Source organism: Neisseria sp. HMSC061B04 (assembly GCF_001836705.1).
Lineage (GTDB): Bacteria > Pseudomonadota > Gammaproteobacteria > Burkholderiales > Neisseriaceae > Neisseria.
This window is the reverse complement of record NZ_KV830170.1, coordinates 1-86,192: the sequence shown is the minus strand read 5'-3', so window position 1 is coordinate 86,192 and position 86,192 is coordinate 1. Positions and strand designations below refer to the sequence as shown.

Here is an 86,192-nt window from a genome sequence, read left to right as displayed (position 1 = left end):
GCCTAGCATAACTGCTAATCTACGTCAGCCCCTATTTTATTTATATTGGAAGAATGAGTAGTCAGTTTTCAGAAGGAATCAAATCATGACCGATTCGGAAAAGAAGCCCAATGGAGACGATTTGAAGACTGGATAATCCGTTGTGTAACTAGCAAGGGAGAGGAAACAATTTAAAATCAAATTGTTTACGAATTATAAAAGGCCGTCTGAAAATTGAATTTCAGACGGCCTTTAGTTTCTTTATAAGGTCGTTCGTATCATCAGAAACGATAGTTCACACCCAAGGCAAACTCGCGGCCGCGTTCGTAGAATGGGACGCGTCCGTTGCCGTCGGGGAAGCGTTGGCTGTGCGAACGGTATTGCTTGTTGCCGATGTTGTTGACGGCGAAGTTGACGTTCAGGTTGTCTTTTTTCAGCGGCTGCCAGTTGGCGTAGATGTCGTGTACGCCGTAACCGGCTTTCTTGCCGTGTATCGTGCCTTGTCCGCGGGCGACGTCGGTGTATTTCACGCTTTGGGCGTAGCGGCCGCGCCAGCCGATTTCGAGTTTGGGGTTTTCAAACTGGTAAGACAGACCGGTCAGCCATTGGCGGCCGGTGTTCCAGAAGGTGAACGAGCTTTCGTGGTCTTCTGCTTGAATCGGGCTTTCGCCGTAGTACATTTCGCCGTTCAGACGGGGTTTGACGTAGGACACGCCGGCGCGCGCGGTCAGACCGCCCCAGCGATAGGATGCGTCAAGTTCATAGCCGTAGGTTTTGAGCGTGCCGCCGTTGTAAATCTTGCCGCGTTCGGTGATGGAGGCGGTGTTGTTGTTGATTTTTGCCCAACGATAGACGATGAGGTCTTTGATGCGTTGGTGGAACACGCTGCCGCTGACGTTGAAGTTGTCGTTGCGCCATTTGAAGCCCAATTCGGCACGGCGGGCGGTTTCAGCTTTGAGGTTGCTGTCCAAATCGGCGGCAGCGCCTGCACGTTCGTTAGCCAACAGGGCTTCGTTCAGGCGGGGCGCACGGCTTGCCTGATTGAGGTTTGCCAAGAGGGAGAAATTGTCGTTGATGTCCCAAATCGCGCTGATACTGGGGTTGAGCTGACCGTGCGACGCGCTTTGTTTGCTGGCGGCGTTGTATTTGAAATGGTCGTAACGCAGGCCGGTGGTCAGGGTAACGGGGTGCAGGTTCCAAATGCCTTCCGCGTACACGCCATATTCAGCCTTTTTCTCTTTGTCGCGGTCATACAGGCCGAGAATTTTCAGCCATGCTCCTTTGTCAGAAGGCTCGGAGGTTTCGTGGCGGTAGTTGACGCCGTATTTCACCATGTGTCCGTCGCCGAAGGAGCTGGCGAGGTTCAGATTCGCGCCGGTCGCTTTGATTTTGCTTAGTTCAAGCTGACCGATGGGAACGCCGCCTTGCGCCGTGCCGGAAGCTTGGGCTTTTGGAGAAGGAGCGCCTTTAGGCGGTTTGGTGTCGTCGGTATTGATTTGGAAGACGTTGGCGTCGATTTTGTCGATAAAGCCGACGTTGCGGCCACGGTATTCCAGATTGTAGGTCTGCTCTTTTTGATAAGTGCCGTCCACGCCGATGTAGCTGTCAACGTTTTGGAACTCGGCTTTGTCGGTGCGGTTCCCTTTTTGGTATTCCTGACGGTAGGTCAGGCGGATGCCGTGGTCGTCGTTGAAATCGTAGCCGAGTTTGGCGAGGTAGCTGTGCTGTTTCAGACGACTGCCGAGGTTGACATTGCCGTTGCCGTCTTTGTAGTCACGGTTGTTGAGGAAGTTGCCTGCAAACAGGGCATCGAAGCCGTTTTGATAGCCGTAAACCGCTGCGCTGCCGGTTGAGCCTTTATTGCTGCTCAAGCCTGCGCCCAGTTTGAAACCGAAAGGTTTGCCTTCGGTCAGCAGGTCTTTTGCGTCAACCGTTGTTACACGGATGGTACCGCCGACCGCACCCAAACCCGCGCTCGCCGCGCCCGTACCTTTTTCGACGTTGATGCTTTTCACCAAAGCAGGATCAAGCTGGAAGCGGCTTTGGTGGTGGAAGATTTTTGTGGATTGGCTGGTGTTGTCGACTTCTAGGTTAATTTTGTCTTCACCAACGCCGCGGATGCTGTAAAACTGCGCCACGCCGTTGCCGCCACCGACATCCATACCGATTTGGTCTTTCATGACTTGTTTTAAATCGGTCGAAATTTCGCGGTCGAGCTGGTTGCGGGTTACACGAGTCGGTACGGCAGTACCGGTGACCTTAATTTCATTCAGCTCGGCAGTTTCTGCGGGTTGCAAATTTTCGGCATGAGCGAAGCCTGTTGATAGTGCGAGTGTAATGAGACTAAGGTGGAATACAGGAAAAGAGGTTTTATTCATGATTTTTCCCAAGGAATAAAAAAATTGACCGTTTATTCTAATTATTTTAATAATGATTATCAAACTACAAATAAATGTAAAAGAACATATTGGTCTCATTTTGATTTGTAGTTTGGATATTTTTATAAATATCAATTGGTTTATTTATGGTTAAATTTTGTAAAACTATTTTGAGAGAAAATATGTTGAGGCTTACTTTTTTGAAACTGAAGAAAAGGGATGAGTTGAATATTTATCGATGATAAATATTGTGCATAAGTGTTTTAAAAGGCCGTCTGAAAAGTGTTTTTCAGACGGCCTTTAAGTTTAACAAGCTTAACTATGCAGTTTGTGAGGCTTGTTTATTTGGAAGGTGGTTGGGCATATCCATTATCGGCTGGGAATGCGTCAGGTTCGCTATTTTTTTGCGTCGGATCGTATAGTTCAAAAATCGCTGTACCAATTACACCGGTGTTGTTGATGGAACCTTTATCCGAGTTTGCAGCGTAAGAGTCTTCTGGATTGCTGAATACAAAAGATGCTACAGCATCGTCACTTTTACGGAAACCTTCGATTACCAGTGAATCATGTGGGTACAAAACATAGCCATCTGAGTATCTGCTGGCTGCTTGGCCTGAGACGACATCCAAACCATCCACGCTGGCTATGATTTCCAAAGTTTTATTACTATTGTTCTTATAAACCAAACGGTATGACTGGCCGTCTTTTCCTTGTAAAAAGTAGTTGCTGCCGTCGCGGAAGATTGGAAACAGGTCGCCATTGTCAGATTGTACGGATAATTCTACTTTGCCTGCGGCTAAAGAAATCGAGTTGATTTTTTTACCGCGATAATCTTTAGCAGAGTAATTCAATACGCCTTCTGCCAAAGGGTTTTTAGTAACACGGCGCAAATCTACGGAATGAACGGAAGACTGAACTTCATCTCCCCAGCTGGTTCCTAGTTTTTCTGCTGTTTCTACGCTTTGGTTAGCCATTTCTGATTCGGCTGCTGCAGGAGCTTCGGACGAGGGGGATTGTTGAGAACAAGCAGCCAAAATTGCAGCCAACAGCATTGGCAGCCACAATTTAAATTTTATTTTGAACATAATCGCTCCTGAGATAATTTAATGGGTTAACAATTTGAATACGTTAGATAATATGAAAATTATCCGTATTCTATCCTATTAATCTAATTGGGTAGAAAGCCGGGCTGTAAAAACAAGATAAATTATTTATAGTAATTAAAACATAATGGGATATCTCGAACCGATTTGAAAATAAACCGGACTTAGATTTTATAAGTTTGTATAGCAGATTAATCTGTTTCCATATAAAAAGGCCGTCTGAAAAGTATTTTTCAGACGGCCTAAATATTTATGTTTTACAGTAAAGGACTCATCAGGCGGACGGCATTTTCTACGAGGCCGCGGAGTTTGGAGCGTTGTTGCCATGATTTGATGGCAATGTAGCTGCTGTTTTTAAGGTAGCTGCGCTGTAGGTGGCAGATTTGTTTAGTGGTATCGCGATCGTAGATGGCGAGGCTGATTTCGAGGTTGAGGAAGAAGCTGCGCATATCCATGTTGACCGTGCCGAAGAGGGAGTAGTCTTCGTCAATGGTCATGGTTTTGGCATGTAGAAGACCGCCTTCAAACATGGCGATCTTGACACCGGCTTCCAGCAACATAGGGTAGTAGGCGCGTGAGGCATAGCGTACCATCAGTGAATCGACTTTGGCAGGCAGTATCAGGGTCACTTTGACGCCACGTTTGGCGGCAACGGTTAACGCCATGAGAAGCGGCTCGTCGGGGACAAAGTAGGGAGTAGTAATCGTGATTTGTTTGGTGGCGGCATAGATGGCGCTGATGATGGTTTCGTAGATAACGAAGCTGCTTTGCTCTGGGGCGGATGGAATGATTTGGGCAACAATATCGCCTTGCTGCATTTTTTCAGGAAGGATTTTGGGCAGCAGGCTTTGGGCTTGGTTGAGGTATGTTTGTACGTTTTGGAGGTTTTCATCGGTTTCGACGGCGAGGTCGGCGAAGAAGACGGCAGACAGTTCCAAAACCATAGGCCCTGTACAGCGCATCATGGCATCGACCCATTCTCCGACGCCAGAGTTTTGTTTGAAATAGCGCGGGTCGACAAGGTTGAAGCTGCCGGTGTAACCGATTTTGCTGTCGATAACGAGGATTTTGCGGTGGTTGCGTAGGTCGGTGCGTGTGAATAATGTACGCCAGATGCCGACAGGTAAGGAGGTATGTACTTCAATACCTGCTTTGCGCAATTTCTCTACCCAATCGCTTTCAAGAAAGCTCCTGCTGCCGACGGCATCGGCCAGTATGGAGCAGTCTACGCCTCTGGCTTTGGCAGCAAGGATTTCATTTAGAATTTCTTCGATGCGGCCTTTGGGCTCGATAATGTAAAAGGCCAACAGGCAGGAATGGGCTGCGGCGCGTATGTCTGTAAGCATACTATCGATGATGGCATCGGTGGTCGAGAGTAGGCTCATGGCGTTGCCTTTGGTGGCACCCAGCCCCGTTCCTTTTTCGGCAACTTTACTGATGCCGTGGTAACGTGATTTGACTTGGTCGGCAATGTCGAGATAGATATCGGCTAGGTGGGCGGCGGCAAAGTTGTGGTAGAAGCGGTACATTTCGCCGGTACGTTTGGCGCGGGCCGTGCCGAGACGAGGCTCGCCGATAAGGATGTAGGCGATGGTTCCGAACACGGGGAAAAGGAAGAGGATAATCAGCCAGGCAAAGGTTGAGCCGATGTTTTTTTGTTTGTACAACACGCGCAGCATGCAGACGAGTGCGGCGCAGGTGTGGGCGAAGATAAAAATTTCGGTCCAAGTGATGTCTTTTAAGAAATTCATATTCGGTAGGGATTGGTTAAGTTTTTAAATTTGAAGGTTGAGGCCGACAAGCTACAAATATTAAGTATATAGAAAAACCGTCTGAAAACAAATTTACACGATAATTGTGTTTTTGTTTTCAGACGGCCTTTGCGTTGTTTCCATTAACGGTGATACTGACGGGACAATTCGTGTACGGTATCGACCAGAATTTTGGCGTGTTCGGGGTCGGCGTGTTGGTTGATGCCGTGTCCGAGGTTGAAGACATGGCCGCTGCCGTGTCCGTAGTCGGCAAGGATGCGCGCGACTTCGGTGCGGATAGATTCCGGTGTTCCAAAGAGGGCAAACGGGTCGAAGTTGCCTTGCAGGGCAACTTGTTCGCCAACGCGACGGCGGGCTTCACCAATGTTGCAGGTCCAGTCCAAGCCCAATGCGTCTGCGCCGATTTCCGCCATGCTTTCCAGCCATAAGCCGCCGCCTTTGGCAAATACGATAACAGGCACGCAGCGGCCTTCGTTTTCGCGTTTGAGTCCGGCAACGATTTGTCGGATGTACTTCAGGCTGAATTCTTTAAATGCGGTATCGCTCAACACGCCGCCCCAAGTGTCGAAAATTTGTACGGCTTGTGCACCGGCATCGATTTGGGCGTTGAGATAAGCGGTGACGGCTTGGGCATTGGTGTCGAGGATTTTATGCAGCAAATCAGGACGCGAATACATCATGGTTTTGATGGTGCGGAATTCTTTGCTGCTGCCGCCTTCAACCATGTAGCAGGCGAGTGTGAACGGGCTGCCGGAGAAGCCGATGAGTGGCACGCGGCCGTCCAGTGCTTTACGGATGGAAGTTACGGCATCAAAGACGTATTGCAGTTTTTCCATGTCGGGAACTTGCAGTTTGGCGATGTCGGCTTCGTGTTGCAAGGCACGTTCAAATTTCGGGCCTTCCCCTTCGGCAAAATACAGACCCAAACCCATGGCGTCGGGAACGGTCAGAATATCGGAAAACAGGATTGCTGCGTCCAGATCAAAACGTTCTAAAGGCTGGATGGTAACTTCGGTTGCCAGCTCGGTGTTTTTGCACAAATCGAGAAAGCTGCCTGCGCGCGCGCGCGTGGCTTTGTATTCAGGCAGATAGCGTCCGGCTTGGCGCATCATCCAAATGGGCGTGTATTCGACAGGCTGTTTGAGCAGGGCGCGGAGGAAAGTATCGTTTTTCAGAGCAGTCATGATAAATAGGCTTTCTGATTTGGTGTGTTGGAACAAAGTTCAGACGGCCTTAGTTGTTTATTCAGGCCGTCTGAAATGATTAAATGGTTGGTTTAGTTGTAGATTTCATGTTGTCGCTTAATGCGAAATCAGCACATCAATTGGGTTGAGGAAGGGCTGACGGATGTTCTTCTTCAGCCACGCTTTCCAAAACCAGATTGCGTTGTTCTTGCGCTTTTTGAGGCTGATCGGTTTCATCAAATACACGAGCCAAAACCAAATGCGCAGATACGCTGGGTTGCAGGGCGATGCTGGCTTCGAGGTAGCCTTGGGCTTTGCCCCAAAGTTTGCGGCCGTAAGCCAGTTGGCCAAGATACATCAACAGTAGCGCATTGTTCGGTTGTTCCTGCAGCCAAGAATCTGCCAAATCGATGGCTTTTTGCTGGTCGCGCTCGCTTAGGAAACGAACGGATTCGACAAATACTTCCAAAAGCTCGGGCTGGCGGTTTTGCGGATAATGGGTTTTTACCCATTTGACCGCTTCGGCATACAAGCCCAAACGCTCGTATTTTTCGGCAATCGCGACGCACAATTCGCCAGATTTCACACTTTCGGGAATCTGTTTCAAACAGGCTTTCAGACGGCCTGCATCGGTTACTTCGCTCAAGAGGCGGCGATATGCCCAGTTTTGATACTGTTCTGCTTCGTAATCGTTGATGGCGCCGGCTTTGACCAGTTTTTCCGCTTTTGCCAAGACATCTGAAGCATCGCCGTGATCAAAGGCATAACGCAATTGCAGGCGCACCAAGCGGCTCAAGTTGCCGTTGATTTTTGCTGCGGCTTCAAGGTTTTGTGCGGCAGTCGGATAATCGCGGCGGCCCAGTGCGGATTCTGCCAGCAAAAGATGACGGGAAAGCTGTTGTTTTTGCGGAAGGTGTTCGATTTCGTGCAGGTAGCGGTCGCGCAGTTCAAAGTTTTCCATTTGGTCGGCCGCGTGCGCGCCCAACATCAAAGCCAGGGTGCGGTTGTCGCCGGCTTCTTTGTTTTGCAAGACTTTGGCGGCTTCTTGTTCGGCTTTTTCAAAACGGCCTTCAAAATATGCCAAACCTGCACTGTTCAAAGAGGCAGAAGCCTGACGGCCTTTGCGGGCAATGCCGAATCGTTGCATACGTGCCGGAAGGTTCAAGAGGCCGAACACGAATTTAATCAGGAAATACAAGACGAATACGCTCAACAGCAGGCCTAAAACAAAGGCATGCAGATTGATGCGCAGCATGGTTTGCTCAACTACGACGTACACGTTGCCTGTATAAATGCCGGAAGCCAACGCTAAACCGACGGCGGCGGCAAACAGAATGACAATCCAAACGACGGTTTTCATGCTTGCTCTCCTTTAATTTTGGCAGCAGGCTTGGTTTGGTTTTGTGGTTTGGCAGCTTCGGCAGCCGGTTCTTTTTTGTTTTCAGACGGCAAGGCAGGTGCTTCCAGAGATTGAGGGGCAGAAGCGGCAGCCGGTGCGGCAGTTGTGGCTTGCTCGGTAGCTGCCGCCGGAGCGGAAGCGGTTTTCTCGGCAGCTTGGGTTGGTGCGGCCTCTTCGGCTGTCATTTGTGTACGCGAACCTTCTTGATAAGCGCGAACGGCGCTCAAGCTGGCTTTCAGGCTGTCGTCTGAAATCATGCGGACATCAAGGGCTTTGAGTTCGGCCAACTCTTTCAGCCATGACTGGGTAGCAGGGGATTTGCTGTCGAAGTATTGTTTTACGGTCGCTTCAACATTGTTCAAATCGCTTTGATACACTTCGCCGTTGTGTTGCAACAGGGCAATGCGCGCATCCAAAAGGCGAAGGCGCAGGTTTTCGCGGATGAAGTAGGTTTGTTCGGGCGAAATCAACATGGCGTCGTTGCTGTCCAGATGACGGACTTCAACCAAACCTTTGAGGGCATTGAGGGATTTTTCCCATGTGTTTTCCCACCAAGTTCCTGAATGGGCGGTTTCGACAGGTGCGGCACCCGGTTTCAATACGCCGTCCAAGACCAAAGGCAGGCCGGAAATGGCGGTTTCCAAACGGTCGATACGCAAGGCGGTAGCGGAAATATCGACATAAGGACGGTTTTTCAGCGCGGCCAAATCATTGCTGATGGCTTGTTTGACGGGGATAAGCTCGGGCTGGTCAAAACGGCTTAAACGGCTGTCGATGTGTTCCAATACGCTGACCGCGCCTTGGAGGTTGCCTGACAGCATCAATTGTTGCGAAGCCGTGTTCAACATGGATTCGGCTTCATCAACCAGCCAGTTGACACGGCCTTTGAGCAGCTCTTGATAAGCTTTTTGCGTTTGCAGAATTTGATCGCTATTGCTTTTTTGACCGTTGTTCAAGCGGTCTAACTCGGCCTGAATAGCGGTTTGGCGGTTGAGGTTGTCTTTTAAAAGGCTGGCGTTTTCAGACTCGTCCAACGCAGCTTTGTCGATTTTTTGATTGAATTCGAGCTCTTGGTTTTTTAAAACATTTTGACCCTGTACAAACAGGAATCCGCTCGCGCCCAAGCCAAGCAGTGCCAAGACGGTTGCACCTGCGGCCAAGGCTTTGCCGCCGGATTGTTTGATGATGACAGGGGCGTTGTTTTGTGGGAGATTGTTGGACTCGGGCATGCTCGCCTCCACTTGCTGAGGTTGGGTAGGTTTGATTGGTTCAGATGGCCTGGTGTTTTCAGAACGTTCAGGCGCCGGTGCTGCCGTATTGGCAACTTGTCGGGTATCTTTATTGTCTTCGACTTGGTTCACTGCTTGGCTCCTTTGTGGCATGGATGAAAGTGCAGCGGATAGAGAAGTGACGGTTTCTACATGTTTGGCACCGACGATGCGAAGCGCATCGGCAATACGTGGATGGTGGGTAAAGTATAGCAAGGATTCGAAGAATCGGGAAAATTGCGGCGGAATCTGATGGAAAAATTCGCGCGCGAGTTCGCCGGATGTGACGTAGGCGGCGGCGATGTCTTCGGTTTTAAAGTTTTGCCAATCGATGGCGTGTGGCCGTCTGAAATAGATTTCGGCGATGTCGATTTGGAAACCCAATTCGGTCAGTTTGTCTGCTAGAAAATCACGGCCGCCATGACCTCGAATGATTAAAACTCGGGCATTGGGTGGCAGGTTTTTCCAAATAGGCATTCTCAAGACGGCTTCGCTGTCGTTGCCGTCTTCGGGAGAGAATACGGGATAGGGGGAGAATTGTGCCAAAGTATGTTGGCTGGTTTGGCCGACAGTAATGTGTGCTCTGGGGCCGTCTGAAAAGTTCAAGTGCGGCGCTGCGGTTTCAATAGCGGTGGGGCTGACCCAAAACACGACATCGGCTTGCTTAAATTGTTCGGGAAGTTTGTTTAGTGCCGAACGGTCTGCCTCTATTTCGATCGGACTCAATACTTGAGCCTGCCAACCGGCTGCATGGCAGGTTTGGATATCTTGTTGCGGACGGTTGGACGGACGGATAATGAGTAGAGTAGGCATAATGTGGGATAAATTATTAAGGTTTTAGGCCGTCTGAAAGAAGGGTTTCAGACGGCCTGTTGCCGGGGATACGTTATTGATCGACGAATGCGCGCTCAATCAGGTAGTCACCGCGGACACCGGTTTTCGGAGAAACGGTCAGGCCGAATCCGTCCAAGACGTTGCAGGTGTCTTTCAACATGGCAGGGCTGCCGCACAACATGGCGCGGTCGTCTTGCGGATTGATTTTAGGCAGGCCGATGTCTTCAAAGAGTTTGCCGCTGCGCATCAAATCGGTCAGACGGCCGTGGTGTACATAGTCTTCGCGTGAAACAATCGGGTAGTAAATCAATTTTTCTTTAACCAAATCGCCCAAGTATTCGTGTTCGGGCAATTCTTTGGTAAAGCGGTCGTAGTATGCCAAGTCTTTTTTGTAGCGTACGCCGTGAACCAAGATGATTTTTTCGAATTGCTCGTAAATTTCAGGGTCTTTGGTAATGCTCAAGAAAGGGGCGATGCCGGTACCGGTGCTCAAGAGGTAGAGGTGTTTGCCCGGATTCAGGTCGCCGGCAACCAGTGTACCGGTCGGTTTTTTACTGATGAGGACATCATCGCCGACTTTAAGGTGTTGCAGGCGGCTGGTCAATGGGCCGTCTTGTACTTTAATGCTGAAAAATTCCAGATGCTCTTCCCAGTTGGCGGAAGCCACGCTGTATGCGCGCATCAGCGGTTTGCCGTCAACCATCAGGCCGACCATGACGAACTGGCCGTTTTCAAAGCGCAAAGATTCGTCACGGGTGCAGGTAAAAGTGAAGTAAGCGTCGGTCCAGTGGTGTACGGACAAGACTTTCTGGGTATTGAATGCTGCCATTGATATTTCCTGTCGGATAAGGCCGTCTGAATAGGATAAGTCGGGGCGGCCGAGGTTAATAAAAAGAGTGGAATACGGCTTCAGCTACTTGCTCGCCGGTACGGCTGATTTTTCGCTGAGGCTGTGCAGGTCGGCATAGCGTCCGCCTGCGCTGATTAATTCTTGGTGTGTGCCTTGTTCGACGACATTGCCTTCATGCATGACAACGATGTTGTCGGCTTTTTCGATGGTAGAAAGTCGGTGGGCAATCACCAAAGTGGTACGGTTTTGCATCAGGTTTTCCAATGCGGTTTGTACCAAACGTTCGGATTCATTATCCAATGCGCTGGTGGCTTCGTCCAAAATTAAAATCGGCGCGTTTTTCAAAAGCGCACGCGCGATGGCGAGGCGTTGACGTTGGCCGCCGGACAGTTTTAAACCGTTTTCGCCGACTTCAGTGTGCAGGCCTTGCGGCATTTTTTGGATAAATTCCCAAGCATTGGCTGCTTTTGCGGCATTGATAATTTCTTCTTCGCTAAATTTGTCAGCTTGTGCATAGGCAATGTTTTCAGCAATCGTACCATTAAACAGGACAACGTTTTGGCTGACGAATGCCATGCGGCTGCGCAAGCTTTCGAGCGTATATTCATTGATGTTGATGCCGCCGATCAAGATCTCGCCCTCATTGGGATTGAGGAAGCGCGGCAACATATTGGCCAAGGTGGTTTTGCCGCAACCCGATGCGCCGACCAATGCAGTCACTTTGCCTTGCGGCACAAGCAGGTTGATGTGGTTCAAGCTGTTGCGTTCGGCTTCGGGATAGCGGTGTACAACATCGCAAAATTCGATATCGCCAGGGTTTGGGCTGAGGATTTGTTTGCCTTCGTTGCTTTCTTCGGGTTGATCCAAAAAGGTGAAGACACTTTCAGCCGCCGCCAAACCGCGTTGCAGGGACTGCATCACGCCGGTCATGCGTTTGATGGGGTCAAACATCATGATCATGCTGGACAAAAACGACATAAAATCGCCTGCACTAAATCCTGAAAGCCCTGCTTGGCGGGCGGCTGCGTAAATAATCGCAGCCAGTGCAACCGAAGCCATCAATTGCGTAATGCCGGTACCGACAGAGCTGGCGGAAACCTGTTTGAGCAGGTTGCGGCGAACATCATTGGCAATACGGTCGAGGCGGCGGTTTTCATAATCTTGGCCGCCGTAGATTTTTACAACGCGTTCACCATTAATGCTTTCGCCCAAGACCTGCATCAGCTGGCCAAGATAAATTTGGTTGTTGGCAGACAGTTTGCGCAGGCGTTTGCTGACTGTTTGGATACATACAGCAACAACCGGCAAGATGATAAAAGTAATCAGGGTCAAACGCCAGTTCAGATAAGTCAGCAAGCCCAACAGGCCGACTACGCTCACGCCGTCTTTGGCAATCACGGTAATGACGTTGAACCCTGCATCGGTAATTTGATTGACGTCGTTCAAGATACGAGACATCAAACGGCCACCGGTATTGCTGCTGAAATACGAAGTCGGCAGGTGCATCATTTTGTTGAACATTTCACCGCGCAAGCGCTGCACTAAGTGGCTGGACAGATACGTCGTGCAATATTCGTTGATGAAGTTAAACAGGCCGCGAACGAAAAACAGCGCCACAATTGCCAGCGGCAACCATGACATGCTTTTCATGTTTTTATCGACAAAACCTTCATTGATCAAAGGTTTGAGCAAGTAACCGAAAGCCGGCATCGTACCGGCGACAATCAGCATGGCCACTACGGAGACGATAAACATCTTCCAATAGCTTTTCAAATATCCAAGCAAGCGCTTGTATAACTCCCAGTTGGATGTGGCTTGTGTTGTCTGCATATCAATCCAAATTTAGAGCAAACATGCAATTCTAAACGAAAATATCTGTCATTACAATGTTTGCAATTGAAAGTCAAAAGGAGTCGGTATTGTTTTAACGCCTTGATTTTATATTGGGAACGACTGTGGTTTGGTGGGTTTGGCAATAATGTTGCCCACTTCTTAAATATCGGTTGCGGCCGTCTGAAAAAGTTTCAGACGGCCTCATCAGTCGTCAAGGACGGCCGGTTAAGCCAGAGCTTCCTTAATGATGTCTTTTACTGCCGTCGCATTATTAGGGACAACACGGACCCGTTGCGGCAGATTTTCCAAGCCTTCCAATGCGGCAGGGCGGGGGATGGAAACTTCGCCGACCGCTTCATGGATGGTGGCTTCAAATTTGGCGGCCAGTGCGGTTTCGAGGCAGACGATGGTTTCGCCGGCTTCGCGGACTTCACGGGCAACTTTGACGCCATCGGCTGTATGCGGATCAATCAATTCATGATCTTGCTCGTAAACCTGTTTGATGGTGGCAAGGCGGTTGGCATGGGTCGATTTACCGGAAACAAAGCCATATTGTTGATGTACTTTGTTTAAGGCAAATTCCAAATTGAAGCCTTTGCCGGAGGCTACTTCCGCCCATAAGGTTTGGATTTCGTCCGCATCGCGGTCCATCAGGTCAAACACAAAACGCTCGAAGTTGGAGGCTTTGGAAATATCCATAGACGGGCTGGAAGTGACGTGGGTGTGTTCGCTGTTGCGTGGGCGATATGCGCCGGTTTTGAAAAATTCGTCCAATACGTCGTTTTCGTTGGTGGCGACAATCAAGCGGTGGATAGGCAGACCCATTTGACGGGCGATATGGCCGGCGCAGACATTGCCGAAGTTGCCGCTTGGTACGCAGAAGCTGACTTTTTCGTCATTGCTTGATGTGGCGTTGAAATAACCGGCGAAGTAGTACACGACTTGGGCGACGATGCGGCCCCAGTTGATGGAGTTGACTGTGCCGATGTGGTATTTGGCTTTGAATTCGGCATCGTTTTGTACGGCTTTGACGATGTCTTGACAGTCGTCAAACATGCCTTCAACGGCGATATTATGAATATTGGCATCTTGTAGGCTGAACATTTGCGCGCGTTGGAATGCGCTCATTTTGCCTTCCGGAGAAAGCATGAAGACGTTGACACCTTTTTTACCGTGCAGGGCATATTCGGCGGCAGAGCCGGTATCGCCGCTGGTGGCGCCTAAGATATTGAGTTCTTTGCCTTCTTTGTTCAATACATATTCAAACGCATTGCCCAAGAATTGCATGGCCATGTCTTTGAATGCCAAAGTCGGGCCGTTGGAGAGGGCTTGGATTTTGATGCCGTCTGAAAGTGTACGCACCGGAGTAATGGCTTTGGTACCGAATACTTCTTCGGTGTAGGTGCGGTTGATGATGTCGCGTAAATCATCAGCAGGGATGTCGGTGGCAAACAGGCTCATGACTTCAAACGCCAGCTCGGGGTAGCTGAGTGTGCGCCATTGGTCTAAAGTAGCACGGTCGATTTGAGGGTATTGCTCAGGCAGCATCAAACCGCCGTCAGGAGCTAAACCCATCAATAAAACTTCGCTAAATTGCTTGCGTGCGGTCGCACCGCGGGTGCTGATGTATTTCATGGTTTCTTCTCTATGTATTTAAAATTCAAATAGAAAGTCAAAACGAATTCAGACGGCCTTGATGTGAAAAAAGGCCGTCTGAACGATTATTTGTAGAGTCGTTTGAAGCAGGCGGTAACCGTTTTTGCGGTAACGGAAGCAATGGCCTGTTCGCGGGTTGCCGGACTCAATACCTGCATCATTTCGGTTGCAGTCAATTGGTTTGGCGCTTCTTCGCTGGCGCAGCCGCAGATTTTATTTTCCCATTCGGCTTGTTTTTCCGCGCTCATGGCCAAAGCGATGACGCGCCATTCGTTACGTTTGTTTAATTCGGTACGGCATTGGCTGTCTACCGCCATTTTCACTACGCTGCTGCCGATACCCGTACCGCTGCCCAAACCGCCGAAAGAGTCGCCGCCGGTAGCGCATGCACCCAATAAGAAAGCTGATGTAACAGCTGCCAAAAGAGCTTTTGAAGTCATGATGTTTCCTGTAAACAAGGCCGTCTGAAACGTCCGAAGAATTCTCAAAATAGCATGTATTATACCGTAATGCGGCCCGATATGTGTGTTTGCGAAACTACCGTATAATGCTAGCGAGTTTTCTTTTCAATCAATCAGCACGAAAGCCGCTATGTCCGACCTTTTTGCACGCCAACCCGAAGCCCCTTTAGCCGAACGCCTGCGTCCGCATTCTTTAGACGATGTCATTGGGCAGCAACACTTAATCGGTGAGGGCAAACCTTTGCGCGTGGCGGTGGAAGGCGGAAAGCCGCATTCTATGTTGCTGTGGGGGCCGCCGGGCGTAGGCAAAACCACGCTGGCACGGATTTTGGCGCAGAGTTTCAATGCGCAGTTTCTGCCTGTTTCCGCCGTATTTTCAGGCGTGAAAGACATACGCGAGGCTATTGAAAAGGCTGAAATTGCCCTGCAACAAGGGCGAGCAACGATTTTGTTTGTTGACGAGGTACACCGCTTCAACAAAGCGCAACAGGACGCATTTTTGCCTTATGTCGAAAGCGGCTTATTAACCTTTATCGGCGCGACGACGGAAAATCCGTCGTTCGAAGTCAATCCCGCGCTATTGAGCCGCGCGCAGGTGTATGTTTTGCAGTCCTTGTCTTCAGACGACCTAAAAAAACTGATTGCCAAAGTATTGGCTTTGCCCGAATACCAAGACTTTACGATTGAAGCGGATGCGCAAGAATTGCTTGTGAATACCGCGGATGGCGATGCGCGCAGATTGTTGAACTTGATTGAGCAGCTTTTACGCGCTGCCGATACACGCCGTCTGAAAACCTTAACCGCTGAATTTCTCGCCGATAGTTTGGGAGCGCAAATCCGCCGTTTCGATAAGGGTGGCGAGAGTTTCTACAATCAAATTTCCGCATTGCACAAATCCGTACGCGGTTCGCATCCCAATGCGGCATTGTATTGGTTTTGCCGTATGCTCGACGGCGGCACCGACCCGCGCTATCTCGCCCGCCGCATTGTCCGCATGGCATGGGAAGACATCGGCTTGGCTGATCCGCGTGCCTTAACGATTGCCAATGATGCCGCCGCGACTTATGAACGCTTAGGCTCGCCGGAAGGGGAGCTTGCTTTGGCTCAAGCTGTGTTGTACCTTGCCGCCGCCGCCAAATCAAACGCAGGTTATAAGGCATACAACCAAATGCGCCGTTTCGTCAAAGAAAACGCCAGCGACGAAGTGCCCGTCCACCTGCGCAATGCACCGACCAAGTTGATGAAAGAATTGGGTTATGGCAAAGAATACCGCTATGCCCACGACGAACCAAACGCCTACGCCGCCGGCGAAAGCTATATGCCCGACGGCTTGGACGAACCCGACTTCTACCAACCCGTCCCGCGCGGATTGGAAATCAAAATTGGTGAAAAGCTGAAGTGGCTGAAATCCTTGGATGAAGATGCTTTAGATGGTTGAAGCGATAAATACACATAATATTAATCACAGAATAAATTAAATTTTTCAGACGGCCTTTGATGTCTGAATGTTTCTAACCTATACCACACATAATTTTTTATGAATATTCTCGAAGCCTTACTATTATTGTGCCTGCTGATTGTCATTAGCGCGTTTGTGTCCTGTTCCGAACTTGCGCTTGCTTCGGCGCGCAAAATCAAATTGCAGGTCATGGCGAAAGACGGCGGCGATACGCGCGCACTGGATGTGCTCAATATGCAGCAGCAGCCGGGCAGTTTTATTACCGTCGTCCAAATCGGTTTGAACGCCGTCGCCATTCTTGCCGGTATCGTCGGCGAGGCGGCGGTGCGCCCCTATTTTGACGGCTTGTTGGCAAACGCTGGCAGTTGGGGCAGTACGGCTGCGTCGCTGCTGACATTTACGTTGGTAACAGGCAGCTTTATCCTGATTGCCGACCTGATGCCCAAGCGCGTGGCGATGACCCACCCTGAAGCGGTGGCGGTACGCATTGTGCGGCCGATGATGTTTTTAATTTTTATCTTAAAGCCGTTTATTTTGATTTTTGACGGATTGGCAAACGCAATATTCAAGCTCTTCAAAATTTCCACCGTCCGTCAGGAGCAACTGACTTCGGAAGACATTTACGCCGTCGTCGATGCCGGTGCGCAGGCTGGTGTGTTGAAAGAACAAGAACACTATCTGATTGAAAACATTTTCGATATGCAGGAGCGCAAGGTAACTTCCACCATGAGTACGCGCGAATACATTGTCTATTTTGATAAAAACGACAACAGCGATACCGTGTTGGAAATGATGTCGGACAAACCGCACAACAAATTCCTCGTATGCGACGGCGATTTGGAACGCGTCATCGGCTACATCGAATCACATACGCTGCTGACCTTGTTTTTAAAAGAAAAAGAAGTCCGCCTGACCGACAAGCGCGTGTTGCGCAAAGCCTTGTTTATTCCCGACACGCTGTCGCTTTACGATGTCTTGGAAACCTTCAAAACTTCTGGCGAAGACTTTGCCGTCGTAGTGAACGAATACGCGCTGGTGGTCGGCGTGGTAACGCTGAAAGACGTGATGAGCATTGTCATGGGCGAGCTGGTCAATACCGAAGAAGAGCCGCAAATCATCCGCCGCACCGAAGACACCTGGCTGGTGGACGGCGCAACCCCGCTCGCCGACGTCATGCGTGCGCTGGATATCGAAGAGTTTCCCGATTCGGAAAACTACGAAACCATCGCCGGCTTTATGATGTATTCCCTGCGCAAAATCCCGAAGCGCACGGATTTCCTGGTTTATGCCGGTTATAAGTTTGAAATCATCGACACCGAGAATCTAAAAGTTGACCAACTATTGGTTTCCAAACAAGAAAATGTGGTGGGGAAAATGTAACCAGTCGCTGGGAATATTTGAAAAGAAAATTAAAAAATGAATAAAAAGGAAAAATATTATGACAACTAACGAACCTCAAAAATACGCCCGCAGCCTGCATGCGCCCATCAGCCTCGGCACAACCTCTGACGACCGTTTTATGCCGCGCGGCTTTCTTTCATATTTTGCCGAGCTGCCGAAGTTGGTTTTAACCGAAAAATTAGATGGGCAAAACAACTGTTTTGCCGCACACGGCCTCTATGCCCGTAGTCATACTGCACCTACCCAGCATCTGTGGGATAAACCTTTGCTGCAACGATGGCAGCAAATCAAAGATGATTTGGGCGATCTCGAACTTTTTGGCGAGAATATGTACGGTATTCATTCGATTGCCTATTCTCAATTGGAAAGCTATTTTTATCTATTCGCCGTCCGTCGTGGCGGACATTGGCTTTCATGGGAAGAGGTTAAATTTTATGCGCAGCTGTTTGATTTTCCGACTGTGCCAGAAATTCCCATTATGCAGCCTCTTGCCGACTTTACCCAAAAATACGCCAATGAAGATATTGCTTTAGCGCAATGGCTGGCCGCTAATTTGGGAGAGTCGTGGACGGAGAGCGTACAAACTGCCGGCAAACTTGGCGGCTACGATCCGAATACAGGAGCAGCATGCAGCGAAGGTTTTGTTATCCGTAACGCCGCTGATTTTGCCACCAACAACGGCAACCTATCTGTTCAATCCAATGAATTCGACAACCTTTTCAAATTGGTACGAGCCAAACACGTTAAAACCGATGTGCATTGGACAAAAACTTGGAAGCCCGCCCGTCTTATCGACTACGACAAATACCATTGGCAAAGCTGGCAGTTTCAGACAGCCTGAAGTCCGATTATCCAATAATAAGAAAGACAACCATGTGGACATTCCCATATTACATACCCAGCCAACTTCCTGATTGGCAAGCCTTAGAACGTCGTTTCAGCTGGTTTGCCGATATGAAAAACGTTCCCCAAGATCCTGAATGGCATGCCGAAGGCGATGTATTTACGCATACCAAAATGGTGTGCGAAGCCCTGCTGCAACTGCCCGAATTCCAAGCACTCGGCGAGCAGGAGCAACACATCTTGTTTGCAGCCGCTATGCTGCACGACGTAGAAAAACGCAGTACGACCAAGCGTGAAATTGAAAACGGCAAAGAGCGTATCGTTTCGCCGCATCACGCAAAAAAAGGCGAACATACCGCCCGTACTTTGCTGTATACCGAACTTGCCGCACCGTTTGCCGTGCGCGAAGCGATAGCCAAACTCGTGCGTCTGCACGGGCTGCCTTTATGGGCAATTAACAAGCCTAATCCTGAGCGAGCCGTCATAGCGGCCAGTTTGCAGGTTAACACTGCGCATCTTGCCATGCTTGCTAAAGCCGATGTTTTAGGCCGTATATGTTGCGATCAACAGGATATTTTGCTGCGCATTGATTTGTTTCGTGAACTCTGTGAAGAAAATGCCTGTTGGGGCAAGGCACGTACGTTCGCTAGCGACTACGGACGCTATCTCTATCTTAACGGTCGTAGCGAAATGCCGGATTATCAGCCATTTGATGATCGGACCTTTGATGTATACGCCATGTGCGCCATAGCAGGTAGCGGCAAAGACAGTTACATCAGGCAACATTTTGCCCATCTGCCTATGCTGTCGCTGGACGAGATTCGCCGTGAGCGCAAACTTGATCCCGCAGATTCCAAACATACCGCCGAAGCAGTGCGTTTGGGTAAAGAGCAGGCAAAAGAATACCTACGCACCCGTACGTCATTTGTCTTTAATGCGACCAATCTTAACCGCGACCTGCGCAGCAAATGGCTGCCGATGTTTGCCGATTACGGCGCACGCGTGCATCTCATTTATTTGGAAGTGCCTTATACGCGATTGCTATCGCAAAACCGTAACCGCGAACATTCTGTGCCGAATGATGTGTTGCACCGCATGATAGAAAAGCTAGAAATTCCTGATTACAGTGAAGCTCATACAGTGGATTTTGTAGTCTCTTCTTAAAAAGTAAAGATTTTTTGTAAGTAGGCCGTCTGAAACAATCCAATGTTTCAGACGGCCTTTTTATGAAATCAAAAATTGCTAGAGCTAAGACAGAGGTCTTTATTCGCAATTTAAGCCTTTTGTTTTTTCAGCGAATGTATCCATGGCAATTTGGCACATGCGTTCACGTTGGCCTACGTCGGCGGCAGGCAGGATTTGGCGCAGGTATTTTGTGTTGTCGCGTTGGAACGAGGCTTTATCGCCTGCTTTTTGGTAACACGCATCCGCACGGGTAAAGTATTGCTGGCAGATTTTCGGCAACTCTTCAAAGGACAAGGGTTTGCTTTTGTGCATGCCGTGTGCGGAGACGGAGAGGGAGGAAAGGGCGCACAGCGCGATGATTAAGGTTTGGGAAATGGTTTTCATGGTCAGCCTATTTATTGAAGTGGTGTTTAAATCAATTGTTCGCCCCAATGCAGCTTTTGGCGCAGGGTTTTGAAGTATTGGTAATCGGTGGGATGGAGGACGCGCAAGGGGTTGTGATAGCGGCGGATGATGATGCGGTCGAAGTTTTGCACGTCGATATGGGATTGTCCGTCAAAATGTGCGCGTGCGTCGCCGCTTTTGGTAATGAGGATTTCGATTACGCTGGTGTCGGAGATGGCAATTGGGCGGTTGGTCATGGATTGCGGGCAGATGGGCACGAGCGTGAAGGCGTGCAGACCGGCCTGCATGATGGGGCCGCCGGCGGCAAGCGCGTAGGCGGTCGAACCTGTCGGCGTGGAAATAATCAGGCCGTCCGAACGTTGGGTATAGACAAATTCTTGATTGATAAAGACTTCAAATTCAATCATTTGGCCTGCGCCGCCACGAGACAGTACGGTGTCGTTGAGGGCGAGGGCGCGTTCGATGGTTTCGCCGTCACGAATGATGCTGGCTTCGATGAGGATGCGTTCTTCGGGCAGATATTTGCCCTCTAGTACGGGGCGGATGCCTTCAACCATGGTGTCGCGTGAGATTTGGGTGAGGAAGCCCAAGTGGCCTTGATTGATGCCGATGATGGGGACGGCGCGCGGGGCGACTTCGCGGGCGGCGGAGAGAAAGGTGCCGTCGCCGCCGAGCACAATGACGAGGTCGCAGTATTTGCCCAGTTGGGCTTTGTTGACGGTTTCGCAGTAGGCGGAATCTTGGATATAGACGCAGTGTTCTTCTACGCTCAATTCATCCAGATAGATGGTAAAGCCGTTTTCGCGTAGAAAAGAAACCAATGTGTGGACGGTATCTTGAATCTCGGGTGTATTGGGACGCGTAACGATACCGATGTTTTTAAATGGGCTTTTCATGTAATAGGCCGTCTGAAATTAATTATTTAATCTATCCAGATATCGCGCTCGAGGCGGTCGAGGCGTTCGTTTAGGCGGGCAACGTCGTCGCGCAGTTTGTCCACTTCTTCCAGCCATGCGGCAAGCGTGGCTTGGTCGATAACAGGGGATTCGGGTTCGCGTGAAAAGTCGCTGATTTGCTCGGCAATGCTTTTGCCGATTTTTTTCATGGTGCGGCCGATGTCGCCGGCGCGCGAGCTGATGCTTTCTGCGGCCACATGACCGAATACACGCGCCAAATCTTCGCTCGGATAATAGCGCAGTCCGCCTAAAATAGGAAGGACGGACATGCCCAATACCAAGTCGCCTTCGAGGCTGATGTCGCCCACGCCGGGCTGGCCGCCTTGGAGGATTTTTTGGATGGCGCTGTTGTGGAATGTGATGTTGGTGTCGGCGGTGTCGTTTGCGGTTTCAAGAAAACCTTGTTCGCTGATGCGTCCGGTCAGTCTGAAACCGGTCAGGCTGATGCAGATGATGCTGCCTGCAAATTCAGACAGCTCGCGCTGTTGCTCCGGATTTTGCTGTATCAGGTGGTTGATAATGGGAAATAGGGCGGACATGGTTTACTCTAAATGCCGTCTGAAACGGATGAATGGGTTGAGTCGCAATTTTACAGGCTTAGCCCGTCTGCGCAAACGGTATTTACAATTTTGCCGTTGCTTTCATCATCAACGATGAAATCAGGAGCCGGCAGGCCGAGTTTGGCCGCTTCGGCAGTATAAAATTCGGCCCGGCTTGGGTGGCGGGGTTCGACAATATTGCGGATACGCTTGCCGTCGGCTTGGCAGGCCGTCTGCAAAAGGACTTGGACGGCTAAGTCTTTATGAAGGATATTGACGGGTTGATTGCCGCCTTGAATGCGTGTTTTTTGAACCAGCTTGGTAACGGGGTGACGGTCGGCAGAGTAAAGCCCGCCCAGTCGCAATATGTCGATATGGGGAACGGCACTTTCCAGCAAGGCTTGCTCAACCGCGAGGATTTGACGGGCGGATTCGGTTTGTGGGTCGGGTAGCGTGGTTTCATCGCATACGCGTGCTTGGTCGCCATATACGCTGGTGCTGCTGGTAAAGATGATGTGTTGTACCTTGCATCGCTCGGCAAGCTGAATCCATTTTTTTAGGGTATCGGCGTAATGGTTTAATGACGAAGGCGGAAGCAGGCAGAACCATGTCGGCTTGTTGATGTGGTTTTGCCACAAGGCCGAACTGTGAAAAATATCGTCTTGATTCAAATCGATGATGTCGAGCTCAATCGGCAGATTGATGTCGTCGGAGGTTAGATTGCGTTTGACGGCGGCCACCTGACTGCCGTGCTCGTAACATTTTTGTGCCAGCGGCAGGCCGAGATAGCCTAAGCCGAGAATGGAAATATCGGGAAGGTGCATAAAGAAAGCATCCGAAAATTAACAGGCCGTCTGAAAATAGCTTTAACTTGGTTAAAGCCACGTTTTCAGACGGCCTTTGTATGGAAAAATTAATGGTTGCTGCCGATTTTTTGGTCGAATTCGGCACGATGTTCCGGTAGGAGGTAAGGGCGCAACAGACTGAGTGTGCGGCTGATGCCCCGTACTTTGGAATCTTCGGTCAACTTGGCGCGGCCGCGCAGGGAGCTGTCGAAGTCGAACCAGTATTTCGTCACCATCCACATATTGACGGCAAGGTCGTTCATGGCGGTTTGGTCTGCGCTGATGATGTTTAGGCCGTTGAGCTGGGTCAGCAGGTTGACCAACAGCGGGGACACTTTGGCTTGGGTAAAGGTATTGTGTTCGCCCAATAATTCGGCACTGCGGGCAAGCAGGGTATTCACATCACTGAAAAGGAAACGGTATTCCCACATCACATCATAAATACCGGCCATATAGTTGATGGAGTCTTCCACATTAGACGGCAACACGGCTTCGTTAAGGTAGGCAAGCAGGGCTTCGCTGTAACGTTTGAACAATTGGACGATGATTTCGTCTTTGTTGCGGAAATGGTAGTAGAGGTTGCCCGGGCTGATGCCCAAGTGGGCGGCAATGTGGTTGGTGCTGATATTGCGCTCGCCTTCTTCGTTGAACAAGGCGAGGCTGGCATTGATGATTCGTGTGTAAGTGTTGACTTTAGCAATGCGCGGCATGGGATACACTCCTTTGTTTTATAGGCTGTATGAAGTCGGCAGCCAGTTGGGTTCTGCGTGTAATTCTACCTGAAATTGAGTAAATACTGTATTACAAACATATTGTGCCAGCTGGTGGACATCTTGCGCGGATGCATTGTTTTTATTCACCAAAACCAAAGCCTGTCTGTCATGCACAGCCGCACCGCCGATCTGATGGCCTTTCAGACGGCATTGGTCAATCAGCCAGCCGGCCGCGAGTTTGACCGAACCGTCAGGCTGCGGATAGCGTGGCATATTGGGGTATTGCTGCAACAAATCGGCCGCTTTTTCAGCGCTGACAACTGGGTTTTTAAAGAAACTTCCGACATTACCAAGTACGTTAGGATTAGGCAGTTTACTGTTGCGGATTGCACACACCGCATCGGAAACATCTTTGGCCGTTGCCTCACGGCCTTGGCTCAGTTCGGCAACTGCTGCAGCTAAATCGCCATAGCCCAAGTTCGGCGCAAAATGCTCTTTCAACGCAAATACAACCGAAACAATCACATAACGTCCTTTGCCTTCCTGTTTGAACAGGCTTTCACGATAGGCAAAGTTACAGTCGGCATTGGAAAGCTCGACAAAGGTTTCTGTATCCAAATCAAAGCAGCGCACGCTATGGATAACATCTTTCGCTTCAACACCATATGCACCGATGTTTTGTACCGGAGACGCGCCGACCGTGCCCGGAATCAGGCTGAGGTTTTCCAGCCCGCTTAAACCCAGCTCAACCGTATGCAAAACAAAATCATGCCAAATTTCCCCTGCCTGAGCTTCGATATAAACCAGGCCGTCTGAACGCTCAATTTCGCGTATTCCCTTGTTTTCCATATGCACGACCAAACCGGCATAGTCTTCCATCAAAAGGATATTGCTGCCGCCGCCGAGCCATAAAACAGTATCTCGGTTGAACTCGGGCAGCCGGACGATGTCGCGTAATTCATCGGCATGTTTGAGTGAAACAAATGCTTGGGCTTGGGCTTTCAGGCCGAAAGTGTTGTAGGGAGTGAGGTCGGTTTGGTATTGGATGGGTTGCATGATGATTTGTAATTTCGTGGATTTCAGGTCATCTGAAAATTTACTATTTAACAATTACGATAGGTAATGGGGTTTTGGGGGGCTTTATAGTTTTCTTGGGAAGAATAGGTCAGCTTGTCCACGATTTCTTGATAAATCTTGGATTCTTCTGGTAGTGGCTTGCCTTCAAACATCCAGCGGCCTTTAATAATATCATCGGCGGAAATCCATCTTTTGATTTCATATACTGCCAATGTCCAGCCGCGATAGACTGCAACTGCATATTTTGCTTTTTCACGTCGGTTTCCGATTTTCCAATATTTCCGTGTGCGCTCATAAATTTCCTTATGCCTATCGGCTTCAGGAATATTCCCTGATCTGATGTCTTTTTTCAGTTTCTCGTATTCTTTATTAATCGTAATTAAAACAATAGGTTCACCAGTTTTTAATTCTTGTGCATCATATTTTCGTTTTAATTCGGACAAGCTCATCAGTCCTACTTCAGAAGAATGCGTGCCGCCTTGAATATTAGTCAGCGGCTGCTGGCTCGGTTTGACTAGGGAGAGTAGGTCTATTGCCATCGCTTCATATTGTTCAGCTTGGTCGCTGGTTTTGATGCCGTGCCGTAGAATGTAATACACAGGCTGGTTCCCACTTTTATGTATTTCCCTAATCAAGGCAATTTTATCACTTGGCTTTTCTGTTTCTTGTAATGAGGCTTGGGCATGATGGAAAACGCGATTGTTCAAGCCTTTACCTACATAGAAAATATTGCCGTTTCTAGGGTCAATCAGGCAATAAATATAGTAAGCAAGTTTTTCTATAATGGAAGTTGAAAACATTTTTTTCCTTAAAAGTGAATAAGCCGTAAATAAAACATCAATAGAGGCCGTCTGAAAGAAATTTCAGACGGCCTTATGCGATTTGACCATCTCTTTACTGCAAAGCTCCAGGCACCATACCAATGCGATGGCGGCAATCGTCAGTGAAACGGTCAGCGCGGTCCAGAAGCCGTAAATGCCCATATCGGCATGATAGGCAAGCAGGTAGCCGGGCAACAGGCCGCAACCCCAAAAAGCGGCGGCATGGATGAACATCGGCATTTTGGTCACTTTATAGCCGCGCAGCGCATATGAAGCGATACATTGGGTAGCGTCTGCCAGTTGGAATAGGGAGGCGAAAAATAAAACGGTCGCGGCAATGCCTAATACTGCCGCATCGTTGGTGTACATACTGGCCAACTGAAAGCGAAAGATGACCAAGAGCAGCGCGGTGCAGGCAGCAAGCATCCAGCCCAACACCAGCGACACGCCTGAAATATAACGCGCCCGTAAAAAATCGTGCCGCCCGAGCGAAAAACCAACGCGTACCGTGCTTGCCGAGCCGACGCTTTGCGGAATCATATACAAAATACCCGACAGGCTGATGACGACTTGTTGCGCGGCAACATAGTCCTCGCCGAATGGCGCCACCAAAAAGACGATAAACGAAAACGCGCTGGCTTCTAAAAAATAAGACAAGCCGATGGGGGCGCCGATTTTCCAAATCTGTTTGAAAGCCGTCAAATCGGGTTTGCCGATTTTTGCCGTCAAGCCAAACGGACGGAAGAATTTTTCTTTGGCGATATAAAGCCACAAGGCCAATGCGCTGAACCAAAATACCGCCGCCGTCGCCACACCGCAACCTGCGCCGCCCAAAGCAGGCATACCGAATTTGCCGTAAACGAACACATAGTTCAGCGGCACATTCAACACAAACGCCGCAAAGCTGACCAACATAATCACGCGCGGACGGTTCAAGCTGGAGGCATAAGCGTGCAAGGCGCGGTGTATCATGGCGGCAGGCATTGCCAAGCTGGTGAAGAACATATATTGCGCCATCGTGTCTTCGACATAATCGTTCAATGTCAGCCAATGACGGAACGGCGTAATCATCGCCCACATCAACAGCATGCCGAATACGCCCAAACACAAGCCAAACCAAATGCCCTGCATTCCTGTTTTGCCGACTTCTTCGGTTTTACCTGCGCCGTACAACTGGGCAATCATCGGGTTCAACGCCGCCATTACACCCATAAAAGTAATGTAAATCGTCGAAAACGCGCTGCTGCCCAAAGCCACTGCGGCCAAATCTTCCTTACCTGCGCCACCGGCCATCACCGTATCGACAAAACCAATGCCCACTTGCGCCACTTGCGCCAACAGCATGGGCAGTGCGAGGGCGGTAAGCAGGCGGGTTTCTTTTAAGAAAACAGGAAAGGCAAAGCGGTTGAGGTTTAGTAGCATAATGTGTGCGGTTTGAGGAAAAAGGCCGTCTGAAAACGGAAATTTAAAATTATAAAGGGTAATGTTTGTACACAGACAAAGATTGGTTTAATCGTTAAATTTTTCAGACGGCCTTAAATGTCGGATGTCTTTTGACGGCTTCCAACCAACTGTCCGGCGTTTGAAACTGCATCAGGCCGTCTGAAAGCGAAACCGCGGCTTGGGTCGTTGAAGCGCGGGTCAGCTTTTCATTGGTTTCGGCATCGTAAATGGTGTAATCGATACGCAGGCAGCTTTCGATCTCGACGATGTCCATATCAACGCGGATTTTTTGGCCGAAACGGGCAGGGCGGATGTATTTGAGGTTCATCTGCACAATCGGCCAGCTGTACCCCTGCCGCCCCATTTCGTTGTAGTCATAACCGATGGAAGACAGAAAAGCGCAACGTGCGGTTTCAAGGTATTTGACATAGTTGCCGTGCCACACGATGTGCATGGCATCTACGTCAAAAAAAGGAACTTCGGTTTCAAAGCTGTGTTGGCAGTAGATGTGTTTTTTCATGGTTTAAAAGAGTAAGTGTGATGGTTTCAGACGGCGTCTTCGCCCCAAAAATCATAAAAATTGAACCATTGTAGCGGATTTTGTGCACATTCTTGCGCCAAAATGTCGGCAAAACGCTGCATTGCGTTTTTGACGGCAGCCTCGCGGTTGCCGCGTTTCCAGCTGGAAGTATCGGTAAAGCGGCGCAGTTTCAAATGATAGCGGCCGTTTTGTTTGACGCAAAACAGCGTGTTTACCTGCGTTTTTAAAAGCGAAGCCAATAGCCATGCGCCTTGCGGCATAGGGGCAGTGTGGCCTAAGAAATTAATGTCGGCCGTTTTCTCGCCGCGTACAGGCACGCGGTCGGCCGCGATGGCAATCCATTCGCCGTTTTCGATACGGTGGTTTAATTCCATCATCAGGGTGGTGTCCAAATCTGTCACCTGAATCAGACGGATATGATCTGCGCCGGCTTTTTGCAATGCCTCGTTAAATGCCTGAGCGTGTTTGCTGTGCACCAATACATTGAGTCTGAAATTTTTATGGTGCGACACCAGCGCACGGCAAACTTCGGTATTGCCCAAGTGTGAGCAGGCAAAAATCTGGCCGCGTTCGTTGCGCTTGACTTGTGAATAGATGTCGTCCGGATCTTCAATTACCAAATCTTCATAACGGATTTTGCGTTGCCACACGGCAAAACGGTCGCAAACCGCTTCGCCAAATGCGATGAATTGTTTGAATACGCTGTGTTTCGGCAGGACGGTATGGGGAAAGGCCGTCTGAAGACGGGTTTGATAGCGTAAGACATGACGGCGCGGTTTGGGCGCGGTTGCATAAAAATACAGCACCACAAACCAAATGCACGGCCTCATGAAAAAAGCCGGCAGATAGCGCACCATCAGTGTGGTCAGAGCGAGAAACAGGCGGCTGCCGCGTTCGGGCTGCGCCGCCCAATGGGTTTGTTTATTGTTGGTCATGGTTTCAGACGGCCTTTCCGAAAACTTTACCCAATCGGTGTTTCAACATACCGAAAAACAGCCGTGTATGCATTTTGCTGATGCGGACATTGTCGGCAAAGGCATCGAAGTGGGACACGCCGTCGGCGGCGTATTGGACGGGCGTTTTAATCCAAACCGGTTTGATGTCGCGCCAGTAGAGGCGGATAAGGATTTCTGTATCGAAGTCCATGCGGTCGCCTACAGTTTCTTCGCGGACAACGGATAGCGCGGGTGCAAGCGGATAGAGGCGGAAGCCGCACATGCCGTCTTTGATGTCGCATGACCAAGTGTGCAGCATATTCCAAAAGTCGGTAATTTTGCGTCCGTAAAGCCGTGCTTTGGGCGCATCATCGCCGTATTGCGGCCAGCCGCAAACAACGGCTTCGGGATTTTGTTCTGCTGCGGCGAGGAGTTTGGGTGTGTCGCTTAAGCAATGCTGGCCGTCTGCATCAACCTGCAAGACGTGGGTATAGCCATGTTCTTGAGCGTATTCCAAGCCGGTTTTGACCGCTGCGCCTTTGCCGCCGTTGATGGGGTGGTAAAGGACATCAATGCCTTCTGAAACCAAAGCCTGCAATACAGGTTTGCATTCTTCGCGTGAACCGTCGTCCACAATTAAAACGTTTAAACCAAAGCCGCGCATGGTTTGGGCAACGTGGCTGATGGTGGTCGGGTGGTTGTAATGTGGAATAAGGGCCAGGGTTTTCATCAATATTCTTTAGGCGACGTTAACACAATGCAGAGTATAACAAATAAACATGCCATAGCGTTTGAAAAGGCCGTCTGAAACGGCGCTGACAAAATCATTTGATTTCGTTTTTCACTGTTTCAGACGGCCTTTGGTATGCCCTTAATTCAGCATTGTACATGACCGACATCAAGGCATAAATCATGGAACTCGTTGAGCGTGCTGCGGTGTCCGATGCTGATGATGATGGTGTCGGGTAGTTTTTGTTTTAAAGCACGGTAGAGCATGGCTTCGGTCGGTTCGTCCAAGGCGGCGGTGGCTTCGTCGAGCAGGATGACTTTGGGTTGCGAGAGCAGGGCGCGGACGAAGGCAACGCGTTGCAGTTCGCCGGGGGAGAGTTTATGTTGCCAGTCGTCGGTTTTGTCTAATTTATCAATCAGATAATCTAAGCGGCAGGTGTTCATGGCTTCAGCTAGTTCGGGATGCTGTTTGTCGATGTCAGGATAACAAATCGCGTCGCGCAGGCTGCCTTGCGCCGTATAGGGGCGTTGCGGCAGGAAAAGGATGTCTTGGTGTGGCGGATGGTTGACTTTACCACTGCTGCCAAACGGCCAAAGGCCTGCCAGCGCGCGCAGTAGGGAAGTTTTGCCGCAACCGCTCGGGCCGCGTATCAACAGGGAATCGCCGCTTTTAAGGTTGATATTGATGCCGTCTAATAAAACTTCGCCGTTGTGGCGGTATAGGGCGACGTTTTCTAAGATCAGGCCGTCTGAAACTTCGGTAAGCTCGGGTTGTTGTGCGGCGTGTTTTTCTTCCGTGCTCAGCAAAAAGCCGTACAGACGCTCCAATCGGGCTCGGTAGGCGGTGAACTTGTTGTAGAACATACGGAAGAAAGACAGCGCGTTTTGCAGTCGTGCGAAGGCTTGGACGGTCTGCTGAATGTCGCCGATTTTGATTTGTCCGGCAAACAGGCGCGGAGCTTGCAAAATAATGGGGAAGAGCTTGATACCGTTGGTGAACATATCGTTAAAGCCGCTCAGGCAGACGCTTTGTCGAGCAATGCGCCAACGGTTGCGGATAATGGCTTTAAAGCGGTCGGAAAGCTGGTCGTGTTCGTGTTTTTCGCCGCTGTAAAACGCCACGCTTTCGGCATGGTCGCGTACGCGGATAAGAGAGTAACGGTAGTCGCCGTTGAGCTTTTCGTTTTCATAGTTGTAACGAATCAACGGGTTGCCTATCCACATGGCGATAAAGGTTGCCAAAATCACAAACATATAGACAAACCAAACGATGCCGTGCGGAATGTCGAGGCCGAACACGGTCAGGATGCCTGCCAAGCCCCACAAAACAACGGCAAATTCCAGCGAGGTAACGACCGAATTGACCATGCCGCGCACAAATTCGATGGTCGAGGCGATGAAGTCCTGCGCGTCCTGTTGGATACGCTGGTCGATGTTGTCCGGCGCGTGGCGGCGCATTTGCAGGCGGTAGTAGTTTTTGTCGGCAAGCCAGCGTGAAGTCAAAACTTCATTGAGCCGCTCCGACCATTTAATCGCCAAACCTTGATCGAGAAAGTCGTTGACGACGTTGTTAAACGCCCGTATCAACACGACGCCTGCATTCATCGCTGCAAACATCCAAAACGCGGAGGCATTCAAATCCTGCATTGAGTCGTAAAGCCCTTTGGACATAAAGGTGCTCAACACATTAAGCCGTACTTCGGTTAACAGCAGCGTAATCATTGCCGTAATCAGCAGCAGAATTTTGACGGTACTTTTCGGCGTCAGGCACAGGCGCAGGATATAGCTAAACTCGCGCCCGAAGCGTGTATTGCGTGCAAAAAACAGAATCACTGCCGAGGCGGCGGCGACCATCAACAAGGTCTGCACCAGCCAAGACGGTGAAGAATAAAGCTCGGTTTGCCATTTTTGCATGGGTGTATTCTCTGAAAGGGTCGTAAAGGCCGTCTGAAATGACGGCAAATTTATTGAATTATGAGCACTATGAAAATAGTTTTTCAAACTGTTGTATTTTTGTATTTACAAACAGTTCTTATTTGTTTTTGTGGAAAGTAGGAATCTTATCAAATATAATCGTAAAGCTAAATTACTTTGTAATTTTTTACCCGATATAAGAATTATTAATATTTCAATTCAGAAGGAATTTATGAACAGCAAATTAGCCTTAATGCCGCTTGTGGTTGCAAGCGCATTCGCCTACGCCGCCGATGAAGCCACCCCTGCTCCCGAAGCCCATGCAGAAGTTCAGGAAGTCAAAGTCCACGCCGACGCCAAACGCGTGAAGGCCGCACGCTCTTATTCTATTGCCAGCGATGGCGATATGCGCGACCGTGTGAACTTGGGCGTGTTGGGTAAAGCCAATGCCTTTACCGCTCCGATTACCGTGGTCAATTACGACGAAAAAGCCCTCAACAACACCGAAGCGCGTACTTTGGTGGATGCCGTAGCGAAAAAAGACGCTTCGACTTGGCAGTTTGGCGGCGAAAGCAATACGCTGACCGGTCTGTACTTCCGCGGTTACCAACTTGATGCGCGCCAATTCAGCGTCAACGGTTTGGCCGGTATGTACGGCACGCAAGGCACGGCCAGCGTGCAAGTCGGCTCCGCGCAACTGATTAAAGGTGCGTCCACCGCCGTAAATGGCATGGACCCTGAAGGCGCAGTATCCGGTTCCGTCAACATCGAAACCAAAAAAGCCGCCGATGAAGGCAACCGCAAAATCGGTTTGGGCTGGTTCAGCAACAATCGCGCCCAAGGTACGTTCGACTTGGGCCAACGCTTCGGTGAAAACAAAGAATTCGGCGTGCGCGCCAACGGCAAACTGCGCCACGGCGATACCCCGCGCCACGGCTACAGCGAAGACAACAAAGAATTTGCCTTAAATGCCGACTATCGCGGCGAAAAAGTGCGCGTGGCGTTCGATTCTATCTACGCAAAACGCAAAACCAACGGTGGCCGCGCGCGTATGCAGGATATTCAAAACCTGCAAGGCCGTCTGTTTGATGCACCTGATGGTAAAACCAACCTGCTGCCTTCTTGGAACTGGCAAAACACCGTCGGCCAAACCAATATGCTAACGTTTGAATGGGATGCGTTTGACAATGCACAGATTACAGGCGGTATCGGCTACAACAAAGCGCGTTATTACGGTACGCTGATTTCTCCTACTGTATGTTTGAATGCCACCAGTACTTGTACCGATGCGCAAAACACAAACGCCAGCGGCAAAGTAACGGCCCGCAACTATGACTACAACACCGGCACGGCCCGTTTGACCGACCAATACTTCCGCACATTAAGTATGAACCTGTCTGCGCGAGGCGAATTTGAAACCGGCCCTGTAACGCACAACTGGAGTACGGCTTTTGACCGCGTTATCCGTCAACGCGCCACTACGCGCGGTTTGTCAGCAGGTAGCAGCAGCGCGAAAATTTCTGCAAGCGGCGATATTGCAGCGCAACTTGATTCTTTCCAACCGGACTATGCAACCGATTGGGAAAGCTCTGCCAATCTTGATGCCAATATCAAAGTCAACAGCTTGGCTTTGTCTGACACACTGGGTTTTGCCGACAACAAATACCGTCTGACTTTGGGCGGTCGTTTCCAAGCGGTTGAATATACCGATAAAAAAGCAGGCCAAAGCGGCGATGCCAAACGCTTCAGTCCGATGTTGATGGCTGCATGGGTGCCGCAGCCCGATTTGGTGGTATACGGCAACTATATGGAAGACTTGGAGCCTGCCGATATCAAAACCGACGATGACGGCAATACCACCATGTCCAAACCGCGTGTCAGCCGTCAGTTTGAAGTGGGTGTGCGTAAAAACTGGGGTAATTTCGTGACCACGTTAAATGCGTTCCAAATCAAACGTCCGGGTTACTGGCGCGGTTCTACCACCGGCAAAACAGACTTCGCAGCGTATAAAGCTTTGGGCGGCGCAGCCAGCGACGAGCAAGGCATGGAGCGTAGCCGCGGTATTGAGTTCAACACCTACGCGAACTTGCTCAACAATACTTTGCGTCCGACTTTGGGGCTGATGTATCTGCAATCGACCGTGAAAGACTACCCAAATTCACGCGATATGCTGGTAAACGGCGTACAAGTCGCCAATCCGCGCGTAATTGCCAAAGCAGGTGTCGAGTGGGATACCCCGTTTGCTAAAGGCTTGACCTTGAGCAGCAATGTTTCGTATTTTGGCAAGTCTTACCAAGACACGCAAAAACAATACGCTTTCCCATCTTACACTTTGGTTGATGTAGGCGCGCGCTACAAAACCAAGCTCGGCAAAAATACGTTGACCGTCAGCAGCTCGGTAGAAAACCTGTTCAACAAAAACTACTGGCAGGTACAGCGCGGCCAATACGACCGCAGCTTCGCCGTTGTCGGTATGCCGCGCACTTATTGGCTGAAAGCGGAGTTGGATTTCTAATCTGATTTCGGTTTGACCGTAATAGCAGGCCGTCTGAAAGGGAATGATAAAAAGCAAAAATTTGTTTTTTATCCCTTTTTAGACGGCCTGATTTGATTGCCTTATGTTTTTTGCTTGAAAAATCTTACATGTTTTTTATGGATTTCACGCGAAACAAGGTTAATATTCCATTTTCACAATACATTATTCGAGAAGACATATGAAAAAATCCATCAAACTGACCCTGTGCGCCCTCGCACTCTCACTTTCCGTGCAAGCGCAAGCGGTTACCCATGCCGTGATTGAAACCAATATGGGCAACATCCAACTGGAGTTGGATGAAGTCAAAGCGCCGAAAACTGTGGCAAACTTTGTCAATTATGCCAAAAAAGGTTTTTACGACAACACGATTTTCCACCGCGTTATCGACAATTTTATGATTCAAGGCGGCGGATTTACCGAGGAAATGGTTCAAAAATCCACCGATAAAGCCATCAACAACGAAGCAGACAACGGCCTGAAAAATAACGTCGGCACCATTGCCATGGCGCGCACCGGCGATCCGAATTCCGCAACCAGCCAGTTCTTTATCAATACGGCCGACAACGACTTTTTGAATTTCAAAAGCAAAACCCCTCAAGGCTACGGCTATGCCGTTTTCGGTAAAGTTACTTCCGGCATGGACGTGGTCCGTAAAATCAGCAAAGTGAAAACGGCGACACGCGGCTTCCATCAAGATGTACCGACCGAAGCCGTGATTATCCGCAAAGTCAGCATCAAATAATTTTGATTGTTTGAGCCCAAACAACAGGCCGTCTGAAACATTCAGACGGCCTGAATTTATTTATTTGATAATAAGCGGCAATTTGGGCGATAATTCAGCATCCACAATTTAAGGAGTCGATTATGCAAACCCGCCTGCCTTTTTTCGGCGTTGTCCGCGTCAGCGGCGAAGACAGGGCTTCATTTCTTCATGGCCAATTATCCAACGATATTAATAATTTAGCTTCCGGTCAGGCATGTTATGCCACATACAATACGCCTAAAGGCCGTGTGTTGGCGAATATGCTGGTCGTCAATCGCGGAGAGGATTTGCTGCTGGTCATGGCGCAAGATTTGACCGAAGCCATCGTCAAACGCCTGAGAATGTTTGTTTTGCGTGCAAAAGTCGTCTTCGAGTTGATGCCCGATTTGGCAGTCAGTGGCGAATTGGCAGACAATGCATCACCACATCCTGCTGCCGAACCGCAACTGTCTTTCCCGGCTCAGATTCATGAAAACGCCGTAGAAATTGCCTTGCCGCACACAGGCCGTCTGAAAATTTCAGCAGCAGAAAACGCATCCGAATATCAAGCAGAAGCCGAAAACGCATGGAACCTGCACGAAATCCGCAGCGGCTATCCGTGGATTTGCGCCGCAACCAAAGAAGCGGCTGTTGCCCAAATGCTCAACCAACACATCATCGGCGCAGTCCATTTCCGTAAAGGCTGCTACCCCGGCCAAGAAATCATCGCCCGCGCCCAATACCGAGGCCAAGTCAAACGCGGTCTGGCCGTATTAAGCGGAGATTCCTTAGAAGCCGCCGGTATTGCCATCAAAGTCGGTGAGGAAGAAGCAGGCGTTATCCTTAATACGGCACTGACTGAACAAGGCAGCCTCAGCCTTGCCGTTATCAAATTTTCCGCAGCAGAAGCAGCATTGACCGATGCAGACGGTAATGCTTTGAAACAGGAAAAACTGTTTTTTACGGTTGAGAAAGATTGATTGTCAGATGATTGAATAAAAAGCTTAAATATTAGCTTGAAATGAAAACAGAAAGGCCGTCTGAAATTCAGACGGCCTTTGATATTGAGTTTTGTTGGTACATGACCCAAGCTGCGTTTGCTGCTGACTGGATTACGGCATGGTTTGGAATCATTCGGTAGCAACAAAAACCGCGTGCGTGCGTACCGCACACACCCTACACCTTAATCTTAAGGTTTGCGTCGCCCGCAGTGGTAGAGTGTGTGGTCTAGCCACGCACGCGGTTGACAGGGGTGCGGGCTACGGCTTGCTTTTAGCTATTTATTGGATTTTTTGCGGTTACAGTTTGTGCACAACATCTGCCCGTTGTCTTCGTTAGTTTTACCGCCTTCGCTCCACGGTATGATGTGGTCGCCTTCCATTTGGTCAAGCTCAAATTTTTCTTTGCAATGCGGGCAGATGCCGTTTTGTTTTTCGTACATTTTGCGCTTCATACCGTCTGAAAAAGTGCGCAAGTTGAGGTATTTTTCATTGCGGGTCAGCACATAGGGGTAGATGCCTTTTTTGTTGCCGATTTCATCGTCCAGCATCAGGGTTTTGATTTCGGCTTCCAGTTTGTCTGCGTCCAGCACTTTATCTTTGAATTGGTCATACAGCCCGCCCCATTCCACGCCTTTCATTTCTTTTTTGCGCTTCACGGGGAAGGTTGCCTCCACCCAAGTGATGGCAGCCTGAAAATATTGCCAAAGAGCTAGCGCGTTTGGGTCATGCTGGTGTTTTGCCATATAGCTTTCAATTTGCCCTTGTGAAATCCAGTTCAACGCCTTTTCCAACAGCTCCTGCCGTATCGGGCTGCCTGAAATATAATCCTGCCCGATTTGATACGCCGCGCAGCCGTTTTTGCTGAAATAGCGTTTGGCATCGGCAAGCCATGAGCCGTGATAAACGGCGTTGCGCAATTCCTGCTGCGTGAGTTTTTCGCCCGCAATGTTGATGGTTTCAAACCATTTCAATTTTTCGCTGTCTGAGCCTTCGCACACATAAACCATCAGTTCGTAATCCAAAATCTGCTGTTGCTCATCGTCTTGCAGATTATGGAAATAGCGCATCATGTAGGCAAAATCGCCCGCGATATACTGGCAAAGCGAAAGGGTGCGCTGCTGCCCGTCAATCACTTCAAACGTGCCGTCTTCGCGTTTTGCCCAATACATCACATTCAGCGGAAAGCCCTGCCGCACGGTTTCAATTACGGCATCGCGCTGTTTGTCTTTATAGACAAATTCGCGCTGATACGGCGGGCGTACATCAAGCAGACCACCGTAGGCGCGTACGCCTTTTTCCGCATCATCTTGGTAGTCTTTGACCAAATCGCGCACGGTAATTTGTTTTAATTCGATTTTCATGGGTTTTCTCCGTTAAATAGGTTTTCAGGCTGCCTTAATTTTTCGTTTGATAAGAACTCGGAAATAGGGACATTTACCATTTATAGATAAATCTTGTTCATCATTCCCTTTCCTGAATTTAATAATTTCAAACTGTTCAGGATTGTATTTATCCAAAAACGTAATCGGCACACCCATTGCGCCATCAAAATCACAAGGGATTTCCGCCACTTTGGAAACATCAACCGCATCATAATTGTCGTAATGCGGATATTCTTCGGACGTGTAGCGTTTGTATAAAATCAACTCTTCGTGGCGTTTGTCGTGGTCAAGATTGGTAAACCAGCAGGCTTGGGCGCGGGCTTTGACTTCGCCGTCGATAATGCGGTAGCTGCTGCCCGATTTTTTGGTTTGAACCAACGTTTCTGCATAATGCTCTGGCACGCCAAACAGCATATCCGTACCCATAGGCGTAACGCCCAGCCACATTTTGTCATCTTTAATCAGCGGGAAAATTTCTTTGTAAGTGATGGCGTTTTTATTGCCGATAATCAGAAATTTCTTGCCGTATTCCACCAACTGCGCCACATATTCGCGAAACAGCGAAAACGGCGGATTGGTTACGACAATATCGGCTTGTTTTAACAGCGCGATACACTCTTCACTGCGGAAATCGCCATCGCCTTTGAGCGGCAAAACTTGGATTTCGCTCGGGTCGGGCACTCGGTTGCCGTTTTTGTCGCCTTCGTAAATCAGGTAAACAGCCTGTTCGCTGTCGTTTTGGCTGAACAGGTCGGCGGCTTGGCTTTTGTAACAAGTCGCCATCAGCTTTTTCAGGCCGAGGGTTTCGAAATTGTGGGAAAAATAATGAAAGAAATTGCTGACGCGCGGGTCGTCGCAATTGCAATAGACGGTTTTGTTTTTGAAATGGTGTTTGTAGTGCCGCAGTTCTTTGTCGATGTCGGCAAGCTCGGTGTAGAACTCGTCATTTTTAGCGCGGTTGGCGGCATGGAGAGATTTGTTACCCGACATATCAAGCCCCTCCCAAAACAGCAGAAGTGCTTGATAAGTTGTTGATATTTAGGTTATAATTGGCTGGCTGGCTGGCTGGCTGGCTGGCTGGCTGGCTGTAATTGTGTCTAAAATTCATAAAGTTAGCTCCTGTTATTTTTCGGATTTGACTAAAGGCCGTCTGAAACCGTTTCAGACGGCCTTTCGTTTGGATAGAGACAGCCTGAAAACCTAATCTCAGTTTTCAGGCTGCCTTTCTTACATCAAGCCAGCTTCGCGCCGACCCAATCTTTCACGCTCTCAATCATCGCGGGCAGTTTCTCGACATCGCTGCCGCCGGCCTGTGCCAAGTCCGGTCTGCCACCGCCTTTGCCGCCGACTTGTTCGGCTGCAAATTTAACCAGATCGCCTGCTTTGACTTTGGCAGTCAACGGTTTGGATACGCCTGCGCACAGGGAAACTTTGCCGTCGTTTACTGCGGCGAGTAATACGATGGCTTGTTCTGATTTGCCGGTCAAGTCGGTCACGATTTCGCGCAGGGCTGCGGCATCGGCTTCGATTTGGGCGGCAACGAGTTTGGCTGCGCCCAAGTCTTTTGCGTTGTCCAAGAGTTTGGCGCCTGCGTGGACGGCGAGTTCGGCTTTGGCGCGTGCCAATTCTTTTTCCAATGCTTTGGCGTGTGCCGCGCCTGCTTGGATTTTCGCCAGTACGTCTTTTTCGGTTTGGGCTTTGGTTTCGGCAATGATGTCTTTAACCAAACGCTCTTGATCTTGCGCCCATTTGAGTGCGTTCAGGCCGGTGATGGCTTCGATACGGCGTACGCCTGCGGCAATACCGCCTTCGCTGATGATTTTGAAGAGGCCGATGTCGCCGGTGCGTGAAACGTGTGTACCGCCGCACAATTCGGTAGAGAAACCGCCCATTTGCAGTACGCGTACTTCGTCGCCGTATTTTTCGCCGAAGAGCATCATGGCGCCGGTTTTTTGGGCATCCTCCATGCTCATAATGGCGGCGTTGACGGCAACGTTGGCCAAAATGGCTTCGTTGACGCGGCGTTCGACTTCGGCGATTTCTTCGGAAGTTACTGCTTGAGGATGGGAAATGTCGAAACGGGTGGATTCGGCGGTAACTAAAGAGCCTTTTTGTTCAACGTGTTCGCCCAATACATCGCGAAGGGCTTTGTGCATCAAGTGGGTCGCGCTGTGGTTGCGCATATTGGCATTGCGGATTTCGTCATCCACTTTGGCGGTAACGCTGTCGCCGACTTTCAGACGGCCTGAAGTTTGTACGCCGAATTGACCGAATACGGCCGCTTTGATTTTTTGGGTATCGCGTACTTCAAAGCGGTTTTCGCCTGCGAAGATATAGCCGACGTCGCCGACTTGACCGCCGGATTCTGCATAGAACGGGGTAAAGTCGATAACGATGGCACCTTCGTCGCCTTCGTTCAATTCGTTGACTTGCTCGCCGTCTTTGTAGAGGGCGAGGACTTTGGATTCGGTTTGGCGTTCGCTATAACCTTTAAACTCGGTGTCCTGACCTTCGTAAGGCAGTTGGGCGTTGGCTTTGAAGCTTTGTGCGGCGCGTGCGCGTGCGCGTTGGGCTTCCATCTCACGCTCGAAGCCTGCTTCGTCCAAGTCGATGCCCAGTTCGCGCGCCATGTCGGCGGTTAGGTCGTAGGGGAAACCGTAGGTGTCGTAGAGTTTGAAGATGTGTTCGCCGCCGATAACGAGTTTGCTGTTGGCGATGTTGTCCATCAAGTAGGTGTTCAAGGCTTCGGCAAACGGTTTTTCCGCGTCGGGAATATGGGCGGTTTCCAAAGCAGCCTGCAAATCGATATACATGCCTTCGTTCAGGCTGCCTGAAACTCGAGGACGGATAACGATTTGCTTTTTGCCCGGAGTAACACGGGAAGCGGCGGTAAATTCCACACCATCTGCAGTTTTCAATGTCAGTGGTTTGCCCACACCGTCTTGCGGCAGCAGGCTTTCCAGTTTCAGGAATTTCATGCCGTTGAGCACTTGGTTGAACAAGCCCATGCCTTTTTCCAGCGTTTCGCCGAAGCGGCTTTCTTCCGCGCGCAAGGCTTCCATAATCTGTGTCTGTTTCTCTTTCAACTCAGGATACGCATCACCCATTACTTTGACTAAATCGGGCACAAGTTTGTAGAAAAACGCCTGTTTCTGACCGAGTTTGTAACCGTGGCGTACAGCGCGGCGGATAATGCGGCGCAATACGTAGCCGCGGCCTTCGTTGGAAGGCAATACGCCGTCTGCAATCAGGAAGGAGCAGGAGCGGATGTGGTCGGCGATGACTTTCAGGCTGGGTTCTTCCATGCTGAATGGCGCGCCGGTTTCGCGGGCAACGGCTTTGAGCAGGTCTTGGAACAAGTCGATTTCGTAGTTGCTGTGAACATGCTGCATGACGGCGGCCATACGCTCCAAGCCCATGCCGGTATCGACGGAAGGCTTAGGCAGCGGATTCATATTGCCTTGTTCGTCGCGGTTGAACTGCATGAATACGCAGTTCCAAATTTCGATCCAGCGGTCGCCGTCTTCTTCAGGGCTGCCCGGAATGCCGCCCCAGATTTCTTCGCCGTGGTCGTAGAAAATTTCGGAGCAAGGGCCGCAAGGGCCGGTGTCGCCCATTTGCCAGAAGTTGTCGGATGCGTATTTCGCGCCTTTGTTGTCGCCGATACGGACGATGCGCTCGGCAGGCATGCCGATTTCGTTCAACCAAATGTTGTAGGCTTCGTCGTCTTCTGCGTAAACGGTCGCCAAGAGTTTTTCTTTAGGGATATTCAACCATTCGGGAGAAGTCAGGAATTCCCAAGCGAAGTGGATCGCGTCGCGTTTGAAGTAGTCGCCGAAGGAGAAGTTACCCATCATTTCAAAGAAGGTGTGGTGGCGGGCGGTGTAGCCGACGTTTTCCAAGTCGTTGTGTTTGCCGCCTGCGCGTACGCATTTTTGCGCGGTAGTGGCGCGGTTGTAGGGGCGTTTGTCAAAGCCGAGGAATACGTCTTTAAATTGGTTCATGCCTGCGTTGGTAAACAGCAGGGTCGGGTCGTCGTGTGGCACGAGCGAGGAAGAGCGGACGATGGTGTGGCCTTTAGATTCGAAAAATTTCAGGAATTTTTGGCGTAGTTCGGTGGTTTTCATAATGTCTCGATAAAATTTTGTACAAAGATTTCAGACGGCCCGGACGGCGCGTTGAGATTAAAAACGAATGGGCGTTATCTTACCGCAAAACCATATTTCAAGCTATCGGCAGAAAGGTTTTAAGTTGGCGGCAAGCTGTCTTTCAGACGGCCTCAAGCGGGTCGATATCTTTTAGCAATGAAGCCTATCCGCCCCGGCTTGCCTGCTTTATAATGCCTTTCTCTTTTCAACCGGATACGCAAGGAATGATAATGGCCAAACATCTGCCCCTCATTGTACTGACTGCGCTGGCATTGGCCGGCTGCGGCGGCTCGGACAAAACTTCTGCCGACAAGGCGGCGCAAACCGATAATCAAAAGGTATTGAGCATTTACAACTGGTCGGAATATGTCGATCCCGAGACGGTTGCTGCGTTTGAGAAAAAACACGGTATCTCAGTAACTTATGATGTATATGACAGCGATGAAACGCTGGAGAGCAAGGTATTAACCGGCAAGTCGGGTTACGACATCGTGGGTCCTTCCAATGCGTTTGTCGGTAGGCAGATTAAGGCAGGTGCGTATCAGAAAATCGACAAATCCCTGATTCCCAACTATAAAAACTTGAATCCTCAGTTGATGAAACTGATGGAAGGCGTTGATCCGAATCACGAATACGCCGTTCCGTTTTATTGGGGGACTAACACCTTCGCCATCAATACCGAGCGTGTGAAAAAGGCTTTGGGTACGGACAAACTGCCGGACAATCAATGGGATTTGGTGTTTAACCCCGAATACACGTCCAAACTCAAGCAATGCGGCATCAGCTATTTGGACAGCGCGGCGGAAATTTATCCTATGGTGTTGAACTATATGGGTAAAAATCCAAACAGCAGCGAAACGGCGGATATTAAGGCGGCTACGGAAGTCTTGAAGAAAAACCGTCCGTACATCAAGCGTTTTACCTCGTCCGGTTTTATCGATGATTTGGCGCGCGGCGATACTTGCGTAACGATTGGTTTTGGCGGCGATTTGAACATTGCCAAACGTCGTGCCGAAGAAGCGGGCGGCAAGGAAAAAATCCGTGTGATGATGCCGAAAGAAGGCGTGGGAATTTGGGTGGACTCGTTTGTGATTCCGAAAGATGCCAAACATGTGGCCAATGCCCATGCGTATATCAATGATTTCTTAGATCCTGAAGTTGCGGCGAAAAACGGCAATTTTGTCACTTATGCACCGTCCAGCAAACCGGCTCAGGAGCTGATGGATGAAGAGTTTAGAAACGACAATACGATTTTCCCGACTGATGAAGATTTGAAAAACAGCTTTATCATGGTGCCTATCCAGCCGGCGGCGTTGAAATTTATGGTCCGTCAATGGCAAAGCGTGAAAGCAGGAAAATAAGCTGATTTGAGCATATTCAGGCCGTCTGAATGGTGTAACCGAAATTTTTAATTTCGTTTTACGGCTGTTCAGACGGCCTTTGGTTTGTGTCAGACTGGCTTGAATAAGGTTTGAAAAAAACAAAGGGCGTGTTTATCAATCACGCCCTTTGTGTTTGTTTCAGACGGCCTTAGAATTTCACGCCTTTATGCAGGGCAACAATGCCTGCGCTCATGTTGTGGTAATCCACGCTGTCGAAGCCTGCATCCAGCATCATTTGCTTCAAGGTTTCTTGGTCGGGGTGCATACGGATGGACTCGGCGAGGTATTGGTAGCTATCGGCATCTTTGGCAATCAGTTTGCCCATAATCGGCAACAGTTTGAAAGAGTAGAGGTCGTACACGCCTTCCAAAGGTTTGTACACTTTAGAGAATTCCAACACCAGCAGGGTGCCGCCCGGTTTCAATACGCGGTACATTTCTTTCAGCGCGGCATCTTTGTGCGTCATGTTGCGCAGGCCAAATGCGACGGAAACCAGATTGAAATAGTTGTCGGGGAACGGCAATTTTTCAGCGTCTGCCAACGATACGGGCAGAATCATGCCTTCGTTGAGCAGGCGGTCGCGGCCGACCGTCAGCATGGAGGAGTTGATGTCTGTCAGCCAAACTTCGCCTTCTTTGCCCACACGTTTCGCCCAGCCTCGGGACAAATCGCCAGTACCGCCGGCGATATCCAATACTTTGTCACCTTTTTTCAGGCGGGCGGTATTGATGGTGAAATGTTTCCAAACACGGTGCAGACCGCCGGACATTACGTCATTCATAATGTCATAGTTTTTTGCCACGGAGTGGAAGACTTCGGCAACTTTGCCTGCTTTTTCGTCTTCGTCAACGGTAGTGAAGCCGAAATGGGTTTTGTGGTCGCTCATAGTGTCTGCCTTCTTAAAATAATACGGATTCAGATATCGAATACGTCGAAATCGCCAACCACTTTCGACGCGGGAAATATAGTTTGTGCCTGCCGCTCCAGTATCAGGCGTTGTTCTTCTTCGGTATAACGTGCGCTGATGTGGGTCAGGTAAAGTTGTTTCACATTGGTTTGCAAAGCCAGTTTGGCGGCATCGAATATGCTCGAATGGAACACTCGTTCCGCTGTCTCTTCATCGCCTGCCGCAAAGGTTGCTTCATGCACCAAAACGTCTGCGTTTTGCGCGGCGCGTACTGCCTGCGGACGGGCTTTGGTATCGCCGAAGATGGCCACTTCTCGGCCTTTTTGGGGCGGGGAGAGGGACGCTTTGCCGTCAATGGTTCTTCCGTCATTCAAGCTTACGGTCTCGCCTTTTTTCAGACGGCCTTTCCGCCGCAACCGCCGCTACCGCAGGAATGTGTGTGTTTGGGTTTCAAATCTTCAGCACTTGGCGTTCTGGACGCACCGGCTTTTTCGAGGCGGTTGAGATAGTCTTGCCAAAGCGCATCTTGATTGTGCGCCAGTCGGTAGAGATAGTCCCAGTCGTAAAGGCCGCTGTCGTGGCCGTCTGAAAAAGTAATTTTCAAGGCGTATTGGCCGACGGGGTCTAAATCGGTAATGCTGACTTCGGCTTTGCCTGTTTGCAAAACATCTTGACCGGTACCGTGTCCGCGCACTTCCGCGCTGGGCGAGTACACGCGCAGGTATTCGGCAGGAAGGCTCTTGGCACCGTCAACATAGACCAAAGTCAGTACGCGCCGTTCTTTTTGGAGGCGGATTTCTTGTGGGATTTTATCGGCTTGGGTCATGTCATGCTCCGTTCTTTTTACGCAAATAGGCAACGCGTACAGAAAAAATACCGCCAAGTACGGCAAACAGCACGATTGCGTAGAGTGAAAACCGTATCAGGCTCACTTGTGTGTCCGCCGTCAGCCCCAAGGGCAGCAACATCACGGCAACGAACAGTAAAAATGCGGCCAACATGGCGGCAATGCTGGCAAAGGCATAGCGGGTATTGGCTGCTGTTTGCGGATGTTTGGTCATATTGGATAGCTTGCCGTAGGGTAATGAGGCGGTATTTTATCAGTTTTTTGGTGCTTCATGCCGTCTGAAAACGGCTTTATTTCCATAAATAAAGTGTAATGGCGCGCCTGTCTTCGCCTTCGGGCATTAAGCGGATGCTACTGCCTTTGCTTCCGTTGACACGGATAATGATACCGCCGGCCTGCCGCTCGATGATGTCGAGTTGGGTGTCGCGGTTCATGCGGTAGTTGTAGCGTTCGCATTGTTTCAAGCACCAAAAATCCTGCCAATGGATAAAATATTTTTGTCCGGATTCGATGGCCAGCGTTTCGCCGCCTTTGACGATGAAATAAGGATAATCGGGTTTTTGCGTGCTGAATGTCCATTCGGCCGTTCTGTTTTTTCCGTTTTGACGGTATTGGAACACAGCACGGTAGTCGGTGTCGTATTCCAATGGCTGTAAAGGAAACAGCGCAAATTGGCGTTCGGTCAGGAGGCGGTTTGGGTCATTATCTTTATCTAAGATTTTGACGTCTTTGATTTCTTTTGTGTCCTGATACAGTTTGAACGAACGCATTTTGACCGGGGGCGATTGTTCGGAGAAGGCGATGCTGACCGGATTGCCGGTCATTTCATAATGCGGCATAGGGTCGGGACGCTCGCCATGGAAAACCGGCGAAGCGAAATTGCCTTGCGGATAGGTGATGTAAGGCCGGGTTTTGCGGTTGGAAATTTCGTCCGCATAAACAATGGTGTGGCCATGACAGGCATCTTGATAAAACGAGCGGCTGAGGTCGGAGAGAGGGCGGTTTTTTTGGCAGAGGCTGTTGAATCTGCTGTCGCCCTGATTGATGCTCAGCGCGATTTGTTTGCCTTGCGATTCAAATGCTGCACCGGCTTCGTCGATATTTTGATCGAGCAAGGAGAAACGGTGGTAAATCGCCGTCATCAGGTTGTCCAGTTGATGTTGGGCAGGTAGATGGTCGTTGATTTTTTCGTTTGGCGGGTGCTGGCCGGTGCTGACGTTTTCGTGCACGCCTTTATAGGCATAACCGGCTTTGCGCGTGCGGTCGGATGGGCGTGGGCCTGTGTAAAAGGGATTGCGTGTATTGTGTTCGTCATGTCCGTCGTCAGGATTTTGCAGCAGATAGCGGGCATGATTGCGCGCGGCGCGTTCGAGTGTGGCTGAGTGCGCCAGTGCGGGCAGGTTGGCTGAGGCGCGGAGGAAGTTTAAATACGCCAAGGCGTCAAAATCGGCAACGGCAGTACGATTTTGCGGCGGTTGGGCATAGATGAGCTGGTCTTCGGAATAGCGGTGGGTTTCGTAGTATTGGAATATGCCGAGGGCGACGGCAAAACCGCCCAGCCAGTAAAGAATATGTTTCATTATATGTACTGCGTTCAGACGGCCTTGAGCTACGGCTCTTTCCCCTTGAAACTCATGCCGCTGAATGATTATTTTGATGGCGGTTTGACTTGGAATGCTTCAGGATGGGATTTGAAATATTCGACAGCGACAAACCCGCCGCCAATAATAAGCAACAGGGCAATGGCCATGCCGATCATCGCTAAAATGAATTTGTCCATATTGGTCCGTTTGAATGAAGGCCGTCTGAAACACTTGGAAGCGTTCAGACGGCCTTAAAGTCAGGTTAATTAACGTTCGATTTGCGATACGTCGCGTACTGCGCCTTTGTCGGCGGAAGTCGCCATCGCGCCGTAGGCACGCAGGGCTGCGGAGACGTAGCGGTCGCGGTTTTCCGGTTTCCACGCTTTGCTGCCGCGTGCTTCCATTTCGGCACGGCGTGCGGCAAGCTCTTCATCGGAAATGACAAGGTGGATGCTGCGGTTTGGAATATCGATTTCGATGGTGTCGCCTTCGTGTACCAAACCGATGGCGCCGCCTTCTGCCGCTTCAGGCGAAGCGTGGCCGATGGACAGGCCGGAAGTACCGCCGGAGAAGCGGCCGTCGGTCAGAAGGGCGCATTCTTTGCCCAAACCTTTGGATTTCAGGTAAGAAGTCGGGTACAGCATTTCTTGCATGCCCGGGCCGCCTTTAGGGCCTTCGTAGCGGATGATGACGATGTCGCCGGCGACGATTTGGTTGCCCAAAATGCCTTCGACTGCGTCTTCTTGGCTTTCAAACACGCGGGCGCGGCCGGTAAATTTGAGGATACTCTCGTCCACGCCTGCGGTTTTCACCACGCAACCGCGTTCGGCGATGTTGCCGAACAATACTGCCAAGCCGCCGTCTTGCGAGTAGGCATGTTCGACATCGCGGATACAGCCTTTTTCGCGGTCGAGGTCAAGGGTTTTCCACATACGGTTTTGCGAGAATGCTTGGGTGGTGCGCACGCCGCCGGGGGCGGCTTTGAAACGCTCGATGGCGTGGGTGTTTTCAGGGTTGGTCACGTCCCATTTTTCAATCGCGTCTTTCAGCGTCGGTGCGTGGATGGTGTACACGTCGGTGTGCAGTTTGCCTGCTTTGTCCAATTCTTTCAGGATGGCGAAAATGCCGCCTGCGCGGTGTACGTCTTCCATGTAGTAGTCGTGGTTGTTTGGCGCGGTTTTGCAGATGCAGGGCACAACGCGGCTCAAGCGGTCGATGTCGGCCATTTTGAAATCGACACCGGCTTCGTTGGCAACAGCCAACAGGTGTAGAATGGTATTGGTAGAGCCGCCCATGGCGATGTCCATGGTCATGGCGTTTTCAAACGCTTTTTTAGTGGCGATGCTGCGCGGCAACACAGTTTCGTCGTCTTGCTCGTAGTAGCGTTTGGTGATTTCGACAATCATGCGGCCGGCTTCGAGGAACAATTCTTTGCGGCCTGCGTGGGTTGCCAGATAAGAACCGTTGCCCGGCAGGGAAAGGCCGAGCGCTTCAGTCAGGCAGTTCATGGAGTTGGCGGTAAACATGCCGGAGCAGGAGCCGCAGGTCGGGCAGGCGTTTTGTTCGACTTCTTCGACTTGTTTGTCACTGATATTGTCGTCAGCCGATTCGATCATGGCGTCAATCAAGTCCAAGCGGCGTTCGGGTTGAATGTTTGCAACTCCGATAACTTTACCGGCTTCCATCGGGCCGCCGGAAACGAAGATGGTCGGAATATTCAAGCGCATGGCGGCAATCAGCATTCCCGGGGTGATTTTGTCGCAGTTGGAAATGCACACCAGCGCGTCGGCGCAGTGGGCGTTGACCATGTATTCGATGGAGTCGGCAATCAGGTCGCGGCTGGGCAGGGAGTAGAGCATACCGCTGTGGCCCATGGCGATGCCGTCGTCAATGGCGATGGTGTTGAATTCTTTGGCAATGCCGCCGGCTTTTTCGATTTCACGGGCAACCAGTTGGCCCATATTGTGCAGGTGCACATGGCCTGGGACGAATTGGGTGAAGGAGTTGGCAATGGCGATAATCGGTTTGCCGAAGTCGGTTTCCATGACGCCGGTCGCACGCCACAATGCGCGCGCACCTGCCATATTGCGGCCGTGGGTAGAGGTTTTGGAGCGGTATTCAGGCATTTTTGTTCCTTTGTTTTATGCTGAGGCCGTCTGAAATAGGCTGGTAGTTTGGCGGCCCGTTGTAGAAATAATTCGGTATTTTATACCAATTACGAGCGATGAAGCACGCTATTTTGTAATAAAACTAAACTGTATTTACTTCACCTGAATTTGCTGCTCATTCTTTCAGACGGCCTGAAGTTTTCTTAGGATAAAACGTTGTCTTTCTCATTTGCAAAAGATGTTGGCATCAAAAAGTGATATGATAGGGAACTTCTCACATTTCTAAGGATAAGACGATGAAAAAAATCTTGTTTGCATTGTGTTCGGCCATGTTGGTTTCTACTGCATCTGCCGCTGTTTATAAAGTGGACGAATCCCATACTAACGCCCGTTTTGCCATCGACCATTTCAACACCAGCACCAACGTCGGCGGTATTTATGGTTTGACCGGTAATTTGGAATTTGACCGCGCCAAACGCCAAGGTTCTATCGATATCGTATTGCCTTTGTCCAAACTGCAAACCGGTTCTGACCACTTTACCCAACATTTGAAATCTGCCGATATTTTCAATGCAGACAAATACCCTGAAATCCGTTTTGTATCTACCAAGTTCAATTTCAACGGCAAAAAACTGCTTTCCGTTGACGGCAATCTGACCATGAACGGCAAAACTGCGCCGGTGAAACTCAAAGCCGATAAGTTCAACTGCTACCAAAGCCCGATGGCAAAAGCAGAAGCGTGCGGCGGCGACTTCAGTACCACCATCGACCGTACCAAATGGGGTTTGGATTATTTGGTAAGCGCCGGTATGAGCAAAAAAGTAAACATCAATATCCAAATCGAAGCAGTGAAACAATAATCCTGCTTGATTTCAAAATAAAGACCGTCTGAACAGGTAAGGCAGAAATCGTTGATTTCGTTTATCCCTGTTCAGACGGCCTTATGATTAAAGACGTTTAGGATTCTTTATTTTTATCGGCTTTGGCTGCCCAATAAGTTGCCAGAAGCGAGCCTGAGATATTGTGCCACACGCTGAACAATGCGCTGGGAACGGCAACAACCGGCGCGGCGGCAAAGTGTGCGGCGGCAAGGGCTGCGCCTAAGCCTGAGTTTTGCATACCGACTTCGATGGCCAGCGTTTTTTGTGCATCATAAGGCAGGCCGATCCATTTGGCGGCAAAGAAGCCGAGCAGATAGCCGATGCCGTTGTGAAGTACGACAACCGCGAAAATCAGCAGGCCGCTTTCAATAATCTTGCCTTTGCTGGCGCCGACTACCGCGCCGATAATCAGCACGATGGCGGCAACGGAAACCAGCGGCAGCGCGTCGGTCAGTTTTTCAGTTTTGTTGCCCAAGACTTTATGGACAATCAAGCCCAAAACGATGGGGAACAAAACCATTTTGACGATGGACATCAACATACTGCCCGCTTGGATTTCCAGCATTTCACCGGCAAGCATCAGGAAGATGGCGGGGGTCAGCAATGGGGAAATCAGGGTGGAAACCGATGTAACGGCAACCGACAAAGCCACATTGCCGCGCGCCAGATAAGTCATTACATTGGAAGCCGTACCGCCCGGGCAGCAGCCGACCAAAATCACACCGACCGCGATTTCGGCAGGCAGGTTCAACAGCTTGGCCAGCAGATAGGCGGTTGCCGGCATGATGGCGAATTGTGCAATCACGCCGATGATGACGGCTTTGGGGCGTTTGAACAAAATGTCGAAGTCGGAAGGTTTGAGCGTCAAGCCCATGCCGAACATAATGATGCCCAAAAGCCAAGGAATGTAAGGGCCGACCCATTTGAAGGTGTCGGGTGCGGAAAAAGCGATGCCGGCAAAGAGCGCCGCCCAAAGGGAAAATGTTTTTCCAATAAAGTTGCTGATTTTATTGAGGATACTCATGATAATATGTTGTGAAGTTGTTTTTAAGGGAAATCAAGGATACACGCCTTAACCTTAATTTGCAAAATGACTTAAAAATAAACCAGGCCGTCTGAAAATAGAGATTGATTTTCAGACGGCCTGCAATTTGTATTGATGATACAGGCGGTATTACTCTTTTGATAAAATATTGCGCAGCCATCGGGCGGCAGGTGCGATTTCTCCGGCGAGCATGCCGGTTTCGATTTGGCTGCTGTGTTTGATGACATCGGCCGCCGCACCATGCAGCCAAACGCCGGCACAAGCGGCCTGGAATGCCGGAATGCCTTGTGCCAGCAGGCTGCCGATCATACCGCTTAAGACATCGCCGCTGCCGGCGGTGGCCAAACCGGCATTGCCGCTGGTGTTGGTATAGGTCATGCCGTCAGTTGCGGCAACTAATGTATGATGGCCTTTCAATACGACAGTCGCGCCATATTTTTGGCTGATTGCGGTTACGGTTTTCTGTCTGTCGGCTTGAACTGATTGGGTATCGGTACCGAGTAGGCGGGCGGCTTCGGCCGGATGGGGTGTCAGGACGATATGTTTGTACGATTTGAGGCGTTCGGCCAATTCGGGAGAACGGGCCAGCAGTGTCAAGGCATCTGCATCGAGCAATAAAGGCCGGTCATGGTGTGTCGACAGGATTTTGGGCAGCAGCTGCTCCGATAATCCGTCCAAACCAAAGCCACAACCGATTACCCTAGCGCTGACATCGTTGCGCTCCATCAGTTGGGTCGCAGTGGCAAGCATGATTTCAGGGCGTTCGGGAATGATGGCAAAAGGCAGCGCGGCTTGGTTGAAACCCGCCCAAACCTTGCCGCACCCCTGATACATGGCGGCTGTGGCTGCTAAAACCACTGCGCCGCTCATTCCCGTTGCGCCGCCGATAATGGCAAGCGTGCCGTATGTGCCTTTGTGCGACTCTTGGGCGCGGGGGCGGAATACGTCGGGAAATGCTAAGGCCGTCTGAAAAGCTTGAAGCGATTCGGGAAGCGTGTAGATGGGCTGCATGGCGTAACCTTCCAAGATAAGAAATTTAATTTTAAATCAGAAAGTAAAAGGTAATGAAGCAAAAAATAAAAGTTTGGGACGCACCTACGCGCCTGTTCCATTGGCTCTTGGTGTTATTGATGGGTTTTATGTGGTACAGCGCCACACGAGGCGGCGATATGCTGGTATGGCACTTGCGCGGTGGCTTGTTGATGCTGGCTTTGGTGGCTTTCCGCTTGTGCTGGGGGATATGGGGCAGCGATACGGCAAAATTCAGCCGATTTGTGCGTCCGTTTTCCGAAATCTGCCGCTATACGCAAGGCCAGATGTCTGAAGACGAATTGGTCGGCCACAATCCTTTGGGCGCGCTGATGGTCATCGCTTTATTGGCCGCCTTGGTTTTTCAGACGGCCACAGGCTTATTTGCCGCCGATGAAAATACGTTTACCAATTCCGGTTTTTTGAATCATTTGGTCAGCGAACACGCCGGTACGCTGGCGCGAAAAATCCATGTCAATTTCTTTAATGTCTTAGCTGTTTTGGCGGGCGTACATATCGCGGCTGTTTTGCTGTATCGCTTTGTGAAAAAACAGGATTTGATTACGCCGATGATTAACGGCTTTAAAACCATTGATGCTAAGCAGCCTAAATTGGCCGGAATGGGACAACTGCTTGCCGCTTTGTTGGTGGCGATTGCGTTAGTGTGCGCAGTATGGATGTTGCGCGGCTGATTTTTTAAGGCGGATACCCAAAAACAAATCGACCCCGATAGCTGCGATGGCTGTTGGGGTCGGTTGCTTTTTAGGGTTTAAAAGATGAGTTTAAAAGATGATGTTCAGACGGCCTTAACGCAACGCAAGATGCTGTGTCCGCGGCCGATGCCGTCTGAAATTTCCGCTACTTTCAATCCGGCTTTTTCAACGCAACGGATCAGGTCTTCAGAATGGAAGATTTTGCTGTTGCCGTTGGCCATGGCAGTGAAATACAGGCTGGTCATGGTCAGGCAGTAGGCGGCGGTTTCGTAGCGTTGCCTGTCCCAGAAAGGCTCCATGATGTAGAGGCTGGTGTTTTCACTCATGGACGCGGCGGCGCGTTGAAGAATGCTGGTGGCTTGTTCTTCGGTGAAACAGTCCAGGAATTGGCTCATCCAAATTGCGTCAAAACCGGTTGGGAACGGAATTTCAGGATCAAGCAGGTTGGCCGGATGGGCGTGGATACGGTCCGCGCCGTTTTTGCCTTTGGTCGCTTCGCGCATCAAGCCGATTTGTTGCGGCAGATCCATGATGGTGACTTCGACTTCGGCATTGTGGTTGACGCATTGCTCTGCCCAGCGGCCGGTATTGCCGCCGACATCGAGCAGTTTTTTAACCGGTTTGGCGAACACGGTGTTGAGCGCTTCGGCGAAGGAGTTGTCGGAATAATAATGGTCGAATGCAAACCATTTTTCCTGCGCGATGCTTGGCAATGAAGACAATCCTTCGTAAATGGTCGGCCAGTCGCCGAATACTTTCAGGCCTTCGGGCTTGCCGGTTTGCAGGGTTTTTTCCAAATCAAACATGCCTAGGTAGCAGATTTCCTGCGTGAAATCCATATTGACGCGGGCCATTTTGTCTTTGAGGACAAACCAACCGGCCTTGCTGATGAAATAGCGGTTGTCGCGAGTCAAGACAGTGCCGATAGAAAGTGAAGCTTCCAGCAGGACTTGTGCCGCGTAGTTGCTGATTTTCGCTTTTTCAGCGATTTCGGCTTGAGTGAGACCGTCTGGATGGTCGTTCAGCAGGTCCAGAATGCCAAATTTCACCATCAGGCGGGAAACTTGGAACACAATCGGTGCAAAAGCGATTTCTTGAGCCAGACGTTGAGCCTCGCCTGCGGACTGGTGTTCGTGGGAATAGCGTTGTTCTAGGGCAGGGAAGAGTTGCATATTGTTGGTTTTCCACTAAAAAGTTAATAAGTATATTCAGACGGCCTCAAACACAATCCGTCCTGATGCACACGGATGCTTTCCGTTGTTGATTTTAAAGCTCAGTTTGTTTTTGCCTTCATCGTATTTCAGCTCTACCGACACTTCATCGTGAGGACGGATAAACTGCTGATATTTTAGATTTTCGATGCGGATAACGCGCTGTTTGCCCCATGGCTGGGGCGCGATCAGGTTGCGCACCCATTGTAGCTCGACCACGCCGGGAACCAGCGGGAAGGTGGCAAAATGGCCGCCGAAATAAACCAAATCCAAAGGCACGCGGCCGATGAAGGTTTCGGTATTGGTTTCATCGTCAGATGATGTTTTCGACCAAACGGGTGAAGTTTGGGCAACGGTAAAGGCCGTCTGAAAATCCGCCGCGGCGATTTTGGCTTGGGCATTGCGCGGCAGGCTGTCGGTAAAACGCCAGTAGCGCGGCAGGGCGATGGTATCCTGCGTGGCGGCTAGATGGCGTTTGAGTGTATCGGCAACCGCAGCGCGGCCTTTCTCGCGCAAGGCGGCGATACCGTCTGCGTTCAATGCCGCCCATATGGCAATGCGTTGGTGTTGCGGATGACGGCCGCAATGGGCGTCGGCAATCCAAGGATGTTGTAAAAGTTCGTGTTCGATTTGGGTCAGCGACACGCGTTTGTCCTCAAATTTAATAATACGGTCTTGGCGACCGAGTAACAGAAAACCGTCATCTTGCGGCTCGATCAAATCGGCTGTTTGACGACGTTCGGGCGACCAAGGCGAAGAAGCCCACAGTGCGCCTTCTTCGTTTTGCCCGATTTCCACGCCCTTGAAAGTCTGCCATTCTTGGCGTTCGCAACGTGAGGCAATCACGCCGGTTTCGGTACTGCCATAGACTTCAAACGGGCGGACGGCAGCCTGTTGCAGCAAATTCGCCGTGGCCGCGGGCAATGCGCCGCCAGCCGAGACAATGCCTGCAATTTTATGGCCGATACTTTGCCAGTTGCGGTTTTCGCCCAAGCGGTTGAGTACGGCCGGGCTGGCAATCCAAACCACTTTATCATGTGCGGCCGTACTGGAAAGCAGGTTTTCCGGATAAACCGCCTGCTGTCGTTCCATAGTCCAACCCATTGTCAGCGCGAGTGCGAAGCGGAACGTGAAGCCGTAAAGGTGTTGCGGAATCACGCTGCCGACCACGGTTTCGCCATGTTGTCCAAATGGCAGCGTATTTGCCAAAGTCAGGGCTTCTGCCTGCATTTGCGCGGCGGTTTTCACAATAATCTGCGCTTCGCCGCTGGAGCCCGATGTTTTCAGCCATGCTTCGGCATGGTCGGGAATCAGATGGTTTTCAGGATAGGTGTTCAGCCCTTCCAAATCTGTTTTAGCTAATACATCAGGCAAGTGCCAGATGTTTAGGCCGTCTGAAGACAGCTTTTTATCTGTTGAATCCGTTAAAAACGCTTCTGCCGTTTTTCCCCACTCCAAATTGTCTTGCGCCAAATTGGGCAGCAATAAAACCTTTCCGCCAGAATGCCACACTGCCAACACAGCACAGGCAAACAGCGCGCCATCGTCAAACCACAGCGCGGCCGTTTGCACGCCTGCCTGTTTCAGACGGCCTGACAGATGAAAAACCGCACGGTTGAAATCAGCACGCGTCCAATCCGGATGCGTGGCGATAAGGTCGTGTTGGGGTAAGTCGGGGGATAGGATTCGGGTTAGGTGCATGATGGTTCTAAGGTTTTATAATTTCGATGTATTTGCTTTGGTATCTTCTTTGAGTTGTGCCAAGCATTCATCGTATTGTTTGTTTGTTGTTTGGCGTACCAATTCGTAATCATTTGCCTGCCACTCTTCCAATGAATGGCTTTCACTTCTTTTGAAACAATGGAGTAAGCGATCTGTTTTGCCGCTTTGTCCGTCTACCAAAAGGCTGACTTCATTGTTCAGAAAGAATCGGTCTCGTTTATTGAATTTTTCATAAACCAAATAGAAACGACCCGGTTGGACAAATAGTTTTTTATTGGCACTATTGCCTTTAAATGACCATTTTGCCGCCCAAGCCCGAACTTTGGGGGAGAATTGTTCAAAAACGGGATTCGCAAAATTCGGTTTAATGGGCTTTCCACTTAAACTGTGTTTGCCCAGCAGGTCAGGGCCTTCATATCCAATATGACCGCTACTACCGGCAAGAATGAATAATGCAAAAGTTGCTGTAAATACGGCTGTTTGTGCAGCCCTTGCTTTTACCGTATTGGATTTCCGAATAATCATCAAATTCATGCTGCTGGTTGTAGTATCGTCAGAATAACGATTGTGTATTCGGTCAATGACGGTCAGGTTTCCCGAGCGCGTTTTGATGGTGTGGCTGGCAACTTCCGTATAATTTTTCTTGTATTCGGCTTCCGCCTTTTCTTCAGGGGATAAAGGCGTTTTAGACGTCGAAGAGCATGCGGTAAATGTGAAGGAAATCAGGGTAAGTAGGATGATTTTTTTCATTATGGTTATTCGTCTAAATGATGAAATATTTTTAATGGATTAAACCTTCAAAACCAATTTCCGATAAATCCACTCTCCGGCAAATAAGATTCCCATTAACACATACGACACAATGCCTGTATAAGCCGCCCACCAATCGTAATATTGCAAGCCTGCCAAAATGGCGGCGGTTGCGCCGTTGAAGATAAAGAACGCGCACCAGATTTGCGTAACGTGCCGAGTGTGGCGCACGCCTTCGGGCGGCAGATCGGGGTGTTGCAATCGGGCAAGGCGTTCGATAACGGTTTGTTTGGCAAACAGGCTGCCGCCGAAAACGGCAAGCATCAGCGCGTTGACGGCGACGGGATACCAATACATCGAGTCGGGCCGTCTGAAAACCAGTACCGCCGCAAAAAAGGCGGCAAGGATAATGGCCGTAATGCGTTGGGCTGTGGTTTGCGGCATGGCGGCACGTATCAGCCATAACACACACATGGCCGCTGCAAGCCAGAAAAATGCGCCGTTTTCCCTGCCGTAATACCATAGGAGCGGATAGGCGAGGCTGGCGAGGGGCAGTAGGAGTTTTCCTAATATTTTCATGGTTGCGATTGATTTTCAGACGGCCTTGCGGATTGGCAAGGCCGTCTGAAAATATGCTGATTCAAAGCAAAATCAGGAATCTTGTTGTACTTTCAAAACCGCTTGAACCACGTCTTCTACGGTACGCACATTGCGGAAGTCTTCGGCTTGCAGTTTGCGGCCGGTTTCGCGTTTGATGTGGTCGATAAGGTCGATGGCGTCAATGCTGTCGATTTCCAAATCTTCGTAGAGGTTGGTTTCGGGTTTGATGCGTTCCGGTTCGATTTCAAACAGGTTAACCAGTGCATCGGTCAGCAGGGTGCGTACTTCTTGTTCGGTCATCTTCTCTCTCCCTTATGCTTGGCGGCTCTTGACGAACTCGGCCAGTGTTTTGACGTTGGCGAAGTTTTCACGCAGGTTGTCGTTTTCACCGTCGAGCTGGAAGCCGAAGGTTTTTTGTACGGCCAAACCAAGTTCCAATGCATCAACCGAATCCAGACCCAGGCCGTCGTCACCGAAAAGCGGATCTTCGCTGCCGATGTCGGCAACGGTAATATCTTCCAGACCTAAGCTGTCGATGATTAATTGTTTGATTTGGTTTTCTAAATTGCTCATGTGGTTTTCCTTGTAAAATAGTCTTGCAGGTATTCGTTTAAACGCCTTGCGGCGATGGGCAGGGGTTTTTCTGCCAGCCATTCTTCCGGCAGGATGTCGTCGCCGACGGTAATTTCATAATGAATTTTTTGCGGTGGGATTTTGTACCACGGTTGCCCCTTTTTGAAATTGGGCGGCGTCATCTTGATGCACACGGGCGTGATGACCGATGCGCTGCGCAAACCGAGCGATACGGCGCCGCGGTGCATTTTAACCTGTCCGTCCCAACCTGTGCGCGTGCCTTCGGGGAAAATCAGCATACTTTGCCCGCTTTTGAATACGGCGTCGATTTCTTCCAACATTTCCATGCTTTCGTCGTTGGGGATGTAGCCTGAAGCGATAATTTGGCTTTTCATGCTGGGGTTGTGCAGCAGGTCTTTTTTGACCAACACGTTCGGGTCGGGGAAGTGGCTGATCAGTAAAACAACATCCAAAAGCGAGGGATGGTTGGCAAGGATAAGCTGACCGGGTCTGCCGAGTTTTTCCAAGCCGTTGAAGCGGACGCTCAATACGCCCGACCATTGCAGGTAGCCGACGAAGAAACGCCAAACTTTGCCTATCATGCGTCTTGCTTCAAGTTGGCGTTTGATGTCGCCTTTGGTCGATTTGAGCGTATAGGGCAAAAGTGCGATTTTGAACAATACGCCTGCAACGCCGAAGAGGATGAAGCCGAAGAGTGTGGCAAAAAAGCGACGGAAATAGTCTAAAGTCTTCATGCGTTTTTCTGCCAGTGCCAGTTTCTGCCGATATAGTGTTGCGTGTGTTGTCGGCCGTCTGAAAGCAGGAAGCGTACCCACTCCAAGCTGCTCCAATAGGGCTCGACTGTTGTATCGTTAAGGTTTTTAGACGGCCTTGCGGATGTGGTTTCCAAGCTTAAGGTATAGTCTTCGCCTTTGGTGATGACCAGTGCCAATGCATAGGCAAACGGAGCACGTGTAGCCAGGACGGGATAGTCTTCAGACAAAGGGTCATCGGCGACAATCACTAAAACGGATGGCGCGCCGTCTTGCAAAAGCGCGAATGCCTCGGTCAGCGTGGTTTCAAAGGAATCGGCGGCAACGGCCAACGCGGTATGCTCGCTCATGTCTTTGCGCAACATTGACCATTGCCCAATCGTCGCGTTGTGGACGGACAGGCCGAATGAGGTCGGCGACACGGTATGCGTGTTTAAAAGCTCTTGCCACAATTCAAAGCTGCGGTTGCTTTCGCCGTCGTGCGAAACGTACACCGGGACGCTTTCGGGATATTGGTCGGCCAGATTCCATGCGGCATCGCAAACCAAGCGCGCCGCTTTTCCCAGGCGGCGGCGTTGCATAGGCGGCAAAAAGGAGAGCGCGGGTTTGCACTCCGGCAGTGAGGCGGTATCGAGTTTTCCCTGCGCCCAGTCCTGCCATTGCTCCGGCGTACTGATTTTGCTGGAGGAGGCCTGCCATGCGGCGATATTGAAGCTGAAACGGCAAACGTTTTGAGGCATGATGTCTTTCAATGTTTTACATTTTCATACATTGTAATGAAATGGGTTAGTAAAAGCTAGGCTCTGTTATAATGCATATTGTAACGTAATTTATTCCCGGATGACATTTTATGCCTTCAATACCGAGTGCCCCGATTTATGATGTGGCTCCGCTGCTTCCGCACAGCGGACATATGGTGCTTATCGACTGTGTGAAAGAATTTGGCGATGACTATACGGTTTGCTGTGCGCCGGTTGGCGAGAAGCATATTTTGCTGCAGGACGGCGTGTTGCCGTCTATGGCTTATATGGAATTGATGGCGCAGGGCATAGGCGCGTTTGCAGGCATTGAGGCTTTAAAGGCCGGAGAGCCTGTACGCTTGGGTTTTTTATTGGGAACGCGCAAGCTGGATTTGTTTGCCGATTCCGTGCCTGTCGGTACTGAGCTGGAAGTCAGGGCGCATGTGTCCATTCAGGATTTGGGCGGCATGGGCGTATTTGATTGCGAGTTGCGCTGGACGGATGCGCCGGAAGATGTGAAGCATCTGTTGCCGCCGGACGGTTTGCTGGCAAAAGCCTCTTTAAATGTGTACAGTCCGAAAGACGGCCAAATCATTTAAACCGTTTACAAGGCCGTCTGAAAAGACAAAGATTCAGACGGTCTGTCGATATAGTGAGAAAACGTATGAGTGAAACTATTTTAATTACAGGGTCTAATCGCGGTATCGGCAAAGCTGTCGCGCTTGGTTTGGCGCAGGACGGCTTTGATATTGTCGTCCACTGCCGCAGCCGCCGCGATGAAGCGGAAGCTGTCGCGGAAGAAATCCGTACATTGGGTAGAAATGCACGCGTGTTGCAGTTTGACGTGTCCGACCGCGAGGCCTGTCGTAAAATTCTGACTGCCGACATTGAGGCAAACGGCGCGTATTACGGCGTGGTGTTAAATGCCGGCCTGACGCGAGACAATGCGTTTCCTGCGTTTACAGACGACGATTGGGACTTGGTGCTGCGTACCAATTTGGACGGTTTTTATAATGTGTTGCACCCTTTGACCATGCCGATGATCCGCCGCCGTAAAGCAGGACGGATTGTGTGCATGGCGTCGGTGTCCGGTTTGACGGGCAACCGCGGTCAGGTCAATTACAGCGCGTCCAAAGCGGGCTTGATCGGCGCGGCAAAAGCCTTGGCGGTTGAGTTGGCAAAACGAAAAATTACCGTCAATTGCGTGGCGCCGGGCCTTATTGATACCGATATTATCGATGAGAACGTGCCTGTCGAAGAAATCTTAAAGGCCGTCCCTGCCGCGCGTATGGGATTGCCGGAAGAAGTGGCGCATGCGGTGCGCTTTTTGATGGATGAAAAAGCGGCGTACATTACGCGCCAAGTGATTGCTGTGAACGGAGGTTTGTGTTGAATACCAGAAGAGTCGTTGTAACAGGTATTGGCGGTATTACCGCCTTCGGCCGTGATTGGCAAAGTATTCAGACGGCCTTTAAAGCCGAAAAAAATGCGGTCAAATACATGGACTGGAGCGGACGCTTTCCTGAATTGGAAGCGCAACTGGGTGCGCCGATTGAAGGCTACACTCCACCCGAACATTGGACGCGCAAGCAGCTCAGAAGCATGGGGCGCGTATCTCATTTGTGTGTCGATGCGGCGGAACAAGCTTTGACGGATGCGGGCTTGCTGGGTGACGAAAGCATTACAGACGGCCGTATGGGCGTAGCGTGCGGCTCGTCTGTCGGCAGTACCAAAGACATCGGCGATATGGGCGAACTTCTGATTACGGGTACATCGCGCAATTTCAACGCCAATACTTATGTGCGCATGATGCCGCATACGACTGCCGCCAACATCGGCATTTTCTTCGGTTTGAAAGGCCGTATTATCCCGACTTCGAGCGCGTGTTCTTCCGGCAGCCAGGGCATTGGTTATGCTTACGAAGCGATTAAATACGGCATGATAGACATGATGCTGGCGGGCGGCGGCGAAGAATTTTGTCCGTCCGAAGTGTATGTATTCGATTCACTTTATGCCGCCAGCCGTCGTAACGGCGAACCTGAGCTGACGCCGCGCCCTTACGACAGCGGACGCGACGGCTTGGTGATTGGCGAAGGCGCAGGCATTTTCGTGTTGGAAGAATTGGAACACGCCCGTGCGCGCGGTGCGAAAATCTATGCCGAGCTTGTCGGCTACGGTGCCAACAGCGACGGTAGCCACGTTACCCAACCGCAAAAAGAAACCATGCAGAAATGTATGGAGCTTGCGCTGAAAGACGCCGGTATTACGCCCGACAAAGTCGGCTATGTCAGCGGCCACGGTACGGCGACCGAAAAAGGCGATATTGCTGAAACATTGGCGACCGAGGCCGTGTTCGGATTCATCCCCATGAGTTCGCAAAAAAGCTACCTTGGCCATACACTCGGCGCGTGCGGCGCGTTGGAAGCCTGGTTCACCATCGAAATGATGAACAACGGTTGGTTTGCGCCGACTGTCAATTTGGAAAACATCGATCCGCGTTGTGGTAAGGTAGATTACATTCAAACAGGCGGACGCGAGATCCAAACCGATTATGTGGTCAGCAATAACTTTGCTTTTGGTGGCGTCAATACTTCGCTGGTGTTCAAACGTTGGCAAGAATAATCATCGCTTGATTTCATGATTAAAGGCCGTCTGAAACTTATCTTGAGTTTCAGACGGCCTTTATTTTATTTACGGATTGAGCCGCTTTTGGATTTTATTCGTTTGTTTTCTTCTGATTTAAATCCACCAGCCTTGTTCCGGCCAAGAAGTCGTAGAGGAACTGGCGGTCGGGATGGAACAGGGCGAAGCCCCATGGCAGGATGAGCCAGATGAGCGCGGCGCCGAATGCGCCTTTGGGCGGTATATTGAGCAGATGACGCAATCCGGCGTAGGCGAGAAGGGGAATGAAAACAATAAAAATGCTTGCCCAAATAAAACGCAGGCGCAGTTGTGGCAGGGATGGCTGGGTATCGTTTTTATCGGCCAAACCGATTTTCCATGTCTGCATGGCGAGGGTTTGGCCTTTTTTGTGCCAGTTGGCGCGGAAGTAGAGCCACCATGCGTAGAACAGCATCAGGCAGGTTGTCAGCATGGACAGGCGCGTGGAAACGGGATTGAGAAAGATGGCGGCAATACCGGCTGCAAGGGCGGCAATGCTGGTCACGGCGCCGGTCAGCAGAAGTTCGTAAACCAGTGCGGCGAGGCGGCGTTTGAGAGGGGCGGTGGGAAGGCGGGTCATAATGCGATGGAAATGGAAATGGGTTTGATGGCAATAAAAACAGGCCGTCTGAAACGGGATAGGATGTTCAGACGGCCTGTTACTGTCGGGATTAGCGATGTGGACGTTTTTGACCGCGTGCCTGTTGGGCGGCCATTTGGTTCATTTCCTGACGGGTCGGACGTTTTTTGAAGATGGCGTGCGCTTCGTCAACGGAACATTTTTGCGACAGGCAAACCAAGGTAATCGCGTCTTTTTGATGTTGGCCGCCGCTGTGGTACATGCGGCGCAGGTTGGCTTCGTTGATACGGCCTTTTTCCGGATCGATGTCGAATTTTTTCAGGCGCTCGAGGAATTGGCGTTGCTGACGGCGCGAAGTCCAAACGAAACCGCCTGCGGCAGCGGCCACGATGATGACGGCCAACAGGATGGCCAGCGGCCATGAATCGACGATCAGAACGATGATGAGGCTTAATACGGCAGTGGTCAGCAGGGCCAGGCCGCCGATGCGAAGTTTGGTTTTATTATCCATATGGTTGGTGTTTCCTTGTTTTTTGCTGGAAGAGGCCGTCTGAAATGCGAGGTTCAGACGGCCTGAATTTGAGTTTACGCTATTTTACAGTATTTTCTGTTTTTGGGGCGTATTGCGTGTAAGTTTCTTGACGCGTGGCAACGGTTTCAGGCGGCCAGAGAAGTGACGAGCTGTTTGAACTCGGTCCATGCATCGCCTTTTTCCGCGCCTTTGATGATGCGGTCGATTTTGGCGCAGGTTTTGAGCGCGTCGAGCAGACGGTTGATGGAAATGCGTTTGGCAGCCATCGGTGCAAGGGTCTGCTTGTCGCCCCATAAGCGCAGACTGTTGCGCAGGCTTTGGATGTTTTGGCCTTGCTTGAGTGCGGCAGTGAGGCGGATTAGGGTGCGGATGTCTTCGGCAACCGCCCACAACAGCAAAACCGGCTCTTCGCCTTCTTCTTCCAAACCGTCCAGCAAACGGGAAACGCGCAGGGCATCGCCTTTCATCCATGCGCCTGCCAGTTGGAATACGTCGAAGCGGGCGACGGTGGCAACCGCAGCCTCTGCGTCGGCAATATTGATTAAATGGCCTTGGGGATGGAGCAGGGCGAGTTTTTCGATTTCCTGACGGGCGGCCAAAAGATTGCCTTCGACGCGCTCGGCAAAAAGGGCGAGTGCTTCAGGTTCGATATCCAAATCCTGCTGTTTCAGACGGCCCTGTATCCATTGCGGCAAAGCATGTGGAGCAACGGCTTTGGCTTCTAAGACGATGCCTTTGCCTGCCAATGCGGAAAACCATTTGGACTGGATTTGCGCTTTTTCAAGCTTGGGAAGTAGGATGAGCGTAACCGTATCTTCGGGCAGGCGTTCGGCGAAGGCTTGCAGGGCATCGCCTCCGTTTTTGCCGGGTTTGCCGTTGGGAATGTGGATTTCCAGCAGTTTCAAATCGGCAAACAAACCTGCGCTGCCGGCACTTTGCAACAGCTCGTTCCAGTCAAAATTGTTTTCAGCGGTATAGACTTCGCGATTGAGATAGCCTTGTTTTTTTGCGGCTGCGCGCAGCGTATCCAAAGCCTCGATGCGCAACAAATCCTCTTCGCCGTGGATGATGTACAACGGCTTGAGCGGCGTATCGGGGCGCAGGCTCTCAATAGGCGCGGCAGCCATTATTGCGCTTTCAGGAAAGTCAGGCGGCGGACGATTTGATCTGCGGCGTCGATGCGCATTTCAGACCAAATAGTTTCTTCCTCTTCCTGTTTGCCCAAAACTTCGCTGTCGGCGTAGTCCATGGTGCGGTGAACTTTAACTTCCATCGGTTCGCCAACCGGCTCGCCGTTGCGGAAGGCTTGGGCTTTGACGGTCATGGCCAGCAGGTATTCGTTGACCGCGGCGGCGCGGGTGATGGTGTAGATGTCGCGGCGTTTTTGAAAGTCGACAACGCGCAGGGTGATTTGTGATTCGGCTTCGCTAACCGGATGGCCGTCGGCACGGCGTAAGGCATTTTCCAGCGCTTTTTGCATGACGGCTCCGCCTTCTACATGCCAGTTCTGATAAGGCAGCGGCTGAGAAGTCACGCCTGTGCCTTTCAGGTGGAAACCGCAAGAGGCAAGCAATAGGGCAAGTGCAGGCAATAGGATTTTTTTCATTGGATATTCCTTCGTTGAAACCGGTTACGGTATCGTCGGATTATAACGAATAATGTTTAGGCCGTCTGAAACCGTAAACGGAAAGTATTTCAGACGGCCTTGTCTTTGATGGCGCAAATCTTATTTTTCCAACCAAATCAGGCTGACCATGCGGCCGGTTTGTCCGTCGCGGCGGTAGGAGAAGAAAGTATCTCGTTCCAAGACGGTGCAATGGGTGCCGCCATAAATCATGTTCACGCCTTCGCGGTGCAGAACCATGCGCGCCAAAGCGTAAATGTCGGCAAGGTATTTGCCGCCGCCGATGTCTTCAAACGCATCGGCAGCTTCCGGCATGGGTGTGCAAAACGCATCAAATACATCTTGCCCCACCTCAAACGCATCAGGGCCGATGGCAGGGGCAAGATAGGCCATGATTTCCAATGGCTCGACATTCATTGCCGCAATGGTGTTTTGCAAAACACCGCCGGCCAAACCGCGCCAACCTGCATGGGCCGCTGCAACCACCGTCCCTGCTTTGTCGCAAAACAAGACGGGCAGGCAGTCGGCAGTCATTGAAGCACAAGCGACCGTACCCGTCGTATCCACCGAGGCATCGGCGTCAGGCGTATTGCCTAACGCTTCGGCGGCATTTACAACAATGGTGCTGTGGATTTGATTAAGGTAGGCAACGGGCAGGCCGACTTGTTCCTGCACGATTTCACGGTTGCGGAGCACGGCTTGCAGATTGTCGCCGACGTGCGAACCGACATTCAGGCTGCGGTACACGCCTTCGCTGACACCGCCGTTGCGCGTGGTAATAAGCGTTTTAACATTGGCAGGGGCAGGCCAGTCGGCAGTCAAAAAATTCTTGCCTTGCGGGGCGAGGTTTAGGGTTTCTGTGATGGTTTTCATAATCTTTGAATCGCTGAAATATTGGAACGGATTGATTTCAGACGGCCTCAAATAATATTTTAGGCCGTCTGAAAAATGGGTTTAATCCCTTACGTAAACGACTTCGACATCGTAGTCGTCTTCATTCCAATCGTCGTCATCGTCCGTACCGAATTTCTCCTGCCATTCTTCCTCATTACTTAAAGACGAATCCAAACCGGCTTCCAAACGCAGGACGGAAAGCAGGTGGTACATATCGTCAGGTATAGGTGCTTCAAAAGAAACGGTTTCGCCGGTTTTCGGATGCACAAAGCTCAAGCGGTAGGCATGCAGGGCTTGGCGCGCGCCGAGGGCTTTGACGGCTTCTTTAACCGCGTCGCTGCACGGGTGGCGCAGGTTGCCGTAAACAGGGTCGGCGGCCAGCGGATGGTTGGCTTCGCGCATATGGACGCGGATTTGGTGCGTGCGGCCGGTTTCGAGCGAGCATTCGATGTAGCTGTGTGCCAGATAACGTTCCAACACTTTGACGTGGGTGATGGCAGGTTTGCCGCCGAATTTGACGACTGCCATTTTCAGGCGGTTGTGCGGATCGCGGCCGATTTGGGTTTCGATTTTGCCGTCAAAAGGAACGATGCCGTTGGCGATTGCGCGGTAAATGCGTTTGACTGTGCGCTCTTGAAGCTGTTGAACCAGTGAGTTTTGCGCCGGCAGAGTCTTGGCGACCACCATCAGGCCGCTGGTTTCTTTGTCGAGCCTGTGGACGATACCCGCACGCGGCACTTGGCTTAATTCAGGACAGTGCGCCAGCAGGCCGTTGAGCAGGGTGCCGCTCCAGTTTCCTGCGGCAGGGTGGACGACCAATCCGGCCGGTTTGTTGATGACGATGACGGTATCGTCTTCATAAATGATGTCCAAATCCATCGGTTCGGGCGTGAACGCGAGGTTTTCTTCGCTCGGACGTACCGTAACGGCAATCAATTCACCGCCTATCATTTTATCTTTGGGTTGAGCGGGCTTATCGTTTACAATGACGGCACCCTCTTTAATCCACGAACTCAGGCGGCTGCGCGAGTAGTCGGGCATGAGTTTGGCCAATACGGCATCCAGCCTTCCGCCCGCCATTTCGAGCGGAACGGTCAAATTAACACAACTTTCTGTTTCGGGGGATGACGGAAAGTCTAAATCATCGCTATAATCGGCTTCGTTATCAAAGGAAGTATTCTGCATGAAAAAAATTCTTTTAGTAGTTTCTTTAGGTTTGGCACTGAGTGCCTGCGCAAATAAAGGCACAATCGATAAAGACGCCCAAATTACTCAAGATTGGAGTGTGGAAAAGCTTTATGCCGAAGCGCAAGACGAGTTGAACAGCAACAATTATACGCGAGCTGTCAAGTTATACGAAATTTTAGAATCCCGTTTTCCAAACGGCCGCTATGCACAGCAGTCCCAGTTGGATACGGCGTATGCCTATTATAAAGACGATGAGCCGGAAAAAGCCTTGGCTGCCATTGCGCGCTTCCAACGCCATCATCCGCAACATCCGAATATGGACTACGCGCTGTACTTGAAAGGCTTGGTCCTGTTTAACGAAGACCAGTCTTTCTTGAACAAGCTGGCTTCCCAAGACTGGTCCGACCGCGACCCGAAAGCTAACCGCGATGCTTACCAGGCGTTTGCCGAGCTGGTGCAACGTTATCCAAACAGTAAATACGCAGCCGATGCAACCGAACGCATGGCCAAGCTGGTGGACGCTTTGGGCGGTAACGAAATGTCTGTGGCGCGTTATTACATGAAACGCGGTGCTTATGTCGCAGCGGCCAACCGTGCGCAAAAAATCGTCAGCCGTTACCAAAATACCCGTTATGTCGAAGAAGCTTTGGCGATGATGGAATTGGCGTACAAAAAACTGGACAAGCCGCAACTAGCAGCCGATACGCGCCGCGTTTTGGAAACCAACTTCCCGCAAAGCCCGTTCTTGCAACACGAATGGCGATCTGACGATATGCCTTGGTGGCGTTACTGGCGTTAAGCGTCGGGTTGTTCAGGCATGAATAAGGCCGTCTGAAAATGATGCATTTATGCATTTGGTTTTCAGACGGCCTTTGTTTTTAATGTTTTTTACGTTTCCTGCAAACAGGGTGCAAAATTTGTTTTAATATGGTAAAGTCTGATTTTAATAACTCGACGGTTTGAAGCCGTCACTCAGGGGCTGTTTAAATTTAAAATCAGTTTTGTTGAAGCCGCATCGGATGTGCCGTCGATGCATTCAGGAAAATTTCAGTCGTCAGGCTGATTTGGTTTTAAATTTAAGCAGCCCTTTGTGTTTACAAAAAACAGAGGTAGATTCTCATGAAGTCTTGGCAGCTTCCTGAACACGTCGCCGACGTATTGCCGACCAATGCGCGACAATTGGAAAGCGCCCGTGAGCGGCTGTTGGCTTTGTTCCGCGTGCATGGTTACGAATTGGTGCAGCCGCCGTTGATGGAATACAGCCATTCCTTATTGACGCATATCGATGCCGGTTTGTCTTTGAAAACCATTTTGGTCGTCGATCAGCTCAGCGGCCGCCAGCTCGGTATCCGAGCGGATATTACGCCGCAGGTGGCGCGCATTGATGCCCACTTGCTTTCCGCCAATCAAGGCATCAACCGTTTGTGCTATGCCGGCTCGGTGCTTCATGCGCGGCCTGACGGATTGCTTAATATGCGCGAGCCTTTGCAGGCCGGTGCGGAAATGTACGGCTTGGAAGGTATTGAAGCGGACATCGAATTGATTGATTTGATGCTGAAAAGCATGAAAATCGCCGATATGGGCGAAGTTTTGCTTTCATTAGGCCATATCGGCGTATTCCGTGCTTTAGCAAATGCCGCTCATTTGGACGAGCAACAATCGGCAACCCTGTTGTCATTGATGCAGGACAAAGATGCCGAGGCTGTCAGCCAGTTGGTTAAAGAGTGGAAACTTGACGGTATGTGGGCAAAAGCGTTTTCACTGTTGCCCCGACTGTACGGCGGTCGCGAAGTGCTGACTTTGGCCCGTGAGAAATTACCGGAATTATCCGCAGTCAGTGCGGCGCTGGATGAATTGCAGGCCGTATGCGATGCGTTCCCCAATCAAAAAGTGCATATCGATTTATCGGAATTGCGCGTTGACAATTACCATACCGGTTTGCTTTACGCAGCCTATGGTTCAAATCTTTATGATGCCGTGGCACGCGGCGGCCGTTATGACGGATTGGGCGGATACTTCGGACGCGCGCGCCCTGCTGCCGGATTCAGTTTTGATTTGCGCAGCTTTATCGGCCGCCTTCCTGCTATCGGACGGGAGTCTGTGGTGGCGGTTGATGTCAAAGACATGCCTGCGGCTCAAGAAGCGGTAGATGCTTTGCGCGAACAAGGACAATGTGTCGTTATCGATTACGGTATCGGCTACAACGGTTCGGAAGAGGTTACAGGCCGTCTGAAACAGGTAGACGGCGTTTGGAAAGTAATCGCTTTGAACGATTGAGTTTTATTTTGAAATTTTGTATCTGAAATAAGGTTAGATAGCTATGGCTAAAAATGTTGTCGTAATCGGTGCCCAATGGGGTGATGAAGGCAAAGGTAAGATTGTTGACTGGCTGGCAGAAGAAACCAGCGGTGTTGTACGTTTCCAAGGCGGCCACAATGCCGGCCATACTTTGGTCGTCGGCGGCAAAAAAACCATTTTGCGCCTGATTCCAAGCGGCATTTTGCATGAGACTTTGGACTGCTTCATCGGCTCAGGCGTCGTGGTTTCTCCTGAGGCATTGTTGGGTGAAATCGACGAATTGAACGCCGCCGGTGTGAAAAACGTTGAAGGCCGTCTGAAAATTGCGCCGACCTGTCCATTGATTCTGCCTTACCACATTGCGCTTGACCAAGCACGCGAAGCTTCCCGCGGTAAAAGCAAGATTGGTACAACCGGCCGCGGCATCGGCCCGGCTTATGAAGATAAAGTTGCCCGTCGTGCGATTCGCGTAGTGGACTTGTTGCACCCTGAAAAACTGGTTGAAAAACTGGAAGCTGTTTTGGCTTATTACAATGTCCAGCTGCAACACCTGCACCATGCCGAGCCGGTAAAACTTGAAGACGTGATGGCGGTGATTGAAAAAGTTGCGCCGCGCATTACGCCGATGATTACCGATGTTTCCCGTGTTTTGAACGAGAAAAACCGCAAAGGCGAAAGCCTGTTGTTTGAAGGCGCACAAGGTACGTTGCTGGACATCGACTACGGTACTTATCCGTTTGTAACTTCGTCCAACTGCTTAGCCGGTGCCGCTTCTGCCGGTGCAGGCGTAGGCCCGCAAATGCTGGATTACGTTTTGGGTATCGTTAAAGCCTATACCACCCGCGTGGGTTCCGGCCCATTCCCGACTGAATTGTTTGACGAAGTAGGCGCAGGTTTGGCTGAGCGCGGTCATGAGTTCGGCTCCGTAACCGGTCGTGCGCGTCGTTGCGGTTGGTTTGACGCGGCTGCTCTAAAACGCTCTATTCAAGTTAACGGCATTTCCGGCATGTGCATTACCAAGCTGGATGTCATGGACGGTGTTGAGAACATCAATATCTGCGTAGGCTATGAATTGCCTGATGGCAGCAAAACCGACATTCTGCCTTGCGGCTCTGACGCGGTGGAAACCTGCAAACCGATTTACGAAACCATGCCGGGTTGGAGCGAGTCGACTTTCGGCGTGAAAGAGTACGATAAGCTGCCTGAAAACGCTAAAGCTTACCTGAAACGTATTGAAGAAGTTTGCGGCGCGCCTGTGGCCATTGTTTCAACCGGTCCTGACCGTGAAGAAACCATCGTTTTGCACCATCCGTTTGCTTAATTGATGAAGTGAATAAAGGCCGTCTGAATTTTTCAGACGGCCTTTATATATGCAATGCAATAAAAATCAGCCCTGAAGAACACCTGTTTTCAGGGATGAATTTTGTATTCTACGCCGATTTGAAGTACGAATGTTTGGAAAATGAGATGTAGTGCCAAGTAACAATTATTCTCATTGACGTAAATCAAGAAAAACCAAATCTGTAATTTTATTTCACAAAAACCCCTGTAAATAAATGGGTATTGATGTTATCCTTTCAGAAAATTTACAGTCTATATTTTCAATAAAATTAGGAGCTTGATATGTCAAATGATGTTCAGCAACGTCCTGCCGCTTGGGAAGGTTTTGTCGGTGGTAACTGGGAAACCAACGTAGATGTCCGCGATTTTATTCAAAAAAACTACACGCCATATGAGGGCGATGCTTCATTCTTAGCACCTGCAACCGAAGCCACAACCAAGCTGTGGGCGGAAGTGATGGAAGGCATCAAGGTTGAAAACCGTACACACGAGCCGTATAAAATCGATGCGCAAATTGTCTCTGGCATTACCAGCCATGCTCCAGGCTATATCGACAAAGATTTGGAAACCATCGTCGGCCTGCAAACTGACGAGCCTTTGAAACGCTCGATCATGCCGTTTGGCGGTTTGAAAATGGTGCAAGACGCGTGCAAAGTATACAACGTTGAGTTGAATCCCGAAGTCAGCGAAATTTTCACCAAATACCGCAAAACTCACAACCAAGGCGTGTTTGATGTTTATACGCCCGACATCCGCCGTTGCCGCAAATCCGGTGTGATCACCGGCCTGCCGGATGCTTATGGCCGCGGCCGTATTATCGGCGACTACCGTCGTGTGGCATTGTACGGTATCGACTTCTTGATGAAAGACAAACTCAACCAGTTCAACTCACTGCAAGCCGATTTGGAAAACGGTGTGGACTTGGAAGAGGTCATCCGCCGTCGCGAAGAAATCAACGAACAATACAAAGCCTTGGGTCAAATGAAAGAAATGGCGGCTTCTTACGGCTACGACATTTCCGGTCCTGCAAAAAATGCACAAGAAGCCATCCAATGGACTTACTTCGCCTACCTTGCCGCCGTTAAATCTCAAAACGGCGCAGCGATGTCCTTCGGTCGCGTGTCTTCGTTCTTGGATATTTACATCGAACGCGACCTGAAAAACGGCGTAATTACCGAAACCCAAGCGCAAGAATTTATCGACCACTTGGTGATGAAACTGCGTATGGTCCGTTTCCTGCGTACGCCCGAATACGACCAACTCTTCTCCGGCGACCCGATTTGGGCAACCGAATCCATCGGCGGTATGGGCTTGGACGGCCGTACCTTGGTAACCCGCACCAACTTCCGCGTGCTGCATACCCTGTACAACATGGGTCCGTCTCCTGAGCCAAACATCACTGTATTGTGGTCAGAACAACTGCCGCAAGGCTTTAAAGAATTCTGCGCCAAAGTATCCATCGATACTTCGTCCATCCAATATGAAAACGACGATTTGATGCGTCCTGACTTTAACAGCGACGACTACGCCATTGCCTGCTGCGTCAGCCCGATGGTGGTCGGCAAACAAATGCAGTTCTTCGGCGCACGCGCCAACTTGGCAAAAACCCTGCTGTACGCAATCAACGGCGGCGTGGACGAGAAATCTAAAGAGCAGGTTGGCCCGAAAACCGAGCCGATTATGGACGAAGTTTTGGACTACGACACTGTCTTTGAGCGCATGGACAAATTCATGGATTGGTTGGCAACCCAATACGTTACCGCGCTGAACATTATTCACTACATGCACGACAAATACAGCTACGAAGCCGCGTTGATGGCGTTGCACGACCGTGACGTGAAACGTACGATGGCATGCGGTATCGCCGGTTTGTCTGTAGCCGCCGACTCATTGTCCGCCATCAAATACGCCAAAGTGAAACCGATTCGTGATGAAAACGGTATTGCCGTTGACTTCGAAATCGAAGGCGAATATCCGCAATTCGGTAACAACGACGACCGCGTTGACGATATCGCCTGCGACTTGGTGGAACGGTTTATGAAAAAAGTGGCCACCCACAAAACTTACCGCAACGCCACTCCAACTCAGTCTGTGTTGACCATTACTTCCAACGTTGTTTACGGTAAGAAAACCGGTAATACTCCGGACGGCCGCCGCGCAGGCGCTCCGTTTGGTCCGGGTGCAAACCCAATGCACGGTCGTGACGTCAATGGTGCAGTCGCTTCATTGACTTCCGTAGCCAAACTGCCATTTGAGTTTGCCAAAGACGGTATTTCCTATACCTTCTCCATTATTCCTGGCGCATTGGGTAAAGACGAGCATTCTCGCGAACGCAACCTTGCCGGTCTGATGGACGGTTATTTCCACCATGAAGACGGTATTTTGGAAGGCGGTCAACACTTGAACGTCAACGTATTGAATCGCGAGACTTTGGAAGATGCGATGCATCATCCGGAGAAATATCCGCAGTTGACCATTCGTGTGTCTGGTTATGCGGTTCGTTTCAACTCGTTGACCCGCGAACAACAGCTTGACGTGATTACCCGTACGTTCACAGAAACCATGTAATCCGGGTGGAGAAACAAACCAGAAGCTAAATTTGCATTTGGTTTGTTTTGAAACAAAGCTCCGAGGCCGTCTGAAATGTTCAGACGGCCTTTATTATCGTACAATCCATGTAAGCAAAAACATTTTTGAGCCGAACACTATGTCCACGACTTTTGCCATTACCCCCGAGCCGGAACTGAAAGACCTTGGCCACCGTCACTATAACGGCAAAGGCATTGTTCATTCGATTGAATCTTGCGGCGCTGTCGATGGTCCGGGTTTACGCTATGTCCTCTTTCTGCAAGGTTGCCTGATGCGTTGCCTTTATTGCCATAATCGCGATACTTGGGATTTGCATACCGAGCAGGCGCAGGAATTGGACGTGGCAACCGTGATGAAGCAGGTTATGACTTATCGTCATTATTTGCGTGCGACAGGCGGAGGCGTAACGGCAACCGGCGGCGAGCCGTTATTGCAATATGAGTTTGTACGCGACTGGTTTACGGCCTGTCGGGAACACGATATTCATACCTGTCTCGACAGCAATGGCTATGCTTTGCACTATGATTCGATTTTGGATGATTTGCTTGATCATACCAATTTGGTCATGCTCGACTTGAAACAAATCGATCCTGAAATTCATAAAGTGCTCGTCGGTATTCCCAATACCAAAACGTTGAAATTCGCACGCTATCTTGCCGAACGCAATCAGCCGACGCGGGTGCGTTATGTGGTTGTTCCCGGTTATACCGATGATGAGCGGTCAGCGCATTTATTGGGCGAGTTTATCGGTGATATGGATAATGTCGAAATGGTCGAGCTTTTACCGTATCACGAATTGGGCGCACACAAATGGGCTTTGTGTGGCGACGAATACAAATTAAAAGGCGTACATCCGCCGCCTAAAGAAACTATTTTGAAAATCAAAGAAATATTAGAGAGCTACGGAAAAAATATTATTTATTAAAACAGAAAAAGGCCGTCTGAAACGAGATAATCAGTTTCAGACGGCCTTTTTATCATTGAAAAAACTTAATCGTTCAATGCGACCAAAACCTTGGCAACAACTTCTGATACTGCAATGGCTTGAGCCTGATTGTCACGGCGCTCGGCATATTCGACATTGCCTTCTTTTAAGGCACGATCGCCGATGACGATGCGGTGAGGAATACCCAGCAGCTCGGAGTCATTCAGCAATACGCCTGCACGTTCGTCGCGGTCATCCAGCAATACATCCGCGCCTGCGGCCAGAAGCTCGGCATAGATTTTGTCGGCGGCTTCGCGTACAGCTTCTGATTTTTTGTAGTTCATCGGCACGATCACAACTTCAAACGGCGCCATCGCTTTGGTCCAAACAATGCCTTTTTCATCGTTGTTTTGTTCGATGGCGGCGGCCACAACGCGGGTAATACCGATACCGTAGCAGCCCATTTCCATGATTTGGGATTTGCCGTTATTGTCCAAGAAGCTGACATTCATGGCTTGAGTATATTTGTCGCGTAATTGGAAAACGTGGCCGACTTCAATACCGCGCGCCAGTTTCAGACGGCCTTGTTCGTCGGGGCTGATGTCGCCTTCGATGACATTGCGCAAATCGACAAATTCAGGCTCGGCAGCATTGCGGCCGAAGTTGAAGCCGGTATAGTGGTAGTCGTCTTCGTTCGCGCCGATAACCCAGTCTGCGCCTTTTTCGGTGGCGAAATCGGCATAGACTTTACCTTCGAAGTCGACAGGGCCGAGAGAGCCGCCGTTTGCGCCGAACTGTTCAACAATCGCGGCAGGGCTGGCCATGGTCAGTGGCGATTTCACGCCGGCCAGTTTTTCCGCCTTAATATCGTTAAATTCATGGTCGCCGCGTAACAGCAGCAGGACGAGTTCGCCTTCGTTTTCGCCTTCAACCACGATTGATTTGAGGGTTTGTTCAACCGGAATATTGAGGAATTCAACCAAAGACTCAATGGTTTTGACGTTTGGTGTATGTACTTTGGTCAACTCAGCTTGAGCAGCGGCGCGTTCGCCTTTAAGCGGCAAAGTCGGTGCCAGCTCGATATTGGCGGCGTAATCGGAAGTATCGCTATATGCAATAACGTCTTCGCCGCTTTCAGCCAATACTTGGAATTCGTGAGAGCCGGTACCGCCGATGCTGCCGGTATCCGCAGCAACAGGACGAAATTCCAAACCCAAACGGGTGAAGATACGGCAGTAAGCGTCGTACATATCTTGATAGGTCGTCTGAAGCGAGGCATAGTCGGCATGGAAGGAATAAGCGTCTTTCATGACGAACTCGCGCGCACGCATCACACCGAAGCGCGGACGCACTTCATCGCGGAATTTGGTTTGGATGTGGTAAAAGTTTTTCGGCAGTTGTTTGTAGCTGTTGACTTCTTTGCGCACGATGTCGGCAATGACTTCTTCGCAAGTCGGACCCATACAGAAATCACGGTCATGACGGTCTTTTAGGCGCAGCAGTTCTTTACCGTAAAACTCCCAGCGGCCGGATTCCTGCCATAGTTCGGCAGGTTGTACCACCGGCATCAGCAGCTCCACGCTACCCGCGCGGGCCATTTCTTCGCGCACGATATTTTCAACTTTGCGCAATACGCGCAGACCCATCGGCATCCAAGTATAAAGACCGGACGCGTTGGCTTTGATCAAGCCGGCACGAATCATCAGCTTGTGGCTGGCAAGTGCGGCTTCGGCTGGGGCTTCTTTCAGGGTGGAAATGAAGAACTGGGAGGCTTTCATGGCGTATTTTTCTTTCTTAAAAATAAGTGCGTATTGTAACGCAAAATGTATGGCCGCGTGTCTTTTGAATGGCATCTGATGAAATAGGCCGTTGTTTTACGCAGCTTTTGATTCGGGGCGATTTTTAGGGATGTCAACCCTAATTTATGCACAAAGCCGCATAACCTTGTTTTACCTATAAATTTTCACTGTATGATTATAGTAAAATCTTATAAATATAACTATTTGATTTTATTATATTTTATTTGATTAAATTTTAGTCAATTTAAGACTTGGTTTGTTCCTAAAGAAAATTTTACGATTACCCAAAGCTTATCAACAGATTTATCCACAGAGATTGTGTATAGATTTTAAATGCTGTCGGCGTAATGATTTCGCATGATTGTCAAGCCTTGTTTAAAGCAGATTGGGTTGCCTTAAAAAGATGGGGCAACAACACGATGGGCAGGTTTTGCGCTAACATTCTGCTTATTGTTGTTTCCTTACAAGGGATAAAATGAAAAATTCAGAATTGCATTTGCTGGAACGCAGAAAGATGTTTAACGGGCATCAGGAACGGTACCGCCATTTTTCTCAAACCTGCCGGACGGATATGGTATTTGATGTCTATCTGCCGCCACAAGTCTTAAAAGGTTATCCCGCGCCTGTTTTATATTTTCTTTCCGGCTTAAATAGTGATGGTTCTGAATTGGTTCAGCGAAGCGGAATCCAACGTTTTGCGGCGCAATGGAATATTATCGTGGTTTTTCCGGATACCTCGCCACGCGGTCAGCATGTTGCCGACAGTAAGGAACATTATCTTGGACAGGGTGCCGGATTTTATGTTAACGCAACTAAAGCACCTTGGGCGCAGCATTACCAAATGGAAAGCTATATCAGCCAAGAATTACCTGATTTGATCGAGCATAATTTTCCGGTAACGAAAGAGCGCAGCATTGCAGGTTTCAGCATGGGCGGGCATGGCGCGCTGCAGTTGGCTTTGAAGCATCCCGGTCGATATGCTGCGGTTTCCGCTTTTGCGCCTTTATGTCATCCTATCGATACGGAAGGTGGCAGGCAGGCATTTTCAGCTTATTTTGGTGAAAACGTGGAAACATGGAAACGCTATGACAGTACAGAACTACTTCAGACGGTCTCGCATAAATTGCCTGTTTTGATTGATGTCGGCAGTGAAGATGCTTTGTATCCTGACGTCCTGCAACCGGAAGGGTTTGTCCGCTCCACACGCGAAAAAGGTTTCAATATCCAATATAAAGTACGTCCGGGCTATGGGCATGACTATTTCTTTATTGCCAGCTTTATCGATTCGCATATTGAGTTTCACGCCCAAGCATTGGGGCTTTAAGCAGTATTGAATAAAAGGCCGTCTGAAATCCGATTAATGGTCGGATTTCAGACGGCCTTTATTTGGTCTTTTTAACCTTTAATTTCAAACAGACTTATTCCTCAGGACGTTCGCCGTCGGTATCGTCCAATTTGCCTTCGGTGATATCCATATTGATACCGACCGCTGCACGGATTTTGGCATCGATTTCGTTGGCAATATCAGGATTTTCTTTCAGCCAAACGCGGACGTTGTCTTTACCTTGGCCGATTTTTGCGCCGTTGTAGCTGTACCATGCACCGGATTTTTCAACGATGTCGTGTTTGACGCCCAAGTCGATCAATTCGCCTTCCCAGCTGATGCCTTCGCCGTAAAGAATATCGAATTCGGCTTGACGGAACGGAGGCGCAACTTTGTTTTTGATGACTTTGACTTTGGTTTCGTTACCAATAACGTCATCGCCTTTTTTAATCTGACCGGTACGGCGGATGTCGAGGCGGACGGAGGCGTAGAATTTGAGCGCGTTACCGCCGGTTGTGGTTTCAGGGCTGCCGAACATCACGCCGATTTTCATACGGATTTGGTTAATGAAAACAACCAATGTATTGGTGCGTTTGATGTGGCCGGTCAGTTTGCGCAGGGCTTGGCTCATCAGGCGGGCTTGCAGGCCGACATGGCTGTCGCCCATTTCGCCTTCGATCTCGGCTTTAGGTACAAGTGCGGCTACGGAGTCGACAACGACCATATCGATACCGCCTGAGCGCACCAATGTATCGCAGATTTCCAATGCCTGCTCGCCGGTATCCGGTTGGGAGAGATAGAGTTCTTCGACTTTTACGCCGAGTTTTCGGGCGTAAATCGGGTCAAAAGCATGCTCGGCATCGATGAATGCGCAGATGCCGCCATTTTTTTGGCATTGGGCAATGGCTTCGAGACAGAGTGTGGTTTTACCGGAGGATTCCGGGCCGAAAATTTCAACCACGCGGCCGCGGGGCAGACCGCCGACGCCGAGTGCCAAGTCCACGCCGAGGGAGCCGGTGGAAATAACATCAAGGTTTTCTTCCTGTTGGCTGCCGTCCATTTTCATGATGGAGCCTTTGCCGAAGTTTTTTTCGATTTGGGCAAGGGCGGCGGCTAAGGCTTTGCTTTTTTCGTCTGACATGTTTTCTCTCCGAAAGGAAATATGAATTGCTAAGAATTTATTTAGCTATTATCGCATAAATTAAGAAAAAGTATAGTTTTATTTTTATTTTTCAGACGGCCTGTGTTTTTTGTATGCAACAGGCCGTCTGAAACGTTGAATAATCAATTAATTGGTCAATGATGCAAAAACTTGGAAATAGTCGGGGAAAGTTTTATGCGTACATTTTGGGTCGTTGATGATGACGGGGACGCCCAAAAGCGAAACCAGCGAGAAACACATGGCCATGCGGTGGTCGTCGTAAGTATCGATGACGGCATCGGGGGTAAGTGTTTCGGGCGGCGTAATATGGATGGCTTCGGCTTCTTCAACGACTTCTGCACCCAGTTTGCGCAGTTCGGTTGCCATGGCGGCGATGCGGTCGGTTTCTTTGACGCGCCATGAGCCGATATTACGCAGGGTGCAGGGCTGTTTGGTGGCCAGTGCGACGATGGCCAGAGTCATGGCCGCATCAGGGATATGGTTGGCATCCAAATCAAAAGCCTGAATCTTGCGCTCGGCAGGGCGGGAAATTTCAACAAAATTTTCGCCCCAAATCACATCTGCACCGATTTTCTCCAGTTCACGCGCAAAGGCAACGTCGCCTTGAATGCTGTGTGCGCCGATACCGGTTACGCGGATGGGTGTACCCGCAATCAGACCTGCACCCAAGAAATAAGACGCGCTGGAGGCATCACCTTCTACATATAAATGTTCGGGCGCATGATATTTGGCACCGGCCGGGATTTTAAATACACGGTAGTCTTCATTGATGATGTCCACACCAAACTGCACCATCAGCTTGAGCGTGATGTCGATATAAGGTTTGGAAATCAACTCGCCTATCATGTGAATTTCAAATGCTTGTCCGGTCAAGGGCAAAGCCATCAGCAGGGCGGTCAGGAATTGGCTGGAGACATTGCCTTTAATCGGAATAACGCGCTCGCCGTTGTCTTGGCGTTTGCCGATCTGAAGCGGCGGATAGTTTTCATTGCCCAGATATTGTACGTCCGCACCGGCAATGCGCAACGCATCCACCAAATCGCCGATGGGACGTTCGTGCATACGCGGCACGCCATGCAGATGATAGTCGCCACCCAAAACGGCAAGCGCGGCAGTCAAGGGGCGGAATGCCGTACCGGCATTGCCTAAAAACAAATCGGCGGATTGATTGGGAAAATGGCCGCCGGTGCCATGAACTTTCAGACGGCCTTCAGGTAAAGATTCAATTTGCACGCCGAGTCTGTCGAGTGCTTCAAGCATTCGGTCGGTATCGTCGGATTTGAGCAAAGAATGGATTTCGTAAACGTTGTCGGAGAGTGCCGCCAAGAGCAGCGTGCGGTTGCTGATGCTTTTGGATCCGGGCAGGGCAACGGTGGAGGGCTTGAGTGTGGAAGCGGGCAGGCGGATGGATTCGGTCATGGCTAGACTAAGCTCGTTTGAGTTGTAAATTAGACCGATATTATACGCAGGCAAAGGCCGTCTGAAAAATGGAAGTGGCGTTGCAGGCAAGAAAAGCCGGACTCTTTTTGAAAGTCCGGCTTTGGGATGCTCGATATTTTAATGGTTAACCTAAAATATGCATTAACTGGTCAATGTTGAACGTACCTTCGTCAAAGCGGAATTCGCTGACTGAGGGGATTTTTTGACCTTGGGCGTCGGTATGGATGTCGGCATATTGGTGGTCGATGGTGATGAGGTCGTTGTGATTGTTTTCGCCACGAATGGTGATGTTCCAAGTCGTGCCGTCCTTTTCGTTGACGGTTTCGAGCGACAGATCCGAGAGGAAAATGCCAGCGCCGAATTGGATGGCGTTTGTGCCGTGATGGTCGAAAATGGTGTCATGGCCTTCGCCGCGATTGAATACATAGGTATCGTTACCGGCTTCGCCGTGCAATATATCGTCCCCTAAGCCGCCAAACAGTGTGTCGTTGCCAGCGCCTCCGTGAAGGATATCGTTACCTGCTTCGCCCAACATAGTATCGTTACCGGCGCCGCCATACAGCGTGTCGTTGTCTAAACCGCCGTTCAGATGGTCGTTTCCACCGCCTCCGTAGAGAATATCGCTGCCGGCATCGCCGTTGATGACGTCGTCGCCGGTGCCGCCGGACAATTTGTCATTGCCGCTGCCGCCGTGAATCTCATCATTGCCCCGGTTACCGTAGATGATGTCTTCGCTTTCAGTACCTTTGATATGGTCGTCGGCGTGGGTGCCGTTGAATGTGGTTTTGCCGTCGGCAAAGGTTTGGTTGACGCTTGCCTGTCCTAAATTGCTGACATAAAGCATATCCCAGACATCCAGGCTCGGTACGGTGACTTCCAGTGCCACCGGTTTGCCGTTTTCATAGATGACGGAAGATTCCAATGTGTGCATGGATATATCGTCTGAGTCGGGGGAAGCCAGTTGTACGATGGCTTGCTCGGCCTGTTCTGCGCTGATTTCCATATCAAACGGGATTCTGACTTTAGGGTTGTCGAGTTTCAGCGTGTGGTGGTTGGAGCTGTTCCAATTGGTGTCTTTGTCGAGGCCTGCGAGATTGATTAATTGGACAACTCGGCCGCCGTCTGCGGTGGCTTTGGTCCATGTATAAACTTTGCCTCCTTCGCCTGAGGTGGAAGTCATGTCGTAGCCGTCGGATGCTACGATGGAGGCATGATTGTCTTTGAGTTCAACCAAGCCTTCGCCGCGAAGCAGCTCCTCATAGGCGGTAATGAATTGTTGATAGTTAAATTCTGATTTGGCCAGGGTTTCGTTGGTTTTGAGCGTTTGAGCGGGATAGTATGGATCTTGCAAAATACCAAAACCATGTGCGTTTTTATCCGGGTGGTTGTTTAATGCGGCAACAGTCATGTGGTAGCCGCCACTCGCTGCGATAACGGCATCGACCAGCAATTCGTTGTCCGGATTGAGTTCGGAAGCATGATCTTCCGGGTGGGTATCTTTTTGAGTATAGGCAGCAATAATCGGGGAAACGTGATTGTAATCGTACAGACGGCCTACCAAGCGTTTAAGCTCGGCATAGTTGTGGTTTTCATAATGGGTATTTCCGGCTGTATCTTTAAAATCGCGCGGCCAGATTTCTGAGTAAGGAACATCCATGCCGGTGGTGGATAAGACATCGGCCCTGCCTGTGCTGATGTCGTTGATCATATAAGTTTGACCGTAATCGTGTAACTTTTCCGCAGCCACGGCTGACAAATCGTCATAACCGTCAGACATTCTGAAGTTTTCAGTCTTTTGGCCGTTTTGTATTTTGTAAACGAGGTTATCACCCATGGTATCGGCCTGCCAGCCGTCGAAGCCGCCTGTTTTCAGGGCTTTGATCATGGTGTTGACGATATAGTTTTGCCAGCTTTTGTCGGCAGGATCGACGAATTGTTGTACGGATGTTTTGGTTTCTGCACCGGCTTTGCCGAAGTTGGAATGCTCTTGGGCATTGTAGAGTTTGACATTATTTAAAATTTCTTTGATGGCCGGGTTATCGAGTTCGTCATTGGAGGCGGCGTTAAGCATATTGTAGAGCATGGCACTGCCGCCTTTTTCGTGAATTTTGTTTACGAGGTTTTTAATCAGCAGGGTATCGATTTGGGGAGGGTTGGGTTGGCCGTTGTTGACAGCCCAAGTCGCCCATTCTTGTTTGAAGCTGTTGACGTTTGGAAATGGATTGGAGGTTGTGTCGTACACATCATAGAAGAAATAATTGTTGATGTGCATTTGTGCCAGTTGCTCGATATTGTTTTGATAGCCTGCGAGCTGGTCATTGGTCATGGAGTTGTTTCGTTCTGCCGAATTATCGTTAGATCCCGCCACTACGCCATAGCGGGGAAAAATGGTCCAGTCGTCTTCGACAGACAATCCCAGTGTTTTGCTGGTGTGGTTGCCGGTGTTGTCAACGGTCTCTACTTTGACGACGTAGCCTGAATTGGGTGAAAAAATATCGGAAGAGAGTTTGACGGAGGTTGCGTCCAGATGATCCAATTTTTGGATTTCCGTCCCTAAATGGCTGACGGTAACAGAGGTGATTTTGTCTGTCTTATTGGAGATGTTCAGAATAACATCATCGCCGTTGGTATAGGCTGCCTTGTTAAAGAGAATAGTCGGTAAAGGGGCTGTTTTTGCTTCAGTTGTCATGCTGTATATTCGCTTCTAAATATTATATTTTGAAATTACCTTAACAAATTAATATCACTTAAGTTGTTGATATGGATAATTGTTAAGACTTTTTAGTAGACAGAGCGGAAAATAAGTTCCCCGTTTGATAGCAAATATCTAAAATAATTCGGCTTATGATTGAAATTCAAAAAAGGCCGTCTGAATGCTTTATTATTCGAAAGACGGTTTTTGCAGGCATATAACCAAACACCATAAGAAAATCAGAAACCATTCTTTCCTATTTTTTTAGACGGCCTTTAATATCGGCGGATAATCATTGATAAAGCAAGAACACGACCATGAGCCATTATCCTTTGTTTGCCGATTTGAAAAACCGCCCTGTTTTACTGGCAGGTGCGGGCAAGGTTGCCGAGCGCAAGGCGGAAAGCCTGTTGTCTGCCGGAGCGCGCGTGCGCGTTGTTGCGGAAACTTTAAATCCTCAGTTTCAGCAATGGGCGGATGAAGGGAAAATAGCTTGGTTGGGCGGCTTGTTTGAAGAAGCCATGCTGGACGAGGTGTATTTCGTTATTGCGGCGACGGATGACGGTATATTTAACCGCCGTGTTTTTGAAGCGGCGGAACAACGGGCGAAATTGTGCAATACGGTAGATACGGCGGACTTGTGTTCGTTTATCGTGCCTGCCGTGGTGGATAGGGGGCCGTTGAAAATAGCCATATCCAGCGGCGGTACTGCGCCTGTATTGGCGCGGAAATGGCGGCAGATTATCGAAACATTGATTCCGCTGCATACGGGTACGATGGCGCGTATTGCTGGCAAATGGCGCGAAAAGGTTAAGCAAACGCTGAATAATGTCGAACGACGCCGTTATTTTTGGGAAAAGTTGTTTGACAGCCGTTTCGGTATTTTTGCGGCTCAGAACAATATTGAGGCGGCGGAACGCGAATTGATTACGCAGTTGAACCGGGAAACGCCGTTTGGCGGCGAAGTGGTTTTGGTGGGCGCAGGGCCGGGCGATCCTGGCTTGCTGACCATACATGCTTTGCAGGCGATTCAGGCTGCGGATACCGTGTTTTACGATGCTTTGGTGTCGGATGAGATTTTGGCGATGGTGCGTAAAGATGCGGTGAAAATCAGCGTGGGCAAACGGGCCGGCGCACACCATGTCCAGCAGGAAGAAACCAACCGTCTATTGGTTGAACACGCTCAAAAAGGCGAGCGCGTGGTGAGGCTGAAAGGCGGCGATCCTTTTGTATTCGGGCGTGGTGGGGAGGAAGTGCAAACCCTGCATCAGGCCGGAATTGCCTACCGCATTGTGCCGGGCATTACTGCCGCGCTTGGTGCCACTGCTTATGCCGGTATTCCGTTAACCCATCGAGATTGCGCACAAAGTGCTTTATTTGTGACCGGCCACAGCAAACACGAGGGCAATCAGCCTGATTGGCAGACTTTGGCTTTAAGCCGCCAAACGTTGGTAATCTATATGGGGACGCTTAAGGCGACCGAGATTGCGGAAAAACTGATGGCTTATGGCAGACAGCCTTCTACGCCTGTCGCTGTAATTTCCAATGGGACTTTACCGAATCAGACCGTGCGGACAGGCCGTCTGAAAGATTTGGGCTTGCTGGCTGCCGAAGCGGAGCGTCCGGCTTTAATGGTGATTGGCGAAGTGGTCGCTCTGCGCAATGAGATGAAATGGTTCGGAGAAGGTATCGAATATTTCGAAGAAGCCGCGTAAAGAGAATGGATTAAATCAGGCCGTCTGAATATTGGTTTCAGACGGCCTTGCCTTATTTAAAAGCTTGGCAATATTGCTGATAACGTTCTGCCAGTCCGTATAGAATGAGTGCGGTCAGCCCCCAGATGTCGTAGTGTTGGAAAGGCAGGGCGGGGAGGGCGAGGGTTTGATTGTTGTGATGAAGTTGGCGGAATGTGTAGTTTTGCAGGTTTAAGGCGAAGTCCAAAGGCAGATAAAAAATTTCTGCTACTTCGTCGGGATTTGCTTTTGGGTTGACGGGCTGGGTGCAAATTGCCGGAACAGGCGTAACACGGTAGCCGGAAGGCGTGTCATAAAAGGGTAGCGGCGCAAAAGTCTGCCATGCGGCAATCGGAATGGCGGTTTCTTCATAAGCTTCTCTTAACGCCGTTGCCGTTAGGCTGTCGTCTTGGGCATCTTTGCGGCCGCCGGCAAAGGCGATTTGCCCGGTGTGCTGCCTTAAGGTTTCGGCCCTTTTGGTCAGTAAGATTTGCCACGTTCCTTCATGCAAGACAATGCCGACCAAAACGGCTGCTTCTTTGACCGTGTGGGCGGTAACTAATTGATTACGCTCTGCTTGCATACGGCTGCTGAAGCGTGAAGCTTGAGTGAGGAAATGGATAAGGTGGTCGGTATTCATCTTTGATGCTGATGGTTTTATGCAGATGAGGATTACACAAGGTTTACGGTTGCTGTGTCAACAAAATAGGGTGCGTGTGTTACAGTTATGTCTGAATGATAAATAAAGCTTTGCGTCTGTTCTGCAAGTGCTTAGGCCGTCTGAAAATGTCGGCAGGTTCTCAAAAAGGATAGTTATGTTGTTTTCCCCATCCCGTATTCGAGTAGCAGCTGCGGCTGTCATGATGTTGTTTGCTACACAAACTTTTGCCGCGCCCGGCGATTCAAAGGCTGTTTTTGAATCGGCTAAGATTATCAAAAAGAAAAGCCGCGCCGACCGTTTTTCTCCTGAAGAGCGCGAACAGGAACGGATACGTCTGTTGGGTATACAAAACCGCACCTCGCAGGTTTTTACTTTGTTAAATTCAGAACTGGCCTTGCAAAAGGGCGATGCGGCTTCTGCGCTGTTTACTTATATTTTGACTTTGCATCGCACCAAATCTCCCGAAGTGGCCGAACGCGCTCTGGAGATGGCGGTTTCTTTAAACGCATTTGAACAGGCTGAAGCCATTTATCAAAAATGGCGCGAAATCGAGCCGGAGCCTGGTGAAACACAAAAGCGCATGACTTGGTTGCGCAATTTGCTGCTGGGCAAAGCCGATAAGAATTTGAGCGGATTGGACAAGGTGATTGCCGGCGGTAGTGAAGACGAGCAAAAGCGCGTGTTCCTGCTTTTGGCACAAACCGCAGCCCAACAGCCGAATCTGACCAGCGATGCGGTCAAACAGGTGCATAAAACGGCCTTGAATTATCAAGACTTCCCTGAAGCAGCGATTGCGGATGCAATTTTTAGTGCAAAAGACGGTCAAAAGAAACATGCTATTGCCGCATTGCAGCGATTGGCCAAGTTGGACAATGAAATTTTGCCGCCGACTTTTGTTACCCTGCGTCTGATGGCGCAACGGCATCCTGATATTCTGGACGGCTTCTTCAAAGAGACAGACACCAAAACCTTATCTCCGATTTGGCAGGAGTTGGACATTGCCAATTTGATCGCCCATGGCCAAAATGATAAGGCTTTTAAGCGGTTGCAGACTTTGTTGGAAGAAAATCCCAACCCTGATTTGTATATTCAGGCCGCCTTATTGTCAGCGAGCAAGACGGAAAATATTTCTGCGGTAAACAGTTATCTGGAAAAGGCTTATAAAGTCGGTACGGAAGAGCAGCGCAGCCGTGCAGCGTTGATTGGTGCGGTTTCTTATAATGATGTTGAAGAATTGGCCAAAGCCAAACAATGGCTGGATAAGGTAACGGCTACGGCTTATACATTTGATAAAACCATTTTGGCCGCTTCTATCGAAGCCAAACAGGGCAACCATAAAGAGGCTTGGGCTTTGGTGCAACGTGCACAAAAAATGCCCGAGCAAAGAGGACGTTATTTTGAAGCTAAGGATTTGTTGAGTACGGCTTTGTTCGTATTGTCTAAAAATACCAATCTTCAAGAATCGTTGAACGCTTTGAACAGCTTGGTAAATTCCACCGAAAAATCCTTGAAAACCCAAGCTTCTCCCGAGCTGCTTGCCAATGTGTTGTATCAGCGTTCGATGGTTTATGAAAAGCTGAATCAGCCAGGCAAGGCGATTGCCGATTTGCGCCGTGTGGTAGAGCTGTATCCGGATAATCCGCACGGTTGGAATGCTTTGGGCTATACCTTGCTGTCCAACGGCAAGGATTTGGAAGAAGCGTTTAAAATGGTTCAGACGGCCTATCAAATGGAGCCGGAAAGCGCAGCCATTAATGATAGTGTAGGCTGGGCTTATTATCTTAAAGGCGATGCCCAAATGGCTTTGCCGTATATCCAATATGCCTACGAAAAAGAACCTGAAGCCGAAGTTGCCGCGCATTTGGGCGAAGTCCTATGGACGCTTGGCGACCAAGACAAGGCCAAAGAAATCTGGAATGACGGTTTGAAACGCGGAAGCAATCTCCGAGTATTAAAAGAGACAATGTCCAAATTCGGTATAATATCTGGCAAACCACATATTCAAAAACACAAATAAAACCCAAAGGCCGTCTGAAAAGCGTTTGATTTCAGACGGCCTATGAAGGAATATCCATGGATTTAAAACAATTATCATCGGTTGCAGCCTTATTGCTTTTAGCTGCCTGTGCGCAGCCAAACTTACCTCAGCAAAACAGTTGGCAAGCGGCCGAGCAGGTGCAGGATTTTAGCGCAGACGGTCGCTTGGCTGTCAAAGTGGAAGGCAAAGGCTCTTATGCCAATTTTGACTGGACTTATCAGAACGCGGTTCAAACCATTGATGTCAATACACCGTTGGGCAATACCGTAGGCCAACTGTGTCAAGACAGCGAAGGCGTATTGGCAGTAGACAGTAAGGGTAAAGTTTATCAGGCGGAAACGGCTGAAGAATTGAGCAGACAGCTTTTGGGTTTTGCTTTGCCGGTTCAATATCTGCATATTTGGGCAGATGGCAAACGCGTTGCCAATGCGCCATATAAAATCCTGTCTGACGGCCGTCTGGAGCAGTTTGACTGGACAATATCGCGCACATTAAATAGTTCGGGACAGCCCAAAACGCTACAACTTGAAAATGCCAAGTTTAATATCCGCTTGGTGTTCGACACGGTAAACCACTCTTTGGATAAAAATGGACAAACCCGATGCGCAGCACGCAAATAGAGGATAACATGTCTGTTTCAGCGGAAATCCAAGCCTTTCCTGCACCGGCCAAATTAAATTTAGATTTGAGGATTACCGGCCGCAGGAGCGATGGTTATCATAATTTGGAAAGTATTTTCTGTTTGATCGGCTTATACGATACCGTTCATCTGAAAATGCGTACCGATAGGCAGATTATTCTGCATACGCCGGTTGAAGGACTTGAGCCTGAGCAAGACTTGACTTATCGGGCGGCTAAATTATTACTGCCTCATGCAAGCGTGCCGCACGGCATTGAAATTTGGTTGGATAAAGTGATTCCGACCGGCGGAGGCTTAGGCGGCGGCAGCTCCGATGCAGCCACGGTCTTAATGGTTTTAAACCAATGGTGGCAATGCGGCTTGAGCAGGCAGCAACTCATTGATTTAGGCGTAAGTCTTGGTGCGGATGTTCCTTTTTTTATTTTTGGCAGAAGTGCTTTTGCCAAAGGCGTGGGCGAGAAGCTGGCTGAAATAGATGTCCCTAAACAATGGTATGTTATCGTTAAGCCCCCCGTCCATGTGGCAACCGCTAAAATTTTTGCACATGAAGGCTTGACACGGGATACTAAACCCAGCATAATGCCGACTTTCCAATCGTTACAGCCGTTTCAAAATGATATGCAGGCGGTTGTATTTCAGGAATATCCTGAAGTTTGGAAGGCTTATGTTGAGTTATCCCAATATGGTCATGCATTAATGACCGGCTCCGGGGCTTGTTTGTTTATAGCAAGTGAATCTCATCAAGAAGCAAATACAATTTACCAACAGGTTTCTCAATCATATGAAGCTTATTGTGTGGAAGGATTAGATATTCATCCGCTGTTTCATATGATTTAGTAAGTTGGGGAGTCGTCAAGCGGTTAAGACACTGGATT

General features: G+C 50.0%; 76 protein-coding genes and 1 pseudogene. 23 read left to right on the top strand and 54 right to left on the bottom strand.

The genetic code is table 11. The features are described 5' to 3' along the window. Positions 1 to 260: 260 nt before the first annotated feature. The 11 genes and pseudogenes from HMPREF2661_RS00860 to HMPREF2661_RS00815 form a co-directional block, all read right to left on the bottom strand. Positions 261 to 2,357 (bottom strand): TonB-dependent receptor plug domain-containing protein, encoded by a 2,097-nt coding sequence (locus HMPREF2661_RS00860; RefSeq protein WP_070822100.1) that lies wholly within the window; start codon positions 2,355 to 2,357, stop codon positions 261 to 263. A gap of 341 nt (positions 2,358 to 2,698) precedes the next feature. After that, positions 2,699 to 3,442, bottom strand: coding sequence for a hypothetical protein (locus HMPREF2661_RS00855; RefSeq protein WP_070822099.1), 744 nt, complete (start codon positions 3,440 to 3,442; stop codon positions 2,699 to 2,701). A 275-nt stretch (positions 3,443 to 3,717) separates the two neighbouring features. Continuing rightward, entirely contained in the window at positions 3,718 to 5,211 is a 1,494-nt protein-coding gene (cls, locus tag HMPREF2661_RS00850) for a cardiolipin synthase (RefSeq protein ID WP_070822098.1), read from the bottom strand. Positions 5,212 to 5,354: 143 nt separating this feature from the next. Continuing rightward, positions 5,355 to 6,416, bottom strand: a complete 1,062-nt coding sequence (gene hemE, locus HMPREF2661_RS00845) for a uroporphyrinogen decarboxylase (protein WP_070822097.1) — start codon at positions 6,414 to 6,416, stop codon at positions 5,355 to 5,357. 136 nt (positions 6,417 to 6,552) lie between these two features. Then, positions 6,553 to 7,776, bottom strand: coding sequence for a heme biosynthesis protein HemY (locus HMPREF2661_RS00840; RefSeq protein ID WP_070822096.1), 1,224 nt, complete (start codon positions 7,774 to 7,776; stop codon positions 6,553 to 6,555). Beyond that, a complete protein-coding gene (locus tag HMPREF2661_RS11715; RefSeq protein ID WP_234398635.1) occupies positions 7,773 to 9,044 on the bottom strand; it encodes a uroporphyrinogen-III C-methyltransferase in 1,272 nt (423 codons plus the stop codon). Before HMPREF2661_RS11715 ends, HMPREF2661_RS00840 begins: the two co-directional genes overlap by 4 nt. Before the next feature lie 156 nt (positions 9,045 to 9,200). Further along, a pseudogene (locus HMPREF2661_RS11710) lies at positions 9,201 to 9,896 on the bottom strand (uroporphyrinogen-III synthase); the annotation flags it as partial. A gap of 73 nt (positions 9,897 to 9,969) precedes the next feature. Beyond that, positions 9,970 to 10,746: a ferredoxin--NADP reductase gene (locus tag HMPREF2661_RS00830; protein ID WP_036491181.1), complete on the bottom strand. Its 777-nt coding sequence runs from the start codon at positions 10,744 to 10,746 to the stop codon at positions 9,970 to 9,972. A gap of 84 nt (positions 10,747 to 10,830) precedes the next feature. Then, entirely contained in the window at positions 10,831 to 12,597 is a 1,767-nt protein-coding gene (msbA, locus tag HMPREF2661_RS00825; RefSeq protein ID WP_070822095.1) for a lipid A export permease/ATP-binding protein MsbA, read from the bottom strand. 228 nt (positions 12,598 to 12,825) lie between these two features. Next, the gene (gene thrC / locus HMPREF2661_RS00820; RefSeq protein WP_049322152.1) at positions 12,826 to 14,235 is read right to left on the bottom strand and encodes a threonine synthase; all 1,410 of its coding nucleotides are present in this window, start codon (positions 14,233 to 14,235) and stop codon (positions 12,826 to 12,828) included. A gap of 86 nt (positions 14,236 to 14,321) precedes the next feature. Continuing rightward, positions 14,322 to 14,696: a hypothetical protein gene (locus HMPREF2661_RS00815; protein WP_003746335.1), complete on the bottom strand. Its 375-nt coding sequence runs from the start codon at positions 14,694 to 14,696 to the stop codon at positions 14,322 to 14,324. A 151-nt stretch (positions 14,697 to 14,847) separates the two neighbouring features. On the opposite strand from HMPREF2661_RS00815, the gene HMPREF2661_RS00810 reads away from it, so the two are divergent. The 4 genes from HMPREF2661_RS00810 (at position 14,848) to HMPREF2661_RS00795 (ending at position 19,584) form a co-directional block, all read left to right on the top strand. After that, positions 14,848 to 16,155, top strand: coding sequence for a replication-associated recombination protein A (locus HMPREF2661_RS00810; RefSeq protein ID WP_049322153.1), 1,308 nt, complete (start codon positions 14,848 to 14,850; stop codon positions 16,153 to 16,155). A gap of 99 nt (positions 16,156 to 16,254) precedes the next feature. Then, complete coding sequence (locus HMPREF2661_RS00805) at positions 16,255 to 17,556, top strand: polyamine export protein PaeA (protein ID WP_070822094.1); 1,302 nt, start codon at positions 16,255 to 16,257, stop codon at positions 17,554 to 17,556. 55 nt (positions 17,557 to 17,611) lie between these two features. Further along, on the top strand, positions 17,612 to 18,418 hold the full coding sequence (locus HMPREF2661_RS00800) for an RNA ligase family protein (RefSeq protein ID WP_084824290.1): 807 nt from the start codon (positions 17,612 to 17,614) through the stop codon (positions 18,416 to 18,418). Positions 18,419 to 18,450: 32 nt separating this feature from the next. Beyond that, the gene (locus HMPREF2661_RS00795; RefSeq protein WP_070822092.1) at positions 18,451 to 19,584 is read left to right on the top strand and encodes an AAA family ATPase; all 1,134 of its coding nucleotides are present in this window, start codon (positions 18,451 to 18,453) and stop codon (positions 19,582 to 19,584) included. Between the two features lie 99 nt (positions 19,585 to 19,683). Here HMPREF2661_RS00795 and HMPREF2661_RS00790 read toward each other — a convergent pair whose 3' ends face one another. The 12 genes from HMPREF2661_RS00790 to HMPREF2661_RS00735 form a co-directional block, all read right to left on the bottom strand. Further along, positions 19,684 to 19,989 (bottom strand): hypothetical protein, encoded by a 306-nt coding sequence (locus HMPREF2661_RS00790; RefSeq protein ID WP_003746349.1) that lies wholly within the window; start codon positions 19,987 to 19,989, stop codon positions 19,684 to 19,686. A 26-nt stretch (positions 19,990 to 20,015) separates the two neighbouring features. Beyond that, positions 20,016 to 20,906, bottom strand: coding sequence for an NAD(+) kinase (locus HMPREF2661_RS00785; RefSeq protein WP_036491160.1), 891 nt, complete (start codon positions 20,904 to 20,906; stop codon positions 20,016 to 20,018). A gap of 26 nt (positions 20,907 to 20,932) precedes the next feature. Further along, positions 20,933 to 21,505, bottom strand: coding sequence for a ubiquinone biosynthesis accessory factor UbiJ (locus tag HMPREF2661_RS00780; RefSeq protein WP_003746353.1), 573 nt, complete (start codon positions 21,503 to 21,505; stop codon positions 20,933 to 20,935). 50 nt (positions 21,506 to 21,555) lie between these two features. Further along, positions 21,556 to 22,329: a Rossmann-fold NAD(P)-binding domain-containing protein gene (locus HMPREF2661_RS00775; protein ID WP_049322158.1), complete on the bottom strand. Its 774-nt coding sequence runs from the start codon at positions 22,327 to 22,329 to the stop codon at positions 21,556 to 21,558. 89 nt (positions 22,330 to 22,418) lie between these two features. Next, entirely contained in the window at positions 22,419 to 23,060 is a 642-nt protein-coding gene (locus HMPREF2661_RS00770; protein WP_036491149.1) for a TetR/AcrR family transcriptional regulator, read from the bottom strand. Positions 23,061 to 23,078: 18 nt separating this feature from the next. Then, positions 23,079 to 24,119, bottom strand: coding sequence for a UDP-N-acetylmuramate dehydrogenase (murB, locus tag HMPREF2661_RS00765; RefSeq protein WP_070822091.1), 1,041 nt, complete (start codon positions 24,117 to 24,119; stop codon positions 23,079 to 23,081). Positions 24,120 to 24,166: 47 nt separating this feature from the next. After that, positions 24,167 to 24,940, bottom strand: coding sequence for an LEM-3-like GIY-YIG domain-containing protein (locus tag HMPREF2661_RS00760; RefSeq protein WP_070822090.1), 774 nt, complete (start codon positions 24,938 to 24,940; stop codon positions 24,167 to 24,169). Between the two features lie 63 nt (positions 24,941 to 25,003). After that, positions 25,004 to 26,383: an MATE family efflux transporter gene (locus tag HMPREF2661_RS00755; protein WP_070822089.1), complete on the bottom strand. Its 1,380-nt coding sequence runs from the start codon at positions 26,381 to 26,383 to the stop codon at positions 25,004 to 25,006. A 103-nt stretch (positions 26,384 to 26,486) separates the two neighbouring features. Continuing rightward, positions 26,487 to 26,924 carry an acyl-CoA thioesterase gene (locus HMPREF2661_RS00750; protein ID WP_004519960.1) on the bottom strand — a complete coding sequence of 146 codons (438 nt, stop codon included), beginning with the start codon at positions 26,922 to 26,924 and terminating at the stop codon, positions 26,487 to 26,489. 26 nt (positions 26,925 to 26,950) lie between these two features. After that, positions 26,951 to 27,880: an LpxL/LpxP family acyltransferase gene (locus HMPREF2661_RS00745; RefSeq protein ID WP_070822088.1), complete on the bottom strand. Its 930-nt coding sequence runs from the start codon at positions 27,878 to 27,880 to the stop codon at positions 26,951 to 26,953. Positions 27,881 to 27,884: 4 nt separating this feature from the next. Then, complete coding sequence (locus HMPREF2661_RS00740; RefSeq protein WP_070822087.1) at positions 27,885 to 28,610, bottom strand: glycosyltransferase family 2 protein; 726 nt, start codon at positions 28,608 to 28,610, stop codon at positions 27,885 to 27,887. Between the two features lie 146 nt (positions 28,611 to 28,756). Further along, positions 28,757 to 30,523 carry an ABC transporter ATP-binding protein/permease gene (locus HMPREF2661_RS00735; RefSeq protein WP_070822086.1) on the bottom strand — a complete coding sequence of 589 codons (1,767 nt, stop codon included), beginning with the start codon at positions 30,521 to 30,523 and terminating at the stop codon, positions 28,757 to 28,759. A gap of 232 nt (positions 30,524 to 30,755) precedes the next feature. Between HMPREF2661_RS00735 and HMPREF2661_RS00730 the strand changes: the two genes are divergently transcribed. From HMPREF2661_RS00730 to HMPREF2661_RS00720, 3 genes are all read left to right on the top strand, one after another. Further along, positions 30,756 to 33,038 (top strand): TonB-dependent receptor, encoded by a 2,283-nt coding sequence (locus HMPREF2661_RS00730; RefSeq protein ID WP_070822085.1) that lies wholly within the window; start codon positions 30,756 to 30,758, stop codon positions 33,036 to 33,038. A 199-nt stretch (positions 33,039 to 33,237) separates the two neighbouring features. Then, positions 33,238 to 33,801, top strand: coding sequence for a peptidylprolyl isomerase (locus tag HMPREF2661_RS00725; protein ID WP_070822084.1), 564 nt, complete (start codon positions 33,238 to 33,240; stop codon positions 33,799 to 33,801). 122 nt (positions 33,802 to 33,923) lie between these two features. Beyond that, complete coding sequence (locus HMPREF2661_RS00720; RefSeq protein WP_070822083.1) at positions 33,924 to 34,781, top strand: CAF17-like 4Fe-4S cluster assembly/insertion protein YgfZ; 858 nt, start codon at positions 33,924 to 33,926, stop codon at positions 34,779 to 34,781. A gap of 296 nt (positions 34,782 to 35,077) precedes the next feature. Here HMPREF2661_RS00720 and HMPREF2661_RS00715 read toward each other — a convergent pair whose 3' ends face one another. From HMPREF2661_RS00715 to alaS, 3 genes are all read right to left on the bottom strand, one after another. Beyond that, entirely contained in the window at positions 35,078 to 36,163 is a 1,086-nt protein-coding gene (locus HMPREF2661_RS00715) for a GmrSD restriction endonuclease domain-containing protein (RefSeq protein WP_070822082.1), read from the bottom strand. A gap of 24 nt (positions 36,164 to 36,187) precedes the next feature. Then, entirely contained in the window at positions 36,188 to 37,174 is a 987-nt protein-coding gene (locus tag HMPREF2661_RS00710; RefSeq protein WP_070822081.1) for an adenine-specific methyltransferase EcoRI family protein, read from the bottom strand. Positions 37,175 to 37,416: 242 nt separating this feature from the next. Continuing rightward, positions 37,417 to 40,311: an alanine--tRNA ligase gene (gene alaS, locus HMPREF2661_RS00705; protein WP_070822080.1), complete on the bottom strand. Its 2,895-nt coding sequence runs from the start codon at positions 40,309 to 40,311 to the stop codon at positions 37,417 to 37,419. 251 nt (positions 40,312 to 40,562) lie between these two features. On the opposite strand from alaS, the gene HMPREF2661_RS00700 reads away from it, so the two are divergent. Beyond that, a complete protein-coding gene (locus HMPREF2661_RS00700) occupies positions 40,563 to 41,693 on the top strand; it encodes a polyamine ABC transporter substrate-binding protein (protein ID WP_070822079.1) in 1,131 nt (376 codons plus the stop codon). A gap of 169 nt (positions 41,694 to 41,862) precedes the next feature. On the opposite strand, the gene ubiE is transcribed toward HMPREF2661_RS00700, so the two are convergent. The 7 genes from ubiE to ilvD all read right to left on the bottom strand — a co-directional run bounded on the left by ubiE (position 41,863) and on the right by ilvD (position 47,177). Then, positions 41,863 to 42,600: a bifunctional demethylmenaquinone methyltransferase/2-methoxy-6-polyprenyl-1,4-benzoquinol methylase UbiE gene (gene ubiE / locus HMPREF2661_RS00695; protein WP_003746386.1), complete on the bottom strand. Its 738-nt coding sequence runs from the start codon at positions 42,598 to 42,600 to the stop codon at positions 41,863 to 41,865. Positions 42,601 to 42,629: 29 nt separating this feature from the next. After that, positions 42,630 to 42,995, bottom strand: a complete 366-nt coding sequence (locus tag HMPREF2661_RS00690; RefSeq protein ID WP_234398631.1) for an MBL fold metallo-hydrolase — start codon at positions 42,993 to 42,995, stop codon at positions 42,630 to 42,632. Between the two features lie 20 nt (positions 42,996 to 43,015). Continuing rightward, positions 43,016 to 43,447, bottom strand: a complete 432-nt coding sequence (locus tag HMPREF2661_RS00685) for a gamma-butyrobetaine hydroxylase family protein (RefSeq protein WP_070822078.1) — start codon at positions 43,445 to 43,447, stop codon at positions 43,016 to 43,018. 1 nt (position 43,448) lies between these two features. Further along, positions 43,449 to 43,682 carry a hypothetical protein gene (locus tag HMPREF2661_RS00680; protein WP_003679719.1) on the bottom strand — a complete coding sequence of 78 codons (234 nt, stop codon included), beginning with the start codon at positions 43,680 to 43,682 and terminating at the stop codon, positions 43,449 to 43,451. Positions 43,683 to 43,758: 76 nt separating this feature from the next. Further along, positions 43,759 to 45,048: a CAP domain-containing protein gene (locus HMPREF2661_RS00675; RefSeq protein WP_070822077.1), complete on the bottom strand. Its 1,290-nt coding sequence runs from the start codon at positions 45,046 to 45,048 to the stop codon at positions 43,759 to 43,761. Between the two features lie 68 nt (positions 45,049 to 45,116). Then, positions 45,117 to 45,248 (bottom strand): hypothetical protein, encoded by a 132-nt coding sequence (locus tag HMPREF2661_RS11705; RefSeq protein ID WP_282822698.1) that lies wholly within the window; start codon positions 45,246 to 45,248, stop codon positions 45,117 to 45,119. A 69-nt stretch (positions 45,249 to 45,317) separates the two neighbouring features. Next, positions 45,318 to 47,177, bottom strand: a complete 1,860-nt coding sequence (ilvD, locus tag HMPREF2661_RS00670; protein ID WP_070615262.1) for a dihydroxy-acid dehydratase — start codon at positions 47,175 to 47,177, stop codon at positions 45,318 to 45,320. Between the two features lie 278 nt (positions 47,178 to 47,455). Here ilvD and HMPREF2661_RS00665 point away from each other — a divergent pair, with 278 nt between their 5' ends. After that, entirely contained in the window at positions 47,456 to 48,019 is a 564-nt protein-coding gene (locus tag HMPREF2661_RS00665; RefSeq protein ID WP_070822076.1) for a YceI family protein, read from the top strand. Between the two features lie 97 nt (positions 48,020 to 48,116). Here HMPREF2661_RS00665 and HMPREF2661_RS00660 read toward each other — a convergent pair whose 3' ends face one another. Both HMPREF2661_RS00660 and HMPREF2661_RS00655 read right to left on the bottom strand, forming a co-directional pair. Continuing rightward, positions 48,117 to 49,064: a bile acid:sodium symporter family protein gene (locus HMPREF2661_RS00660; protein WP_070822075.1), complete on the bottom strand. Its 948-nt coding sequence runs from the start codon at positions 49,062 to 49,064 to the stop codon at positions 48,117 to 48,119. 150 nt (positions 49,065 to 49,214) lie between these two features. After that, on the bottom strand, positions 49,215 to 50,096 hold the full coding sequence (locus HMPREF2661_RS00655; protein ID WP_070822074.1) for an NAD(P)H-hydrate dehydratase: 882 nt from the start codon (positions 50,094 to 50,096) through the stop codon (positions 49,215 to 49,217). Positions 50,097 to 50,149: 53 nt separating this feature from the next. On the opposite strand from HMPREF2661_RS00655, the gene HMPREF2661_RS00650 reads away from it, so the two are divergent. Then, complete coding sequence (locus HMPREF2661_RS00650) at positions 50,150 to 50,806, top strand: cytochrome b/b6 domain-containing protein (protein WP_070822073.1); 657 nt, start codon at positions 50,150 to 50,152, stop codon at positions 50,804 to 50,806. 104 nt (positions 50,807 to 50,910) lie between these two features. Here the strand turns inward: HMPREF2661_RS00650 and HMPREF2661_RS00645 are convergent, their stop codons facing one another. From HMPREF2661_RS00645 to HMPREF2661_RS00610, 8 genes are all read right to left on the bottom strand, one after another. After that, on the bottom strand, positions 50,911 to 51,999 hold the full coding sequence (locus HMPREF2661_RS00645) for a FlxJ family methyltransferase (RefSeq protein ID WP_049344231.1): 1,089 nt from the start codon (positions 51,997 to 51,999) through the stop codon (positions 50,911 to 50,913). Between the two features lie 36 nt (positions 52,000 to 52,035). After that, on the bottom strand, positions 52,036 to 53,739 hold the full coding sequence (locus HMPREF2661_RS00640) for an ApeI family dehydratase (protein WP_070822072.1): 1,704 nt from the start codon (positions 53,737 to 53,739) through the stop codon (positions 52,036 to 52,038). Positions 53,740 to 53,754: 15 nt separating this feature from the next. Beyond that, entirely contained in the window at positions 53,755 to 54,510 is a 756-nt protein-coding gene (locus HMPREF2661_RS00635; protein WP_070822071.1) for a hypothetical protein, read from the bottom strand. A 39-nt stretch (positions 54,511 to 54,549) separates the two neighbouring features. After that, positions 54,550 to 55,089, bottom strand: coding sequence for a COG4648 family protein (locus tag HMPREF2661_RS00630; protein WP_070822070.1), 540 nt, complete (start codon positions 55,087 to 55,089; stop codon positions 54,550 to 54,552). A 72-nt stretch (positions 55,090 to 55,161) separates the two neighbouring features. Then, positions 55,162 to 55,410, bottom strand: a complete 249-nt coding sequence (locus tag HMPREF2661_RS00625) for an acyl carrier protein (RefSeq protein WP_003680823.1) — start codon at positions 55,408 to 55,410, stop codon at positions 55,162 to 55,164. Positions 55,411 to 55,422: 12 nt separating this feature from the next. Then, positions 55,423 to 55,683: a phosphopantetheine-binding protein gene (locus HMPREF2661_RS00620; RefSeq protein WP_003680822.1), complete on the bottom strand. Its 261-nt coding sequence runs from the start codon at positions 55,681 to 55,683 to the stop codon at positions 55,423 to 55,425. Beyond that, entirely contained in the window at positions 55,680 to 56,438 is a 759-nt protein-coding gene (locus tag HMPREF2661_RS00615) for a lysophospholipid acyltransferase family protein (protein WP_003746415.1), read from the bottom strand. Before HMPREF2661_RS00615 ends, HMPREF2661_RS00620 begins: the two co-directional genes overlap by 4 nt. After that, positions 56,435 to 57,196: a beta-ketoacyl synthase chain length factor gene (locus HMPREF2661_RS00610; protein WP_070822069.1), complete on the bottom strand. Its 762-nt coding sequence runs from the start codon at positions 57,194 to 57,196 to the stop codon at positions 56,435 to 56,437. The genes HMPREF2661_RS00615 and HMPREF2661_RS00610 overlap by 4 nt, the downstream gene beginning before the upstream one ends. A gap of 110 nt (positions 57,197 to 57,306) precedes the next feature. Between HMPREF2661_RS00610 and HMPREF2661_RS00605 the strand changes: the two genes are divergently transcribed. The 3 genes from HMPREF2661_RS00605 to HMPREF2661_RS00595 all read left to right on the top strand — a co-directional run bounded on the left by HMPREF2661_RS00605 (position 57,307) and on the right by HMPREF2661_RS00595 (position 59,818). Then, positions 57,307 to 57,795, top strand: a complete 489-nt coding sequence (locus tag HMPREF2661_RS00605; protein WP_107831929.1) for a hotdog family protein — start codon at positions 57,307 to 57,309, stop codon at positions 57,793 to 57,795. 65 nt (positions 57,796 to 57,860) lie between these two features. After that, the gene (fabG, locus tag HMPREF2661_RS00600) at positions 57,861 to 58,589 is read left to right on the top strand and encodes a 3-oxoacyl-ACP reductase FabG (RefSeq protein WP_070822067.1); all 729 of its coding nucleotides are present in this window, start codon (positions 57,861 to 57,863) and stop codon (positions 58,587 to 58,589) included. Continuing rightward, positions 58,583 to 59,818: a beta-ketoacyl-ACP synthase gene (locus tag HMPREF2661_RS00595; RefSeq protein ID WP_070615236.1), complete on the top strand. Its 1,236-nt coding sequence runs from the start codon at positions 58,583 to 58,585 to the stop codon at positions 59,816 to 59,818. Before fabG ends, HMPREF2661_RS00595 begins: the two co-directional genes overlap by 7 nt. 94 nt (positions 59,819 to 59,912) lie before the next feature. Here the strand turns inward: HMPREF2661_RS00595 and HMPREF2661_RS00590 are convergent, their stop codons facing one another. From HMPREF2661_RS00590 to rluD, 6 genes are all read right to left on the bottom strand, one after another. Then, positions 59,913 to 60,437: an RDD family protein gene (locus HMPREF2661_RS00590; RefSeq protein WP_070822066.1), complete on the bottom strand. Its 525-nt coding sequence runs from the start codon at positions 60,435 to 60,437 to the stop codon at positions 59,913 to 59,915. Between the two features lie 91 nt (positions 60,438 to 60,528). Beyond that, the gene (locus HMPREF2661_RS00585) at positions 60,529 to 60,948 is read right to left on the bottom strand and encodes a hypothetical protein (protein WP_003746427.1); all 420 of its coding nucleotides are present in this window, start codon (positions 60,946 to 60,948) and stop codon (positions 60,529 to 60,531) included. Between the two features lie 146 nt (positions 60,949 to 61,094). Then, entirely contained in the window at positions 61,095 to 62,096 is a 1,002-nt protein-coding gene (gene holA, locus HMPREF2661_RS00580) for a DNA polymerase III subunit delta (protein ID WP_070822065.1), read from the bottom strand. Beyond that, positions 62,096 to 62,575: an LPS-assembly lipoprotein LptE gene (gene lptE / locus HMPREF2661_RS00575; protein ID WP_070822064.1), complete on the bottom strand. Its 480-nt coding sequence runs from the start codon at positions 62,573 to 62,575 to the stop codon at positions 62,096 to 62,098. The genes holA and lptE overlap by 1 nt, the downstream gene beginning before the upstream one ends. Positions 62,576 to 62,695: 120 nt before the next feature. Beyond that, entirely contained in the window at positions 62,696 to 63,466 is a 771-nt protein-coding gene (gene pgeF, locus HMPREF2661_RS00570) for a peptidoglycan editing factor PgeF (protein WP_070822063.1), read from the bottom strand. Between the two features lie 81 nt (positions 63,467 to 63,547). Then, entirely contained in the window at positions 63,548 to 64,672 is a 1,125-nt protein-coding gene (rluD, locus tag HMPREF2661_RS00565; RefSeq protein ID WP_070822062.1) for a 23S rRNA pseudouridine(1911/1915/1917) synthase RluD, read from the bottom strand. Between rluD and HMPREF2661_RS00560 the strand changes: the two genes are divergently transcribed. The 5 genes from HMPREF2661_RS00560 (at position 64,671) to pflA (ending at position 71,828) form a co-directional block, all read left to right on the top strand. Continuing rightward, positions 64,671 to 65,474 (top strand): outer membrane protein assembly factor BamD, encoded by an 804-nt coding sequence (locus HMPREF2661_RS00560; protein ID WP_004519923.1) that lies wholly within the window; start codon positions 64,671 to 64,673, stop codon positions 65,472 to 65,474. The two genes, rluD and HMPREF2661_RS00560, sit on opposite strands and share 2 nt — an antisense overlap. A 320-nt stretch (positions 65,475 to 65,794) precedes the next feature. Next, positions 65,795 to 66,952, top strand: a complete 1,158-nt coding sequence (locus HMPREF2661_RS00555; RefSeq protein ID WP_070822061.1) for an ATP phosphoribosyltransferase regulatory subunit — start codon at positions 65,795 to 65,797, stop codon at positions 66,950 to 66,952. A gap of 43 nt (positions 66,953 to 66,995) precedes the next feature. Further along, the gene (locus HMPREF2661_RS00550; protein WP_049359756.1) at positions 66,996 to 68,294 is read left to right on the top strand and encodes an adenylosuccinate synthase; all 1,299 of its coding nucleotides are present in this window, start codon (positions 66,996 to 66,998) and stop codon (positions 68,292 to 68,294) included. Between the two features lie 302 nt (positions 68,295 to 68,596). After that, complete coding sequence (gene pflB / locus HMPREF2661_RS00545; RefSeq protein ID WP_049359758.1) at positions 68,597 to 70,882, top strand: formate C-acetyltransferase; 2,286 nt, start codon at positions 68,597 to 68,599, stop codon at positions 70,880 to 70,882. A 139-nt stretch (positions 70,883 to 71,021) separates the two neighbouring features. Further along, positions 71,022 to 71,828 (top strand): pyruvate formate lyase 1-activating protein, encoded by an 807-nt coding sequence (pflA, locus tag HMPREF2661_RS00540; RefSeq protein WP_049359759.1) that lies wholly within the window; start codon positions 71,022 to 71,024, stop codon positions 71,826 to 71,828. Positions 71,829 to 71,893: 65 nt separating this feature from the next. Here pflA and HMPREF2661_RS00535 read toward each other — a convergent pair whose 3' ends face one another. Then, complete coding sequence (locus tag HMPREF2661_RS00535; RefSeq protein WP_049359761.1) at positions 71,894 to 73,606, bottom strand: proline--tRNA ligase; 1,713 nt, start codon at positions 73,604 to 73,606, stop codon at positions 71,894 to 71,896. Between the two features lie 496 nt (positions 73,607 to 74,102). On the opposite strand from HMPREF2661_RS00535, the gene fghA reads away from it, so the two are divergent. Then, the gene (gene fghA / locus HMPREF2661_RS00530; protein ID WP_070822060.1) at positions 74,103 to 74,951 is read left to right on the top strand and encodes an S-formylglutathione hydrolase; all 849 of its coding nucleotides are present in this window, start codon (positions 74,103 to 74,105) and stop codon (positions 74,949 to 74,951) included. A gap of 94 nt (positions 74,952 to 75,045) precedes the next feature. Here the strand turns inward: fghA and recA are convergent, their stop codons facing one another. The 3 genes from recA to HMPREF2661_RS00515 all read right to left on the bottom strand — a co-directional run bounded on the left by recA (position 75,046) and on the right by HMPREF2661_RS00515 (position 80,242). Beyond that, the gene (recA, locus tag HMPREF2661_RS00525; RefSeq protein WP_063075842.1) at positions 75,046 to 76,092 is read right to left on the bottom strand and encodes a recombinase RecA; all 1,047 of its coding nucleotides are present in this window, start codon (positions 76,090 to 76,092) and stop codon (positions 75,046 to 75,048) included. 147 nt (positions 76,093 to 76,239) lie between these two features. Further along, on the bottom strand, positions 76,240 to 77,532 hold the full coding sequence (gene aroA, locus HMPREF2661_RS00520) for a 3-phosphoshikimate 1-carboxyvinyltransferase (RefSeq protein ID WP_070822059.1): 1,293 nt from the start codon (positions 77,530 to 77,532) through the stop codon (positions 76,240 to 76,242). A 145-nt stretch (positions 77,533 to 77,677) separates the two neighbouring features. Then, the gene (locus HMPREF2661_RS00515) at positions 77,678 to 80,242 is read right to left on the bottom strand and encodes a glycoside hydrolase family 66 protein (protein ID WP_070822058.1); all 2,565 of its coding nucleotides are present in this window, start codon (positions 80,240 to 80,242) and stop codon (positions 77,678 to 77,680) included. A 320-nt stretch (positions 80,243 to 80,562) separates the two neighbouring features. On the opposite strand from HMPREF2661_RS00515, the gene cysG reads away from it, so the two are divergent. After that, positions 80,563 to 81,960, top strand: a complete 1,398-nt coding sequence (cysG, locus tag HMPREF2661_RS00510; RefSeq protein WP_049322202.1) for a siroheme synthase CysG — start codon at positions 80,563 to 80,565, stop codon at positions 81,958 to 81,960. Between the two features lie 52 nt (positions 81,961 to 82,012). Here the strand turns inward: cysG and HMPREF2661_RS00505 are convergent, their stop codons facing one another. Further along, positions 82,013 to 82,618, bottom strand: a complete 606-nt coding sequence (locus tag HMPREF2661_RS00505) for a CoA pyrophosphatase (protein ID WP_070822057.1) — start codon at positions 82,616 to 82,618, stop codon at positions 82,013 to 82,015. Positions 82,619 to 82,793: 175 nt separating this feature from the next. On the opposite strand from HMPREF2661_RS00505, the gene HMPREF2661_RS00500 reads away from it, so the two are divergent. Genes HMPREF2661_RS00500 through ispE form a run of 3 tightly spaced genes read left to right on the top strand, consistent with a single transcriptional unit; the run spans position 82,794 to position 86,154 of the window. Continuing rightward, positions 82,794 to 84,656 carry a tetratricopeptide repeat protein gene (locus tag HMPREF2661_RS00500; protein WP_049322205.1) on the top strand — a complete coding sequence of 621 codons (1,863 nt, stop codon included), beginning with the start codon at positions 82,794 to 82,796 and terminating at the stop codon, positions 84,654 to 84,656. Positions 84,657 to 84,712: 56 nt separating this feature from the next. After that, positions 84,713 to 85,297, top strand: coding sequence for a lipoprotein insertase outer membrane protein LolB (gene lolB, locus HMPREF2661_RS00495; RefSeq protein WP_070822056.1), 585 nt, complete (start codon positions 84,713 to 84,715; stop codon positions 85,295 to 85,297). Between the two features lie 8 nt (positions 85,298 to 85,305). Beyond that, positions 85,306 to 86,154 carry a 4-(cytidine 5'-diphospho)-2-C-methyl-D-erythritol kinase gene (gene ispE / locus HMPREF2661_RS00490; RefSeq protein ID WP_049322212.1) on the top strand — a complete coding sequence of 283 codons (849 nt, stop codon included), beginning with the start codon at positions 85,306 to 85,308 and terminating at the stop codon, positions 86,152 to 86,154. Positions 86,155 to 86,192: the final 38 nt, after the last annotated feature.

Bases quoted from the DNA above. Each gene is read 5' to 3' on its own strand.
- HMPREF2661_RS00860 (WP_070822100.1), bottom strand. From the start codon at position 2,357: ATGAATAAAACCTCTTTTCCTGTATTCCACCTTAGTCTCATTACACTC.
- HMPREF2661_RS00855 (WP_070822099.1), bottom strand. From the start codon at position 3,442: ATGTTCAAAATAAAATTTAAATTGTGGCTGCCAATGCTGTTGGCTGCA.
- cls (WP_070822098.1), bottom strand. From the start codon at position 5,211: ATGAATTTCTTAAAAGACATCACTTGGACCGAAATTTTTATCTTCGCC.
- hemE (WP_070822097.1), bottom strand. From the start codon at position 6,416: ATGACTGCTCTGAAAAACGATACTTTCCTCCGCGCCCTGCTCAAACAG.
- HMPREF2661_RS00840 (WP_070822096.1), bottom strand. From the start codon at position 7,776: ATGAAAACCGTCGTTTGGATTGTCATTCTGTTTGCCGCCGCCGTCGGT.
- HMPREF2661_RS11715 (WP_234398635.1), bottom strand. From the start codon at position 9,044: ATGCCCGAGTCCAACAATCTCCCACAAAACAACGCCCCTGTCATCATC.
- HMPREF2661_RS00830 (WP_036491181.1), bottom strand. From the start codon at position 10,746: ATGGCAGCATTCAATACCCAGAAAGTCTTGTCCGTACACCACTGGACC.
- msbA (WP_070822095.1), bottom strand. From the start codon at position 12,597: ATGCAGACAACACAAGCCACATCCAACTGGGAGTTATACAAGCGCTTG.
- thrC (WP_049322152.1), bottom strand. From the start codon at position 14,235: ATGAAATACATCAGCACCCGCGGTGCGACCGCACGCAAGCAATTTAGC.
- HMPREF2661_RS00815 (WP_003746335.1), bottom strand. From the start codon at position 14,696: ATGACTTCAAAAGCTCTTTTGGCAGCTGTTACATCAGCTTTCTTATTG.
- HMPREF2661_RS00810 (WP_049322153.1), top strand. From the start codon at position 14,848: ATGTCCGACCTTTTTGCACGCCAACCCGAAGCCCCTTTAGCCGAACGC.
- HMPREF2661_RS00805 (WP_070822094.1), top strand. From the start codon at position 16,255: ATGAATATTCTCGAAGCCTTACTATTATTGTGCCTGCTGATTGTCATT.
- HMPREF2661_RS00795 (WP_070822092.1), top strand. From the start codon at position 18,451: ATGTGGACATTCCCATATTACATACCCAGCCAACTTCCTGATTGGCAA.
- HMPREF2661_RS00790 (WP_003746349.1), bottom strand. From the start codon at position 19,989: ATGAAAACCATTTCCCAAACCTTAATCATCGCGCTGTGCGCCCTTTCC.
- HMPREF2661_RS00785 (WP_036491160.1), bottom strand. From the start codon at position 20,906: ATGAAAAGCCCATTTAAAAACATCGGTATCGTTACGCGTCCCAATACA.
- HMPREF2661_RS00780 (WP_003746353.1), bottom strand. From the start codon at position 21,505: ATGTCCGCCCTATTTCCCATTATCAACCACCTGATACAGCAAAATCCG.
- HMPREF2661_RS00775 (WP_049322158.1), bottom strand. From the start codon at position 22,329: ATGCACCTTCCCGATATTTCCATTCTCGGCTTAGGCTATCTCGGCCTG.
- HMPREF2661_RS00770 (WP_036491149.1), bottom strand. From the start codon at position 23,060: ATGCCGCGCATTGCTAAAGTCAACACTTACACACGAATCATCAATGCC.
- murB (WP_070822091.1), bottom strand. From the start codon at position 24,119: ATGCAACCCATCCAATACCAAACCGACCTCACTCCCTACAACACTTTC.
- HMPREF2661_RS00760 (WP_070822090.1), bottom strand. From the start codon at position 24,940: ATGTTTTCAACTTCCATTATAGAAAAACTTGCTTACTATATTTATTGC.
- HMPREF2661_RS00755 (WP_070822089.1), bottom strand. From the start codon at position 26,383: ATGCTACTAAACCTCAACCGCTTTGCCTTTCCTGTTTTCTTAAAAGAA.
- HMPREF2661_RS00750 (WP_004519960.1), bottom strand. From the start codon at position 26,924: ATGAAAAAACACATCTACTGCCAACACAGCTTTGAAACCGAAGTTCCT.
- HMPREF2661_RS00745 (WP_070822088.1), bottom strand. From the start codon at position 27,880: ATGACCAACAATAAACAAACCCATTGGGCGGCGCAGCCCGAACGCGGC.
- HMPREF2661_RS00740 (WP_070822087.1), bottom strand. From the start codon at position 28,610: ATGAAAACCCTGGCCCTTATTCCACATTACAACCACCCGACCACCATC.
- HMPREF2661_RS00735 (WP_070822086.1), bottom strand. From the start codon at position 30,523: ATGCAAAAATGGCAAACCGAGCTTTATTCTTCACCGTCTTGGCTGGTG.
- HMPREF2661_RS00730 (WP_070822085.1), top strand. From the start codon at position 30,756: ATGAACAGCAAATTAGCCTTAATGCCGCTTGTGGTTGCAAGCGCATTC.
- HMPREF2661_RS00725 (WP_070822084.1), top strand. From the start codon at position 33,238: ATGAAAAAATCCATCAAACTGACCCTGTGCGCCCTCGCACTCTCACTT.
- HMPREF2661_RS00720 (WP_070822083.1), top strand. From the start codon at position 33,924: ATGCAAACCCGCCTGCCTTTTTTCGGCGTTGTCCGCGTCAGCGGCGAA.
- HMPREF2661_RS00715 (WP_070822082.1), bottom strand. From the start codon at position 36,163: ATGAAAATCGAATTAAAACAAATTACCGTGCGCGATTTGGTCAAAGAC.
- HMPREF2661_RS00710 (WP_070822081.1), bottom strand. From the start codon at position 37,174: ATGTCGGGTAACAAATCTCTCCATGCCGCCAACCGCGCTAAAAATGAC.
- alaS (WP_070822080.1), bottom strand. From the start codon at position 40,311: ATGAAAACCACCGAACTACGCCAAAAATTCCTGAAATTTTTCGAATCT.
- HMPREF2661_RS00700 (WP_070822079.1), top strand. From the start codon at position 40,563: ATGGCCAAACATCTGCCCCTCATTGTACTGACTGCGCTGGCATTGGCC.
- ubiE (WP_003746386.1), bottom strand. From the start codon at position 42,600: ATGAGCGACCACAAAACCCATTTCGGCTTCACTACCGTTGACGAAGAC.
- HMPREF2661_RS00685 (WP_070822078.1), bottom strand. From the start codon at position 43,447: ATGACCCAAGCCGATAAAATCCCACAAGAAATCCGCCTCCAAAAAGAA.
- HMPREF2661_RS00680 (WP_003679719.1), bottom strand. From the start codon at position 43,682: ATGACCAAACATCCGCAAACAGCAGCCAATACCCGCTATGCCTTTGCC.
- HMPREF2661_RS00675 (WP_070822077.1), bottom strand. From the start codon at position 45,048: ATGAAACATATTCTTTACTGGCTGGGCGGTTTTGCCGTCGCCCTCGGC.
- HMPREF2661_RS11705 (WP_282822698.1), bottom strand. From the start codon at position 45,248: ATGGACAAATTCATTTTAGCGATGATCGGCATGGCCATTGCCCTGTTG.
- ilvD (WP_070615262.1), bottom strand. From the start codon at position 47,177: ATGCCTGAATACCGCTCCAAAACCTCTACCCACGGCCGCAATATGGCA.
- HMPREF2661_RS00665 (WP_070822076.1), top strand. From the start codon at position 47,456: ATGAAAAAAATCTTGTTTGCATTGTGTTCGGCCATGTTGGTTTCTACT.
- HMPREF2661_RS00660 (WP_070822075.1), bottom strand. From the start codon at position 49,064: ATGAGTATCCTCAATAAAATCAGCAACTTTATTGGAAAAACATTTTCC.
- HMPREF2661_RS00655 (WP_070822074.1), bottom strand. From the start codon at position 50,096: ATGCAGCCCATCTACACGCTTCCCGAATCGCTTCAAGCTTTTCAGACG.
- HMPREF2661_RS00650 (WP_070822073.1), top strand. From the start codon at position 50,150: ATGAAGCAAAAAATAAAAGTTTGGGACGCACCTACGCGCCTGTTCCAT.
- HMPREF2661_RS00645 (WP_049344231.1), bottom strand. From the start codon at position 51,999: ATGCAACTCTTCCCTGCCCTAGAACAACGCTATTCCCACGAACACCAG.
- HMPREF2661_RS00640 (WP_070822072.1), bottom strand. From the start codon at position 53,739: ATGCACCTAACCCGAATCCTATCCCCCGACTTACCCCAACACGACCTT.
- HMPREF2661_RS00635 (WP_070822071.1), bottom strand. From the start codon at position 54,510: ATGAAAAAAATCATCCTACTTACCCTGATTTCCTTCACATTTACCGCA.
- HMPREF2661_RS00630 (WP_070822070.1), bottom strand. From the start codon at position 55,089: ATGAAAATATTAGGAAAACTCCTACTGCCCCTCGCCAGCCTCGCCTAT.
- HMPREF2661_RS00625 (WP_003680823.1), bottom strand. From the start codon at position 55,410: ATGACCGAACAAGAAGTACGCACCCTGCTGACCGATGCACTGGTTAAC.
- HMPREF2661_RS00620 (WP_003680822.1), bottom strand. From the start codon at position 55,683: ATGAGCAATTTAGAAAACCAAATCAAACAATTAATCATCGACAGCTTA.
- HMPREF2661_RS00615 (WP_003746415.1), bottom strand. From the start codon at position 56,438: ATGAAGACTTTAGACTATTTCCGTCGCTTTTTTGCCACACTCTTCGGC.
- HMPREF2661_RS00610 (WP_070822069.1), bottom strand. From the start codon at position 57,196: ATGCCTCAAAACGTTTGCCGTTTCAGCTTCAATATCGCCGCATGGCAG.
- HMPREF2661_RS00605 (WP_107831929.1), top strand. From the start codon at position 57,307: ATGCCTTCAATACCGAGTGCCCCGATTTATGATGTGGCTCCGCTGCTT.
- fabG (WP_070822067.1), top strand. From the start codon at position 57,861: ATGAGTGAAACTATTTTAATTACAGGGTCTAATCGCGGTATCGGCAAA.
- HMPREF2661_RS00590 (WP_070822066.1), bottom strand. From the start codon at position 60,437: ATGACCCGCCTTCCCACCGCCCCTCTCAAACGCCGCCTCGCCGCACTG.
- HMPREF2661_RS00585 (WP_003746427.1), bottom strand. From the start codon at position 60,948: ATGGATAATAAAACCAAACTTCGCATCGGCGGCCTGGCCCTGCTGACC.
- holA (WP_070822065.1), bottom strand. From the start codon at position 62,096: ATGGCTGCCGCGCCTATTGAGAGCCTGCGCCCCGATACGCCGCTCAAG.
- lptE (WP_070822064.1), bottom strand. From the start codon at position 62,575: ATGAAAAAAATCCTATTGCCTGCACTTGCCCTATTGCTTGCCTCTTGC.
- pgeF (WP_070822063.1), bottom strand. From the start codon at position 63,466: ATGAAAACCATCACAGAAACCCTAAACCTCGCCCCGCAAGGCAAGAAT.
- HMPREF2661_RS00560 (WP_004519923.1), top strand. From the start codon at position 64,671: ATGAAAAAAATTCTTTTAGTAGTTTCTTTAGGTTTGGCACTGAGTGCC.
- rluD (WP_070822062.1), bottom strand. From the start codon at position 64,672: ATGCAGAATACTTCCTTTGATAACGAAGCCGATTATAGCGATGATTTA.
- HMPREF2661_RS00555 (WP_070822061.1), top strand. From the start codon at position 65,795: ATGAAGTCTTGGCAGCTTCCTGAACACGTCGCCGACGTATTGCCGACC.
- HMPREF2661_RS00550 (WP_049359756.1), top strand. From the start codon at position 66,996: ATGGCTAAAAATGTTGTCGTAATCGGTGCCCAATGGGGTGATGAAGGC.
- pflB (WP_049359758.1), top strand. From the start codon at position 68,597: ATGTCAAATGATGTTCAGCAACGTCCTGCCGCTTGGGAAGGTTTTGTC.
- pflA (WP_049359759.1), top strand. From the start codon at position 71,022: ATGTCCACGACTTTTGCCATTACCCCCGAGCCGGAACTGAAAGACCTT.
- HMPREF2661_RS00535 (WP_049359761.1), bottom strand. From the start codon at position 73,606: ATGAAAGCCTCCCAGTTCTTCATTTCCACCCTGAAAGAAGCCCCAGCC.
- fghA (WP_070822060.1), top strand. From the start codon at position 74,103: ATGAAAAATTCAGAATTGCATTTGCTGGAACGCAGAAAGATGTTTAAC.
- recA (WP_063075842.1), bottom strand. From the start codon at position 76,092: ATGTCAGACGAAAAAAGCAAAGCCTTAGCCGCCGCCCTTGCCCAAATC.
- aroA (WP_070822059.1), bottom strand. From the start codon at position 77,532: ATGACCGAATCCATCCGCCTGCCCGCTTCCACACTCAAGCCCTCCACC.
- HMPREF2661_RS00515 (WP_070822058.1), bottom strand. From the start codon at position 80,242: ATGACAACTGAAGCAAAAACAGCCCCTTTACCGACTATTCTCTTTAAC.
- cysG (WP_049322202.1), top strand. From the start codon at position 80,563: ATGAGCCATTATCCTTTGTTTGCCGATTTGAAAAACCGCCCTGTTTTA.
- HMPREF2661_RS00505 (WP_070822057.1), bottom strand. From the start codon at position 82,618: ATGAATACCGACCACCTTATCCATTTCCTCACTCAAGCTTCACGCTTC.
- HMPREF2661_RS00500 (WP_049322205.1), top strand. From the start codon at position 82,794: ATGTTGTTTTCCCCATCCCGTATTCGAGTAGCAGCTGCGGCTGTCATG.
- lolB (WP_070822056.1), top strand. From the start codon at position 84,713: ATGGATTTAAAACAATTATCATCGGTTGCAGCCTTATTGCTTTTAGCT.
- ispE (WP_049322212.1), top strand. From the start codon at position 85,306: ATGTCTGTTTCAGCGGAAATCCAAGCCTTTCCTGCACCGGCCAAATTA.